103 protein-coding genes (2 of these 103 running past the window's edge) are annotated in these 115,343 nt (G+C 57.4%); 55 read left to right on the top strand and 48 right to left on the bottom strand.

Annotated elements, in window-relative coordinates:
- Window positions 1-157: the 5' end (the start) of a LysR family transcriptional regulator gene (locus tag MKI83_RS07680; RefSeq protein WP_241584642.1), read on the bottom strand. 719 nt of this gene lie to the left of the window's left edge; only the first 157 of its 876 coding nucleotides appear in the window; it begins with the start codon at window positions 155-157; its stop codon lies off the left edge, out of view.
- Between the two features lie 105 nt (window positions 158-262).
- Between MKI83_RS07680 and MKI83_RS07675 the strand changes: the two genes are divergently transcribed.
- The gene (locus MKI83_RS07675) at window positions 263-1,201 is read left to right on the top strand and encodes a DMT family transporter (protein WP_241584641.1); all 939 of its coding nucleotides are present in this window, start codon (window positions 263-265) and stop codon (window positions 1,199-1,201) included.
- A 79-nt stretch (window positions 1,202-1,280) separates the two neighbouring features.
- On the opposite strand, the gene MKI83_RS07670 is transcribed toward MKI83_RS07675, so the two are convergent.
- The 7 genes from MKI83_RS07670 to MKI83_RS07640 form a co-directional block, all read right to left on the bottom strand.
- Window positions 1,281-2,249, bottom strand: a complete 969-nt coding sequence (locus MKI83_RS07670) for a peptidylprolyl isomerase (RefSeq protein ID WP_241584640.1) — start codon at window positions 2,247-2,249, stop codon at window positions 1,281-1,283.
- Window positions 2,250-2,319: 70 nt separating this feature from the next.
- Window positions 2,320-3,018, bottom strand: coding sequence for a respiratory nitrate reductase subunit gamma (gene narI, locus MKI83_RS07665; protein WP_241584639.1), 699 nt, complete (start codon window positions 3,016-3,018; stop codon window positions 2,320-2,322).
- Window positions 3,011-3,766: a nitrate reductase molybdenum cofactor assembly chaperone gene (gene narJ, locus MKI83_RS07660; protein ID WP_241584638.1), complete on the bottom strand. Its 756-nt coding sequence runs from the start codon at window positions 3,764-3,766 to the stop codon at window positions 3,011-3,013. The genes narI and narJ overlap by 8 nt, the downstream gene beginning before the upstream one ends.
- 2 nt (window positions 3,767-3,768) lie before the next feature.
- On the bottom strand, window positions 3,769-5,307 hold the full coding sequence (gene narH, locus MKI83_RS07655) for a nitrate reductase subunit beta (protein ID WP_241584636.1): 1,539 nt from the start codon (window positions 5,305-5,307) through the stop codon (window positions 3,769-3,771).
- Between the two features lie 11 nt (window positions 5,308-5,318).
- Window positions 5,319-9,092, bottom strand: coding sequence for a nitrate reductase subunit alpha (locus tag MKI83_RS07650; RefSeq protein ID WP_241584635.1), 3,774 nt, complete (start codon window positions 9,090-9,092; stop codon window positions 5,319-5,321).
- 67 nt (window positions 9,093-9,159) lie between these two features.
- Window positions 9,160-10,578, bottom strand: a complete 1,419-nt coding sequence (locus MKI83_RS07645; protein WP_241584633.1) for a NarK family nitrate/nitrite MFS transporter — start codon at window positions 10,576-10,578, stop codon at window positions 9,160-9,162.
- Between the two features lie 21 nt (window positions 10,579-10,599).
- Complete coding sequence (locus MKI83_RS07640) at window positions 10,600-11,862, bottom strand: MFS transporter (RefSeq protein ID WP_241584632.1); 1,263 nt, start codon at window positions 11,860-11,862, stop codon at window positions 10,600-10,602.
- A 231-nt stretch (window positions 11,863-12,093) separates the two neighbouring features.
- Between MKI83_RS07640 and MKI83_RS07635 the strand changes: the two genes are divergently transcribed.
- The gene (locus MKI83_RS07635) at window positions 12,094-13,896 is read left to right on the top strand and encodes a histidine kinase (RefSeq protein ID WP_241584631.1); all 1,803 of its coding nucleotides are present in this window, start codon (window positions 12,094-12,096) and stop codon (window positions 13,894-13,896) included.
- Window positions 13,893-14,528, top strand: a complete 636-nt coding sequence (gene narL, locus MKI83_RS07630; RefSeq protein WP_241584630.1) for a two-component system response regulator NarL — start codon at window positions 13,893-13,895, stop codon at window positions 14,526-14,528. The genes MKI83_RS07635 and narL overlap by 4 nt, the downstream gene beginning before the upstream one ends.
- A gap of 26 nt (window positions 14,529-14,554) precedes the next feature.
- Here narL and can read toward each other — a convergent pair whose 3' ends face one another.
- From can to MKI83_RS07610, 4 genes are all read right to left on the bottom strand, one after another.
- A complete protein-coding gene (can, locus tag MKI83_RS07625) occupies window positions 14,555-15,184 on the bottom strand; it encodes a carbonate dehydratase (RefSeq protein ID WP_241584628.1) in 630 nt (209 codons plus the stop codon).
- An 8-nt stretch (window positions 15,185-15,192) separates the two neighbouring features.
- A complete protein-coding gene (locus MKI83_RS07620; protein ID WP_241584627.1) occupies window positions 15,193-16,422 on the bottom strand; it encodes a molybdopterin molybdotransferase MoeA in 1,230 nt (409 codons plus the stop codon).
- Between the two features lie 93 nt (window positions 16,423-16,515).
- Entirely contained in the window at window positions 16,516-18,102 is a 1,587-nt protein-coding gene (locus MKI83_RS07615) for a methyl-accepting chemotaxis protein (RefSeq protein ID WP_241584626.1), read from the bottom strand.
- A gap of 266 nt (window positions 18,103-18,368) precedes the next feature.
- A complete protein-coding gene (locus MKI83_RS07610; RefSeq protein ID WP_241584625.1) occupies window positions 18,369-19,343 on the bottom strand; it encodes a DMT family transporter in 975 nt (324 codons plus the stop codon).
- Window positions 19,344-19,590: 247 nt separating this feature from the next.
- On the opposite strand from MKI83_RS07610, the gene MKI83_RS07605 reads away from it, so the two are divergent.
- Complete coding sequence (locus MKI83_RS07605) at window positions 19,591-19,818, top strand: DUF6316 family protein (RefSeq protein WP_241584624.1); 228 nt, start codon at window positions 19,591-19,593, stop codon at window positions 19,816-19,818.
- 8 nt (window positions 19,819-19,826) lie between these two features.
- Here MKI83_RS07605 and pap read toward each other — a convergent pair whose 3' ends face one another.
- Window positions 19,827-21,311 (bottom strand): polyphosphate:AMP phosphotransferase, encoded by a 1,485-nt coding sequence (pap, locus tag MKI83_RS07600; protein WP_241584623.1) that lies wholly within the window; start codon window positions 21,309-21,311, stop codon window positions 19,827-19,829.
- Between the two features lie 94 nt (window positions 21,312-21,405).
- Between pap and mnmC the strand changes: the two genes are divergently transcribed.
- The 12 genes from mnmC to MKI83_RS07540 all read left to right on the top strand — a co-directional run bounded on the left by mnmC (window position 21,406) and on the right by MKI83_RS07540 (window position 39,886).
- Window positions 21,406-23,376: a bifunctional tRNA (5-methylaminomethyl-2-thiouridine)(34)-methyltransferase MnmC2/FAD-dependent 5-carboxymethylaminomethyl-2-thiouridine(34) oxidoreductase MnmC1 gene (mnmC, locus tag MKI83_RS07595; RefSeq protein ID WP_241584622.1), complete on the top strand. Its 1,971-nt coding sequence runs from the start codon at window positions 21,406-21,408 to the stop codon at window positions 23,374-23,376.
- Between the two features lie 356 nt (window positions 23,377-23,732).
- Window positions 23,733-24,365, top strand: a complete 633-nt coding sequence (locus MKI83_RS07590) for an outer membrane lipoprotein-sorting protein (RefSeq protein WP_241584619.1) — start codon at window positions 23,733-23,735, stop codon at window positions 24,363-24,365.
- Between the two features lies 1 nt (window position 24,366).
- Window positions 24,367-25,650, top strand: a complete 1,284-nt coding sequence (locus MKI83_RS07585; RefSeq protein WP_241584617.1) for a hypothetical protein — start codon at window positions 24,367-24,369, stop codon at window positions 25,648-25,650.
- Between the two features lie 9 nt (window positions 25,651-25,659).
- Complete coding sequence (locus MKI83_RS07580) at window positions 25,660-28,065, top strand: efflux RND transporter permease subunit (RefSeq protein WP_241584615.1); 2,406 nt, start codon at window positions 25,660-25,662, stop codon at window positions 28,063-28,065.
- A 1-nt stretch (window position 28,066) separates the two neighbouring features.
- Entirely contained in the window at window positions 28,067-29,029 is a 963-nt protein-coding gene (locus MKI83_RS07575; protein ID WP_241584613.1) for a UbiA prenyltransferase family protein, read from the top strand.
- A 10-nt stretch (window positions 29,030-29,039) separates the two neighbouring features.
- Complete coding sequence (locus tag MKI83_RS07570; RefSeq protein WP_241584611.1) at window positions 29,040-31,757, top strand: hydroxymethylglutaryl-coenzyme A reductase family protein; 2,718 nt, start codon at window positions 29,040-29,042, stop codon at window positions 31,755-31,757.
- A complete protein-coding gene (locus MKI83_RS07565; protein ID WP_241584609.1) occupies window positions 31,754-34,549 on the top strand; it encodes a phosphoenolpyruvate synthase in 2,796 nt (931 codons plus the stop codon). Before MKI83_RS07570 ends, MKI83_RS07565 begins: the two co-directional genes overlap by 4 nt.
- Entirely contained in the window at window positions 34,542-35,681 is a 1,140-nt protein-coding gene (locus tag MKI83_RS07560; RefSeq protein ID WP_241584607.1) for a hypothetical protein, read from the top strand. Before MKI83_RS07565 ends, MKI83_RS07560 begins: the two co-directional genes overlap by 8 nt.
- Complete coding sequence (locus MKI83_RS07555) at window positions 35,678-37,273, top strand: fatty acid CoA ligase family protein (protein WP_241584605.1); 1,596 nt, start codon at window positions 35,678-35,680, stop codon at window positions 37,271-37,273. Before MKI83_RS07560 ends, MKI83_RS07555 begins: the two co-directional genes overlap by 4 nt.
- Window positions 37,270-37,875: a CDP-alcohol phosphatidyltransferase family protein gene (locus MKI83_RS07550; protein WP_241584603.1), complete on the top strand. Its 606-nt coding sequence runs from the start codon at window positions 37,270-37,272 to the stop codon at window positions 37,873-37,875. The genes MKI83_RS07555 and MKI83_RS07550 overlap by 4 nt, the downstream gene beginning before the upstream one ends.
- A gap of 1 nt (window position 37,876) precedes the next feature.
- Entirely contained in the window at window positions 37,877-38,428 is a 552-nt protein-coding gene (locus tag MKI83_RS07545; protein WP_241584601.1) for a hypothetical protein, read from the top strand.
- Between the two features lie 123 nt (window positions 38,429-38,551).
- Window positions 38,552-39,886: a phosphate ABC transporter substrate-binding/OmpA family protein gene (locus MKI83_RS07540; RefSeq protein WP_241584876.1), complete on the top strand. Its 1,335-nt coding sequence runs from the start codon at window positions 38,552-38,554 to the stop codon at window positions 39,884-39,886.
- Between the two features lie 84 nt (window positions 39,887-39,970).
- Here the strand turns inward: MKI83_RS07540 and murB are convergent, their stop codons facing one another.
- From murB to MKI83_RS07500, 8 genes are all read right to left on the bottom strand, one after another.
- Complete coding sequence (gene murB, locus MKI83_RS07535) at window positions 39,971-40,999, bottom strand: UDP-N-acetylmuramate dehydrogenase (RefSeq protein ID WP_241584600.1); 1,029 nt, start codon at window positions 40,997-40,999, stop codon at window positions 39,971-39,973.
- Between the two features lie 4 nt (window positions 41,000-41,003).
- On the bottom strand, window positions 41,004-41,474 hold the full coding sequence (locus MKI83_RS07530; protein WP_241584874.1) for a low molecular weight protein-tyrosine-phosphatase: 471 nt from the start codon (window positions 41,472-41,474) through the stop codon (window positions 41,004-41,006).
- Window positions 41,474-42,235, bottom strand: a complete 762-nt coding sequence (gene kdsB / locus MKI83_RS07525) for a 3-deoxy-manno-octulosonate cytidylyltransferase (RefSeq protein WP_241584599.1) — start codon at window positions 42,233-42,235, stop codon at window positions 41,474-41,476. The genes MKI83_RS07530 and kdsB overlap by 1 nt, the downstream gene beginning before the upstream one ends.
- A 2-nt stretch (window positions 42,236-42,237) precedes the next feature.
- Window positions 42,238-42,423 carry a Trm112 family protein gene (locus tag MKI83_RS07520; RefSeq protein WP_241584598.1) on the bottom strand — a complete coding sequence of 62 codons (186 nt, stop codon included), beginning with the start codon at window positions 42,421-42,423 and terminating at the stop codon, window positions 42,238-42,240.
- A gap of 7 nt (window positions 42,424-42,430) precedes the next feature.
- Window positions 42,431-43,435, bottom strand: a complete 1,005-nt coding sequence (lpxK, locus tag MKI83_RS07515; RefSeq protein WP_241584597.1) for a tetraacyldisaccharide 4'-kinase — start codon at window positions 43,433-43,435, stop codon at window positions 42,431-42,433.
- 1 nt (window position 43,436) lies between these two features.
- Window positions 43,437-43,862, bottom strand: a complete 426-nt coding sequence (pocB, locus tag MKI83_RS07510; protein WP_241584596.1) for a flagellar polar localization protein PocB — start codon at window positions 43,860-43,862, stop codon at window positions 43,437-43,439.
- A complete protein-coding gene (gene pocA, locus MKI83_RS07505) occupies window positions 43,859-44,491 on the bottom strand; it encodes a flagellar polar localization protein PocA (RefSeq protein ID WP_241584594.1) in 633 nt (210 codons plus the stop codon). The genes pocB and pocA overlap by 4 nt, the downstream gene beginning before the upstream one ends.
- 82 nt (window positions 44,492-44,573) lie before the next feature.
- Entirely contained in the window at window positions 44,574-46,793 is a 2,220-nt protein-coding gene (locus tag MKI83_RS07500; RefSeq protein WP_241584593.1) for a DNA internalization-related competence protein ComEC/Rec2, read from the bottom strand.
- Between the two features lie 57 nt (window positions 46,794-46,850).
- Here MKI83_RS07500 and MKI83_RS07495 point away from each other — a divergent pair, with 57 nt between their 5' ends.
- Window positions 46,851-47,381: a DUF2062 domain-containing protein gene (locus MKI83_RS07495; protein ID WP_241584592.1), complete on the top strand. Its 531-nt coding sequence runs from the start codon at window positions 46,851-46,853 to the stop codon at window positions 47,379-47,381.
- Between the two features lie 34 nt (window positions 47,382-47,415).
- Here MKI83_RS07495 and MKI83_RS07490 read toward each other — a convergent pair whose 3' ends face one another.
- The 3 genes from MKI83_RS07490 to MKI83_RS07480 form a co-directional block, all read right to left on the bottom strand.
- Entirely contained in the window at window positions 47,416-47,733 is a 318-nt protein-coding gene (locus MKI83_RS07490) for a ComEA family DNA-binding protein (protein ID WP_241584591.1), read from the bottom strand.
- Window positions 47,734-47,980: 247 nt separating this feature from the next.
- On the bottom strand, window positions 47,981-49,645 hold the full coding sequence (locus MKI83_RS07485) for an ATP-binding protein (protein ID WP_241584590.1): 1,665 nt from the start codon (window positions 49,643-49,645) through the stop codon (window positions 47,981-47,983).
- Entirely contained in the window at window positions 49,645-50,349 is a 705-nt protein-coding gene (locus MKI83_RS07480) for a response regulator (RefSeq protein WP_241584588.1), read from the bottom strand. Before MKI83_RS07480 ends, MKI83_RS07485 begins: the two co-directional genes overlap by 1 nt.
- A gap of 787 nt (window positions 50,350-51,136) precedes the next feature.
- Here MKI83_RS07480 and MKI83_RS07475 point away from each other — a divergent pair.
- The 3 genes from MKI83_RS07475 (at window position 51,137) to MKI83_RS07465 (ending at window position 57,039) form a co-directional block, all read left to right on the top strand.
- Window positions 51,137-54,013, top strand: a complete 2,877-nt coding sequence (locus MKI83_RS07475; protein ID WP_241584585.1) for a ribonucleoside-diphosphate reductase subunit alpha — start codon at window positions 51,137-51,139, stop codon at window positions 54,011-54,013.
- 103 nt (window positions 54,014-54,116) lie between these two features.
- Window positions 54,117-55,367 (top strand): ribonucleotide-diphosphate reductase subunit beta, encoded by a 1,251-nt coding sequence (locus MKI83_RS07470; protein ID WP_241584582.1) that lies wholly within the window; start codon window positions 54,117-54,119, stop codon window positions 55,365-55,367.
- A 1,390-nt stretch (window positions 55,368-56,757) separates the two neighbouring features.
- Entirely contained in the window at window positions 56,758-57,039 is a 282-nt protein-coding gene (locus tag MKI83_RS07465) for a peptidylprolyl isomerase (protein WP_241584581.1), read from the top strand.
- A gap of 92 nt (window positions 57,040-57,131) precedes the next feature.
- Here the strand turns inward: MKI83_RS07465 and MKI83_RS07460 are convergent, their stop codons facing one another.
- Window positions 57,132-57,539, bottom strand: a complete 408-nt coding sequence (locus tag MKI83_RS07460; protein ID WP_241584579.1) for an HPF/RaiA family ribosome-associated protein — start codon at window positions 57,537-57,539, stop codon at window positions 57,132-57,134.
- A 353-nt stretch (window positions 57,540-57,892) separates the two neighbouring features.
- On the opposite strand from MKI83_RS07460, the gene MKI83_RS07455 reads away from it, so the two are divergent.
- Both MKI83_RS07455 and MKI83_RS07450 read left to right on the top strand, forming a co-directional pair.
- Window positions 57,893-58,435, top strand: a complete 543-nt coding sequence (locus MKI83_RS07455; protein WP_241584577.1) for a hypothetical protein — start codon at window positions 57,893-57,895, stop codon at window positions 58,433-58,435.
- 80 nt (window positions 58,436-58,515) lie between these two features.
- Window positions 58,516-59,862, top strand: coding sequence for a methyl-accepting chemotaxis protein (locus MKI83_RS07450; RefSeq protein ID WP_241584575.1), 1,347 nt, complete (start codon window positions 58,516-58,518; stop codon window positions 59,860-59,862).
- Window positions 59,863-59,916: 54 nt separating this feature from the next.
- Here the strand turns inward: MKI83_RS07450 and MKI83_RS07445 are convergent, their stop codons facing one another.
- A complete protein-coding gene (locus MKI83_RS07445; protein WP_241584573.1) occupies window positions 59,917-60,315 on the bottom strand; it encodes a hypothetical protein in 399 nt (132 codons plus the stop codon).
- A gap of 66 nt (window positions 60,316-60,381) precedes the next feature.
- On the bottom strand, window positions 60,382-61,593 hold the full coding sequence (locus tag MKI83_RS07440) for an acyl-CoA dehydrogenase (protein ID WP_241584570.1): 1,212 nt from the start codon (window positions 61,591-61,593) through the stop codon (window positions 60,382-60,384).
- 157 nt (window positions 61,594-61,750) lie between these two features.
- On the opposite strand from MKI83_RS07440, the gene MKI83_RS07435 reads away from it, so the two are divergent.
- The 9 genes from MKI83_RS07435 (at window position 61,751) to MKI83_RS07395 (ending at window position 72,218) form a co-directional block, all read left to right on the top strand.
- The gene (locus MKI83_RS07435; RefSeq protein WP_241584568.1) at window positions 61,751-62,686 is read left to right on the top strand and encodes a LysR family transcriptional regulator; all 936 of its coding nucleotides are present in this window, start codon (window positions 61,751-61,753) and stop codon (window positions 62,684-62,686) included.
- A 339-nt stretch (window positions 62,687-63,025) separates the two neighbouring features.
- Window positions 63,026-63,400 carry a MerR family transcriptional regulator gene (locus MKI83_RS07430; protein ID WP_241584564.1) on the top strand — a complete coding sequence of 125 codons (375 nt, stop codon included), beginning with the start codon at window positions 63,026-63,028 and terminating at the stop codon, window positions 63,398-63,400.
- A 44-nt stretch (window positions 63,401-63,444) separates the two neighbouring features.
- Window positions 63,445-64,608 carry an isovaleryl-CoA dehydrogenase gene (locus tag MKI83_RS07425; protein ID WP_241584562.1) on the top strand — a complete coding sequence of 388 codons (1,164 nt, stop codon included), beginning with the start codon at window positions 63,445-63,447 and terminating at the stop codon, window positions 64,606-64,608.
- 46 nt (window positions 64,609-64,654) lie between these two features.
- Window positions 64,655-66,262: a carboxyl transferase domain-containing protein gene (locus tag MKI83_RS07420; RefSeq protein ID WP_241584559.1), complete on the top strand. Its 1,608-nt coding sequence runs from the start codon at window positions 64,655-64,657 to the stop codon at window positions 66,260-66,262.
- 26 nt (window positions 66,263-66,288) lie between these two features.
- A complete protein-coding gene (locus tag MKI83_RS07415) occupies window positions 66,289-67,089 on the top strand; it encodes a gamma-carboxygeranoyl-CoA hydratase (RefSeq protein WP_241584556.1) in 801 nt (266 codons plus the stop codon).
- The gene (locus tag MKI83_RS07410; protein WP_241584553.1) at window positions 67,086-69,011 is read left to right on the top strand and encodes an acetyl/propionyl/methylcrotonyl-CoA carboxylase subunit alpha; all 1,926 of its coding nucleotides are present in this window, start codon (window positions 67,086-67,088) and stop codon (window positions 69,009-69,011) included. The genes MKI83_RS07415 and MKI83_RS07410 overlap by 4 nt, the downstream gene beginning before the upstream one ends.
- 9 nt (window positions 69,012-69,020) lie before the next feature.
- Window positions 69,021-69,920, top strand: coding sequence for a hydroxymethylglutaryl-CoA lyase (locus MKI83_RS07405; RefSeq protein WP_241584550.1), 900 nt, complete (start codon window positions 69,021-69,023; stop codon window positions 69,918-69,920).
- 9 nt (window positions 69,921-69,929) lie between these two features.
- The gene (locus tag MKI83_RS07400; protein ID WP_241584547.1) at window positions 69,930-71,879 is read left to right on the top strand and encodes an acetoacetate--CoA ligase; all 1,950 of its coding nucleotides are present in this window, start codon (window positions 69,930-69,932) and stop codon (window positions 71,877-71,879) included.
- A 60-nt stretch (window positions 71,880-71,939) separates the two neighbouring features.
- The gene (locus MKI83_RS07395; protein ID WP_241584544.1) at window positions 71,940-72,218 is read left to right on the top strand and encodes a peptidylprolyl isomerase; all 279 of its coding nucleotides are present in this window, start codon (window positions 71,940-71,942) and stop codon (window positions 72,216-72,218) included.
- 41 nt (window positions 72,219-72,259) lie between these two features.
- Here the strand turns inward: MKI83_RS07395 and cysG are convergent, their stop codons facing one another.
- The 6 genes from cysG to MKI83_RS07365 all read right to left on the bottom strand — a co-directional run bounded on the left by cysG (window position 72,260) and on the right by MKI83_RS07365 (window position 79,893).
- Window positions 72,260-73,645: a siroheme synthase CysG gene (gene cysG, locus MKI83_RS07390; protein ID WP_241584542.1), complete on the bottom strand. Its 1,386-nt coding sequence runs from the start codon at window positions 73,643-73,645 to the stop codon at window positions 72,260-72,262.
- A gap of 98 nt (window positions 73,646-73,743) precedes the next feature.
- A complete protein-coding gene (gene serS / locus MKI83_RS07385) occupies window positions 73,744-75,018 on the bottom strand; it encodes a serine--tRNA ligase (RefSeq protein WP_241584540.1) in 1,275 nt (424 codons plus the stop codon).
- Between the two features lie 128 nt (window positions 75,019-75,146).
- Window positions 75,147-75,521 carry a fluoride efflux transporter CrcB gene (gene crcB, locus MKI83_RS07380; protein WP_241584539.1) on the bottom strand — a complete coding sequence of 125 codons (375 nt, stop codon included), beginning with the start codon at window positions 75,519-75,521 and terminating at the stop codon, window positions 75,147-75,149.
- Window positions 75,518-76,843 carry a replication-associated recombination protein A gene (locus MKI83_RS07375; RefSeq protein ID WP_241584537.1) on the bottom strand — a complete coding sequence of 442 codons (1,326 nt, stop codon included), beginning with the start codon at window positions 76,841-76,843 and terminating at the stop codon, window positions 75,518-75,520. The genes crcB and MKI83_RS07375 overlap by 4 nt, the downstream gene beginning before the upstream one ends.
- 1 nt (window position 76,844) lies before the next feature.
- On the bottom strand, window positions 76,845-77,468 hold the full coding sequence (gene lolA / locus MKI83_RS07370; RefSeq protein WP_241584535.1) for an outer membrane lipoprotein periplasmic chaperone LolA: 624 nt from the start codon (window positions 77,466-77,468) through the stop codon (window positions 76,845-76,847).
- 19 nt (window positions 77,469-77,487) lie between these two features.
- Window positions 77,488-79,893: a DNA translocase FtsK gene (locus MKI83_RS07365; RefSeq protein WP_272493021.1), complete on the bottom strand. Its 2,406-nt coding sequence runs from the start codon at window positions 79,891-79,893 to the stop codon at window positions 77,488-77,490.
- 240 nt (window positions 79,894-80,133) lie between these two features.
- Here MKI83_RS07365 and trxB point away from each other — a divergent pair, with 240 nt between their 5' ends.
- From trxB to infA, 4 genes are all read left to right on the top strand, one after another.
- On the top strand, window positions 80,134-81,081 hold the full coding sequence (gene trxB, locus MKI83_RS07360) for a thioredoxin-disulfide reductase (RefSeq protein WP_241584533.1): 948 nt from the start codon (window positions 80,134-80,136) through the stop codon (window positions 81,079-81,081).
- Between the two features lie 47 nt (window positions 81,082-81,128).
- Window positions 81,129-81,809 (top strand): leucyl/phenylalanyl-tRNA--protein transferase, encoded by a 681-nt coding sequence (gene aat / locus MKI83_RS07355; protein WP_241584870.1) that lies wholly within the window; start codon window positions 81,129-81,131, stop codon window positions 81,807-81,809.
- Window positions 81,810-81,863: 54 nt separating this feature from the next.
- On the top strand, window positions 81,864-82,571 hold the full coding sequence (locus tag MKI83_RS07350) for an arginyltransferase (protein WP_241584531.1): 708 nt from the start codon (window positions 81,864-81,866) through the stop codon (window positions 82,569-82,571).
- Window positions 82,572-82,659: 88 nt separating this feature from the next.
- The gene (gene infA / locus MKI83_RS07345; RefSeq protein WP_241584529.1) at window positions 82,660-82,878 is read left to right on the top strand and encodes a translation initiation factor IF-1; all 219 of its coding nucleotides are present in this window, start codon (window positions 82,660-82,662) and stop codon (window positions 82,876-82,878) included.
- 115 nt (window positions 82,879-82,993) lie between these two features.
- Here infA and clpA read toward each other — a convergent pair whose 3' ends face one another.
- Together clpA and clpS are read right to left on the bottom strand one after the other, a co-directional pair.
- The gene (gene clpA / locus MKI83_RS07340) at window positions 82,994-85,267 is read right to left on the bottom strand and encodes an ATP-dependent Clp protease ATP-binding subunit ClpA (protein WP_241584526.1); all 2,274 of its coding nucleotides are present in this window, start codon (window positions 85,265-85,267) and stop codon (window positions 82,994-82,996) included.
- A gap of 30 nt (window positions 85,268-85,297) precedes the next feature.
- The gene (gene clpS / locus MKI83_RS07335) at window positions 85,298-85,672 is read right to left on the bottom strand and encodes an ATP-dependent Clp protease adapter ClpS (RefSeq protein WP_370867365.1); all 375 of its coding nucleotides are present in this window, start codon (window positions 85,670-85,672) and stop codon (window positions 85,298-85,300) included.
- Window positions 85,673-85,877: 205 nt separating this feature from the next.
- Between clpS and cspD the strand changes: the two genes are divergently transcribed.
- A complete protein-coding gene (gene cspD / locus MKI83_RS07330; RefSeq protein ID WP_241584525.1) occupies window positions 85,878-86,144 on the top strand; it encodes a cold shock domain-containing protein CspD in 267 nt (88 codons plus the stop codon).
- 58 nt (window positions 86,145-86,202) lie between these two features.
- Here cspD and MKI83_RS07325 read toward each other — a convergent pair whose 3' ends face one another.
- Window positions 86,203-87,867, bottom strand: coding sequence for an electron transfer flavoprotein-ubiquinone oxidoreductase (locus MKI83_RS07325; protein WP_241584523.1), 1,665 nt, complete (start codon window positions 87,865-87,867; stop codon window positions 86,203-86,205).
- Window positions 87,868-88,194: 327 nt separating this feature from the next.
- Between MKI83_RS07325 and MKI83_RS07320 the strand changes: the two genes are divergently transcribed.
- Window positions 88,195-88,944 carry an electron transfer flavoprotein subunit beta/FixA family protein gene (locus MKI83_RS07320; RefSeq protein ID WP_241584521.1) on the top strand — a complete coding sequence of 250 codons (750 nt, stop codon included), beginning with the start codon at window positions 88,195-88,197 and terminating at the stop codon, window positions 88,942-88,944.
- Window positions 88,944-89,873, top strand: a complete 930-nt coding sequence (locus tag MKI83_RS07315) for an electron transfer flavoprotein subunit alpha/FixB family protein (protein ID WP_241584519.1) — start codon at window positions 88,944-88,946, stop codon at window positions 89,871-89,873. Before MKI83_RS07320 ends, MKI83_RS07315 begins: the two co-directional genes overlap by 1 nt.
- Before the next feature lie 58 nt (window positions 89,874-89,931).
- On the opposite strand, the gene MKI83_RS07310 is transcribed toward MKI83_RS07315, so the two are convergent.
- Genes MKI83_RS07310 through edd form a run of 4 tightly spaced genes read right to left on the bottom strand, consistent with a single transcriptional unit; the run spans window position 89,932 to window position 94,456 of the window.
- Entirely contained in the window at window positions 89,932-90,792 is an 861-nt protein-coding gene (locus tag MKI83_RS07310) for an aldo/keto reductase (protein ID WP_241584517.1), read from the bottom strand.
- A 27-nt stretch (window positions 90,793-90,819) separates the two neighbouring features.
- The gene (locus MKI83_RS07305; RefSeq protein ID WP_241584516.1) at window positions 90,820-91,692 is read right to left on the bottom strand and encodes a D-hexose-6-phosphate mutarotase; all 873 of its coding nucleotides are present in this window, start codon (window positions 91,690-91,692) and stop codon (window positions 90,820-90,822) included.
- Window positions 91,689-92,633, bottom strand: coding sequence for a glucokinase (locus tag MKI83_RS07300; protein WP_241584514.1), 945 nt, complete (start codon window positions 92,631-92,633; stop codon window positions 91,689-91,691). Before MKI83_RS07300 ends, MKI83_RS07305 begins: the two co-directional genes overlap by 4 nt.
- Entirely contained in the window at window positions 92,630-94,456 is a 1,827-nt protein-coding gene (gene edd / locus MKI83_RS07295) for a phosphogluconate dehydratase (protein WP_241584513.1), read from the bottom strand. Before edd ends, MKI83_RS07300 begins: the two co-directional genes overlap by 4 nt.
- A 134-nt stretch (window positions 94,457-94,590) precedes the next feature.
- On the opposite strand from edd, the gene gap reads away from it, so the two are divergent.
- The 8 genes from gap (at window position 94,591) to MKI83_RS07255 (ending at window position 100,921) form a co-directional block, all read left to right on the top strand.
- The gene (gene gap, locus MKI83_RS07290) at window positions 94,591-95,595 is read left to right on the top strand and encodes a type I glyceraldehyde-3-phosphate dehydrogenase (RefSeq protein ID WP_241584512.1); all 1,005 of its coding nucleotides are present in this window, start codon (window positions 94,591-94,593) and stop codon (window positions 95,593-95,595) included.
- An 11-nt stretch (window positions 95,596-95,606) separates the two neighbouring features.
- Window positions 95,607-97,043, top strand: a complete 1,437-nt coding sequence (pyk, locus tag MKI83_RS07285; protein ID WP_241584510.1) for a pyruvate kinase — start codon at window positions 95,607-95,609, stop codon at window positions 97,041-97,043.
- Window positions 97,043-97,504: a methylglyoxal synthase gene (locus tag MKI83_RS07280; protein WP_241584508.1), complete on the top strand. Its 462-nt coding sequence runs from the start codon at window positions 97,043-97,045 to the stop codon at window positions 97,502-97,504. Before pyk ends, MKI83_RS07280 begins: the two co-directional genes overlap by 1 nt.
- Window positions 97,505-97,571: 67 nt before the next feature.
- Window positions 97,572-98,180 (top strand): DJ-1/PfpI family protein, encoded by a 609-nt coding sequence (locus MKI83_RS07275; RefSeq protein WP_241584507.1) that lies wholly within the window; start codon window positions 97,572-97,574, stop codon window positions 98,178-98,180.
- A gap of 203 nt (window positions 98,181-98,383) precedes the next feature.
- Window positions 98,384-98,698 (top strand): BufA1 family periplasmic bufferin-type metallophore, encoded by a 315-nt coding sequence (locus MKI83_RS07270; RefSeq protein WP_241584505.1) that lies wholly within the window; start codon window positions 98,384-98,386, stop codon window positions 98,696-98,698.
- A gap of 12 nt (window positions 98,699-98,710) precedes the next feature.
- Window positions 98,711-99,640 carry an MNIO family bufferin maturase gene (gene bufB / locus MKI83_RS07265; protein ID WP_241584503.1) on the top strand — a complete coding sequence of 310 codons (930 nt, stop codon included), beginning with the start codon at window positions 98,711-98,713 and terminating at the stop codon, window positions 99,638-99,640.
- Window positions 99,637-100,398, top strand: coding sequence for an HvfC/BufC N-terminal domain-containing protein (locus MKI83_RS07260; RefSeq protein ID WP_241584501.1), 762 nt, complete (start codon window positions 99,637-99,639; stop codon window positions 100,396-100,398). Before bufB ends, MKI83_RS07260 begins: the two co-directional genes overlap by 4 nt.
- Window positions 100,399-100,420: 22 nt before the next feature.
- The gene (locus MKI83_RS07255) at window positions 100,421-100,921 is read left to right on the top strand and encodes a DoxX family protein (protein WP_241584499.1); all 501 of its coding nucleotides are present in this window, start codon (window positions 100,421-100,423) and stop codon (window positions 100,919-100,921) included.
- An 81-nt stretch (window positions 100,922-101,002) separates the two neighbouring features.
- Here the strand turns inward: MKI83_RS07255 and MKI83_RS07250 are convergent, their stop codons facing one another.
- Together MKI83_RS07250 and gorA are read right to left on the bottom strand one after the other, a co-directional pair.
- Complete coding sequence (locus MKI83_RS07250) at window positions 101,003-101,644, bottom strand: trimeric intracellular cation channel family protein (protein ID WP_241584497.1); 642 nt, start codon at window positions 101,642-101,644, stop codon at window positions 101,003-101,005.
- 67 nt (window positions 101,645-101,711) lie between these two features.
- Window positions 101,712-103,067 carry a glutathione-disulfide reductase gene (gene gorA, locus MKI83_RS07245; protein WP_241584494.1) on the bottom strand — a complete coding sequence of 452 codons (1,356 nt, stop codon included), beginning with the start codon at window positions 103,065-103,067 and terminating at the stop codon, window positions 101,712-101,714.
- A gap of 96 nt (window positions 103,068-103,163) precedes the next feature.
- Here gorA and MKI83_RS07240 point away from each other — a divergent pair, with 96 nt between their 5' ends.
- Entirely contained in the window at window positions 103,164-103,583 is a 420-nt protein-coding gene (locus MKI83_RS07240; protein WP_241584493.1) for a VOC family protein, read from the top strand.
- A gap of 88 nt (window positions 103,584-103,671) precedes the next feature.
- Here MKI83_RS07240 and MKI83_RS07235 read toward each other — a convergent pair whose 3' ends face one another.
- The 3 genes from MKI83_RS07235 to MKI83_RS07225 form a co-directional block, all read right to left on the bottom strand.
- Window positions 103,672-105,354 carry a phosphoinositide-specific phospholipase C-related protein gene (locus MKI83_RS07235; RefSeq protein ID WP_241584492.1) on the bottom strand — a complete coding sequence of 561 codons (1,683 nt, stop codon included), beginning with the start codon at window positions 105,352-105,354 and terminating at the stop codon, window positions 103,672-103,674.
- 170 nt (window positions 105,355-105,524) lie between these two features.
- Window positions 105,525-106,289: an RES family NAD+ phosphorylase gene (locus tag MKI83_RS07230; protein WP_241584491.1), complete on the bottom strand. Its 765-nt coding sequence runs from the start codon at window positions 106,287-106,289 to the stop codon at window positions 105,525-105,527.
- A 3-nt stretch (window positions 106,290-106,292) separates the two neighbouring features.
- Window positions 106,293-106,664 carry an antitoxin Xre/MbcA/ParS toxin-binding domain-containing protein gene (locus MKI83_RS07225; RefSeq protein ID WP_241584489.1) on the bottom strand — a complete coding sequence of 124 codons (372 nt, stop codon included), beginning with the start codon at window positions 106,662-106,664 and terminating at the stop codon, window positions 106,293-106,295.
- Window positions 106,665-107,481: 817 nt separating this feature from the next.
- On the opposite strand from MKI83_RS07225, the gene MKI83_RS07220 reads away from it, so the two are divergent.
- Both MKI83_RS07220 and MKI83_RS07215 read left to right on the top strand, forming a co-directional pair.
- Window positions 107,482-108,429 (top strand): triacylglycerol lipase, encoded by a 948-nt coding sequence (locus MKI83_RS07220; RefSeq protein WP_241584487.1) that lies wholly within the window; start codon window positions 107,482-107,484, stop codon window positions 108,427-108,429.
- Window positions 108,430-108,479: 50 nt separating this feature from the next.
- Window positions 108,480-109,493, top strand: a complete 1,014-nt coding sequence (locus MKI83_RS07215) for a lipase secretion chaperone (protein WP_241584484.1) — start codon at window positions 108,480-108,482, stop codon at window positions 109,491-109,493.
- On the opposite strand, the gene MKI83_RS07210 is transcribed toward MKI83_RS07215, so the two are convergent.
- Window positions 109,490-110,338: a PHP domain-containing protein gene (locus MKI83_RS07210; protein WP_241584481.1), complete on the bottom strand. Its 849-nt coding sequence runs from the start codon at window positions 110,336-110,338 to the stop codon at window positions 109,490-109,492. The genes MKI83_RS07215 and MKI83_RS07210 overlap by 4 nt on opposite strands.
- Before the next feature lie 67 nt (window positions 110,339-110,405).
- Here MKI83_RS07210 and MKI83_RS07205 point away from each other — a divergent pair, with 67 nt between their 5' ends.
- The 6 genes from MKI83_RS07205 to MKI83_RS07180 all read left to right on the top strand — a co-directional run bounded on the left by MKI83_RS07205 (window position 110,406) and on the right by MKI83_RS07180 (window position 114,253).
- On the top strand, window positions 110,406-110,996 hold the full coding sequence (locus MKI83_RS07205; protein ID WP_241584479.1) for a septation protein A: 591 nt from the start codon (window positions 110,406-110,408) through the stop codon (window positions 110,994-110,996).
- A gap of 1 nt (window position 110,997) precedes the next feature.
- Window positions 110,998-111,297, top strand: coding sequence for a YciI family protein (locus tag MKI83_RS07200; protein WP_241584476.1), 300 nt, complete (start codon window positions 110,998-111,000; stop codon window positions 111,295-111,297).
- A gap of 38 nt (window positions 111,298-111,335) precedes the next feature.
- Window positions 111,336-111,788 (top strand): SH3 domain-containing protein, encoded by a 453-nt coding sequence (locus MKI83_RS07195; RefSeq protein WP_241584474.1) that lies wholly within the window; start codon window positions 111,336-111,338, stop codon window positions 111,786-111,788.
- 2 nt (window positions 111,789-111,790) lie between these two features.
- Window positions 111,791-112,489, top strand: a complete 699-nt coding sequence (locus MKI83_RS07190) for a response regulator transcription factor (protein WP_241584472.1) — start codon at window positions 111,791-111,793, stop codon at window positions 112,487-112,489.
- A 124-nt stretch (window positions 112,490-112,613) separates the two neighbouring features.
- Window positions 112,614-112,922 (top strand): hypothetical protein, encoded by a 309-nt coding sequence (locus MKI83_RS07185; RefSeq protein ID WP_241584470.1) that lies wholly within the window; start codon window positions 112,614-112,616, stop codon window positions 112,920-112,922.
- A 2-nt stretch (window positions 112,923-112,924) separates the two neighbouring features.
- Window positions 112,925-114,253, top strand: coding sequence for a sensor histidine kinase (locus MKI83_RS07180; RefSeq protein ID WP_241584467.1), 1,329 nt, complete (start codon window positions 112,925-112,927; stop codon window positions 114,251-114,253).
- Window positions 114,254-114,260: 7 nt separating this feature from the next.
- Here MKI83_RS07180 and MKI83_RS07175 read toward each other — a convergent pair whose 3' ends face one another.
- The gene (locus tag MKI83_RS07175; RefSeq protein WP_241584465.1) at window positions 114,261-114,827 is read right to left on the bottom strand and encodes a nitroreductase family protein; all 567 of its coding nucleotides are present in this window, start codon (window positions 114,825-114,827) and stop codon (window positions 114,261-114,263) included.
- A 65-nt stretch (window positions 114,828-114,892) separates the two neighbouring features.
- On the bottom strand, window positions 114,893-115,343 hold the 3' portion of the coding sequence (locus tag MKI83_RS07170) for a TetR/AcrR family transcriptional regulator (RefSeq protein ID WP_241584464.1). It continues 203 nt past the right edge of the window; 451 of the gene's 654 nt are visible here — the last part of the coding sequence; the start codon falls outside the window, past its right edge — the gene reads right to left on this strand; it ends in the stop codon at window positions 114,893-114,895.

Here is a 115,343-nt window from a genome sequence, read left to right as displayed (position 1 = left end):
CAAACAGCACAGTTTCAAACAGCGCCTCTAAACGCTGAATCTTCTGGCTGACGGCGCCTTGGGTAAGGTTTAGCGCTTGCGCGGCGGGGGTCATGCCGCCGGATTCAGCCACCGCTAGAAAGGTTCTGATCAGGCTGATATCGATATCGCGGGTCATGTTTTCACATTAGATTGTGTAATGATTTAGATAAAAATAATACGCTTAATTAATGCAAAAGTGCGGCGTATAAAGGCCCCATCGCACCATCACAGGGATGCCGTTATGTTGATGCACACCGCCACACTGTATTTGACCACCGTACTGATCTGGGGCTCGACCTTCTTTGCCATCCGCCTGCAATTGGGCGAAGTGGCCCCTGAGGTTTCCGTGGCCTACCGCTTTGCCTTGGCGGCGTTGATCTTGCTGCTTTGGTGCTTGATCAAAAAGTTGCCCATGCGCTTTAGCGTGCGCCAGCACCTGTGGATGTTTGCTCAGGGTTTAAGCCTGTTTGGCTTTAACTACATGCTGGTGTATTGGGCCACTGCCGAGCTCACCAGCGGCCTGATTGCCGTGGTGTTTTCCACCATTGTGTTGATGAACATTGCCAATGGCATGCTGCTGTTTGGCAAGCGCGCCGATCGCTCCGTATTGATCGGTGCTTTGCTTGGTTTGGCCGGCATTGCCTTGGTGTTTAAGCCGGAGTTGGCCAAGCTCAACAGCGACACGCACGCCATGCACGGTTTGCTGTTGAGCTTGCTAGGTACCTTTGTCGCCTCATTGGGCAACATGGTGTCTACGCGCAACCAAATGGCCAAACTGCCGGTGGTGCAAAACAATGCTTACGGTATGGCATATGGCGCTCTGGCGTTGGCTGGCATTGCCATGGCGCAAGGGGCCTCTTTTACCTACGAGGCCACATGGGCGTACAGCGGCTCGTTACTGTATTTAGCCCTGTTTGGCTCGGTGTTGGCGTTTGGCAGTTTTCTCACTCTGCTGGGGCGCATCGGCGCTGATAAAGCCGCTTACACCATGGTGTTGTTTCCGGTTGTGGCGCTGGGCATCTCTACCCTGTTTGAGGGCTATCGCTGGTCGAGCGATGCGCTGCTCGGTATGGGCTTAGTGGTGATAGGTAATGTGTTGATTGTGGCCACGCGCAAACAGTTTGAGCGTTTGCGGCAATGGGTGCGGCCAACGGTGAAGCCTCTCTCGGCCCAACCTTGAGGCATAAAAAAGGGCCGCCTTAATGCAACAGGCGGCCCAATGGGAGAGGAATCCTCTCGTCTACCACTAGCATGGGGTATCAGCTGGCTTGCAGGTAAATCCCTTCAATGGCGGCTTCGCCAACCAGCTTGCGCAAGTATTGGTTGACCGCAGTCTGCCAAACGTTTTGGTCTAATTCGTCGCGAATTTTCTCTTTCACCGCCTCAAACGGTAGCTGGCGCCCTTCTAGGTGTTGGTCCACCCAAACCACGTGAAAACCGTAACGGCTTTCAACGGGTTGCGCCGCCAGACCTAGGCCTAAGCGAAACAGTTGCCGTTCAAACTCAGGCACGGCTTGGCCTTTGCTGAGCTGACCTAACTCACCGCCTTGATTCTTGGATGGGCACCCGGAGTGCGCCAGCGCCAAGCGCGCAAAGGCGTCTGGCTCAGCCTGTAGTTGTGCGATGAGTGCTTGCGCTTGTTCGCGCAGCTCGATGCGCGCTTGCGTATCGTCATCGGCACAAGCCAATAAGATGTGTCGCGCGGCCACTAACGGCGCGCTGGCAAATTTGTCGCGATTTTGTTCAAAGTAACGCTCGCACGCTGCGTCATCGGCGGTCGGCAACGTTACTTCTTGGGCTAATAAGGTTTGAATCAGCGCTTCTTCATCCAGTGCTGTGCCGTTAGCGGCTTGATCCAGACCTAGCTCGGCAATCCGCTGCTGCAACAAGCTGCGAATCACCAGCGCTTGGCAGGCTTCAAACACCGCATCTTCGCGGGTTGCCGCAGGGTGGTATTGCAACTCTTGGGCAATGGCGTCGGCTTTGATCGCCTGACCATTGACCTTAATCTTGGGGAAATCAGCCCGCACGCTGGTGGCGATCAGCTCTAGGCTGGCCTTAGCGGCAGGTTCTTCAGTCTCTGCTGGCGCCTCGGGCGCTGCTGGTGCCGCCTCGGCTGGCTTGGCCGCATCTTCAAAAGGCGTATCGGGCATTACAGCCGGCTGTTCTGTTCGACCGCCGCCACCGCAACCACCGCCATTACCGTTACCACCGCATCCACATCCCATGTCAGTTACCTCAGGTTGTGTTGACTCAATACCGTGCGCGCGGCGTTAGGCTGCGCGCACGGTGGTTGGGTTACATCGATTTTTGCCGCACGATTTGGTAGCGACGGCCCAAGTACCACACCGGTGCGCTAACGATGTGCACCAAGCGGGTGAAGGGGAACAGCACGAACAGGGTCAGGCCCAAGAACACGTGCAGCTTGTACACCACACCGGCGTGCAAGATGGCATCGGCAGCCGCTACCGGTTGCAGCGTGACAATGCTTTGCGCCCAGTTGGCCAGCATCACCATGACCGAACCGTCCATGTGCTGGGTGGATGCCACGATGGTCAGCAAGCCCAGTACCAGTTGTGCCAACAGCACAAACAGGATGGCGATGTCGCTGGTGCTGGAGCTAGCCAGCACACGGTCATCGGTCAGGCGGCGCTTGATCAGCATAACGAGGCCGATCAGGCACAGAATGCCGAAGAAACCGCCCGATACCATGGCCAACAATTGCTTGTTAGCCGTGCTGATCACCGAGTGATACAGCGCTTCTGGCATGAGCAAGCCGACAAAGTGACCCGCCAGGATGAAGATCACCCCCACGTGGAACAGATTGCTGGCGATACGCATATAGCGATGCTCTTCACGCGTACGGCTCATCAGCTGGCTGGATGACGCTTTCCAGGTGTACTGCGACAGGTCAAAACGTGCCCAGCTACCGATGATGCACACCGCCAAGGCGATGTACGGGTACACGCCAAAGGCGAGGAAGTTAAAGTTAGACATTGCGCACCTCCTGAGCAGCGGCTTCGGTCTGCCCCTCATGCTTAAAATCAACCCAGTGCAGCGGCACTGCGGACTCTTCTTTGGCTTTGCCGGGCAACATGCTTTGGCTTGGGCAACGGTCTTGTTGCTCGGCCTGCATGAAGTCCACGGCTTCTTCTTCCCAAATCTTGTCCAGTGCCTCGAGCGAGTCGTCACGCACCTCTTGCGCGACCTGCTTACGCACTTCGCCCAGCTTCTCGACGGGGTCTACCCCGGCGATTTGCAGCAAAGCACGCAAACAAGCAGCGTAAGGGCTTTCGCGTTCTTCTAAACGCGCTGCCAGCAAGGCCAGCAGGTGTTCAACATCGGCTAAGCCTTCGCGCGCTTCAAGGTCGTCACGGCTGGCCAGATATTCCAGATACAGCGGGATGTAATCCGGCAGCTCCTTCACACCGATGGCGAAACCGGCTTCCTCGTACTGGGCCATCAAATCAACCATGGCTTGACCACGATCGCGTGATTCGCCGTGCACGTGCTCGAACAACAGCAGCGACAACGAACGGCCTTTGTCGAACAGCTCGCTGTAGCGCTCTTGAGCATCCATCAGATCGCCGTTGGCCAGCTCATTGAGCAGCGCAATCAAGGCGCTGCGCTGCTCGGGGCTGATTTCACGGGCGCTGCTGATGGCTTGGTCTAGCTCGTCGCGGGCGCTTTGCAGCGCCGCGCTCGGGTAGTCCAGCAACAGGGAGATGACTTTGAGGATTTGCATGCTCACTCCTCCCACAACTGCACGGTTTTAAGGATGTCGCGCTTGTTGGCTTTCTTGGCACCAAACATGTTGGTGTCAGAGCTGCCGCTGCAACCGCTGCCGAAGCTGAAGCCACAGCCTGAGCGCTCAGCAAAGGCGTCGCTCGTGGCTTCTTCACGGTGTGCCGAAGGCACCACGTAACGGTCTTCATAGTTGGCAATGGCCAAGTAGCGGTACATGTCTTCGCACTGCGCGACCGACAAGCCCACGCTTTCCAGCACGGCCAAGTCTTGCTTGCCATCGACTTGCTCGGCGCGCTTGTAAGCACGCATGGCCAGCAGACGCTTGAGCGCCAACTTGACCGGCTTCTCGTCACCGGCGGTGAGCAAGTTAGCCAAGTAGCGCACGGGAATACGCAGGCTATCAACGTCCGGCAGCACGCCATCCATGCTCACGCTGCCACTTTCGGCGGCGTTTTGGATCGGCGACAGTGGCGGCACGTACCACACCATCGGCAGCGTGCGGTATTCCGGGTGCAGCGGCAGGGCCAGTTTCCAGTCCACGGCCATCTTGTACACCGGCGACTTCTGCGCGGCTTCAATCACCGACATCGGCACGCCGTCAGCCAGCGCTTGCTTGATCACCGCTGGATCGTTGGGATCTAGGAAGATGTCCAACTGCTTGGTGTACAGGTCATGCTCGTTCGGCGTGCTGGCCACTTCGTGGATACGATCGGCGTCGTACAGCAATACGCCGAGGTAACGGATACGGCCTACGCACGTTTCCGAACACACGGTGGGCATGCCGGCTTCGATACGTGGGTAGCAGAAGATGCACTTCTCGGACTTACCGCTCTTCCAGTTGAAGTAAATCTTCTTGTACGGACAGCCGCTGATGCACATACGCCAGCCGCGGCACTTTTCTTGGTCGATCAGCACGATGCCGTCTTCTTCGCGCTTGTAGATCGCGCCACTGGGGCACGATGCCGCACACGCGGGGTTTAGGCAGTGCTCGCACAGACGCGGCAGGTACATCATGAAAGTATTTTCATACTCACCATAAATGTCGGCCTGAATCTGATCGAAGTTCTTGTCCTTACGACGCTTGGCGAACTCAGTACCGAGAATTTCTTCCCAGTTTGGGCCCCATTCGATCTTCTGCATGCGCTTGCCGGTGATCACCGAGCGTGGGCGCGCCACAGGCTGGTGCTGGCCCAGCGGTGCGGTGTGCAGGTTTTGGTAATCGAAATCAAACGGCTCGTAGTAGTCGTCGATCGACGGTAGATCCGGGTTGGCGAAGATGTTCGCCAACACGCGGAACTTGCCACCGATTTTCGGTTGGATGCTGCCATCGCTGTTGCGCACCCAGCCACCTTTCCACTTGTCTTGGTTTTCCCACTCTTTGGGGTAGCCAATACCGGGTTTGGTTTCGACGTTGTTAAACCACGCGTATTCCATGCCTTCGCGGCTGGTCCACACGTTTTTACAAGTGATCGAGCAGGTGTGACAACCAATGCATTTGTCTAGGTTCAGCACCATGCCGACTTGTGAACGAATTTTCATGTCAGCTCTCCTCACTCAATATCGGTTGGCAAAGGTTGTGGCAGGGCGTCGCCGCCGAGGCCGCCGACATCGGTGCCATCTAACCAATCCACTTTGGCCATCTTGCGTACCACGACAAACTCATCGCGGTTACAACCCACGGTGCCGTAGTAGTTGAAGCCGTAAGCTTGTTGCGCATAGCCGCCGATCATGTGGGTAGGCTTGAGCACGACGCGCGTTACCGAGTTGTGGTGACCGCCGCGAGTCTTGGTGGTTTCAGAACCCGGTACGTTCACGATGCGCTCTTGGGCGTGGTACATCATGATCATGCCGTCTTTAACCCGCTGACTAACCACCGCACGCGCGGTGAGCGCACCGTTGGCGTTGAAGCATTCGACCCAGTCGTTATCTTCGATACCGGCTTTCTTCGCGTCGTTTTCCGACATCCACACAATCGGACCACCACGGCTGAGCGTGAGCATGATCAGGTTGTCGGTGTAGGTGCTGTGAATACCCCACTTCTGGTGCGGGGTGATCCAGTTCAACACGATCTCGGTATTGCCGTTGCTCTTCTTACCCTTGACGTATTCCACGGTGCGGGTGTTGATCGGCGGACGGTAGCTCATCATCTGCTCGCCGAAGGCCTGCATCCATGGGTGATCTTGGTAGAACTGCTGACGGCCGGTGATGGTGCGCCATGGGATGTACTCATGGACGTTGGTGTAACCGGCGTTGTAGCTGACGTGCTCATCTTCCAAACCGGACCAGGTCGGGCTGGAGATAATCTTGCGTGGCTGAGCTTGAATATCGCGGAAGCGAATCGCTTCATGCTCTTTCGGCAGCGCCAAGTGGCTGTGATCACGGCCGGTGAACTCCGACAGTGCCGCCCACGCTTTAACCGCTACGTGACCGTTGGTTTCCGGGGCCAGTGACAGAATCACCTCGGCGGCATCGATCGCCGATTCGATCTTCGGACGACCTTGGCTGACGCCTTCCTCACGCACTTTGTAGTTCAGCTCGCCCAAGAACTCGACTTCATGGTCGGTGTTCCAGTCGATGCCCTTACCGCCGTTGCCGAGCTTCTCCAGCAGCGGGCCAAGGGAGGTGAACTTCTTGTAGGTGTTGGGGTAATCACGGTCAACCACCACCATGTTGGGGCAGTTTTTGCCTGGCACAGGCGCAACACCGGCGGTTTTCCAGTCGGTACCACCGAAAGGCTGCGCCAGTTCGCCCACGCTGTCGTGCTGCATGGGGATGGTGACGAAGTCTTTCTCTTCTGCCAGATGTCCCTCAGCCATGGCCGAGAACTTCTTGGCGATCAGCTTGTAGATTTCCCAGTCACTCTTGGACTCCCACGCCGGATCAATCGCCGCCGACAGCGGGTGAATGAAGGGGTGCATGTCCGAGGTGTTCATGTCGTCCTTCTCGTACCACGTCGCGGTGGGCAGCACGATGTCGGAATACACGCAGGTGGAGGACATACGGAAGTCTAAGGTGGTGACCAAGTCGAGCTTGCCGATGGCACCCTCGTCGACCCACTCAGCGTCCTGCGGCTTAAAGCCATCGGCGCGCTTACCCAAGTCTTCGTTCATCACGCCGTTCTTAGTGCCCAACAGGTACTTGAGCATGTACTCGTGGCCCTTGCCGGAGCTGCCCAGCAAGTTGGAACGCCAGATGAACATGTTGCGCGGGAAGTTGTTCGGGTGATCCGGCTGTTCGCACGAGAAGCGCAGCGAACCATCTTGCAGGCTCTTGAGCACGTACTCTTTCGGGTCCATGCCTGCGGCGGCGGCATCACGGGTGATTTGCAGCGGGTTACGGTTGAGCTGCGGCGCACTGGGCAACCAGCCGGCGCGTTCGGCGCGAATGTTGTAGTCGAGCGCGTGCTCGGGGAACTGCGACTTATCAGCCAGCGGCGAGAGCACTTCGTGCATGCTCATCTTCTCGTGGCGCCATTGCGAGCTGTGGCCGTAGAAGAAGCTGGTGCCGTTCATCTGACGCGGCGGACGGCTCCAGTCCAGACCGAAGGCCAGCGGCAACCAACCACACTGCGGACGCAGTTTTTCTTGGCCCACATAGTGCGCCCAGCCGCCACCGGTTTGCCCTACGCAACCACACAACATCAGCATGTTGATCAGGCCACGGTAGTTCATGTCCATGTGGTACCAGTGGTTCATCGCCGCACCGACGATGATCATGCTGCGACCCTTGGTCTTGTCGGCGTTGTCCGCGAACTCGCGAGCGATCTGAATCGCCTTCTCACGGCTGACGCCGGTGATCACTTCTTGCCAAGCTGGGGTGCCCGGTACAGTGGCATCGTCGTAGCTGCTGGCGACGTTAGCGCCACCCAGACCACGGTCGATACCTAAGTTCGCGGCCATCAAGTCAAATACGCTGGCGACTTTGGCGCTGGTGCCATCAGCCAGGGTGATGCTCTTGGTCGGCACGCGGCGCAGTTGGATGTCATCGCCTTCGGCGTGCATGAAGTGCTCATGCGCTTGGCCACCAAAGTAGGCAAACGCCACTTCGGCATGCTCGCCGCCGTCGATCAAGCTCAGTTGCAGATCGACATCGCGGCCGTCCTTACCTTCGCGCGCTTCGATGTTCCACTTGCCCTTCTCGCCCCAACGATAGCCGATCGAGCCTTGCGGCGAGACCAGTTCACCGTTGGCGTCCATGGCGATGGTTTTCCACTCGGGGTTGTTTTCTTGCCCCAAGTTATCGGCCAAATCGCTGGCACGCAGGAAACGCTCGGCGCGGTAGCTGCCGTCTTTCTCGTTAAGCAGTACCAACACCGGCATATCGGTGTAGCGCTTGGCGTAGTCGCGGAAGTAGTCGCTGGGCTTCTCAAGGTGGAATTCCTTGAAGATAACGTGAGCAAAGGCTTGGGCCAGTGCGGCGTCGGTGCCTTGCTTGGGGTTGAGCCACTGGTCAGTGAGCTTGGCCACTTCAGAGTAGTCAGGCGTGATCGCGACGGTCTTGGTGCCCTTGTAACGAACTTCGGTGAAGAAGTGCGCATCCGGGGTACGGGTCTGCGGGACGTTAGAACCCCAAGCAATGATGTAGTTGGAGTTGTACCAGTCGGCCGACTCCGGCACGTCGGTTTGCTCGCCCCACACCTGCGGTGAGGACGGCGGCAAGTCGCAGTACCAGTCATAGAAGCTCAAGCACACGCCACCGATCAGCGACAGGTAGCGGCTACCGGCGGCGTAGCTGACCATCGACATCGCCGGAATCGGCGAGAAGCCAACCACGCGGTCAGGACCGTGCTTTTTGATGGTGTAAACGTTGGCCGCCGCGATGATTTCGGTCACTTCATCCCAGCTGGAACGAATGAAACCACCCATGCCGCGCTTACTCTTGTAGCTCTCGGCCTTGGCTTGATCTTCAACAATGCTCGCCCACGCTTCGACCGGCGCTTTGTTGCGACGCGCTTCGCGCCACAGCTTCAGCAGCGGCTTGCGGATTTTCGGGTACTTCAGGCGGTTAGCACTGTAGATGTACCAACTGTAACTGGCTCCGCGCGGACAACCACGAGGCTCGTGGTTCGGCAAGTCGTTACGGGTACGGGGGTAGTCAGTCTGCTGGGTTTCCCAGGTAATCAGACCGTTCTTCACGTAGATCTTCCACGAACAAGAACCGGTGCAGTTCACCCCGTGGGTGGAACGCACGATCTTGTCGTACTGCCAACGTGAGCGGTAGACGTTTTCCCAGTCACGCGATTCCTTGCGGGTCTCGCCGTGACCTTCGGCAAATTCGCCTTGCTTGCGCTTAAAAAAGCGGAGCTGGTCGAGTAGATGGCTCATGGTTATTTCCTCTCAGGCCGGGCGCAGATGCATGCCTGCGCCCTCAATCAAAAAATGGTCAGAATGTTTAGCAAGGAACCTCAGCGTTTTTGCGCGAGTACCACCACCACGTGACCAAAATGCAGCTCACGTAGTAGCCGACGAACACGTACAGGGCCATTTCTGGACCACCGGTCAGTGCCATCGAAGTACCGAATGACTTAGGAATGAAGAAAGCGCCGTAAGCCGCAACCGCTGAGCTAAAGCCCAGTACCGCAGCGGATTCTTTACCGGCATCTTTCATGGCTTGCTCTTGGGCTTCTTTGCTGGCTCCGGCGCTGGCGCGCTCGTGATGCGTGCGGAAGATCACTGGAATCATGCGGAAGGTCGAACCGTTACCGATGCCGGTGGTGACAAACAGTAGCATGAACATGCCGAGGAAGCCGTAGAAGTTGCCGCCCTCGCCGCCTTGCGGCAGGAACGCGAGCACACCGAACACGGCGGCGATCATCACCACGAAGTTCCACAGGGTGACGCGTGCGCCGCCCATCTTGTCCGCCATCCAGCCGCCCACAGGGCGAACCAAGGCACCGACCAGCGGGCCTAAGAAGGCAAACTTCAGCGGATCAATGCCGGGGAACTGGGTTTTGATCAGCATGGGGAAGCCGGCAGCAAAGCCAATGAACGAGCCGAAAGTGGCCAAGTACAGCCAGCACATCAACCAGTTGTGCTTGCGCTTAAAGATCACCGCTTGCTCGCTAAAAGAAGCTTTAGCGCTGGACAGGTCGTTCATACCAAACCATGCCGCCAAAGTGACCAGCACGATGAAGGGGACCCACAAGAAACCGGCATTCTGCAGCCACAGCTGGCCACCGTCTGGCAGTTGTTGCGCTGTACCGGCGACGCCACCAAACAGTGCAAAGGTAATCACCAGCGGTACGGTGAACTGCATCACCGATACGCCTAAGTTACCCAAACCCGCATTCAAGCCCAGCGCCGTACCTTGCTGCGCTTTGGGATAGAAGAAGCTGATGTTGGACATGGACGAGGCGAAGTTGCCGCCACCAAAACCACACAGCAGCGCAATGATCACGAACACGCTGTAAGGCGTTGTGACATCTTGCACCGCAAAGCCCATCCACAGGCACGGCGCCAGCAGCGACGCGGTACTTAAGGCCGTCCAACGACGCCCGCCAAATACCGGCACCATGAAGGAGTAGAAAATACGGAACGTGGCACCGGACAAGCCCGGCAGCGCGGCCAACCAGAACAGCTGGTCGGTGCTAAAGGTGAAGCCGATGCTGTTCAAGCGCACAATCACGGCGCTCCACACCATCCACACCGCGAAGGCTAACAACAGCGCCGGGATCGAGATCCACAGGTTGCGGGTAGCGATCTTCTTGCCGGTTTCGGCCCAGAAATGCGCGTCTTCAGGACGCCAATCATGGATCACCGGGCCGGACGCTTTGGCGTCCGCACCGGCTGACAGGGGTTTACTACTAGCCATGGTCTTGTCTCCTTCAGACGATTAAGACGCGCTGCCAGCCGGGCCCGAAGAACCGGAGCCCAGCACAGGGGTTTTGCGAACTTCGCTGAGGTACATCCAGATCAGAGAGACCCAGACCACGCCGTACATCAGCATGAAACAGGAACTGCGAACGCCAGTCAGATCGACCAACGCGCCAAACATGATGGGCAACACAAAGCCACCCAGACCGCCGGCCAAGCCGACGATGCCGCTGATGGCACCAATGTTTTGCGGGTAGTCATCGGAGATGTACTTGAACACCGAGGCCTTACCGAAGGCCCACGCGATACCGATGATGAACATCAAGGCGGTGAACACGTATTCGTTCAGGCCGATGGTGAACTGCTTCGGCCCGTTGACGGTTTGCACCACCAACTCGGTTTGCGGGTATGACAGCAGGAACAAGCAAATCCAGCTCACCCACATCACCCACCAGGTCACTTGGTGTGCGCCGAACTTATCGCTCATCCAGCCGCCGATAGCGCGCAGCACACCACCCGGTAGGGAGAAACACGCAGCCAGCAACGCCGCGGTTTGCAAGGTAAAGCCGTACTCCTGCACGTAGTACTTGGTCATCCACAGTGCCAGCGCGACATAACCGCCGAAGACGATCGAGTAGTACTGGCAGTAGCGCCACACGCGCGGGTCTTTGAGGGTGCGCAGCTGATCCGCAAACGATACGGTGCTAGGCACCAAGTGCTCTTTCTTCTCGTAGGTGAAGAACCAGAACAGTAGCGCGGTGATGAACATGATGGCCGAGTACACTTTCGGCACCATCTGCCAGCTGGCGGCGGCGATAATCGCCGGAGCCACAAACTTGGTCAGTGCGGCACCGGCGTTACCGGCACCAAACACGCCCATCGCCGTGCCTTGGGTTTGTTTGCTAAACCACTTGGCTACATAAGCGATACCCACCGAGAACGAGCCGCCGGCCAAACCCACGAACAAGCCCAGCACCAAGAAGTGCCAGTACTCGGTAGCGGCGCTGATCAGGTAGATTGGCAGCACACACACCATCATCAGCACGAAAAACACGATACGGCCGCCAAAACGGTCACCTAACATGCCAAGCGGCAAGCGCACTAAGGAACCGGTCAACACCGGGGTGGCGGCCATCAGGCCGAATTGGGTTTCGTTTAACTGCAACAGCTCTTTAATGGGCACGCCGAGTACGGCGAACATCATCCAGATCATGAAGCAGATGGTGAACGCCATAGTGCTCATACCTAGCACTAAGCCTTGCTGCATCTTTTCACTGGCCATGGTGGACTCCTCAATTCAGGTCTTCCTGAGCGAACACTAGGAGAGTCACCCTCAATGGCTATTGACTTGTATCAAGATGTGGCGGGTTAACAAGGCATTAAACTGGCGTCATCTACCACCTTGTGGGTAGATGTCTATCCATCTAGAAAACCACGAATAATCAGTGCCTTAGCGCTTTCAAAGGCACCTAACTGAACCCGCAAGGGCTTAATTTCTTCTTTGGAGGTAGCCATGCTGCGCTGGGCTCGATCATCACTGCCGGTACGGGCGGGTTTGGTGGTGGCACTGATTGCCTTTTTGGCGTTGACCAGTGCATTAAGCGCGGGTGTGATCGCTTGGCTTAGCGAAGATGATGCCGCGGCGATCAACACGGCCGGCTCGTTGCGCATGGCGACTTACCGCTTAACCTGGAAGCTCGAAGCAGACGCCGCTACCGACAAAATCAATGCCCTGCGCGACAATTTAGAAAAGCGCTTAAACAGCGAAGACTTAACCCGCGTACTGGAGAGCGACCCGCAAGCGCCGTTGCACAGCGCCTATCTGGTTTTGCAAACGCGCTGGCAAAACGAGCTACGCCCAGCACTGGTAGCGCGGGATTACTTGCACTTCCAGCACAATGCCGATGATTTTGTCGAGCAGCTCGACCACTTTGTATTGCTGATGCAACGCCACAGCGAGCGCAAACAAAGCTGGCAACAAAGCATTCAAGGTGCCGCGTTGTTCATCACGGTGGTGATCTTGTTGGTGGCCATGTATGAGCTGCAAAGCAACGTCATCACCCCCTTGCAAGAGCTGGTCAGTGCCGCCGAACGCTTTCGCGCCGGTGATCACAGCGCGCGAGTCGAATTTGTAAGCGAAGACGAATTAGGCCAGATGGCCAACAGTTTTAACGCCATGGCCGCGACCATTGAAGAGTCGCATCGCACGCTGGAAAGCCGTGTGGCGGCGAAAACCGCCTATTTGGAAAGTGCCAACGCCGCCCTGTCGCTGCTGTATCGCAGCAGTCGTGCACTGGCTAGCGAGCCAGCCAGCGCCAACCGCCTCGACCAGCTGTTAAACGACTTTCAGCAACGCCTGCCCGGCTTAAGCCTCAGCCTGTGCCTGCACAACGCCGAAGAGCAAGGCAGTTCACAGGTGCTGATCGCCTTGCACGGCAGCCAAGTGCGTGATGTTTGTGCACGCAGCGACTGCAACAGTTGCGAGCGTCAACACCAGCACAATCAGCATAATTTTTTGATCAGCAACCAAGGCCGTGATCTGGGCGAGCTGCGCGCGCGTTTTACCGACGGCCACCAGCCCAAGGCATTGGAAGTAGAGCTGATTCAAGCCCTCGCCGATCTGGTTGGTACGGCGCTGTCTCTGCAGCGCCAGCGCGAACAAGACCACCGTTTATTGCTGTTGGAAGAACGCGCGGTGATCGCCCGCGAGCTGCACGACTCCCTCGCCCAAGCGCTGTCGTACATGAAACTGCAAACCAGCCGCCTACAAGTGCTGGTAAAGCGCGGTAGCGATCAAGCGGCGTTGACCGAGGTCAGTGATGAGATCCGCGAAGGCTTGAATAATGCTTACCGACAGCTGCGCGAGTTGCTGACCACCTTCCGCTTGCAGATTCCCGGCAACGACATCGTGCAAGCGTTACATGACACCGCCGGCGAGTTTGCCGAACGGGGCGACTTAGCCATTCACCTTGATGTGCCGGGTATCGCGTTTAGCCTCAATGCCAATGAGCAAATTCATGTGTTGCAGATCACCCGTGAGGCGCTCTCCAACTGCGTGCGTCACGCGCAGGCGAACGAGGTGTGGTTAAGCCTGCATCACGACACCGACAGCATCACCCTCAGCATTGCCGATAACGGTGTGGGCTTAAGCGGCGATGTCGATCAACGCTTGCACCACGGCCTTAACATCATGCAAGAGCGCGCGCGCAGCCTGCATGGCGAGCTGCACATCGGCCCGCATTCACCGCGCGGTACCCAAGTCACCCTTCGTTTTCATCCTGAATTTCTTAAGCCTGTGCAGGAGTCCGTCGCATGAGTGCCTATCAAATAATGCTGGTCGATGATCACCCTATGATGCGCCGTGGTCTGCGCCAATTGCTGGAGCTGGAAGAGGATCTGCAGGTGATCGCCGAGGCCAATCATGGCCTTGAGGCGCTTGAAATGCTCAAAGACATCCAGCCCGATATGATTTTGCTGGACAACAACATGCCGCAGTTAAACGGCATTGAGACGCTAAAAAAACTGCGCCAAAGCGGTTATCCCGGCAAGGTGCTGCTGTTTACCGTGTCCGATGCCGAGGAAGACGTGCGCGCGGCGCTGCGCAACGGCGCCGATGGCTACTTGCTCAAAGACATGGAGCCCGAGCAGCTTATCCAGCAGTTGCACGAGGCCTTGGAGGGCGAAATGGCGGTCAGCCCTGCCCTCACCCGTGTGCTGGCGCAAGCGCTGCGTGATCCGCAACCGACCAGCACCGGTTCTGACTTAACTGACCGCGAACGCCAAGTGTTGAAGATGATCGCCGGCGGTAACAGCAACAAAATGATCGGCCGTAAGCTCGGCATCACCGAAGGCACGGTGAAAGTGCACGTCAAAAACCTGCTGCACAAGCTGGGGCTGCGCTCACGTGTTGAGGCCGCCGTGTGGGCGCTGGATAAGTTCAAACACTGAGCCAGCGCCGCACCTCGGGCCTAGCTTTACAGCTCGTATTGGAAGGTGTCGTCCAGCTGATCGATGCTGCTGATCGATGTTTGCAGGTCATTGATCAGGCCATTGTCTAGGCCATAAATCCAGCCGTGCACACTCAGCTCCGTGCCGGCCATCCAGGCATTTTGCACAATGGTGGTGTGACAGACATTGCGCACTTGGCGCAGCACGTTGAGTTCACACAGGCGGTTGACCTTGGCGTCATCATCCAGCCCCTCAAACTGATCAAGACTCTGGTGATACAAGGCTTTGAGCGCACGCAGCCAGTTATCAATCAAGCCCAGCTCTTTGTGACTGATTGCCGCGCGCACACCGCCGCAGCCATAGTGGCCACAGACAATGATGTGCTTAACCTTGAGCACGTCCACGGCAAATTGCAGAACCGACAGCAAGTTCATGTCGGTGGCCACCACCATATTGGCCACATTGCGGTGTACAAACAGCTCGCCGGGCATCATGCCCACCACTTCATTGGCGGGCACGCGTGAGTCGGAGCAGCCAATCCACAAATAATCCGGTTGTTGCAACGCCGCCAAACGCTTAAAGAACTCAGGGTCACGCGCGCGCAAACTCTTGGACCAGTATTGGTTCTGTTTCAGCAGATCCTCAATCGCCATCACACACCTCGTTAGGCTAACAACTGAGCAAAACTCACATAGGGCAGGCTATCGCCTACCGCAACATCGACATTCGGTTCGACATAGGCCAAGCCATCGGCCCAGCTCATTGAGCTGAGCACGCCAGAGCCTTGGTGATCGAAGCGCACTAAAGAGGCTTCTTCGACCCGCACGCGCAAGTATTCGCGGCGTGGCCCTGCACGCCAGGCAAACTGGGCCGGCAAAGACACAGGCTCAGGCACGTTGTAATGCTCACCTTGGCGCCAGCGCAGCCATGGCACCACGGTTAATAGCAAGGTCACCGCAGCGGCGACTGGGTTGCCGGGTAGTGCAAAAACCGGCGTGCCGGTCACGTAGCCATAGGCCAAGGGCTTGCCCGGCTTAATGGCTAACTTCCACAACAACAGTTCACCTAGGTGTTCAATCGCTGCTTTGATATGGTCTTCTTCGCCGACGGAAACCCCGCCGGTGGTGATGATCAAATCAAACTGCGCGGCTAAGTCTTCTAAACGCTCCTGGGTGAGCGACAACGAGTCGCTCAGAGTGCCAGCGTCAAACACGTCAAAGCCCAGCTCATCTAACTGTGACAACAGCAGGTATTTATTGCTGTCGTAGAGCTGCCCTGCCTCAAGGGTTTGCCAAGGCTCGCATAGCTCGTTACCGGTACTGAGCACGGCGATGCGTAAGCGTCGATACACTTTGACTTGTGCTACGCCGCAGGAAGCCAGCAAGCCCAAATCCGCCGGCCGTAACCGCTGCCCTTGTTTGAGCAGCGTGGCGCCTTGGCCAATATCCTCTCCGGCGCGGCGCACATGGCTGCCGGACTTCACCGGCGGCAAGCGCACACGGCCATCGGCCAGTACCTCAACTTGCTCTTGGGCGATCACCGCATCGGCCTCGGGCGGCAGTGGCGCACCGGTAAAAATCCGTGCGCAGGTGCCGGGCTGTAACGGCTCGCCAGCTTCGCCGGCGGCAATACGCTGTGACACGGGCAGCAAGCCGCCATCGGCGCAGTACGCGGCATTCACCACATAGCCATCCATCGCGCTGTTATCGGCGGGTGGCACATTGATGCCGGCTTGAATGTCTTCAGCCAATACCGCCCCGCACGCGGCTAACAAGGGCAGTTGCAACACCTCAGGGTGCGGGAGCCGTTGGGCCTCGGCGCGTAATTGCGCCAACACATCGGCAATCGGACTCAGATTGGGGGCTGGGCAAACATCACAGGCACACGCCGTCATACGGGGCTCCTTTATTTATCGATACAAAGCTTTGCCAAGGCTAACGTGCTGTACCGTTTTGGCCTTGTTAGCAATCAAGTAATCCGCTCAGCGCTAGACGTTAAAGCGCAGCGTTAGCTCGCGCAGGGCGTCCATACGTTCGGTAATGTTCTGCCCAGAAGCCGCCGTTTGCTGGCTCGAACCTGCCGTCTGCTCGCTGGCTAAGGCGATGCGGTGCAGCGACTCATTCATGGTTTCCGCCACTTGTGATTGCTCTTCGGCCGCGGTGGCCACTTGCGCGCTCATGCCGCGAATGGTTTGTACCGCGTCAACAATGTGTGCAAAGGCTTGTTGGGCCTGCTCAATTTGTTCGAGGGTTAATTCGCTGCTGTCTTTGGAGGCCTGCATGGCGACACTGGCCGCTTCGGTGCGGCTTTGCAGGCGCTCGATCAAGCTGTTGATCTCGCCGGCAGAGGTTTGGGTGCGCGCGGCCAAGTTACGCACTTCATCTGCGACCACGGCAAAACCACGGCCCTGCTCACCGGCACGCGCGGCTTCAATCGCGGCATTCAGTGCCAGCAGATTGGTTTGCTCGGCAATCGCGGTGATCACTTCCAGCACCTTGCCAATGGCTTGGCTGTCGGTACTGAGTTGCTGCATCAACTCGGCCAGCCCTTCAACATGGCTGGATAGCCCACGGATGGAGGCCAAAGACTCGGCCATCAAGCGCTCGCCGGTGTGGGTTTCTTTATCCGCCACATCAGCGGCGTCGGCGGTTTCTACCGTGCTGCGCGCCACTTCTTGCGCGGTGGCCAGCATTTCATTCATCGCCGTCACCACTTGATCCAGCTCGGCCTGCTGGCCTTGCACATTGCTGGCGGTGTCTGCTGCCATACCGGCCAAGCGCTGGCACTGGCTGTCTGCATTAGTGGCGGCATCGCCCACAGCACGAATCATCTCGCCCACTTGCAAGCGCAAGCGACGGTAGGACTCGGTGATTTGCCCCATCTCATCGTCACTATAGGGCGTTTCCAGCGGGCGCGAGAAATCCCCCGCAGCAACTTGCTCGAGACACTCGCGCAGGGCTTGGATGCGCTGCATTAACCAATCCATGCCGCACAAACGCCCCAGCACCACCAAAATCAAGATCACCAAGGTCGAGCCCAAAGCCAGCCACAATTGCTGCTTGGCCGTTTGGTTAGCCGCAGCGGACATCATGCCGACCACCGCGTGCATTTTTTGCAATAACTGCACGGAGTTTTGGTTGAAACCGCTTAGGTCACTGATATCACCCGCGGCAACTTGCATGGCTTGCTCACGAAAAGCCGGCCAAAGCCGATCCACCTCGCGTAAACCTTCAACAGCATCAGGCTGGGAGACAGCTAGCTGACCGGCTGCGCTGTCACCCTTGAGTAGCACGCGATGCGAGTCATCAAAAAGGGTAATGCTGGCCTTTACGTCAGACGGTGCGACCAGACCCTGCGCCGCCAACAAGCTCTCTTTGGCGATTTTTTGGCTAAGCATGCGCTGGGCACCGGCACGGTCAATTTGACTGGCGTCTTGCTCAGAAAAAAACAGCACCGCAGCCGTCAGGGCCGCGCAGCAGAAAATCAAACAGTAGGAAAAAAAGAACTGCGCATTGATGGTGCGCAAGCCCAGCGCGCGTAACACGCGTTGAATCAGATTGCTCAGTGAGTGCATGGCGAAATACTCGCAGTTGCGACCAGCGCGCCACATCAGGTGGGTAACCCGCCAAAGCACCGCCGGTGAAAGTTTTTGACCGGCGTACTGTGATTTCAATCAAGGCGAAATATGCTGATACACGTCAATAAAACTGCGCGTATCGCCACGGCTCGAGACTAAAAAATGAGTTTTACCTTATAAAACAAGGGGGTTAGCAAAGTGCCGCTGGTCAGTTGCAGCGCTCGCGTAGCCAGCGGTAGCCCCTTGCAACTGACCGGGGCGGATTAGCGGTTTAGCTGTGCGGCCTCGCGCCGCGCTTTTTGGTTACTGCGCCACACGGCCAAGCGCGCGCGTAAATCCAGTGCGGTTTGCGCAGAACCCAAGGCCACCAATAATGCGCCTAAATAGGCCAAAGCATTCAAAGGCTCGGCCACAATCCACTGCGGCCAAATCATCGCGCCCAGCGCCGCGCAGGCAAAGGTAATTAGCGGCGTAATGGCCAGCGTGGCACTCACCCGTGACGCTTGCCAATGCGCCAATGCCTCGGCAAAAGCGCCATAAGCCACCAAGGTATTCAGGCAGCAAGCCAGCAGCAGCCAGAGCTGTACCGCGTTGAGATCGAAGATTAATGCGGGCTTGGCCCAAGGCGTGAGCAAGCTGGCGCAGCCAAGGTAGATCACCATCATGATCTGCACCGAGCCCCACTGCGTGAGCAGCTGCTTCTGCGCTAAGCCATAAAACGCCCACGTCAGCGCCGCGAACACCATGATCAAAATACCCACGGTGTATTGGGTTAACGACGTCATTAACTCCAACCAGCGCTGGTTAAAAAACAGCGTGAAGCCAGTCAGCAAAACCAGCAGACCAATCTGCTGTCCGCGACTAAAGCCTTCGCGGTAAATCAGCACGCTGCCTAAAAGCAAGAAGATCGGCGCCAGTTGAATCACCAGCTGCGTGGTGCCTGCGCTCAGGCGTTTAAGCCCCATCAAATAAGCCACGTAATTCAGCACTAAGCCAACAATAGCCACGACCAACAGCCAATAGCGGCCTTTGAGCTTACGAAAATCAGGCAAGCGTTGGCGCGCCGCGAGCCATGCCAGCAACACAAGCCCAGCACTGATGAGGCGAAACCAGGTGACTGTAATTGGATCCATGCTTGCTAGCACAGGCTTGAGTTTGATGGGCAAGAGCCCCCACAACACGGCGGTGGTCAACGCCAAGCCCAACCCTAAAAGCCAGCGACCCGATGAAACATGCATGACAGCATCCTGCAGATAAAAACAGAGTCTAGTCTCTGCCCTTCCCTCCATGACAGACACAGTTAGGCGGCATTGCATGCGCTAGGTGTACTGCTAGGCGAGAGCGGGCCGAAATAAGTCATCTGGCTATTAATAGACGCTGTTTATTTAAAACAGTGCTAACCATTAGTCAGTCTTGCCTTGGCGTCGCGCCTGAGAGCACTACAGTGGAATCACCACACCCCGTAACGATGGAGGATGTTGGTTCATGACCACGACACATTGCCGTATGAGCGACACAGCCCAGCGCACTCACTTTCGCTCAAACAGAGTCAGCAATATCAATGGCAAGTTTTTCTTCGCCACCCGCGAAGGAACCTTGGAAGGCCCCTACTTCACCCACAATGAAGCCTGTCACGGGGTCGACGCCTACATTCAGGCCATGCAGTTGGCGGATCAACTGTTTAGACACAGCAAGACGCACTTGCCCCATTAGACAGCTATTTACTTCGACAGACGCTGCTCGAGCTGGTCATTGATGGTGCGTAGCACCTTGACCCGCGCGAAGCGTTTGTCATTGGCTTCGACCAGTGTCCAAGGCGCTTCGCGGGTGCTGGTGCGATCGACCATATCGCTGACGGCTTCAACGTATTGCGGCCACTTGTCGCGGTTGCGCCAATCATCTTCGGTGATTTTAAAGCGCTTGTAGGGCACGTTTTCACGTTCACGAAAGCGCGCTAATTGGGTCTCTTGATCGATCGACAGCCAAAACTTCACCACCACCAGGCCGTGTTCGGTTAGGTCTTGTTCAAAGTCATTGATTTCGTTGTAAGCCCTTAGCCAGTCAGCTTCGCTGCAAAAGCCTTCGACGCGCTCGACCAGCACGCGGCCGTACCATGAGCGATCAAACAAGGTGAAACTGCCATGCCCCGGCACATGGCGCCAAAAACGCCACAGATAAGGCTGCGCTAGCTCCTCATCGGTAGGTGCCGCAACGGGGATGATTTGGTACTGCCGTGGATCTAGCGCGGCGCTGACACGCCGAATCGCCCCGCCTTTGCCCGCGGCGTCATTACCCTCAAACACCGCGACTAAGCCATGAGTGCGAAAGGCTTTGTTTTGCACTAAGGCGGCTAAGCGCTGTTGTTCTTGTTGTAGCTGCTTTTTGTAGTCGGACTTGCTCAGCGTTTGGCTTAAGTCCAGCTCATTGAGCAAACGACGGCCGTCTTGCGCCACCGCCAGCGGCGCCGCATGGGTGGCCGCACGTGCAGGTTGCTGTTGGTCTAAGCGCGCCCGTAAGCCCTGCAATAACATGCGCCCAACGGTGAGGCTGCGATAATTAGCGTCACTGCCATCAAGCACATACCACGGCGCATAATCACGACTGGTTTGGCGCAGCAGATGCTCGGCTACGGTCAATACCTTGCTATAGGTTTTGCCTTTGTGCCAATCCAGTGGACTGGCGCGCCAATGCTGCAAGGGGTCATCGCCCTGCTCGTCGATGCGCTGTTTAAATTCAGCCTTGCCCAGATGAAACCAAAACTTAAATAACAAGGTGCCTTCATCGCAGAGCATGCGCTCAAAGCGTTCGACCTTGCCAATCGCCTGATCCAACTGCGCTTGTTCAATTTTGCCGCGCACCGTTAGGGTAATCAGCTGGCTATACCAATTGCCAAAAAACACCCCCATGCGGCCACGTGGCGGCAAGTCCTGCCAAAATCGCCGTGCAGCGGGGTAGCGTTGCTCATCGTCGGTGGCATCCACAAAGGCGTGTACCTGCACTAAACGCGGGTCGAGCCACTCATTGAGTAAGCGAATGGTTTCGCCTTTGCCCGCGCCTTCAATGCCATTGATTAAAATCAGCACGCGAAAACCGGCGCGCTGTTTTAATTCGTACTGAGCGGCCAATAGCTCAGCACGCAGGGTGGGTACTTGCTCATCCCAAGTGGCTTTATCAATCCGGTGGCCAATCTCTGCTGATTCAAACATTACCGCTCCTTAAGCCTGCCCCTACGCCGCAAATCAGCCGCCATAGCAAAGCGCTGCTGCGTACAATAGCCTCACATTAAGCCAAGAACAGACCATGCGCGACTTCAAGCCAGCTGACCTTCACTGGAACGATCAAGGCCAACCTATTTCGGCTCGCTTTGACGATGTGTACTTCTCCACCACTGATGGCTTGGCCGAAAGCCGCTACGTGTTTTTGCAACACAACCGCCTCGCCGAGCGCTTTGCCGCCCTGCAACCAGGCGACTTATTCAGCGTGGGCGAGACAGGCTTTGGCAGCGGCTTGAACTTTCTGTGCACATGGCAATGCTTTGAACAGCATGCTCCGCAAGGCGCACGTCTGCATTTTTTTAGCGCCGAACGCTATCCGTTAACCCGAGAGGACCTGCGCCGAGCGTTAGCCCTTTGGCCTGAGTTAGCCGAGTTCGCGGCTGCCTTATTGGCACAATACCAAGCACTGCATCAGGGTTATCAAACCCTGCATTTGGCCGCAGGCCGCATCAGTTTAACGCTGCTTATGGGCGATGCCTTGCCCCTGCTGCGCGGGCTGAGCGGCACGATGGATGCGTGGTTTTTAGATGGCTTTGCACCTGCAAAAAATCCCGGCTTGTGGCAGGCAGATGTTATGCAAGCGATCGCCAAAGCCAGTCGCCCCGGCAGCACGCTGGCCACTTTTGCCTGTACCAGTGCGGTGCGCAAAGCCCTTGAGGCCGCTGGTTTTGCCATGCACAAGGCCGAAGGTTTCGGCCTCAAGCGTGAAATGCTCTACGGCCATTTTGTCGAAGCACCGCCGCCTCCTAAAAAGAGCAAGCCCACGCCTTGGTTTGCCGCACCACCGACGCCCAAGGCAGGCCATGCGCTGGTGCTTGGTGCCGGCTTAAGCGGGTGCGCCACCGCCAATGCGCTAGCGCGCCGCGGCTGGCAGGTGGATTTATTGGAGCAGCATGCCGAGATCGCGCAAGAAGCCTCCGGTAATCGCCAAGGCATCATGTACCTCAAGTTGTCTGCGCACCTGACACCGCTCACACACTTTGTCCTCAGTGGTTACGGCTACAGTCGCCGCTTGCTTGAGGCGCTGCCGCGTGGGCAGGACGCCGTGTGGGACAACTGCGGTGTGATCCAACTGGCCAGCGCAGAAAAAGAACCTGAACGCCAAGCCGAGTTAGCCGCGGCCTTCCCTGACTTAATGACGCTGGTTGATGCGCAAGCTGCAAGCAAAGTTGCCGGCGTGAGCATGGATGAAGGCGGTTTACTGTTCCCCGAAGCCGGCTGGGCTAATCCGGCTGCGCTGAGTCAGCACCTGATTGACCACCCCAACATCACGCTGCACACCGGTTTTAAAGCCGAGCAGATCAACAACGTTGATGAGATTTGGCACGTAAGCGCCGCTGATGGCCGTCAAATGCGTTCGCCGGTGTTGGTGCTGGCTAATGCCGTGCAAGCGAAAAGCTTTGCCGAAACGGCGCACCTGCCGCACAAAGCCATTCGCGGCCAAGTCACCCATATCCCCCCTACCGCCTACAGTCAGCAGCTTAAAACGGTGCTGTGCGGCAGTGGTTACACCGCCCCTGTGTGGCGCGGTTTGCACAATGTAGGCGCCAGCTTTGTCTTTAAATTTGCCGACTTAGCGCCCACCGCCGAAGAGCATGTGAGCAACTTGGCGATCCTGCACAGCTTATCCAGCACGCTCGCCGAGAGCTTTGCCGAGCCGGATGTGGATCAGCTTGAGGCACGCGTTGGCGTGCGCTGCACCAGCCCCGACTATCTACCCTTGGTTGGACCAGTGGCGGTGGCGGATGAGTTTTGCCAGCGCTTTGCCAAGCTGCGCCAAGACGCCTTTGCGCGCTTTAAAGACCCTTGTCCGTGGCACTTAGGCCTGTACGTCAATACTGGCCACGGCTCACGCGGGTTAATTAGCGCGCCCTTTTGTGGCGAACTGCTCGCCGCGCAAATTTGTGGCGAGCCGCTGCCGGCGTCCCAGGCGTTACTTGGCGCCTGCCACCCCAATCGTTTTTTGCACCGCGACTTGGTTAAGCGAAAGCGTTAAAAAAACCACCGCCAAAGGCATGACGCAAATTCGAACACTAAAGGCGCGAAAACGAACATAGCTAACCGAAAGTTAGGCTCAGCAAAACAGTGCACACGGTAGCATTCATACAACTGTTTGAATGACATACGGCAGCGTGATTAAGTCCTGGCAACAATCACGCAATGCCCGCTCAGAAAGCAGCTTGTTTGACTCTCTCACGTGAACGCGAGGTACTGGTTGTGCGTCTAATGAGTGGCTTGCTTAGCCTTTGTTTATCGTCTGTCGTGATCGCTCAAGACTGGACCAGTGAAAGCTTGGCGCAAGCCGCTGAGGCTCGTATTAGAGGCTTCGGTGACTCCTCTGCGACCCTCGTTATGACGCTGCACAACGGCGCGGGCGAACAAGCCAGTCGCCAACTGCGGGTTAAAAACCTTGAATACACCGACGGTGAAAAAAGCCTGATGGTGTTTGATACCCCGCGTGATGTGCGTGGCTCCGCGCTGCTGTCCTACACCCATCCTCAAGGCGAAGATGAGCAGTGGTTGTACCTGCCAGCGATTAAACGCGTGAAGCAAATTGGCGCGCGCAATAAGTCTGGCCCGTTCATGGCCAGCGAGTTCGCTTTCGAAGATATCATTACCCCGTTTTGGCAAAAGTTCAGCTACGGCGAGCTAAGCCAAGACACCTTCAATGACATGCCGTGCTACGTACTTAACCGTCACCCGAACGATCGTCATTCCGGCTACAAGCGCCAGCGCGTCTGGATTGATCAAGAACATCTGCTGATTCGCCAAGTCGAGTACTACGACCGCCGCGACCAGCTGCTTAAGGTGTATCAAGCAACCGATTTCACCTTGCATCAAGGCCAGTATTGGCGGCCGGCGCTGATGACCATGCGCAATGTGCAAACGGGTAAGCACACCACGTTGGCGTGGTCTGAACACCAGTTTGGACAAGGTCTAAACGACCGCGACTTCAGTCAAAACGCCTTACTCCGAGCCCGCTAACATGTCGCATCTCGCTATAGCGCCTTGGCTGGCGCGGCTGCTGTGCGCCTGCGCACTGCCCAATTTATCCTGGGCTGCGGACATGGAAGCCCAGCATGAGCTCGGTTTTGAACACACCGCCTTTGGGCAAGCCGGTGCCCAAGGACAAAGTCGTCAGCACCTGAGTGTCAGCGTTAAAAGCGAGTTCTGGGCCGAGCTTAACGACAACAACAGCCTCACCGTTACGCCGTTTGCACGCTGGGATGAGCAAGACAGTCGCCGCAGTCATGCCGATCTGCGCGAAGCCTTTTGGCTGCATCTGGGTGATGGCTTTGAGCTGCGCACAGGCATTCGCCAAGTATTTTGGGGCGTCACCGAAGGCCGTCACTTGGTCGACATCATCAATCAAACCGACTTGATTGAGCGGCTGGATGGCGAAGCCAAGCTGGGCCAGCCCATGGTCAACCTAGCCTTCGAGCATGAAGCGCAGCAGGTTGATCTGTTTGTATTGCCCGGTTTTCGCAAACGAACCTTTGCCGGTGAGGAAGGACGTTTGCGCCTGCCACTGATCGTCGATAACGACGCGGCATATGAGGCCAGCAACGGCGAGCGCCATGTCGACCTCGCCGCGCGCTGGCAATACAACGGCGATGCACTGCGCTTGGGCTTATCCGGCTTTCACGGCACCAACCGCGAAGCCGAACTGCGCCTGACCCTAGACCCTAACCAACTGCGCTACAGCGGCGGGCAAGCGATTGGATTAGCGGCCGGCTATCAACCACAACTCAGCGCTTATTACCGGCAAATCACGCAGTGGGGCTTAGACGCCCAGCTCACCCAAGGTGACTTGCTGTGGAAGCTGGAGGCCATCCAACAGAGCGGCGGCGCCGAGCGCCATCACGCCGCCGATGCTGGTTTTGAGTACACCCAAGTCGGTTGGCTCGACAGCAACGCCGATGCCGGCTGGCTGGTGGAGTACCTGTACGACAGCCGTGGCGAGCGCGCCACCAGTGCCTTTGAACACGACTGGCTGTTGGGCTGGCGTTTAAGCCTCAACGATGCCGCCAGCAGCACGCTATTGGCCAGCGTCATCATCGATAGCCAGCACGACGAACAACTGTTGAGTGTCGAGGGGCAACGCCGCCTAAGCGACAGCCTACTGCTGGAGCTGGAGCTACGGGCGTTTTTGAGCCCTAAACCTGTGCCCAGCGCATGGGAGTTCATCAGCCAACCCGACCTTGAGCACAAGCTGCGTCCGTTGGTCGATGACGACTACCTGCGCCTATCCCTGCGCTATTTCCTCTAAGGCAGCCCCATGACCCAAGTCTCCTCACACCGTCCATTACCCGCACACGACGTCAGCCGCTCGTGGCGCGCTAATGTCAGTCTTTACTTGGCGCGCTGGTTGATTACCCATCCTTGGCAAGCGTTGCTGTTGGCAGCGGTGCTGCTGAGCGCCAGCCTTGCTGGCGTTGGGGGGTATACCTATTCGCTGGATCATCGGGCATTTTTCAGTGCCGATAACCCGCAACTTGCCGCTTACGAGCAACTGAACCAAGACTTCAGCAAAACCGATACGGTGCTGATTGCCCTGCGCCCCGCCCAAGGCGAGGTGTTTAACCCAGAAACGCTCGGCTTGATTGCTGAGCTGACCGAAGCCGCCTGGCAAATCCCCTATGCCCAGCGCGTGGAGTCGTTAAGCAACTTTCAGCATGTATTGGTCGAGGACGACAGCCTTACGACCAATGACTTACTGCCGCCAGAACAACCGATCGACAGCGTATTGGCGGCGCAAGTTCGCCAGATTGCACTGGACGAGCCATTTTTACACGGCGCGCTGGTTGCCGCAGATGGGCAGATGGCGGCGGTGCGCATCACCCTCAATATGCCGGGCGTAGATCAACAGCAAGAAATCCCCGAAGTGGTGCACGCGATCCGTGCTTTGGTGGCACAAACCGCAGAAAAAGCCCCCGCAGTTAGCTTCCATCTGGCGGGGCAAACCATTGCCAATCAGGCCTTTCCGGAGGAGTCGCAAGCTGATTTTGTCCGTGTATGGCCGTGGTTCACCCTAACCCTGCTCGGCGCGCTCTGGTTGCTGTTTCGTAACCTTAAAGCGACGCTGGTGATTTACACCACCTGCCAATTGGCGGTGCTGGCCGGTAGCGGTTTGATTGGCTGGTTTAAGCCGACGATCAACGATTCGGTGATCGTTGCACCGGTGATGATCTTGACCTTGGCGATCGCGGACGGCATTCACTTGGTGATCGGCTGGATTCAAGCGCAGCACCAAGGGTTGGATAAGCGCGCGGCGATGATCGACAGCTTGCGGCGCAATATTGGCCCGATGACCACCACCAGCGTGCTCACGGCGCTGGGCTTTTTAACCTTGCACTTTAATGACTCACCCCCCTTTCGCGTGATGGGCTACATCGTCGCGGCTGGGGTGATGTTCGCCCTGCTGTTTACCTTGCTGGTGAGTGCGCCGCTGTTAAGCCGTCTGCCGGGCAAGCCACCGCGGCAGATCCCCGCACTGATGCGCAGCGACGCCCAAGGCATGGCGCGCTTAGCGCAGTGCCTCAATCGGCAACGCCTACCGCTGTTACTGGCGTTTGCCCTGCTCGCGGGCGGGCTGCTGGCCGGGTTACTGCACAATCGCATCAATGACGATGTGGTGAAGTATTACACCGCCGACACACCGTTCCGCCTTGATATGGAAGCGGTCAATCGCGACCTCACCGGTACCAGCGAACTCAATTACACCCTCAAGGGCCAAGGCGATAGCGGCATTTTGGAGCCTAGCTACTTGCAGGCGCTGGATGACTACGCCAGCTGGCTTAAAACCCAGCCCTACGTGGTGCAGGTCAACTCGCTGGCCGACATCATCAAACGCGTCAATCAGGTCATGCACGCAGATGATCCGGCTTTCTACCGCATTCCGGCGAGCCGCGAAGAAATCGCCCAACTGCTGCTGCAATACGAGCTGTCGCTGCCCTTTGGCGCTGACCTGAACTACTTGCTGCGTTTTGATCGGAGCGCTTCACGGTTGCGCGTGGCGGTCGGCACCAGCAGCGGTCAAGCCTTGCTAGCACTTAACCAACACGCCGAGCGCTGGCAAGCCGAGCATTTACCAGCCTCGATGCGTGCCTCGGGGGCGTCGTTATCCTTGATGTTTGCCCATATTGGTGAGCGCTCGATCACCGGCATGTTTGCTGGCCTGATTGGCTCACTGCTGCTGGCTTCACTGGCCGCCGCATGGCTGTTTGGTAACTGGCGGCATGCGCTGGCGTGCTTCTTTGGCAACCTGCTGCCCATTGGCATGGCCTTTGGCGCATGGGGCTGGCTCAACGGCAACATCGACCTCGGGCTTACCGTGGTGATGGGCATCGCCTTCAGCGTGGTGATCGACGACACCATCCACTTCATTAGCAAATACCAGCGTGCCCGCGACGAGCAGCAGCTCAGTGCCGGTGCCGCCGTTGAAAGCGCCTTGCGCCATGTCGGCTACGCCATCGTCACCACCAGCGTGGTGTTGGGGCTGGGCTTTGCTTGGCTGGCCAACTCGAACATTCAAATTACCGTCAACACCGCCATCGTCACCTGCCTAAGCATCGTGTTCGCGCTGTTGGTTGACCTGCTGCTGTTACCGCTGCTCTACCCCTGGCTTGATCGTCGCCCCGCGTCCAGCAGCGCCACCGCCTTATCCCCTTCTCGGAGTGTTTGATATGACCACCGCCGTACTCACTCAAGCCGCCCCACTAAGCAGCCGCTTATGGGCGTGGATGCAAGAGCGCTTTCCTGTGGCCAACGCCTTGCTGTTTTTCATCCTCTACCTGACCACCGCCGCCGTAGTGCGCAGCGTCACGGCGGACAGCGGTTTGTCGATCAGCCTGCTGGACCTCAGCGGCTGCCTCGTCACGTGGTCATTCTTTTTGCTGCTGCGCGTGTTTGATGAACACAAAGACTATGCGCTGGACTGTCAAAACCATCCGCAGCGCGTGCTGCAAAGCGGCTTGATCACCCTCGGCCACCTTAAGGCATTGGGTGTGACTGCGGTGCTGGCGCAGCTGGGCTACTCGTTGTGGTTGGATCAGGGACTCGGCCAGGTCACTTTCAGCTGGTTAGCGTTGATGGGCTGGACCTTGCTGATGGGCAAAGAGTTTTTCATCGGCGACTGGCTCAACCGTCACCTCACCTGCTATGCCGTGTCGCACATGCTGGTCATGCCCTTGGTGGTGTTTTGGTTGGCCAACTTGGCCGAGCCTGGTATTGCGCTAAGTCTTGAGCTCAAAGCCATGATATTGCTGGCCTTTATCAGCGGCTTTTGCTTTGAGATCACCCGTAAAACCAAAGGCCCCGAAGAAGAGCGCGACACCATCGAGTCGTACTCGCGCATCTTTGGCACCCGTGGCTCGGCCTTGCTGGTGATCCTCCTCGTCACCGCCATGCTGGTCTGCCAGCTGTGGCTGTTGTTCTTGCTCGCCGGCACCCCCAGCACGTGGGCGCTGATTGTTCTCGGTGCCTTTTATTGCCTAGCGCTGCGCCAACTGAGTGCCTTTTTAAGCGCACCCAGCGCCGCCTTGCGGGAGAAAAACGAAGCCGTGGTCGCCCTGGATATGCTCGCCGGTTACGCGGTGATTATCGCCGTCAGCCTGATCACTCACGGCGTTGCCGTGCACTTAAGCTAAGGAGCCACCCATGAATACGATGGCCACCCGTACTACTTTTTTGCACAGCCACGAAGCGCGCTGCCAATTTGCCAGTGCCGACTTAAGCAATGTCACCCCGGTGGATGTGTCCAAGGGCCACCTCTGCGTTGCCGTGCCGCGCAACTGCGTGGTGCCAGCACTGGGTACCGTGTTTGAACAGCTGACCCTGAACGTGCAAGGCCGCGATTACCCGCTGTACCGCATGCGTCTTAAGCAAACCCGCGAAGCGCCTAACGGCTATCAGCTGGTGTTGGCTTGTGATGGCTGCGCGACGACCGAGCAACAACTGTGGCAACTGGCGTATCAACTGCGCATGGGTGCCAATACCGCCGCCGAAGTGCACTACGACGAATTCACCCTGCCCAAAGTGCCGGCACGCGGCTTGTACAGCGAAGAAGCCCGCCAAGAGCGCCTCGCTTTCGCTCGCAACCATACCGGCGCGGCGCTTGAAGAAGTCGCCCACACACGCTTAGAGCCGCGCAAGCTGGTGAGCAATATCGAAGCATTGATCGGCTCGGTGGAAATCCCCGTCGGTCTGGCCGGGCCACTGCACATCAAAGGCCGGCATGCCAGCGGCCTGTTTTACGCGCCGATGGCAACCAGCGAAGGCGCTCTGGTGGCCTCGGCCACACGCGGCGCTACCGCGCTGTCGCGCGCCGGCGGCGTGCAAACCCGCGTACTGGGCCAGCGCATGATGCGCGTGCCGCTGTTTGGCTTTGATGCCATGCAGCAAGCGCTGTTCTTTGCCGAGTGGGTACAGGATCACTACAGCGAGCTGGCCGCCGAAGTGCGTAAGTACTCCAACTTCGCCCAGTTGGTGGAAGTCCAAGCGCAAGTGATGGGACGCAATGTGCATGTGCACTTCATCTACGAAACCGGCGATGCCGCTGGGCAAAACATGACCACCACCTGCACCTGGCAGGCTTGCCAGTGGATTTTGCAGCAGATCAAACGCTTTGATGGTTTGAAAGTGCGCAACTTCTTGGTGGAGGCCAACTTATCCAACGATAAAAAAGTCACCTACCAAACCTTTTTGAAGGGCCGTGGCGTGCGCGTGATGGCAGAAGTGCGCCTGAGCGAAGAAGTATGCCGCAAGGTGCTAAAAGTCACCCCTACGCAGCTGGTCAATGCTTATCAAAACTTCGTCACCGGCTCGCTGGCCGCCGGCATGGTCGGGCTCAACATCAACGTCGCCAACGTGGTCGCGGCGATGTTTACCGCCCTCGGTCAAGACATCGCCTGCGTGCACGAATCTGCGCTCGGTCAGCTGCACATCGAGTTAACCGAAGAAGGCGATGCTTACTGCACCATGACGCTGCCCTCGTTGGTGATCGGTACCGTCGGCGGCGGCACCAACTTGCCACAGCAGCGCGAATGCCTCGAACTGATCGACTGCGCAGGCCCCGGCAAAGCGCACAAGCTGGCGGAAGTGATCGCCGGTTATTGTTTGGCACTGGATATTTCGACCTTGTCCGCGATTGCCGCCGATCAATTTGCCCGCGCCCATGAGCGCTTGGGCCGTAATCGCCCGGTGAATTACTTAAAGCTGGGTGATTTGAACGCCGAATTCTTCCTCGCGGCGTGTCATGACAGTGGCTTAAGCGCCGTGCGCCCGTTTGCCGTTGAGCCATTGGAGATCGACAGCAAGGGCTCGAGCATCATCACCGAGCTGACCTCGCACAAGGTCAATAAGCTGCTCGGCCACTTCCCGTTCAACCTGCAAACCGCCGACGGCACGCTGCCGGTGATGGCCAAAGTGAAGCCCTTAGACGACGAAGCCATCATCATGCTCAGCAGCATGGCGGCGATGTGCGATGCGCGTTTGGCACAAGTGTTTACCCAGTTCCGCGACGAATTGGGCTTTAAAGGCTGCCACGTGCGTGAATTGGCGGTGATGAGCCAGCAAGACCCGCGCTTCACCCGCTACGCCCCGGCGGTGTACGGCGTGGTCGCCGATGCCGAGCGCGAAGCCTATGTGATTGTCGAAGAGCTGCTGCAAGGCATGACGTTGATGGACAGCGCCGACGACACCTCCGGCTGGCAACGCCAACACCTTGAGGCGGCCATTACCGGCATCGCCGAGGTGCATAGCATCTGGTACGGCCGTGAAGACGAGCTTAAAGCGCAAGACTGGCTGATCGACTACCCCAGCGCGACCGGCATGCAGGCCAAAACCCGCCTGTGGGAGCTGCTGGGCGTGCATGCGCGCGAAGAGTTTCCGGAATGGTTTAGCGAAGACGATTTAAACGTGTTCCGCAGCATCGTCGCGGGCGTGGGCGATTGGTGGCAAGACATCGAGGCCATGCCGCGCACCCTGATCCACAACGACTTCAACCCGCGCAACATCGCCCTGCGTCAGACCGACGGCGAGATGCGCCTGTGCGCTTACGACTGGGAGCTGGCTACGCTGCACCTGCCGCAACACGATCTGGCCGAGCTGCTGTGCTTCACCCTCGACACCCCAGAAGACAGCCGTGAGGTTGAGCATTACCTCGAGCTGCATCGCCAACAGCTTGCGCGCGCCAGCGGACAAAGCATCGACCCCGCGCAGTGGCGCTACGGCTACAAGCTGGCGCTGCGCGACCTGCTGATCAACCGTCTGCCGATGTACCTGATGGCCCACACCTTCCGCCATTACCCGTTTATGGAGCGCGTCTACCGCACATCGCGCCGTCTGCTGGAGCTTGAAGGAGTTCGCCTGTCATGAGTCATTTCCTATACAGCCAAGAACAAGCCTTGTTCTTAAGCGCCGAGCAACTTGGCGGCAAAGCAGAAAACCTCGCGTGGTTAAGCCGTCATGGTTTACCCGTACCGCGCTGGTGGGTACTGAGCACTGAAGCCTTTGCCGCGCTGTTGCGCGCCAATCAGCTGGATGACTTGGTGCGCCATGAGCTCGCTGGGATTGATCACCAATGCGAGATCAGCGAAGTACAACCGCGCGCGGAGCGCATTCAGCAGGCCATTCTTGCTGCCGAACTGCCCGCCAGCCTGCGCCACGAGCTGCAACAGGCTTTTGGCCCAAATCCAGCGCAACCAAGCCTCATGCAACAAGAGCCTGCACAACAATATGCGGTGCGCTCGTCGGTGTTGGGTGAAGACGCGCAAGGCGCCTCCTTTGCTGGGCAAATGGACAGCTATTTGTATCAACAAGGTTTGCCCGCCATCGAGCGCAGCGTGTTACAGGTCGCGGCCTCGGCCTTTAATAGCCGCGCCTTGCTCTATCGCCTGCACAAAGGCTTGAGCCTGAGTGACATTCGCGCGGCGGTGATTATCCAAGAGATGATCGATGGCAGCGCCTCGGGCGTGTTGTTTACCGCACACCCATCCACCGGCAGCCGCCAACACATGCTGATCAGCGCCGCGTGGGGCTGTGGCGAAGGTGTGGTCGCCGGCATCTGCAACGCCGATGAGTTCAGCGTGGCGCACCAAGGCGAGCACATTGAACAACAACTGGCCGACAAAGACGTTGCCGTGGTCTTCGACCGCCAACACGGCCAAGGCACGCAGGAAATCACCCTAAGCGATGAGCAACGCCACAGCGCCTGCCTGACAGCGGCACAGGTGTTAGCGCTGCGCGATGTCGGCTTACGCATCGCCACATTAAAAGGCAGCCCACAGGACATCGAATGGACCTTGGCACAAGGTCAAGTGCATATCCTACAAACCCGTCCGATCACCTCATTGCCGGCACCTAAACAGCCGGTCGGTCGGCAGGTGGTGTTTGATAACTCCAACATTCAAGAGTCGTACTGCGGCGTCACCACCCCGCTGACCTTCAGCTTTGCCAACCGTGCTTACGCCACCGTGTACGAGCAAACCATGCGCCTGCTCGGGGTCAGTGACGCGGCGATTCAACATCATCGTGACATGCTCGACAACATGCTGGGGCTGATCCACGGCCGTATCTACTACAACATCAATAACTGGTATCGCGGCTTGCAGTTCTTGCCGGCCTTCAGCACCAACAAGGCCGACATGGAACGCATGATGGGGCTCACCGACCCCGTCGACTTGATCGAAGATCGCACCTTAAGTGGCCGCGAAAAACTGGCCAAACTGCCGCAAATGCTGCGCGCGGCGTGGCAAATGGGGCGTGGTTTTCGCCAGATGGACGCCCGCGTTAGCCAGTTCCGCAGCCTGTTTGATCAGGCCTATCACAGCGTGCCACGGCAACAGCTGCATGCCTTGAGCGCTGGCGAGCTGATTGAGCTGGCGCGTCGTCTTGATCGCGACGTCTTAGCGCGCTGGACCACCCCCATCATCAACGACTTCTACGTGATGATGATGAATGGTCGCGTGCACCGCGCCTTGAGCGCTGCCGGAGTCGAAAACCCAGAGCTGGTGCAAAACAACTTGCTGTCGGGCGAAGAAGGCATCGAAAGCACCGAGCCGACCAAGTGGCTGCTGTCGATGTGTGCCGATGTGCGCCATAACGCGGCGCTGCGTGAGCTGATCAGCCAACACGACAACGCCACCCTGCTGGCGCGGGTGCAAGTTCTTGATAGTGCGTTTTATCAGCGCTGTTTGGACTATATCGAGCGCTACGGCGACCGCACCATGGGCGAGCTTAAGCTCGAATCCATCACCTTGAGGCAAGATCCCAGCTTCTTGTTTGCGGTGCTGAAAAACTACTTAAGCCGCCCCGACTTGACCCTAGAAACCCTCGCCGCCAACGAAGCACGGTTTCGTCAGCAAGCCGAGCAACAAGCCTTTAGCGCCGTGCTAAGTAATGCCGGCCGCCGTGGCCTAAAACGTTTTAAGAAGCACTTAGGCGCTTTGCGGGCGGCGATTCGTAACCGTGAAAACATGCGTTTGGCGCGCACACGCCTGTTTGGTCTGTACCGCGACATTTTTCTCGAGCTCGGCGCACAATTGGCGCTGGATGGCGAGCTGGCCAATGCGCGCGATATTTTCTACCTGAGTCTGGATGAGTTGTACGCGCTCAACGATGGCCGTGCGGTGCAAACCCAGTTGCAGCCCTTAGTCAGCGCCCGCCAAGCGGAGTACGCCAGCTATCAGCAGCGCGATCTGCCGCACCACTTCCACACGTGGGGCATGGTTCACCGCCACAACGCCTACGCGTACCCGCACGCGGCCGCAGCCGTGGCTAGCGATGGCGCGCTGCGCGGCACCGGGTGTTATCCAGGCGTGGTGGAGAATCACATTCGGCTGATTTTCTCCCCCGATGACGAGCTGTCGCTCAACGGTCAAATCCTGTGCACCGTGCGCACCGATCCCGGTTGGGCACCCTTGTTCCCCACCGCTGGCGGCCTCTTGGTCGAGCGTGGTTCGACCCTATCGCACTCGGCGGTGGTCGCGCGTGAGTTAGGCATTCCAGCCATTGTCGGCATCCCCGGCATTACCCAACGCTTAAAAGACGGTCAGTGGGTGCGCATGGACGGCAGCAGCGGCGTGATCGAATGCCCAAGCCCAGACACCAGCGCAACCGGCAATGCCAACGAAAGCGCCAGCGCCGGGGAGGTCTGCCTGCATGACTAAATTCGCCAGCGAAATTAAACCGCTCGGGGTACAGGCCGGCCCTTGGTCAGTGGATGATTTGCTGCCAGCTGCCTTTGCTACGCTGCCCCAGCAGCTGTACAGCGAAGACCCGCATTGGCTCGGCGAAGATCCACTGGCGCTGGCGCATGCATTTAGCCGCCACAATCCGTGGTTTGCCGAACCCAACGCACAAGCGTGGCTGGGGGTTGTGCCTGGTCAGGCGCGTCTGGCGGGCTTTTATAACGCCCAGCAGGTCGATGGCCAGCGCGTAGCCTTCTTTGGCTATTGGGAAGGCATCGACGACAGCACCCCGCACGCCATCTTATTCAATGAGCTGCGTGCCTGGGCGCGCCGCCAAGGGGCCACGCGGTTGTACGGCCCGATTAACTTCAGCACCTTTGGCGCCTATCGCCTACGCGTGGATGGCTTTGAGCACGGCTGCTTTCCCGGCGAGCCGTGGAATCTGCCCTACTACCCCGCGTTGCTAAGCCGTTTGGGCTTTAACGAGCGCTACCGCTACCTGAGCACCAGCACCGCCTGTGCAGAGGTCGCGTCCGAGGTCGCCCAAGGGGTGCGTGCGCTGGAGGCCAAACTGGCCCCGCACGTGCGCATCAGTGGTTTGGATGGAGCGTTTTGGCTAGATAACCTAGACGCCATGTATGGCTTTGTCGATGGCGTGTTCGGCGCTAATTTCGCCTACCGCAAGCCCAGCATGGCGCAGTTTAGTGCTCAGTGTGGGCGCAGCTTTGCTGAACGACTTTGCCCACACAGCTCGGTGGTGGCGCAAACCCATGACGGGCGCATCGCCGGCTTCTTTTTGGTCTTTCCCGACTACGCGCCGCTGTACCACCAGTTCGGCATTACTCAGCCCAAGTTTGCCGAGCATTTCGACCGGTTGCCGCTGCACAACCGGCATGCCCTGGCAAAAACCGGTGGCGTATTGCCAGAAATGCGCGAGCTCGGGCTATTCACCGCCATGAGTGGCGCACTGTCGCTACGCGCCGCGCCGCACTATGCGCGGATCAGCGCCTGCTTGGTGCGCGCCGACAATCACTCCAAGCAGTTTGCTTTGCGCCACGGCACCGCCAGTCAGCGTCACTACGCCTTGTACCAGCAGGATCTTGCGCCATGAGCCAAAGTAACTTTTGCCAGCGCGTGTTTGTCGCCGCTCAGCGCAACCCTGATCGCCTAGCGCTCAACATCACCGACCCCATCACGGGCAGTAGTCATAGCCAAACCTATGCCCAACTACTTAGCCAAGCCGCCAGCTGGCAACAGCGCTTGGTGGCTCAAGGCCTTGTGCGGGGTGATCGCGTGTTGTTACTGGCCAAACCTAGCGCCTCCTTGTATGCCTTGCTGTTGGCACTGCTCGGCCTTGGCTTAGTGCCGGTGCTGCTTGATCGCGGCATGAGTCGTGCGCGCATGATCGCCTCAATTAAAACCAGCGCAGCGCGTGCGGCTATTGGTGAGCGCGCTATTTTGCGCCACTGGTATGCCGTGCCCGCGTTATGGCGCTTACCGCGTTTTGCCCTTGATGGCCGCGCCTTCGGTGTGCGCGACTTACGCCAAGGTTGGATGGCCGCCAGCTTAAGCGCGTTTCGTGCCGACGCCTTAAGCGACGAACACGCCCACGGCCTAATCAGCTTCACCTCCGGCAGTACCGGCGCGCCAAAAGGTGCTGACCGCACGCATCACAGCCTGATCGCCCAGCATGAAGCCATCCGCAGCCACTGGCCCGATCAAGACGATGACATTGATGCGCCGTGCTTCCCAGTTTTGGTGCTGCACAACCTTGCCTGCGGCATCAGTACGGTCATGCCCGCCATTGACTTAGCAGCCCCAGGCAGCGCCGATGGCGAGCGGTTATTGGCGCAGTTCAGCCGCGCGGGTGTCACCCGCCTCGCCGCTGCGCCAGCATTCATGCAGCAGCTACTCAACAGCGCTAAAGCGGCCCAACAAACCTTGCCCAAGGTGCGCTCGGTGGTGGTCGGCGGCTCGACCGTGACGCCGGCACTGCTGCGCGACTGCGCCAGCGTATTTCCCCATGCGCATTGTCGCGTGGTGTATGGCAGCACCGAGGCCGAGCCCATTGCGGAGATCGATATGCCGCTGCTCCTCAGTCAATGGGGGGCACAGGCAGGTCACTTAGTCGGCAAACCTGTGGCGCAAGCTGAGGTGTGCGTGGTGCGCTCGGATATGCCGCTCGGCAATCAAACTCAGGTACAAGAAGCCACGCTCAGCGCCGGCCAATGCGGCGAAATTTTGGTGGCCGGTGAGCATGTGTTAAAGCGCTATATCGATAACCCCCAAGCCTGCGCGGAAAACAAAATCCCCCGTGCTGATGGCCTAGTCTGGCATCGCACCGGCGACTGCGGCTTTTTTGATCAGCAAGGCCAGCTCTGGCTGACCGGGCGGCTCAAGGATGCGGTACCCAGCGCGCAAGGGCCTCTGTTTACCTATCCGCTGGAAATGCAAGTCGATGCCTTAGCCGGTGTCACCCGCTGCGCCTTGGTTGCCCGACCGAGCGCACCACCGGTGCTGATTCTGCAAGGCCAGCCCAGTAGCTGGGACGCACTCAAGGCCATTGTGGCGCACTGGGCGTTGCCGAACCTGCACTGGGCCGAAGTTGCACAGATGCCGGTTGACGGGCGTCACAACAGCAAGATCGACCGCCCAGCGCTGCTCAACTCTCTCCCCACGCTGACACTCAAGGTCCTGCAATGAGCGCATGGATTATTCACTTAAATCGCGTCGATGCGCTGACCTTAAGCGGCATCGTCACCAGCACCTTGGCGGCCGCGCTGGCGCTAGGTGGCGCGCCCTTACTGGCGATTGCGTGCTTATTTATCGCCATGCTGGGCGACGCGTTGGATGGTATCTGGGCACGCCGTCTGGGGATTACGCGGGTCTTTGGCCGATATCTGGACGGCTTTCTCGACACCTTTATCTATTTAGCCGTGCCCGCACTGGTGTTTTGGCAGCTTGGCTTTAGTGGTGCATGGGCTATGGGCTTGTGGCCTTTGCTGATGGCGGGCGTGGTGCGTCTGGCGGTGTTCAATGATATTGGCAACATCGATGAGGGCTCAGGCTTGGCTTATCTGGGCATGCCGGTGTTCTGGAGCATTTTCCTGCTAGCCGGCTTTGCGTTGCTGACATTGCTAGTCCCGCAGTGGCTGGCCAACAGCCTGTTAGCGCTGTGCTTACTCGCCTTCAGCGCTGCAATGCTATGGCGTCGTGCTTTTTTTAAGTTCAAACGCCTGAGTCATATCTTGGCGCTCACCCTCGGTGGTGCCTTGCTGTTTTGTGTGCTGCACGGAGTGCTTTGACATGCTGAGTTTCGACAACCTTCTTAACGCGGCGTTCACCGCGCTGATCTTGCAAATCCCTGTGATCATTGGCGGGGTGCTGCATATGTGGGTGGTCAGCTATAACGGCTGGCCGTGGTTAAAGGTGCCAATCAATGAGCAGCTATTCGGTGCCAATAAAACCTGGCGTGGCATGCTGCTGATGCCTCTGTTCACCGCCTTGGGTGCGCTGTGTCTATGGCCCGCTAGTAGCGCAGGCCAGCTGAGCATTTTTGGTGAGTCACTTGCGCTAGCTGGCCTAGCGGCGGGCTTGGGTTATGTCCTGGCGGAGTTACCTAACTCTTGGCTAAAACGTCGTGCCGGTATTGCCCCAGGCGCGCTACCCACCAGACACCAGCGTTGGGTAATTGCGGGGGATCAGATCGACTCGGGTTTAGGTGTCGCCCTAGCGTATTGGTTGCTGTTGGATATTTCCGCGCTTCAGGTCTTCATGTACATCGTCACCTTCCCCTTTACTGCTCTGCTGGTAAAGCGACTGCTGTTTATGGCTCGCTTGAAGCGCAGCGCCGTTTAAATGTCACGTAGCGTGACGTGGCGCACAATAAATGCGCTCGTTTTGTTACTTTTTGTAATATTCCTGTAGCCTTTCGCATCCTTTGAAACTGCTACAGGTATTCACATGTCTCGTTTATCCGGCATCTCGAACCGTCTTGCCGGCTTGCTGTTGGCGGCCACCATACTGCCAGCCAGCGCTGCCACCAGCTTGCCCATCCCTACCTCTGGGCAAAACGCATTGCGCATTGAAGGCTCCAACACCCTTGGCGCCCGCCTTGCTCCCGCTCTAGTAGAAGGCTTGATGCAGAGCCAAGGCTTAACGCAAATCCGTGTCGAGCCATTGGCGAACGGCAGCCGTGTGATTGGTTTAAGCACCGATAACCGCCCAGTGCCGGTGGAAATTGTCACCGAAGGCTCCAGCAGTGGCTTTGTTGCCTTGAGCGAGTCACGCGCACAATTGGCCGCCGCCTCGCGCCCCATCAAAGAAGCCGAAATCAAGCTGCTCGCCAGCGGCGGCGATATGTTGAGCCAAGACGCCGAACAAGTCGTCGCCATCGATGGCGTGGCAGTGATTGTGCACCCCAACAGCCCACTGACTCAGCTCAGCACCGCGCAACTTGCGGCGGCTTTTTCGGGTGAAGCCAAGAACTGGGAAGACTTAGGCGTGAGCGGCGGCCCGATCAAGGTGATGGCGCTGGACCAGCTTTCCGGCACCTTTGATACCTTTGACAGCGCCGTGCTCAGCCCACTGGGTAAAGCCATTCGTAGTGATGCGCAGCGCTTCTCTAGCCATGTCAGTCTGGCCGAACAAGTGGCGCAAAACCCTGCCGCCATCGGTTTTGTTGGCTTAGCGTTTGTCGGCGCGAATAAGCCTTTGGCGATTGCCGATGGCAATGCGGACGCCCTTAGCCCGCAAGACACACTGGTCGCATCCGAAGACTACCCGCTATCGCGTCGTTTGTTTTTGTACATCCAGCCCAATGAAAGCAACGCGTGGGCGCGCGCACTGATCGAGTACGCACAGAGCCCAGCCGGACAAAAACTGGTGGCCGCCAACGGTTTTGTTTCTCAAGCCGTGCGCACCATGCAGGTGCCGGTTGAAACACAAATGCCAGAAAGCTACAAAGCCTTGGCTAGCCAAGCCAAGCGCCTCTCGGTGACTTTCCGTTTCAAAGAAGGCAACGCCAAGCTAGACAACAAGGCCCTGCAAGACGTGCAGCGCGTGGCTAACTTTATTAAGGCCAACAACAAGAGCAACCAACAGGTGGCGCTGATTGGTTTTAGCGACAGCAAAGAGGACGCCGCTCGCGCCGAGCTGGTGTCGAAACTTCGTGCGATGGCCGTGCGCCGTGAGCTGAGTAAAGCCGGCGTCAATCTGCGGGAAGTCCAAGGTTTAGGTCAGGCCATGCCGATTGCCAGCAACGACGTTGAAAGCGGCCGTATCCGCAATCGTCGCGTTGAAGTCTGGGTCTATTAAGGCTTAGCGACTGACCAACGCACAGCCAATAAAAAACGGCGCCAGCATTAGCTGCGCCGTTTTTTTATTGCGTGATAACAGTGCTCAAATCACGATAGGTTCAATGTCCAGCGCCACGGCAAAACGCTCGTGGATATCCGTTTGAATGCGCTGCGCCAACGCCTTCATTTGTGCACCGGTTGCACTGCCATAGTTGACGAGCACCAAGGCTTGGTTGGCGTGCACCCCGGCATCACCGTCGCGATAGCCCTTCCAACCGGCTTGTTCAATCAGCCAGCCGGCGGCGAGCTTGGTTTGCCCGTCGGCCTGCGGGTAACTGGGCATGGCGGGGTATTGCGCAAGCAGTGCCAGCGCCTGCTGGGCTGGCACCAGCGGGTTTTTAAAGAAGCTACCGGCGTTCGCTAACTGCCGCGGGTCCGGCAGCTTTTCTGCCCGAATCGCACACACCGCACGGCTGACATCTGCTGGCGTCGGCTGTGCAATATCGAGATGACTCAAGTGCTGACGAATCGGCCCGTATTCCAGCGCCAAGGGTGTGCTAGCCGCCGGATACAACGCAAAACGCACGCGCAAAATAATCCAGCGCGCGGGCTCACGTTTAAAGCAGCTGTCACGGTAGGCAAACGCGCAATCTTGGGCGTTTAAAGTCACCAGTTGCTCTTGCTGACAGTCCCACGCATCTAACGAATGCAGTCGATCGTTAATCTCGACCCCGTAAGCACCGATGTTTTGCACTGGTGCCGCGCCCACCGTACCTGGGATCAGCGAAAGGTTTTCTAAGCCGCCGAAGCCTTGGCTTAACGTCCACAACACAAAGGGATGCCATGCTTCGCCGGCTTCGGCCTCCACCAGCACCACGTCTGCCTGTTGCGACAGCACCCGCTTGCCTTGGGTGGTCATGTGCAGCACAAAGGCATCGAGGTTCTGCGTCAACAGCAGGTTGCTACCGCCGCCCAATACAAACAGCGCTAAGCCGCTGCGCTGCTGCGCCGCCAAGACCTCCGGCAGTTGTGAGCTGTCGCTTAAGGCGCAGTACTGCGCAGCCTGTGCCGGCAAAGCAAAGGTATTGAGCGCGCTTAATGCGAAGGCCTCGCGAACGATTAACTGAGACATGTGATCACCGCAGCGCTGACTGAATGCGCTGCAGTAATGCATCGCTGGCAATTTCAATCACATCCAAGACTTGCTCAAAACCTTGGGCACCACCGTAGTAAGGGTCCGGCACCTCGCTCAAGGTAAGCTCGTCTGCCAAAGGCAAAAACAACTGCGGTTCAACACGCGCCTCTGCCGGTCGCAACGCCTGCAGGTGCGCAAGATTGCTGGCATCCATCGCCAATACCCAATCAAAGCGCAAAAAATCGTCGGCCACGGCTTGCCGCGCACGTAACGCAGACAAGTCATAACCACGCTGCCGCGCTACCGCGCACGTCCGCGCATCGGGTGCTTTGCCGATATGCCAAGCAGCCGTGCCGGCCGAATCAACAGCAATCACCTCACTTAAGCCGGCGCGCTCAACCTTGTGGCGGAACACCCCTTCTGCTGTGGGTGAGCGGCAAATATTGCCCAAGCACACAAACAACACATGGATCATCCGCGCGACTCAACAATCTGCCGCACGCGCGCTAAATCTTCTGCCGTGTCTACGCCGGCTGGCGGCGCTTCTAGGGCATCAGCCACGTGAATAGCGACACCATGCCACAGCGCTCGGAGCTGCTCTAAGCATTCGGTGTTTTCGTAGTCACAAGGCCCCCAGCGCACGAAGTCACGCAAAAAACCTGCGCGATAAGCGTAAATACCGATGTGACGACGAAATGGCACGCCCGCCGGTAATTGCTGTTGATCTTGCGCAAAAGCGTCGCGCGCCCACGGCAGCGGTGCACGCGAAAACGTCAATGCCAAGCCTTGTGCATTGCTAACCACTTTGACCACGTTGGGGTTAAATAAGCTGGCGCTATCGCCAATAGGCTCGGCCAAGGTGGCAATACCGGCCTGTGGGTTGGCCGCCAAATTAGCCGCGACTTGATCGATGATGGCCGGCGGAATCAGCGGCTCATCGCCTTGCACATTGACCACCAGCGCATCGTCCGCCAAGCCCAAAGCATCCGCCACTTCGGCCAAGCGATCTGTGCCGGAGTTATGCTCGGCACGCGTCATCACGACTTCGGCGCCGAATGCCACGCAGGCCGCCTCGATACGCGGATCATCGGTGGCCACGACCACGCGTGCCGCGCCACTTTGTTGGGCTTGCTGCCAAACATGCTGAATCATCGGTAAGCCTGCAATTAATTGCAGCGGCTTGCCCGGCAGACGCGACGAGGCGTAACGAGCTGGGATGACAACGGTGTACATGCTTATTTATCCAAGCGCTCGTCAACGTTAAGGGTGCGCGCTTCGCCTTCGAGCATCACCGGGATGCCATCACGAATCGGGTAAGCAAGCGCATCGGCTTTACAGATCAATTCTGATTGATCATCACTCAACTGGAGTGGGCCTTTACACAGGGGGCAAGCGAGAATATCGAGCAGTTTCAGATCCATGAGCACCTCAGGAGGAATGAGGGCGCACCTTCACCTGTAACTGTTGGGTTAGCCAGTGGCCAAACGCTGCGGAGAGCTCGGCGTCGACCGCCAAGTACCACCAGTTATCGCGCGCAAAAGAGCGGCATTTAACCGCATCTTTTTCAGTCATCACCAGCGGCAAGTCATCATCAGGCAACTCAGCGGCGTTGAATGGTGCGTGGTCGGCGAAGGCATGCCGAATCGGTCGCCAGTTTAACCCTTCCAGCGTGGTGAAGAAACGCTCAGGGTTACCAATGCCGGCGACGGCATGCAGGCGTTGTTCAGCAGGGAAAAACGACAAACGTTGACGCTCGCCTGTTTTAAGGTTGACCAAGGCGCTGGGGCGCAGCTGCATTGCGTAGCCGCTGGCATCGTCTTGCAGGGCGCCGTTTAAGATGCAGGCATCGACATCATGCAAGCGTTCTAAGGGCTCACGCAGCGGGCCTGCCGGCAAGCAACGACCATTGCCAAAGCCGCGCGCATGATCAATCACCACCAGCTCCCAATCACGGCCTAGCGCATGGTGCTGCAAACCATCATCACTGAGAATGATGTCTAAAGGCGTCTGCTCGAGCAGCGCCTGCACGGCACGGCTGCGCAGCGGATCAATCATCAGCGGCACAGCGCAACGCTGCACCAACATCAGCGGCTCATCACCGCATTCAGCGGGATTGCCGCTGGCCTCAACACGCCAAGGATAATGCGGCGCTTTCGCCCCATAGCCACGGCTCACCACGCCCACGCGCCAACCTTGCCTGCGACAATGCTCAATCAGCCACAAAATCAGCGGAGTTTTACCCGTGCCACCGACGGTGATATTGCCCACCACTAACACTGGCACAGGGGCGCGATAAGGTGTTTTTGCACCGCTCGCATAAGCCAAACGCTGCTGCATGACCACACGACGATATAACTGCTCAAGCGGCTTGAGCAGAGACATCGACGGATGCCCCTCATACCAAGCGCGTTGTAACCAGTTAGACAGGCTCACGTTACGGGGCCTCGGCGGCCTCGACCGTGCTGATGCGTAGCTTGGCAAAACCGAGCTTGCCAGCTGCATCCATCGCGGTGATCACGGCTTGATGCGGTGTTTTAGCGTCCGCGCTGATCACCACTGGCAACTCTGCATTGCCTTTGGATTCGCGCTGCAGCGCCGCCATCAAGGTGCTCAAATCATGCTTATTAAGGTTTTGTCCATTGAGCGCGAACTGGCCTTCTGCACTGATTAAGATCTCCAGTGTTTCTGGAGTTTGCTCAGCCGGTGCTGCGCTGCTGGCCTCGGGCAAATCAACGCGCAGCTGGGTTTCACGGGTAAACGTGGTGGTGACGACAAAAAACAGCAGCAGAATAAACACCACGTCGATCAAGGAGGCCAGGTTGATGCTGACCTCTTCGCGGGGACGACGACGGAATTTCACGCCTTGCCCTCGCCCATGTCTACATCGCGGTTACCTTGCACTACTTCGACCAACTTGACCGCCTCTTGCTCCATGCCGACAACCAGCTCGTCAACACGGCGCAACAAGTAGCGGTGAAAGAACAGCGCCGGAATCGCGACCATCAAACCGGCGGCAGTGGTGATCAATGCCTTGGAAATACCACTGGCCAGCACAGGGGCGTTGGCCATGCCTGCACCGGTGAAGGCGCTGAAAATCTCAATCATCCCCAGCACGGTGCCGAGCAAGCCCAAAAGCGGCGCTACCGCAGCAATACTGCCGAGCGCGTTGAGGTATTTTTCCAGATCATGGATCACGCGCTGGGCGGCTTCTTCGATGCACTCTTTCATGATCTCGCGACCATGCTTGGAGTTAGCAAGCCCTGCGGCAAGGATTTCACCCAACGGCGAATCGCTGCGCAACTCACGCAGCTTCTGACTATTAAGTTGTTTGTCTTTAATCCAGCGCCACACTTGACCAACTAAGTGGGCCGGGGTGACTTTGCTCGGGCGCAGTGACCATAAACGCTCAGCGGTAATAGCAACCGCCATAATTGAACAGAGGATAATCGGCAGCATCATCCAGCCGCCTGCACTGACCAGTTCCCACACAGCGAAGTTCCCCCAAAAAATCATGTACTTATAAGGTGGCGCCACTGTAGCACAGCGCCGCCAGCGCACAGCGGGCTATCTCTCATTTTTCAGCCCAAAATCCTGCTGCGGCGCGAGCAGGCGCAACCTTCGAGTCAAAAGCCCCCAACTGCCAACGCATTCCACCTAACTCTGCAGTATCAAGAAGGCTCACGCCTTGTTGCTGATAACGGGCGATGACATCGGTATGCGGATGCCCAAAGGCGTTATATCGGCCGCGACTAAACACCACAAATTCAGGTTTAAGCGCCTGAATAAAAGCACGCGAAGACGATGTGCGACTGCCATGGTGTGGCGCCATTAACCAGCGCACGGGTTTAGCCAGTGACTGAGCAATGAACTGCTGTTCTTCAGCGGTGCTGATATCCCCCGTCAACAGCAGGCGCTCACCACCAGCGTCGATAATCAGCACACAGGAGGCAGCATTGCCTGCTGCGCCGCCAGCCTGCCACTGCTGAAAGTCCACACCATCCCAGCGCCAACCTTCGCCTGTGCGGCATTGATCAAGCGGCGGCAACTGGCCCTGAGTATCAAGCGGCTCACCACTCACGATTCGCCGCACGGGCATTGCCTTTATAAGCGCGCCAACCCCGCCGGCATGGTCATTATCTGCATGACTGATTAGCAGCGTATCTAGGTCTTTTATCCGCCGCGCCTGCAAAGCAGGCAGCACGACCTGCTCAACCCGACTACCCCCCTGCCACGCCGCACCAGTGTCATAGAGAAGAGTGTGATCGTGGGTTTGAACGAGCACCGCCAAACCTTGCCCCACATCCAACACATCAATCACCGCCCGCCCGAACTCAGGACGCGCGCTCGGCCAAAATAAAGCCACCAGCAACAAAGGCACTGTAAAAAAGCGGCTATGCAGAGCATTGGGCAGGACAAACAAAACACTGGCCAGCAGCAACAAAACCCAACGCCAGCCATCACTGGGCGGGATTGCCCAACTGCCACCCCAGCCATCTAAGTAGCGTAATAGATCAATATTCCAACTAAGCAAGTAGCCTGCCACTTGCAACAGCCAATCACCTACGCCCAGCTGTAAAAGCGCCGTACCCAACAACGCCATCGGCACCACCAACAAACCCAACCAAGGCACTGCAATCGCGTTGGAGAAAAGCCCCACCGCACTGCCCGACAAACCTTGCATGTGCAGCCAAGGCAGCAGTGCCACCGTCATAACGCACTGAATAATAAGTAACTCTTGCCACCAGGGTCGCCGAATAACCTGGCCTTGCGCCGCCACTAGCAACAAAGCCACCGCCACAAACGACAACCACAAACCTGCCTGCAAACTGGCTAAAGGCTGCCACAGCAACACTAAGAACAGCGCAAGTGACCACGCATACCATGGGCTGCGCCACACACTCAGCCACTGCCCCAACAACAGTAACGCCAACATGATTAAAGCGCGCTGAACAGGCAAGCCTGCGCCAGCTAGATAGCCATACAGCAGCGCTGCCACAAAGCTCAGGAGAAAACTGATGGGTCGCCAATAGCTAGATACAGGCAACCACGCTTGGCGCCGGCACAGCGTGAGCAGGCCAAGCACTAAGCCGGCAATCAACACAATGTGCGAGCCCGAGACCACAAACAGGTGAATCGTTCCGGTGCGCTGCAATACTTGCCATACGTCAGGCGCAATCCTACTGCCATCCCCCAATACCAATGCCAGCAGCGCCTCAGCGCTGGGCGCACGGCTTGCCAAGATAGCTTCACGCAAACTGCTGCGCAGATCGGCTTCAGCGCTGTCGGTTAACAATTGCGCCTGTTTAACCACAGCGGTTGCGCCAACCTCATGACTGGCCAGCCAACGCGCTCGATCAAAACCGTAAAAATTACGCAGTCCAGCGCTACGCTTGAGCGCTAACAACAGACGCCACGTCTGACCACGATAAACCGGTGGCGCATCGGGCCAGACGGTCCAGATATTCTTCGGTAACGTTGTACGCCTAGAATAGGCATCGCTCAGCATCAAGACGGCCGCGCCATCACCTTGTTGCGGCACATCGCTTATCTCGACCGTCACCCATAGCGCCCGCCCGTCAAAATCAGCCGCTAGGCGGTCCTCTTGCCAAGCAATCACGGCCCACTGCGCGATCAATAAGCCCAATACAAAACAGGCAAACAGACGCCAACGCAGCGCCATAGCAAAGCCCAAAGTAAGGAGCGTCAGCAACAAGCAGCTAGAATTAGGTGACTGCGGAAAGATATAGAGACATAAAAGGCCTAACACCAAAGCAAGCACGCCTTTGGGCATATAGAGCCTCCTAAGCTTTGTGTGCATAATAGCCGCGCCTCAGCGAGCCGTAAGACTATGCCCCGCCGAATTATTAAGCGTTACCTACCCAATCCCGACGCGATTAAGAGCAACAAATCGTTGCGCTTTCTTGGCAAGGCGATCCACGACCCCAACCTTTGGCACCTCAATCGCCATTCGGTTGCTCGTGCAATGGCTATTGGCTTGTTTTGGGCCATGATTCCCATGCCCATGCAAATGGCTGTAGCCGCGGTGTTCGCGTTGTTTTTTCGCGCCAACTTACCCATTTCTGCTGCGCTGGTTTGGCTGACCAATCCGCTGACCATGCCGCCGATTTTTTACTGCTCTTATAAAGCGGGGGCTTGGCTGCTAGACACCCCGCCACTCGTGTTCCCAGATGAGCTGGACTGGGCCTGGTTTGAAAAAATCTTCAGCGAACAGTGGCAGCCTCTGTATTTAGGCTCCGCCGCCATCGGTATTGCCTTGGCAATCCTCGGTTACTTTGCTGTGCAGGTTTTTTGGCGTTGGTGGGTCGGTACTAACTGGAAGAAGCGCAAAGCGCGGCGCCTGTTAAAGAAAAATAACTAAGGGTGCCCTGCCTGTGACAAGGCACCGATGCGCACTACTTCAAACTTAAGCGCGACTTGTTGTCTTGCAAGATCGCCGGCCCAATGCCTTTAACCTCCAGCAATTCATCAACCACCTCAAATGGCCCATGCTCCGTGCGATACGCCACAATCGCTTGAGCTTTAGCAGGGCCCACACCCTTAAGCTCGCGATCCAGCGTTTGCACATCAGCTGTATTGAGATTGACCAGTGATACCTGCTCACTGACTGCCGCAGGTGCTGTGTTGGTGTTGGTTTGGGTTTCAGCAGCATGTGCATTGACTGTACCGAGAACCGACAACAGTAATGCCATAGAGCGCACGAGATTGCGCATAGATCACCTCCTGTGATTTAAGAAAGCAGCACTCCAAAAGCTGCTTTTGAAATCTAGCTCGACCCATCACAGATGCAAGGCATCTCGTTAAAAATTTTTTTTGCCAAAAAAAAGGGAGTCCTAATGGACTCCCGCATCTCAATCTTGGAGAAAATGGATAGAACCGGCCGAAGCACGGCTCTACTACAACCTCACCTGCGTTCCATCAGAAACGCGCCGCTAGTCTGGCCTAACCAAAGTTAGGGGTCTATGACTGGCGTGTATGATCTGTGTAATTTTTTGTAACGCGCCGCTCGTCACGCTCGTGCGCTAAATTTTGTCGTCGCGGCCAGATAAGACTGAATTTGGCGCCGCCTAGCGACTGGCTGTGCGCCACCAAAGCGCGTCCGCCATGCCAATAAATAACCCGTCGCACGATAGAAAGCCCTAACCCATAACCACCTGAACTGCGCGTGCGGCTGTCATCTAAGCGCATGAACGGGGTGAACAGGTTTTCCCAATCACTTTGCGCAATGCCGGGGCCGTCATCCTCAACATCAATTTGGCAGCGATGACGGTCGACTCGATAGGTTAGCCGTACTTGGCCAGTGGCGTGACGCAGCGCATTTGATAGCAGATTTTGCACCGCACGATTGAGGTAAAACTGCGCGGCATCGGTTAACCAGCGGTCTTCGCTGAGGCTTGAGTCGACCGGCATAACCTCGATGTGTACCGCTTGCCGCAGCGGGCCTAACTCATCTGCGGCTTGCTGCAAGATGGCCTGTACATCGACGCGCTCGAAGGTCAGCGCGGGATTGCCTTGTTCTAGGCGTGCATACGTCAGGATTTCATCGATGAGCTTGTCGAGTTCTTGCAGGTCGCCATCCATGCCTTTGAGGTAGCGCTGGCGCCGTTCTTCATCGCGTGCTTGTTCCAGCATTTCCAAGCCAAAGCGTAAGCGGGCGACCGGTGTGCGCAGTTCGTGTGAGGCGCCGCGAATCATTTCGCGCTGCAACACAATCAAGCGCTGCAACCGCGCGGCCATGTCATTAAAGCGGCTGGCCAAGCGGCCAACGGAGTCACGCCCGCGTATCGGCACGCGGGTATCTAGACTGCCGGCAGCAATGTCGCTGGCGGCGCGCTCGATGGTTTCCACCCGCCGCTCAAGGCGGTAGACCAAGCCGTACAAGGTTAGGCCGATCAATAACATCACCATCACCGCGATCAGCAACATCAAGCTCGGCGGGTACGGGTTAAAGCGTAGGATAGGGCCCAATCCTAAAACCTCGCGACTGCCCACTACGCCTAGGTAAATCGTCACAGCATCGCCATCGGCGGCCAAAGTAATAACTGTATCGCCTTCGTCTAAACGGCGAAATTGATCGGCATCCAACCCTGCTTGATGCGGGCTAAAAAGCCTCACGGGGATACCGAAGTGATGTCGCTCATTAAGCTTGGCCAGATACGCTTGGCGTTCAGCTTCAGGGGCACGCAAGAGCTCATCCATAACAATGAACAGTGTGGCTCTACCCCACTGCTCGCTGACTTGATTCAGGCGGATGTTCAGCACCAGATCGTCATTGACCGTTTGAAATAAAGCCAGCTCTTGCTCGCCACTCGGTACCACCACCACGTCATGAGCCTCTAAGCGGGCGAGTTGCAGCGGGCTCAACGCCAGCGCTTGAGGCGGTAGCAAACGCATTGGCGCGGCAAACAAGCGACTCCACGCGGTGAGACTTTGCCCGCGTTGTAATGGATCTTGCTCAGCCAGCTGGCTGGCCAGCAAGTGCATGGTGCCGCTGGCTAACGACTCGCGGTAACCAACTTCGCGGCTTTGATTAATTTGCTGCAAGACCAACAGCCCCAGCCCACTGACGATCAAGACGGTGAGCACTAGGCCTAAGTAAATGCGAACAAAGATCGAGTTCAGCATCAGGCGTTATCGCTAACGAATAAATAGCCTTTGCTGCGAACCGTTTTGATAATGCGCGGTTGGAGCGGGTCGTCGCCAATTTTGGGGCGAATGCGGGAAATGCGCACATCCACGGAGCGATCTTGTCCGTCGTATTCGATACCGCGCAGCGCGGCAAAGATTTCCTCGCGCGAGAGGATTTGCCCAGCCCTACTCGCCAGCAACCACAACAAGTCGAACTCTGCTGAGGTTAAATCGACAACGGCTTCGTCCAGGGTCGCTTCGCGCGCGCTTTGATCCAAGCACAAGCGACCAAAGGTTAAGCGCTGGCGCCCTCCTTCGCTGCTATCCACGCGACCACGGCGCAGCAAGGCACGAATGCGCGCCAGCAGTAACCTGGGGCGTACGGGCTTACAAACGTAGTCGTCGGCACCAATTTCTAAGCCCAGCACTTGGTCCATATCATCGGTGCGGGCGGTCAACATAAGGATTGCGCCTTGATAGGCGGGGCGCAGCCGCTTACAAATACTCAAGCCGTCCTCGCCGGGCAGCATCACGTCCAGCACCACCAAGTCGGGCTGCTCATCGAGCACCCGCCGCACGGCTTGGCCGCCATCGGGTTCGTGGCTGACCCTCAGGCCGCTGTCCTGTAAATACTCGCCGATCAACTCCGCCAGCCGGGCATCATCCTCAACAATCAATATGCGCTCAGCTAAATCAGCCATGGGGTGCCTGTTCTCGTGCAAGGTGGTTTGGGCTGGTGGAGTTTAACAACACACGACGCAGAGGCAGAACCGCGCAAAGAGACGCCAACAACCTTTGTGTGGTGAGTTATTTCTCCTGCGCTTCGTAGCCTGTTACCGATGCCGCGATACGAAACACAAGATGTTGTGTTTCGTATCACAAATCGATCAGTAAAATTATCCGCTTCTCGGCGACGCTGGCGCTGATAAATTTCTGTTAAAACCTCGACGAACGGCTCAAGCCCGATGAGAGCTGGCCTCGCTGCAGTTATTCCAAAGTGCCCACAAATAACCCACAGGTTATCCACAGCCGGTAGCGGTTTCGTCGGCTTGCAAAGCCTCATTAGCCGCATTATCTTGTAGCCCATCGAACAGCAACCCCTATATATAGGGTTTCCAAGCAAAAGCTCAACACAAGCTAAGGCGTCACTGTCAAGTGCTTTATTTGGCTTAAATGCCGTCATCGGCGGTTGAGAAAAGTAGCAATAGGATGTGTGAAATGGCGTGCAGGGCCACCCTGCCGCCTTGGCGTTCTACACCCTGAACGTCATTTGCTTGCAATTCGTCTTGTGGTTGTGCCACCACAAGGTGTTGTGGTTGATCTGTCGTGTAGATCAATCGACGGTTTGGGCCAGGGAGGCGCTTACGTCCCCCTTTATTTCCCAAACCATGACTTGGCCGCGCTATCGCTCGGCCAGCGTTGGGGCATGGACTGCCCCGGCGCTTTTTAACCCACATGCCATTAATAAGAGAAGACGTGGAGACACCCATGCAGACCGACCTCTCTCGCGAACAGCCCCAAGCTGGCAGCGTTCCTCTAGAAGACACTCCGAACGAGTTGAACGCCACGGCCCCCGGCCAGTTGCGAGTGATCAAGCGTAACGGCACTGTGGTGCCGTACACCGACGACAAGATTAGCGTGGCCATCACCAAGGCTTTTCTTGCGGTCGAAGGCGGCACGGCGGCCGCCTCTTCACGGATTCACAGCACCGTTGAGCGCCTGACTGAGCAAGTCTCGGCCACGTTTAAGCGCCGCATGCCTTCGGGCGGCACGATTCACATCGAAGAAATTCAAGACCAAGTCGAACTGGCCCTGATGCGTGGCGGCGAGCACAAAGTCGCGCGCGATTACGTGCTGTACCGTGATGCCCGCGCCCAAGAGCGCGCTAAGCGCAGCGCCGACGCTCCCGCCAAACCGCACCCCAGCATTCGTGTGACCATGGCCGACGGCCAGAAAGTCGCGCTGGACCTTGGTCGTCTGCAAATTCTGATCCGCGAAGCCTGCGAAGGCTTGGAAGAAGTTGACGGCGAGCTGATCCAGAAAGAAACGCTGAAGAACCTCTATGACGGCGTTACGGAAAAAGACGTCAGCACCGCGCTGGTCATGACCGCCCGCACACTGGTCGAGCGCGAACCCAACTACACCTACGTGACCGCCCGTTTGTTGATGGACACCTTGCGCGCTGAGGCCCTGAGCTTCCTGCAAGTGGCCGAGCGTGCAACGCACCACGAGATGGTCAACCTGTACCCGCAAGCCCTCGCCGCCTATATCGAAAAAGGCGTCGAGTTTGAGCTGCTAGATGCCAAGCTGATGACCTTCGACCTCGCCAAGCTGGGTGCGGCTATCGAGCATGAGCGCGATCAGCAGTTCACTTATCTGGGCCTGCAAACGCTGTACGACCGCTACTTTATTCATAAAGACGGCATCCGTTTTGAGCTGCCCCAAGTGTTCTTTATGCGCGTCGCCATGGGCTTGGCGATTGAGGAGCAAAACAAAGAAGAGCGCGCCATCGAGTTCTACAACTTGCTGTCGAGCTTTGATTACATGAGCTCCACACCGACCCTGTTCAACGCCGGCACCCTGCGCCCGCAGCTGTCGAGCTGCTACCTGACCACCGTGCCCGATGATCTGGGCGGCATTTACGACGCAATCCGCGATAACGCCCTGCTGTCGAAGTTTGCCGGCGGCTTGGGTAACGACTGGACGCCCGTTCGCGCCCTTGGTGCTTACATCAAAGGCACCAACGGCAAGAGCCAAGGCGTGGTGCCGTTCCTGAAAGTGGTTAACGACACCGCAGTGGCCGTCAACCAAGGTGGCAAGCGCAAAGGCGCGGTGTGTGCCTACCTTGAAACCTGGCACATGGACATCGAGGAATTCCTCGAGCTGCGTAAGAACACCGGTGACGACCGCCGCCGCACGCACGACATGAACACCGCGAACTGGATTCCTGACCTGTTCATGAAGCGCGTGTTTGAAGACGGCCCCTGGACGCTGTTCTCGCCGTCCGACGTGCCTGATCTGCATGACTTAACCGGTAAGGCCTTCGAAGAGCGTTACGAGTACTACGAAGCCATGGCCGGCTACGGCAAGATCAAGCTGCACAAGACCATCGCGGCCAAAGACCTGTGGCGCAAGATGCTGTCCATGCTGTTTGAAACCGGCCACCCATGGCTGACCTTCAAAGACCCATGCAACCTGCGCAGCCCGCAGCAGCACGTTGGCGTGGTGCACTCCTCCAACCTATGTACCGAAATCACCTTGAACACCAACAAGGATGAGATCGCGGTCTGTAACCTCGGCTCGGTCAACTTGGTTAACCACATCGTGGACGGCCAGCTAGACCTCACCAAGCTAGAAAAGACCGTACGCACCGCCGTGCGCATGCTGGATAACGTGGTCGACATCAACTACTACAGCGTGCCGCAAGCGAAGAACTCCAACTTCAAGCACCGTCCGGTCGGCTTGGGTTTGATGGGCTTCCAAGATGCGCTGTACCTGCAGCACTTGGCTTACGGCTCTGATGCCGCGATCGAATTCGCCGACCGCTCGATGGAAGCGATCAGCTACTACGCCATCCAAGCCTCTTGTGATCTGGCCGATGAGCGTGGCGCCTACTCAAGCTTTGAGGGTTCGTTGTGGTCCAAGGGCATTCTGCCGCTGGACTCGATCGAGCTGCTGAAAGAGTCGCGCGGTGCCAAGTACATCGACATGGACCAGTCCGCCAGCTTTGACTGGGCGCCGGTGCGTGAGCGCGTACAAAAAGGTATTCGTAACTCCAACATCATGGCCATCGCGCCGACCGCCACCATCGCCAACATCACCGGCGTATCGCAGTCGATCGAGCCGACCTACCAAAACCTGTATGTGAAGTCGAACCTGTCCGGCGAGTTCACCGTGATCAACCCCTACCTGGTGCGCGACCTGAAAGCGCGCGACTTGTGGGACAGCGTCATGGTTAACGACCTCAAGTACTACGACGGCTCCGTGCAGCAAATCGAGCGCATTCCGCAAGATTTGAAAGACCTCTACGCCACCGCGTTTGAAGTAGAAACCAAGTGGATTGTGGACGCAGCAAGCCGCCGGCAAAAGTGGATCGACCAAGCGCAATCGCTGAACCTGTACATCAACGGCGCCAGCGGCAAAAAGCTCGATATCACCTACCGCATGGCCTGGTTCCGTGGTCTGAAAACCACCTATTACCTGCGTGCCTTGGCGGCGACCAGCACCGAGAAGTCGACCATCAACACCGGCAAGCTGAACGCCGTGTCGTCAGGTGGCAGCGATACCCTGCAAAGCGCACCAGCGCCAGCAGCGGTACCCAAGGCTTGCTCGCTGGACGACCCAGACTGCGAAGCCTGCCAATAACACCGTAAAGCCAGCGGGCAGCCACCCTGCCCGCTGCGCACCCACCGTTTAAAACAAGCGCCGGCGCGACCGGCCCGTTCGACCAAACAGGAGATAACCCACCATGTTGAGTTGGGACGAATTCGATCAGGAAGACGCCGTTGCCGCCAAGCCCGCTGCCAAAGCAGCGCCGCACGTCGCGCAAGCCGCACTGGATAAGCTGGACAACGTCGCAGAAAGCGCCGTGCAAGACGCTCGTGAAGTCACCTCGGATGACTCCGACGCGGTCGCTCGCGCCAAGTCCGCGCTGAACCAACTGGACATCCAAGAAGGCCTGGATGAGCTGGAAGGCTCTAGCGCACGCGTCACCGTCGACTCTAAGCGCATGATCAACTGCCGCTCTGATCTCAACCAGTTAGTACCGTTTAAGTACGACTGGGCGTGGCAAAAGTATCTGGATGGTTGCGCCAACCACTGGATGCCGCAAGAAGTGAACATGAACGCCGACATCGCGTTATGGAAGAGCAAAGACGGCCTGACCGATGACGAGCGCCGTATCGTCATGCGCAACTTGGGCTTCTTCTCAACCGCTGACTCGCTGGTCGCCAACAACCTCGCTTTGGCCGTGTACCGTTTGATCACCAACCCTGAGTGCCGCCAGTACATCCTGCGTCAGGCCTTTGAAGAGGCGATCCACACGCACGCCTATCAGTACTGCATCGAGTCACTGGGCATGGATGAAGGCGAGATCTTCAACATGTACCACGAGATTCCCTCCGTCGCGAAGAAAGCCGCGTGGGGCCTTAAGTACACCCGCGCCATTTCTGATCCACAGTTCAATACCGGCACCGTCGAAACCGACAAAGAGCTGCTGCGCAACCTGATCGCTTATTACTGCGTATTGGAAGGCGTGTTCTTCTACTGTGGCTTCACCCAGATTCTGTCCATGGGCCGTCGCAACAAGATGACCGGCGTCGCCGAGCAGTTCCAATACATCCTGCGTGACGAGTCGATGCACCTGAACTTCGGCATCGACGTGATCAACCAGATCAAGATCGAAAACCCGCACCTGTGGGATGCGGCCATGAAAGACGAAGCCACGCAGATGATTCTGCAAGGCACTCAGCTGGAGATCGAATACGCACGCGACACCATGCCGCGCGGCGTGCTGGGCATGAACGCGGCCATGATGGAGGACTACCTCAAATTCATCGCCAACCGTCGCCTGTCGCAAATCGGCTTGAAAGAAGAATATCCGGGCACAACCAACCCCTTCCCGTGGATGAGCGAAATCATGGACCTCAAGAAGGAAAAGAACTTCTTCGAGACTCGCGTGATTGAGTATCAAACCGGTGGGGCGTTGAGCTGGGATTGAGGTGGGGCAAGACCATTAGGCAATAAAAAACGCGGTTACCTGAAATGGATGTTTGGGGCAGCGAATAGAAAGACGAAGCCCCGCCTTGTGCGGGGTTTTTTATTTTGCGAGATCGTTAAATCGTTTTTCGCCCTTACGGCGAGTCACTTTCTCTTGCGTGCCCAAGAGAAAGTAACCAAAGAGAAGGGCACCCCGGCATACGGGTTTGGCGGCTACGCCACCAAACTACCCTCCTTCCGGTGCTGCTCCGAGGGTCGGCATACACGGGCCATCCATGGCCCGTTATACCTCTCGGCTCTGGCATCCTGCTTCGCCCTAACTCCTGCATCCATGCAGTCGTCGCGGCCATCCGGGCCGCTCGCCCCTCTGCGCAACACCTCCAGTACTCGCTGCGCTCGCCCTGCGGGCCAGCCTACGGCTGTTACTCCGCTTCGCTCCGTTTCAGCCTCCTGACGGGGACTTTGTCCGAGTCGCCTGATCGAGCTGCTGCTTTCTGGTCGATTGCTGCATTTTGCCGCCGAAGAAACTAGGCATTTTAGAGCTGGCACACTCTGCCCCTTTCAGCGGGCTGAACGCAGTCATTGTGTAAGAGGTTGAGCGGCAAGGATGCCGCGAAAGCCGCGATGGGCCAGGACGGCCCTTCGCGGCGGGCCTCTGGAACAATGATGGAGTGAAGGCAGTTTGGCCAACGGCCAAACCCGGCTGCAGGGGCAAGACTTTTTGCTTCCTTTTGGGGCGACTGCCAAAAGGAAGCCGCCCAGCAGGGCGGAATAAATGCCTAAGTACCCCACAAATAATCAGCTGAAAACACCAGAGCACTCAGCAACTCGAACGGCTTTGTTGCTCGGTAGATTTTGAGCCCTGATCCATAGTTTTAAAGTCAAACCTTCGACCTGCACCCTCCGCCCCTTTCAGCGGGCTGAACGCAATCGTTGTGCAAGAGGTTGAGCGGCAAGGACGCCACGAAAGCCGCGATGGGCCAGGACGGCCCTTCGCGGCGGGCCTCTGGAACAATGATGGAGTGAAGGCAGTTTGGCCAACGGCCAAACCCGGCTGCAGGGGCAAGACTTTTTGCTTCCTTTTGGGGCGATTGCCAAAAGGAAGCCGCCCAGCAGGGCGGAATAAATGCCTAAGTACCCCGCAAATAATCAGCTTAAAACACCAGAGCACTCAGCAACTCGAACGGCTTTGTTGCTCGGTAGTTTTTGCGTCCTAATCCAGCACTATTCTTCTGGGTTTTAAAGCCAAACCTTCGACAGCGCCCAGCAAATCGACAGGCTTTACCGCTTTCTGACGGGCCTTTAGCGCAAAGATGAAATGACAATACCAGCAGGCTTGCTTTCACCTGCTCAATCGCTAGGCTATGCCTTTTCAACCTGAGGACATATTTATGGCTCGTGCAACCGCTCGCCACATCCTGGTTTCAACCGAAGACAAGTGCAACGAACTCAAAGCAGCAATCGCTGGCGGCGCTGACTTTGCGCAAGTGGCTAAAGAAAACTCCTCCTGCCCCAGTGGCAGCCAAGGCGGTGACTTGGGCGCTTTTGGTCGTGGCCAAATGGTTAAAGAGTTCGACGAAGTCGTGTTCAGCGCCCCGGTCGGCGAAGTGCAAGGCCCAGTGAAAACCCAATTTGGTTATCACCTGTTAGAAGTCACCAGTCGCCAAGACTGATGCCTGCTGTGCTTTAGCTTGAAGCACGAAAAACGCCGGTAGCGTGCGCTAACCGGCGTTTTTTATGGTGCTATGAGCGTGTGCGCTAAGCATCAAGCGCTACGCAGTTGCTCCTCAGCGAGAAAGTCTTCCTCTAGCAGTTGGTCCACGTTGTCACTGCTGTCACCGTCCTCACGCACGCCACCGCGCTTGCTGCGTAACTTGCCCATTTGATGGTCAAGGGCATGAATCAACTTCTCAACGGCGCCATCAAAGGCAAACTCCAGCGATTCTGCTTTGTGGGTGACGGATAGCGGTTGGCGACCTTTGGGTCTTGCTTCGATTTGGCAACGCTTATCAGCGGCGCCACTCTTATGGGCGTTGTCGTCATGAAAATGTACAACAACGCGGGTAAGGTCCTCACTAAAGCGGTCAAAACGATCAGCAACGATAGTGCTGACCCAGGTAGCTAGGCGTGCACTGCCTTCAATGTGGTTGTCACTGTGAACCTGGACTTGCATAGGGCATTCCTTCTTCAACCAAACAACAAAAACGTCGCGAAAAACCTTGGCGACAATTTCAGCCTACGTCATTGCAACGCATGGCGGGAGGTTTTTTTCAGCAAAAAACGCACTTGCCTGACCAATGTCAGCTTTATTCATCCAATTGCCTGCAAACGCTAGACAGGCCATTTGCGGGCTGCCTATTATCGTCGGGATAACACGCCCCTCCCCGCTGCTTTTTGCCTCTTCTCGCGCGCTTAATTCGCGCTCAATCGCTTAGCGCAAAATCTGATTCACTTGCCTCACGTCATGCTGATCGCCCGCACGGACCGTTACCGTGTCAACGGTCATAACGGCTTTAGGTCACGGTGATGCGTTGGCTAATCTGGTTGTTTGTTGCAGGGGCTTCACAGGTCTACGGGCAATGCCCAAAAGCGGATGTGCCGGTGCTGTTAAGCGCCGGCGAGGTGCAGTTGCAGTTGCAAACCACAGACGACGCTGGTTTGGCTGTGGTTTGGCTGTGTGACGCCACGCAAAGCTTACGCTGGCCCTTAATGGCTGCCGATGGGCAACAGCGTGCGCAAACGCTCGATGGCGCATGGCACTTTGCGCAGCGGCAAAGCTTTGTTCTGTACAGCGCCGCCTTAGGCGAAGTGTGGGAGATCAGCTACGACCCGCATGCCGCTGACATACCCACCGGCAAAATTCATGACTTTCAGTACCGTGAAGGCGCATTTAGCCCCGGCTACCTGCATCCTCGGCGCGGCAAGGTCAGCCTGACGTCGTTATCGCCCCCTAAGGCGATCTACAGCGAGCACGGAATCCTTTGGGACGATGAGCAGGCGCAACACTTCTATCATTTGGACGTGCGCAAACTTATCCCGCTGCCGGCCTCAATAGGCCCTGCGCCATAGAAATCTGCTCGTAAAACATCAAGTTATCGACGGTGCCGCCGACCACACGGACGCACCCTTTGCCGACATGAGGTCTTGGCATGCTTCATTCCCTGTCACTGCGCTACAAATTCTGGGCCGTCAACGGCGTCTCATTTATCGTCACGTTATTGTTGGTGCTCTTGGCATTACAGCTAGAAACCCACGGCCGTAACGATGCCCTGCGCGAGCAGGCGCAAGCACTGGCTAGCGCCGAACAGCGCTGGCAGATTCAAGAGTCGAGTTATTGGCAGGCAAACCCAGTATTAGGCACGCTCAGTGAGGCTCAAAGCCGCGCGACTAAGGTGGTCGGCTATGGCTATTGGCAGCTGTTTGCTGAGCGTGCGTTCACCTACGCCGTGGCGGTGGCGCTGTTGATGCTGTTGGTGCTGGTGGCTTCGCAGCTCCTGATCCATTTCATCTTGAGTCACCTGATTTCGCTTAAGAACAGCATGCTGAAGGCACAGCGCGAGGGTGATCTCACGGTACGCGCCAAGTTTATCGGCACTGATGAAGTGGCGCAGATGGCGCGGGCGTTCAACGAGATGCAGGCCAGCTATCAGCTAGTGCTGCAGACCGCACAAGAAGTGGCGCAGCAGATTGACCACGAAGCCAGTCAACTGCGCCAGCGCATGCAGGCCAGTGGTGCGGCGCTGCAACATCAACAAGCAGAAACCACCATGGCAGCCACCGCCATGGAGCAAATGAGCGCGACCGTGCTGCAAGTGGCCGAGCACGCGACCAATACGCGGGATCAATCCAAAGAGGCCGATCGTTTAGCCGGTGACGGCGCCACGGTAGTCAACGGCGCATCGCAAGCGATTGAACGCCTAGCACAAGGGGTTGAGAAAACCGCCAGCGTACTGCAACGCATGGTCGATGACAGTCGGCAAATTGGCGGCATGCTGGGGGTGATTCATGGCATTGCCGAACAAACCAACTTACTTGCCCTTAACGCGGCCATTGAGGCGGCACGGGCGGGTGAGTCTGGCCGTGGCTTTGCCGTGGTCGCCGATGAGGTGCGCGCCCTCGCCCAGCGCGTGCAGCAATCCACCGATGAAATTGGCAGCACCTTAGGCGCCCTAGAAAAGGCCAGCGCAGACGCACAAACCTTTATGGGACAAAGCCGCGAGCAAGCCGAGACCTGTGTCACTCAAGCCGGTGCCGCAGCGCAAGCGCTTGAGGCCATCACCCAAGCGGTGGCGCAGATGCGTGACAATAACCAGCAAATCGCCGCAGCCGCCCAAGAGCAAAGCCAGGTCGTCGGCGAAATCAGTCAGGGTATTGTGCGCATTCGCGATGTCACCGAGCAGACCGTGCACACCAGCGAGGCATCCGTGCAGGCGGGCAGCGCTCTGACCGAGCATTCGGCGCGCCTACAACACGCCTTGGCTAAGTTGCGTTTGTAAGCACTGCGGCCGCGTTAGCTACCCGTTAGGTCGGTGCAACGAATCTGCATCGACCTAACGCTGGTTTGGCTCACGCAGCCAGTACTTAGCTACCAACGGGAACTGCAACCAGAACGAGAAGTAAAACAGGGTCAAATACCAGTACCGGTACAGAAACCCCCAGTCTTCGCCGCCGATCCACTTGATGTACACCACGTCGTAGCAAAACAGCGGCACGGTTAGATACAGCGCCAGCCACCACGCGTGGCCGAGATAATCGCGAGTAGTCATCCACTGCAAAATCAGCCGAGATAGCGGGATGTAAATCAGCGTCACGGCGACAACCGCGCCTATCTGCATGCTAAGTGGCCAGCTTTGGTAGTAATCAGGCCAGCCAACCAGCACAAATACACCCCAAGTAATAAAACTCATCAACAGCAGCGCGGCGTGTGTTTTTATCGTCAACGTAGGCATGTGCAGTTCTTGTGCGGCGGTAAAAAAAACGCCCGCCATGAGGCGGGCGTGATGGGCTAGGCAGTCTTACGCCTTGGGCATATGTTTGCCCAGCTCGTGCTTGCCGATGGCCATACGGTGCACTTCATCAGGGCCGTCAGCAAAGCGCAAGGTGCGTTGCATCGCGTACCAGTACGCCAGCGGGAAGTCACCCGAAACACCGGCACCGCCGTGGATTTGAATGGCACGATCGATCACATTCAGCGCCACGTTCGGGGCAACCACCTTGATCTGAGCGATTTCACTCTTGGCCACCTTATTACCCACGGTGTCCATCATGTAGGCGGCTTTTAAGGTCAACAGGCGCGCCATATCGATTTCCATGCGCGAGTCGGCAATCTTGTCGATATTGCCGCCCAGACGGGCTAGCGGCTTACCAAAAGCGGTACGGCTCATGGCCCGCTTGCACATCAACTCCAAGGCACGCTCGGCGCAGCCGATTGAACGCATGCAGTGGTGGATACGGCCGGGTCCAAGACGACCTTGGGCGATTTCAAAGCCACGGCCCTCACCCAGCAAGACATTGCTGTAAGGCACGCGCACGTTTTCCAGCAAGATTTCAGCGTGACCATGCGGGGCATCGTCATAACCGAATACCGGCAAGTGGCGAACGATTTTTAAGCCGGGAGTATCCATCGGCACCAGAATCATCGAGTGCTGCTGATGGCGCGGCGCATCCGGATCACTCAACCCCATGAAGATCATGATTTTGCAGCGTGGATCATTGGCGCCTGACGTCCACCACTTGCGACCATTGATCACCCACTCATCACCGTCACGCACGGCGCGGGCTTCCATATTGGTGGCATCAGATGACGCCACGCCCGGCTCGGTCATACCGAAGCACGACCGAATTTCACCGCGCAGTAATGGCTCAAGCCACTGCTTCTTGTGCTCTTCGCTGCCATAGCGCACCAACACTTCCATGTTGCCGGTGTCGGGGGCGCTGCAGTTGAACACTTCTGGGCCAATCAAGGAGCGGCCCATGATTTCCGCCAGCGGCGCGTATTCTAGGTTGCTCAGGCCTGCGCCCAGCTCAGACTCGGGCAAAAACAAATTCCACAGGCCAGCGGCACGGGCCTTCTCTTTGAGTTCTTCCATGATTTGCGTCGGCTGCCAGCGATCGCCTTCGGCAACCTGCTGTTCAAAGATCGCTTCAGCTGGATAGACATGCTCATCCATAAATGCACTGACGCGTGCCTGAAGATCTTTCACCTTGGGCGAATAATCAAAATGCATCGTTGCTGCTCCCGAGTGTGGGGTGAATAGAGTGGTTGCCAAGGATGGTAGGTCAGGGTTTATGATTTATCTAATCTATTATTGACGCCTATGAAGATTCATCACCAATATGTAGTGTCGTCATTCACAGCGCTATCAACAAAGCTCGGGAGCCAACATGATTCTGAACAAGGTCGACTTGAATTTGTTCGTGGTGTTTGACGCCATTTACACCGAATCCAACCTGACTCGGGCCGGACAAATCGTCGGCATCACCCAGCCGGCGGTGTCGAACGCCCTCGCCCGGCTGCGTGAAACCTTCAACGATCCGCTGTTTGTACGCACCGCCCAAGGCATGGTGCCAACGCCGATGGCGCAAAACATTATTGGCCCTGTGCGTAATGCCTTGACCCTACTGCGGGTGTCGGTACAAGACAGCCGCAGCTTTGCCCCGCAAGAGGCGAGCAAGACCTATCGCATCAGCATGACCGACTTATCAGAAGCCGTGGTGCTGCCACGGCTGATGAAGCGCTTGAGCAAGCAAGCGCCGCACATCAGCATCGAGAGTTTTATGGCCAAGCGCCGTGAGACCACCAAAGAACTGGCCGCTGGCCGCCTCGACTTTGCTGTGGATGCGCCGCTCAATACCGACCCGCAAGTACGCCATGTCAAATTGCTGGAAGATCGCTACGTCTGCGTGATGCGCCCAGATCACCCCTTCGGCAAAAAAGACAAGCTAACGCTGGATGAGTACCTGAGCCTGAGTCATATCCACATTTCCAGCCGCCGCAACGGCTTGGGCTACATTGACTTAGCCTTAGGCAAGCAAGGCCTGCAGCGACGCATTGCCCTGCGTTCGCAGCATTACTTGATGGCCTCGCTGGTGGTCAAAGACAGCGACATGGTCATGACCGTACCCGAGCGCTACGCCCGTCAGCACAGCCTGCACTTTGCTGAATTGCCGGTTAAAGATGTACCGGCGTTGGAAACCCACCTCTATTGGCACGAAAGCACCGACCAAGACCCCGCCAACCGCTGGATGCGCGAGCAACTGATCGACCTGTGTCAGCGCATGCTGCAAAACGAGCAGCAACCTTTAGATGCTTTATCATAAAAGCATCATAACTAGCTGTTATTAAAGCTTTTAACCAGATAGTGAATGTATTACTCGAACCCAGCCTGCCGGTCAGGCTGGGTTCTTTCGAGTGATTTCTGGGCCCGCGCCACTGCCCATGACCACCCTTCTTGCGTACCTTTCGCAACGCACAACCAGCACTTTTAGACCTGGGCGCTCTTCCTGATCACCGGCCTTGCCAGCGTGTTTCTCGCGCTGCCCACCTTCATCTGCCTTCTCGCTCTTCACGGCAGCCGTTGCACGGCCTTTTGCTGCCGGCGTCTTGACGTTAACGTCAACTTAGCTTTACGTTAACGTCAAGGTAAGCGAGAGAGCGCCATGAACACCCTCAGTATTTCTGATCTAGCCCGTGAGTTTGATGTCACCACCCGGGCGATTCGTTTTTACGAAGAACAAGGCCTGCTGGAGCCCGAGCGGCGTGGTCAAGAGCGCGTATACACGGCCAAAGACCGCACCACCCTCAAACTCATTTTGCGCGGCAAGCGGATTGGTTTTTCCCTCGCCGAATGCAAAGAGCTGATCGAGCTGTACGACCCTGCCGGTGGCAATCGCAAGCAGCTGAATACCTTTTTGCACAAGATCGCCGAGCGCCGCGCGCAGTTGCAGCAGCAGCTGTTGGATATCCAGCACATGCAGTTGGAGCTCGACACCGCGGAAGAGCGCTGCCAAGAAGCGCTGAGCAGAACTGATTAAATTCAAATAGTTATCTAATAAATCTAACAAATAGGATTACTCACATGAGCCACCCTTCGCTGAATTTCGGTCTTGGTGAAACCATCGACATGCTGCGCGACGCCGTACGCCAGTTTGCGCAGAAAGAACTCGCCCCGCGCGCGGCGGATATCGACCGCGACAACCAGTTCCCGATGGATATGTGGCGCAAGTTTGGCGACATGGGCCTCTTGGGCATGACGGTGAAAGAAGAGTACGGCGGCACCGACATGGGCTACCTGGCGCATGTGGTGGCGATGGAGGAAATCTCCCGCGCGTCGGCCTCGGTGGGCTTGTCTTACGGCGCGCACTCCAACCTGTGCGTGAATCAAATCCACAAAAACGGCACCCACGAGCAAAAGCTCAAATACCTGCCCAAGCTGTGTAGCGGCGAGCATATCGGCGCGCTGGCGATGAGCGAGCCCAATGCCGGCTCTGACGTGGTGAGCATGAAACTGCGTGCCGACAAGCGTGGCGACCATTACGTGCTCAACGGCAACAAAATGTGGATCACCAACGGCCCCGACGCGCATACCTATGTGATCTACGCCAAAACCGACCTCAGCGCCGGTTCCAAAGGCATGACGGCGTTTATCGTTGAGCGCGATTGCAAAGGTTTTTCGCGCCATCAAAAACTCGACAAACTGGGCATGCGCGGCTCCAACACCTGCGAGCTGGTGTTTCAAGATTGCGAAGTGCCGGCAGAAAACATCCTCGGCGGCGAAGGCCGTGGCGTAGCGGTGTTAATGAGCGGGCTGGATTACGAGCGCACGGTGTTATCCGGCGGTCCGACCGGCATCATGAGCGCGTGCATGGACGTGGTCGTGCCCTACATCCACGACCGTCAACAGTTCGGCCAAAGCATCGGCGAATTCCAGCTGATTCAAGGCAAAGTGGCGGACATGTATGCCGGCATGAACGCGTCCAAAAGCTACCTTTACAACGTGGCCAAGGCCTGTGATCGCGGCGAAGAATCGCGCAAAGACGCCGCTGCGGTGATTCTCTACACCGCCGAAATGGCCACCAAGATGGCGCTCGACACCATCCAGATTTTGGGCGGCAACGGCTACATCAACGAATACCCCGCGGGGCGTTTGCTGCGCGATGCCAAGCTGTATGAAATTGGCGCCGGCACCAGCGAAATCCGCCGCATGCTGATCGGCCGCGAGCTGTTTAACGAAACCAAGTAAATCGCCGCCTGCCTATAACGCAGCCCGCACGCGGACGGAGTTCGTCATGAGTGTTATCAAAAGTCAGATTAACCCGCGCAGCCCCGAGTTTGCTGCCAACCATGCGGCCATGCAGGCGCTGGTGGACGAGCTTAAAACGTTGCACGACAACATCGCCCAAGGCGGCGGCGCTAAAGCGCAAGCGCGTCATACCAGTCGCGGCAAATTACTGCCGCGCGAGCGGATTGCCGCGTTGCTGGATGCCGGCTCTGCGTTTCTGGAGCTCAGCACCCTGGCGGCCCATCAGGTGTATGACGCCGACGTGCCTGCCGCTGGAGTGATCGCCGGCATTGGTCGGGTATCGGGCGTGGAATGCATGATCGTCGCTAACGATGCCACGGTTAAAGGCGGCAGCTACTACCCACTGTCGGTGAAAAAGCACCTGCGCGCGCAAACCATCGCCCAGCAAAACCGCCTGCCGTGTATTTATCTGGTGGACTCAGGCGGCGCCAACCTGCCCAATCAAGATGAAGTGTTTCCCGATCGCGAACACTTCGGCCGCATCTTCTTCAACCAAGCCAACATGAGCGCGCAAGGCATTGCGCAGATTGCTGTGGTGATGGGCTCGTGCACCGCCGGCGGCGCGTATGTGCCGGCGATGGCTGATGAGTCGATCATGGTGCGCAACCAAGCGACCATCTTCTTGGCTGGCCCGCCCTTGGTGAAAGCCGCCACTGGCGAGGTGGTCAGCGCCGAAGACTTAGGCGGCGCCGATGTGCACTGTAAAACCAGTGGCGTGGCCGATCATTACGCCGAAAACGATGAGCATGCGCTGGCCATTGCGCGGCGCAGCATTGCAAATTTGAACTGGCGCAAAGCCGGCCAGTTGCAATGCCAAACGCCACGCCCACCGCGCTACAGCGCAGAAGAGCTGTACGGCATTGTGCCGTGCGACTTAAAAAAGCCCTTTGATGTGCGCGAAGTCATCGCCCGTTTGGTGGATGACTCAGTGTTCGATGAATTTAAAGCCCAATACGGCACCACCTTGGTGTGTGGCTTTGCCCATCTGCACGGCTACCCCGTCGCCATCTTGGCCAACAACGGCATTCTGTTTAGCGAGTCAGCGCAAAAAGGCGCGCACTTTGTTGAGCTGGCCTGCCAGCGTGGCATTCCCCTGCTGTTTTTGCAGAACATCACCGGCTTTATGGTCGGGCAAAAGTACGAGGCCGGCGGCATCGCCAAACACGGCGCCAAGCTGGTCACCGCCGTGGCCTGCGCGCAGGTGCCTAAGTTCACGGTGATCATTGGCGGCAGCTTTGGCGCCGGTAACTATGGCATGTGCGGGCGTGCTTACGACCCCCGTTTTTTGTGGATGTGGCCCAACGCGCGCATCTCAGTGATGGGCGGTGAGCAAGCCGCCGGGGTGCTGGCGCAGGTCAAGCGCGAACAAGCTGAGCGCGCCGGTGAGCCCTTCAGCAGTGACGACGAAGCGGCCATCAAAGCCCCCATCGTGGCGCAATATGAAGCCCAAGGTCACCCCTACTACTCCAGCGCACGACTGTGGGATGACGGAGTGATCGACCCGGCACAAACCCGCGATGTACTCGCACTGGCAATTTCTGCCAGCTTGAACGCCCCCATCGAGCCAACGCGCTTTGGCGTGTTCCGCATGTGATTGGCCCTACGCCTACGAGATTCGAAATGACTGCTTACACCCATATTGCGCTGGATATAGCCGCCAACGGCGTGGCCACCTTGTGGCTTAACCGCCCCGAGAAAAACAACGCCTTCAATGCCGAGGTCATTCGCGAGCTGATCCACGCGCTGGATGAAATCGAAGCCAACAAAGCCATCCGCTTTATGCTGCTGCGCGGCAAAGGCAAACACTTCTCCGCCGGTGCTGATCTGGCTTGGATGCAACAAGCGGCTGAGCTGGACTACAACGCCAACCTGCAAGATGCCCGCGAGCTGGCTGAAGTCATGGCCAACCTGTACAAGCTGCCTATTCCCACGCTGGCCGTGGTGCAAGGCGCAGCCTTTGGCGGTGCGCTAGGGCTGATTGCCTGCTGTGACATGGCCATTGGCGCCGACGATGCGCTGTTTTGCCTCTCGGAGGTCAAAATCGGCCTCGCCCCAGCGGTGATCAGCCCGTTTGTCACCAAAGCCATCGGTGAGCGCGCCATGCGCCGCTATAGCCTCACGGCCGAGCGTTTTGATGGCGTCCGCGCGCAACAATTAGGCCTGTTGGCCGAGTGCTACCGCGCAGACGAATTGCAAGCAGCCTTAGATAGCTGGGTGGATAACCTGCTGCACAACGGCCCCCAAGCCATGCGTGCCTGCAAGGCGCTGCTGATGGAAGTCGGCCCTGGCGCATTATCGCCGGCGCTGCGCCGTTACACCGAGGGCGCCATCTCACGCCTGCGCAGCAGCGCCGAAGGCCAAGAAGGTCTGCAAGCTTTCTTGGCCAAGCGCCAACCCAACTGGCAGGAGCCCAAGGCATGATCAACACCCTTCTGATTGCCAATCGCGGCGAAATCGCCTGCCGCGTCATGCGTACCGCCAAAAGCCTCGGCCTGCGCACGGTCGCGGTGTACAGCGATGCCGACAGCCATGCCCGCCATGTGCGCGAGGCCGACAGTGCCGTGCGCGTGGGCAGCGCCAAGCCCGCTGACAGTTACTTGCGCATCGACGCAGTGATTGCCGCCGCCCAACAAAGCGGCGCGCAGGCGATCCACCCAGGCTACGGGTTTTTATCTGAAAATGCTGAATTTGCCCGCGCCTGTCAGCAAGCTGGGTTGATATTCATCGGCCCGCCGGTTGCAGCGATTGAAGCCATGGGCAGCAAATCCGCCGCCAAAGCGCTGATGGAAACCGCCGGCGTGCCGCTGGTGCCGGGCTTTCATGGTGCAGCACAAGACATCGACACCTTCCGCGTCGAGGCCGAACGCATCGGCTACCCCGTGCTGCTGAAAGCCGCCGCCGGTGGTGGTGGCAAAGGCATGAAGGTGGTCGAGCAGCCCGCGCACTTGGCCGAAGCACTCGCCAGCGCGCAACGCGAAGCACAGGCCGCCTTTGGCGATAGCCGCATGCTGGTTGAGAAATACGTGCTCAAGCCGCGCCATGTGGAAATCCAAGTGTTTGCCGACCAACACGGCAACGCCGTGTACCTGCACGAGCGCGATTGCTCGATCCAGCGCCGTCATCAAAAAGTGGTCGAAGAAGCCCCCGCCCCCGGTTTAAGCGCCGAGCTGCGCCAAGCCATGGGCGAGGCGGCCGTGCGTGCCGCGCAGGCGATTGGCTATGTGGGCGCCGGCACCGTGGAGTTTTTGCTCGATGAGCGCGGCGACTTTTTCTTTATGGAAATGAACACCCGCCTGCAAGTGGAGCATCCGGTCACCGAACTGATCACCGGCCAAGACTTGGTCGCTTGGCAGCTAGCAGTGGCGCAAGGCGAGCCGCTACCGCTGAGCCAAGCGCAAATTCCCCTTAATGGCCACGCCATGGAAGTCCGTCTGTATGCCGAAGACTGCGACGGCGGCTTTCTGCCCGCCACCGGCACGCTCAGCCTGTACCGTGAACCGCCACTGCAAAGCGGCTGGCGGATTGATTCCGGCGTCAGCGAAGGCGACAGAGTGAGCGTGTTTTACGACCCCATGCTCGGCAAATTGATTGCTTGGGGCGCAGACCGCGAGCAAGCACGGCGGCGTTTGCTCGCCTTGCTCGATGCCGTGCAGGTCGGCGGCGTCACCACCAATATCGCCTTTTTGCAGCGCACCCTCGCCCATCCGGCATTTGCCGCCGCTGAGCTAGACACCGGTTTTATCGAACGTCATCACAGCGCCCTGCTGCCGCCGATGCCGGCGCTGGACGAACCCTTCTGGCAAGCCGCCGCCTGCGCATGGCTGGCCACCGAGCCACCAGCAAGCCGCAACGACGACCCGCACTCACCGTGGCAGCAACAAAACGGCTGGCAGCTCAACGGGCAAACCAGCGTGCGCCTGCACTTACAGTGCGGCGAGCAAGACCACGTTGTGCGTGGCGCGCTGCCAGCGCTGTGCTTTAGCGATGACACCTTGTTTATCCATGAGCAGCGCCTGCGCGCCGTGCGCCGTGGTGGCTGTTTGTTCTTAACGTGGCAAGGTCGGCAGTTCAGTGTCAGCCTGTTCGACCCACTGGCCGAGGCCGAAGCGCACGCCCAGCACGGCGGTGGCTTAACCGCGCCGATGAACGGCAACATCGTGCATATCGCGGTCAAGCCCGGTGCGGCCGTCGAAGCCGGCGCTACGCTGGTAGTACTCGAGGCGATGAAGATGGAACACAGCATCCGCGCTGCCCACGCCGGCACGGTCAGCGCATTGTTTTGCGCGGTTGGCGATATGGTCAGCGAAGGCAGTGTGCTGGTTGAACTCGATAGCGACGAATAAGGATTACCCATGAAGCTCCCCAGCAAGGTCCGTCTGGTTGAAGTTGGCCCCCGCGATGGCCTGCAAAACGAAAAGCAGCCCATCAGCGTGGCGGACAAAATTCAGCTGGTGAACGACTTAAACGTCGCAGGACTGAGCACCATCGAAGTCGGCAGTTTTGTCTCGCCTAAATGGGTACCGCAAATGGCAGGCTCCGCCGAAGTATTTACCGGCATCGAGCGCAAACCGGGCGTGATCTACCAAGCACTCACACCCAATCTCAAAGGCTTTGAAGCGGCGTTGGCTGCTGGGGCTGACGAAGTAGCAGTGTTTGCCGCCGCCAGCGAGGCTTTCTCGCAGAAAAACATCAACTGCTCGATCAGCGAAAGCCTCACGCGTTTTCGCGATCTAATGGCCGCCGCCCAAACGGCGAACATCCCCGTGCGCGGCTATGTCTCGTGCGTGCTCGGCTGTCCGTACGATGGCGAGGTTGCCCCTGAGCAAGTGCTCAGCGTGGCGCGTGAGCTGTTTGCCATGGGCTGCTACGAGGTATCGGTCGGCGACACCATTGGCGTCGGCACCGCGGGTAAAACCCGCGAACTGTTTAACCTGCTCGCCCGTGAAATCCCCCGCGAAAAACTCGGCGGACATTTCCACGACACCTACGGCCAAGCGCTGGCCAATATCTACGCTAGCCTGCAAGAAGGCATCGAGATTTTTGACAGCTCCGTGGCCGGTTTAGGCGGCTGCCCCTACGCCAAAGGCGCCACGGGGAACGTGGCCACCGAGGATGTGGTCTATCTACTGAATGGTTTAGGCATTGAACACGGCATCGACCTGCCGCGCCTAGCCGCCGCCGGCCAGCGCATTTGCGCTGTACTGGGCCGCGCCAACGGCTCGCGTGTGGCCCGCGCGCTGCTCAGCCAATAAGGAGTCCCCATGACTCAGCCCCTGTGGCGCCCCAGCGCCGAGCATATCGCCAGCACCCGCATGGATGCTTTCCGCCAATTTGTCAGCCAACGCCACAGCGTGCCGTTGGCTGACTACCCTGCCCTGCATGCATGGAGCATCAATCAGCGCAGCGATTTTTGGCAGGCGATTGCCGACTTCTTCGACGTGCACTGGCAACAACCGGCCAGCTACGTGCTGCATGAAGGCACCGAGATGCCGATTGCCGATTGGTTTGTGGACGGCACGCTGAACTTTGCCGAACACCTGCTGCGCCGTCGCGACAATGCCACCGCACTGGTGGCCGTCAGCGAAAACGGCGAGCGCAATGAACTCAGCTATGCAGAACTGGCCGCCAACGTCGCAGGCCTGCAGCGCTATCTGCAAGCGCAAGGTGTTGGCGTGGGTGATCGCGTGGCAGCCATCATGCCCAATACGTGGCAAACCGTGGTCGGCATGCTCGCCACGGCTAGCCTCGGCGCCACGTGGTCGAGCTGCTCGCCGGATTTCGGCAGCCACGGCATTGTCGATCGCTTCGGGCAGATCGAGCCGAAAGTGCTGATCGCCTGCGCGGGCTATCACTACGCCGGCAAAGTCATCGACATCCGCAGCAAGCTGCAAGATGTGCTCAATCAGCTGCCCAGCGTGCACTGCGTGGTGTTAGTGCCGTATGCCATCCCCGAGGCATCCGCCGCAGAAATCAGCCCGCTGTGCACCCGCTGGCAAGATGATTTCAGCCCCGGTGGCGAGCCGCACTTTACCCCCGTACCGTTCGCCCAGCCGCTGTACATACTCTATTCCAGCGGCACCACCGGCGTGCCCAAGTGCATCGTGCATGGCGTGGGCGGCACCTTGCTGCAGCACTTAAAAGAGCTGGGCCTGCACAGCGACGTTAAAGCCGACGACACGCTGTTCTACTACAGCACCTGCGGCTGGATGATGTGGAACTGGCTGGTCTCCGGCCTTGCCTTAGGCAGCACGCTGGTGCTGTTTGATGGCTCGCCGTTCCACCCCACGCCTGAGCGCTTGATTGACTTGATCGACGCCGAACAGATCAGCCATTTCGGCGTCAGCGCCAAATACCTTGCGGCACTGGAGAAAGCCGGCGTAGTACCCAACGCCAACCATCAGCTGAACAAACTGCGCGCGGTGTTCTCCACCGGCTCGCCACTGGCGCATGAAGGCTTCGATTACGTGTATCAAAGCTTCAAGAGCGATCTGTGCTTGGCCTCGATTTCTGGCGGCACCGATATCGTCTCCTGCTTTGCCTTAGGCAACCCCGTGCTGCCAGTGTGGCGCGGCCAGCTGCAATGCGCCGGTTTGGGTATGGCGGTGGAGGTATGGAATGACGAAGGCATGCCGGTGCGCGGCGAAAAAGGCGAGCTGGTCTGTACTCGCCACTTCCCCTCCATGCCAGTCGGTTTCTGGAACGATGACGAAGGCACTAAATTTCACGCCGCCTATTTTGAGCGCTTCCCCGGCGTGTGGGCGCATGGCGACTATGCCGAAATCACCCCAGAAGGCGGGCTGATTATTCATGGCCGCTCGGATGCCGTACTCAACCCCGGTGGCGTGCGCATTGGCACCGCAGAAATCTACCGCCAAGTAGAAAAAGTCGAAGCCGTGCTGGAAAGCCTCGCCATCGGCCAAGAGTGGCAAGGCGATGTGCGCGTGGTGCTGTTTGTGCGCTTGCGTGACGGCTTAGTGCTGGACGATGAGCTACAAGACACCCTGCGCCAGCAGATTCGCGCCAACACCACGCCCCGTCATGTACCGGCGAAAATCGTGCAAGTCACAGATATCCCGCGCACCTTAAGCGGCAAAATCGTCGAACTGGCGGTGCGTAACGTGGTGCACAACCTGCCGGTGAAAAACACCGATGCCTTGGCCAACCCTGAAGCGCTAGCGCAATTCCGCAACCGCGCCGAGCTGGCCGATTAAACTTGGGTGTAACGCGCGGCTGGTCGATAATGCCCCGCCGCGCCCACCGGAGAATCGCTCATGCCCATGGCAATGGCCAAACACATCCTGCTTAAAACCGAAGCAGAAGCATTAAAAATCAAAGCCTTGCTGGATAAAGGTGAAGCATTCGATAAGCTCGCAAAGAAACACTCCATCTGCCCCAGCGGCAAGAAAGGCGGCGACTTGGGCGAAGTCCGTCCGGGGCAAATGGTCGGTGCGATTGATCAGGTCATCTTCAAAAAACCGCTCAAAGTGATCCACGGCCCCATTAAGAGCCGCTTCGGTTATCACTTAGTGCAGGTGTACTACCGCGATTAGCCTCGGCTCGTGCAGCAGCGACTCGGCCGACACAGCGGCCATCACTGTGCGGGGTTAAACCACGCCAAACGCTCTTGCAGTTGCACCACTTCGCCGACGATCACTAAAGTCGGCGCATGCACTTCGTGTTCGGCGACCAACTCTGCGAGATTCGCCAAGGTGCCGGTAAACACCCGCTGCTGTGGCGTGGTGCCTTGTTGCACCAGCGCGGCCGGTGTTGCAGCGATGCGGCCGTGGGCGATCAGCTCACGACAAATATCTGCCAGCCCCACTAAGCCCATGTAGAAAACGATGGTTTGCTGCGGCGATACCAGCTCGGACCACGGCAAGTCTAAGCTGCCGTCTTTTAGATGGCCGGTGATAAAACGCACCGACTGGGCGTGATCACGGTGGGTGAGCGGAATGCCGGCATACGCCGCGCAGCCGCTGGCGGCGGTGATACCGGGCACGACTTGGAACGGGATGCCGTGGGCTGAGAGTTCGTCGATCTCCTCGCCGCCACGACCAAAGATAAACGGGTCGCCGCCTTTTAAGCGCAGCACGCGCTTGCCTTCTTGCGCCAAGCGCACCAGCAGTTGGTTGATTTCTTCCTGCGGCACGGCATGCTCGGCGCGGCGCTTGCCCACATAAATGCGGTCGGCATCGCGGCGGCACAGCTCTAAAATAGGCTCGGCCACTAAGCGGTCGTACAGCACCACATCGGCTTGCTGCATCAGACGCAGCGCACGGAAAGTCAGCAAATCTGGATCACCAGGGCCTGCGCCGACTAAATACACTTCGCCGCCGGTGCTGCCGCTATCGGCATTGAGTTGTTGCAGCAGGGTTTGCTCGGCGTCGGCCTCTCGGCCAGCAAACATGTGCTCGGCCACCGCACCTTGGAAGACGTTCTCCCAAAAAATGCGTCGACTGCGAATATCGCTAAAGTGCGCTTTAACCTGCTGACGAAAACGCGCCGCTAATTGCGCTAAACGGCTGTAGCCCGGCGGCAGCCAGGTTTCCAGTTTGGCGCGCACCAAGCGTGCTAGCACCGGTGCATCACCACCACTGGAGACCGCCACCATCAAAGGTGAGCGATCAACAATCGCTGGGAAGATCACCGTGCACAAATCCGGCGCATCCACCGCGTTAATCGGTAAATGTTGCGCCTGTGCCGCGGCAGACACCTGTGCATTGACGGCGCGTTCATCCGTGGCGGCTATCACGAGCACACAGCCGTTTAAGTCGTTGGCCTGCCAATCCCGTTGCTGGCAACTGCCGCCGCCTTGCACCGCCAGCTCGGCCAACTCGGCGTCGATGTCAGGGGCAACCACATGCAGCACGGCGCCGGCTTGGCTAAGTAAACGCCCCTTGCGTAAGGCGACTTCACCGCCGCCAACCAGCAATACCGGGCGGTTTTTGAGGTTATGAAACAGCGGCAGAAAGTCCATGGTTCACTCACAGGCAGATAAAAAAACGGCAGGGTTGCGATTAGCCTAACCGGCTAGCCACGCGCCTGCCCTTGATGCGTCTCAAGAGGTTGAAAACCTCAAATGACCTCGATACCACCCATATAGGGCTTGAGCACTTCCGGCACGCGGATGCTGCCGTCGGCTTGCTGGTAGTTTTCCAGCACGGCAACCAAGGTACGGCCAACCGCCAAACCTGATCCGTTCAGGGTGTGCAGCAACTCAGGCTTGCCTTCCGCATTGCGGTAACGCGCTTGTAAGCGACGGGCTTGGAAGTCGCCACAGTTGGAGCACGAGGAGATCTCACGGTACTTGCCTTGGCTGGGCACCCACACTTCGAGGTCGTAGGTTTTGGTCGCGCCAAAGCCCATATCGCCGGTGCACAACGCCAGTACTCGGTACGGCAGCTCCAGTGCTTGGAGGATTTTTTCGGCGTGGCCGGTCAGTTCTTCCAGCGCGGCAAAGGATGTGCTCGGCTCAACGATCTGCACCATTTCCACTTTGTCGAACTGGTGTTGGCGAATCATGCCGCGGGTGTCACGCCCTGATGCACCGGCTTCACTGCGAAAACACGGGGTATGCGCAACAAACTTTAAAGGCAGCGCTTTGGCATCGATGATTTCACCGGCGACGATATTGGTCAGCGTGACCTCAGCGGTGGGAATCAAATACAGATCGCTTTGCTCTTCACGCGGCAGCTTGAACAGGTCTTCTTCAAACTTGGGCAACTGACCGGTGCCTTGCAGTGCGCTGGCTTGCACCAGATACGGGGTATAGGTCTCCTCGTAGCCATGCTCGCTGGTGTGCAGGTTGAGCATGAACTGCGCCAAGGCCCGGTGCAGTCGCGCAATCGGCCCGCGCAGCACAGCAAAACGCGCCCCAGAGAGCTTGGCAGCGGTGTTGAAATCAAGATAGCCGTGCTTTTCGCCCAGCGTTACGTGGTCAGCCACTTCGAAGTCGAAGCTCGCCGGGGTACCCCAACGGCGCACTTCAACGTTGTCGTCTTCGCTGGCACCGACGGGCACGGACTCATGCGGCAGGTTTGGAATCAGCAGCTGGATGCCGTCGAGCTCAGCTTGAATGGCGTCCAGCTCATCTTTAGCGGCGCTCAGGTCATTCCCCATTTGTTCAACCGCGGCCAGCAAGGGAGCAATGTCTTCGCCACGAGCTTTGGCTTGGCCAATGCTTTTGGAGCGGCTGTTACGCTCGGCCTGCAGGGTTTCGGTACGGGTTTGCACCTCTTTGCGGCGAACCTCGAGTGATTCGAGGCGCGCTACGTCCAAACTGTAGCCACGCGCGGCCAAGCGCTCAGCGATCTCTTGGGGGTTAGCACGCAACAATTTGGGGTCGAGCATGGTGATTTCTCAATTCTTTAATGTTCGTTTAGGCCCGCCAAGCTTAGGGCGCGCCGCGAAAGCCTCAAGTTTACGCAGCTTGCGCGGCGAAGCCGAGAGTTTTGCTTGGCTGATTCTGTGTTTAGTCGCTACAGCCGTGCGACGCTCATGCCCAGCCAAGCAAAGGCCAGCCCGCCAATCACGCTGGCTAATATGTACAGTGCCGCGCTGCTCAGCTGGCCGTTTTCTGCTAAGCGCAGCGCCTCAAGGCTGAAGCTTGAAAAAGTGGTCAAGCCACCCAGCACGCCGGTCAAAATACCGGTACGCAGCGCCAAAGGCAGTTCAGTACGAGTCAAGAACCACGCGGATAAAAAGCCAATGCACAAACAGCCGACCCAGTTCACCGCCAAGGTGGCTAGGTAGTAATGCTTGGGCCACTGCGCGGTGACATAAGCGCTGGTAGCAAAGCGCAGCACTGAGCCCAACGCTCCGCCGGCGGCGACCGCCAACACGACCTGCATCATGGTTTTCTCCTTTGCCAGACGCTGGCGTGGTCTTTGCCTTGTAAGGCACGTAACTTTTCGCCAATTTTCAGCTCAAGCCCGCGCGGTACGGGTTGATAGTACTGGCGCGGCGGCAGCGCTTCGGGGAAGTAATCTTCGCCGGCGGCATAGGCGTCAGGCTCATCGTGAGCGTAGCGATACTCTTCGCCGTAACCGAGCTGCTTCATCAGTTTGGTGGGCGCATTTCGCAGATGCAGGGGCACCTCAAGCGAGCCTTGTGCTTCAGCATCGGCACGCGCGGCCTTGTAAGCGCTGTACACGGCATTGCTTTTCGGCGCGCAGGCCAGATAAACCAACGCCTGCGCAATAGCAAGTTCACCTTCTGGGCTACCGAGGCGCTCCTGCACATCCCAAGCATTGAGGCACAGCGTCAGCGCCCGTGGATCCGCATTGCCGATGTCTTCGCTGGCCATGCGCACCACGCGCCGTGCGATGTACAAAGGATCACAGCCGCCATCGAGCATGCGCGCAAACCAGTACAGCGTTGCATCCGGATTGGAGCCGCGCACCGATTTATGCAGCGCCGAAATTTGGTCGTAAAACGCCTCACCGCCCTTATCAAAGCGCCGCCGCCCTTCACCTAGCAACTCTCGTAATGCGTCGGCTTCCAAGGTGTCGCCGTCATCGGCTAAATCGGCGGCATTTTCCAACAAGTTGAGTAAGCGGCGACCATCGCCATCGGCGGCGCGCAGCAATAATTCGCGGGCCTCATCGGTGATCTGCAGCTGGCGCGCGGCAAGGCCTTTGTCGTCGCTCAGCGCACGGGCGAGCAATTGACTGAGTGCCTCGTCGGTGAGGCTTTTCAGCACGTACACACGAGCGCGCGATAACAGCGCGTTATTTAACTCAAACGAAGGGTTCTCGGTGGTCGCGCCAACAAAAATCAGCGTGCCGTCTTCTACGTAAGGTAGAAATGCGTCTTGCTGACTCTTGTTAAAACGGTGCACCTCGTCAACAAATAATAAGGTCCGACGCCCGTACTGCGCCGACTGCTGGCGGGCGATATCCACGGCTTGGCGGATTTCTTTCACACCGGACAATACGGCAGACAGGGTTTCGAAGTGCGCATCACTGACGCGCGCCAGCAACCGCGCCAAGGTGGTTTTGCCCACCCCAGGTGGCCCCCAGAAGATCATCGAATGCAACGCGCCCTGCTCTAGCGCTTCGCGCAGCGGTTTGCCGCGACCTAGCAGGTGCTCTTGACCGACATAGTCGTCGAGGCTTTCGGGGCGCAGCCGCGCGGCTAAAGGCTGCGCGGCGGGAGCAGCATCAAACAAGCCCACGTTAACCCTCGATGACGTCAACACCTTCCGGGACTTGGAAGTCGAAGTCGCTGTTGGGCAGTGGCGCATTCATCTTGATTTCGAAAAACAAAATATTGGTGCGCTGACCGACGGCATCAATCAGCTGCATGTCATTGATGGTGCCGTTACGAAACGACAAGCGCAGGCTGTCGAACAGGGTGTCTTTATCCTTGGGCTTAAGAATAAAGTCGACCACGCTGCCGCCTTCTTTGTAGGTGATCTCAAAGCTTTGCGCGATTTGGCTAACGTCGCCAGACAGCAACAAGGCTGGCGTGTGCGTCAGACGTTGGTCCATCGCCTGCGTGGTGACTTGTTCAAGGTCAGGGTCATACAGCCAAATTTGCTTGCCGTTCGAGACCAACTCTTGCTCCAGCGGTGCGTCGGTATGCCAACGGAACAAGCCTGGGCGCTTTAGTTTGAGCTTGCCTGTCGTCTCTTGCAGGTGCGTGCCGCCAGCATCCAGCGTGAGCTGAGAAAACTTGCCCGTCACGGTTTGCGCCTGCTCTAACAACTCGCTCAAGCGCTTGGCCGCCTGCGCTTGATCCGCCTGTGCCAGCGGTGACAACAAGCTGGCTAGCACGGCAACAATGGCCCACATTCGCATATCAATATCCTTGTAAAAATCAGTCACGCACTGGCGGTGGCGCCAATACTTCGCGTGAGCCGTTGGTGTTCATAGAGGTCACTACGCCGGCCGCTTCCATCGATTCAATCATGCGCGCGGCGCGGTTGTAGCCAATTTTAAGTTTGCGCTGTACCGCAGAAATCGACGCGCGGCGGCTTTCGGTGACAAAGCGGATTGCCTCATCGTAAAGCGGGTCTTCTTCATTGCCTTCGCTGCTGCCGCCGGTGCTGTCAAAGCTGCCGCCGCCAGCGCCCTCATCCACGCCCTCGAGAATTTCGTCGATGTACTCAGGGGAGCCGCGCTCTTTCCATGCTTCGACCACGCGATGCACTTCTTCATCAGAAACAAACGCGCCGTGCACGCGAACCGGCAAGCTGGTGCCGGGTGGCATATACAGCATGTCACCGTGACCGAGGAGTTGCTCGGCGCCGCCTTGATCAAGAATGGTGCGCGAGTCGATCTTGCTCGACACTTGGAACGCCATTCGCGTGGGAATATTGGCTTTAATCAGGCCGGTGATGACATCCACCGACGGGCGCTGCGTAGCCAGAATCAAGTGAATGCCAGCCGCGCGCGCTTTTTGCGCGATCCGTGCGATGAGCTCTTCAACCTTTTTGCCAACGATCATCATCATGTCGGCAAACTCGTCGATCACCACGACAATCACCGGTAAATGCTTGAGGTACGGCGGCTGCTCATCGGGCGTTTCGGCGCGGAACAGCGGGTCGAGCAGCGGCTCACCCGCCTCTTGCGCTTCGCGTACTTTACGGTTGTAACCGGCCAAGTTACGCACACCGAGCTTGGCCATTAACTTATAGCGGCGCTCCATTTCAGCCACCGACCAGCGCAGCGAATTAGCCGCCTCTTTCATGTCGGTCACTACAGGGCATAACAAGTGCGGAATGCCCTCGTAGATCGACAGTTCGAGCATTTTCGGGTCAATCATGATCAGCCGCACCTGCTCAGGGGGCGACTTAAACAAAATCGACAGCAGCATGGCGTTAACACCAACTGACTTACCCGAACCCGTCGTACCAGCCACCAACAAGTGCGGCATCTTGGCCAAGTCGGCGGTCACGGGTTGACCGGAAATATCGTGCCCTAGCGCCAAGGTGACCGGCGATTTAGCATCATCAAATGCGCTGCTGCCGAGCACCTCGGAGAAGCGCACAATATCGCGATCCTCATTTGGCACCTCAATCCCGACGGTGGTTTTACCCGGAATAACTTCCACCACGCGCACGCTGATCATCGCCATCGAGCGCGCCAAGTCTTTGGATAGATTAGAAATCTTGGCGACTTTGATGCCCGCGGCTGGCTGGATTTCAAAGCGCGTAATCACAGGCCCCGGATGCACCGACTCAACCGTAGCTTCGACACCAAACTCCTTAAGTTTGATTTCTAGCAGACGTGACATAGCCTCCAGCGATTCGGGCGAGAAGCTCTTTTGTTTCTTTTCGGCCGGATCCAGCAACGAAATAGGCGGTAGGCTGCCAGGCTCTAGCGCATCCACAAACAAGGTCTGCTGCTTTTCTTTAAGCACACGCTTGCTCGGCTCTGGGGCCTTGGGCTTGGGGATTTCTATTTGCACACTGGGGCGCGCTTCGCGCTGGGTCATGTGCGTGCTCAGTGCTTGTTCACGCTCAAGAATGCGCTGCTTAACTTTGGCTTGTTCATCGCGATCAGGTACCGAAGGCGAAACCTCAGCCACGCGATCGTCGATGTCACGCAGTTGCGCACTAACATTTTTACGGTTTTGACGACCATCCCACCAGCGCTGCACGGCACTTTGCGCCAGCTCAATCAGGTCTAGGGTGACGCGGCCAGTAAAGTCCATCACGCGAAACCACGACAAATCGGTGTACGCGGTTAAGCCAATCAAAAACAGCGACAAGCCCAGCAGCGTCGTGCCCTGCACGTTCAGTTGTGCCAACAGCAGCTGACCAAGACTGGCCCCTAAAATCCCACCGGAGCCTTGCGGCAACTCACTCGGCGCAGAGAAATGGACAAAAGACAGACTCGTGCCACAGAGCATGAGCAGCACAAAGCCAAACGTGCGCCAGGTGAATACCCAGCCATTCCAATGCCATGCCGTCTTGCGTTGGCGAAACAATTGCCACGCCTTTATCAGCATCAGGAGCGGCAACAAGTAGGCGAAGTAGCCCACCAAAGAGAACAACATGTCGGACAGAACAGCGCCAAAAAGCCCGCCAAAATTAAGCACATCACCGCCGCGACCACTGCTCGACCAGCCGGGATCCGTCGGGCTGTAGCTTAAAAGCAGCATCCATAAAAACGCACACAGCAGCATTAGCCCTAACAGCAAGCCTTCTTTAAGGCGTGCTCTTAGGTTGACCGCACTGATGGGCTCGATTTTTCCGGCGACAAGGGTTTTGTCAGTCAAAACAAATACATCCTGAAAGTTTTAACGGCGCACATTCTAAAGCTTGGCGCGCAGGATTCCATGATCTAACACGCGCTGGCGCATGTCAGGTTGAAAACGGGCACAGTAAACCCCATCTGCTACCTGACACGCAGCCGCTTTTACTGCTTAGGTGGCTTCGTTGTAGCATACTCGGATTCCAAGCCGGGCGGCATGCGGGCCGTCTTTTTCTTACCTAACAAAGACTTATGGAGCTTATTTATGAGCGAAGTCAAGCATTCACGCCTGATCATTCTTGGCTCTGGCCCCGCCGGCTATACCGCCGCTGTGTACGCGGCACGCGCCAACCTTAAACCGCTGGTGATTACCGGCATCCAACCCGGTGGCCAGCTGACGACCACCACTGAAGTCGATAACTGGCCCGGTGATGTTGAAGGACTGACCGGCCCCGCGTTGATGGAGCGCATGCAAAAGCATGCCGAGCGCTTTGATACCGAAATTCAGTTTGATCATATCCACACCGCCGAGCTGCAACAGCGCCCCTTCATCCTGAAGGGCGATAGCGGCACGTATAGCTGTGATGCCTTGATTTTGGCCACTGGCGCTTCGGCGCAGTACTTAGGCTTACCGTCTGAAGAAGCATTCATGGGCAAAGGCGTATCGGCCTGCGCCACGTGCGATGGTTTCTTCTATCGCAACCAAGTGGTGTGCGTCGTCGGTGGCGGCAATACTGCCGTGGAAGAGGCGCTGTACCTGTCGAACATCGCCAAAGAAGTGCATTTGATTCACCGTCGCGACACGCTGCGCTCGGAAAAAATCCTCCAAGACAAGCTGTTCGAGAAAGCCAAAAACGGCAATATCCGCCTGCATTGGAACAACACCCTAGACGAAGTCTTGGGTGACAACATGGGCGTTACCGGTGTGCGGATAAAATCGACCGACGATGGCAGCACGCAAGAGCTAGCGCTGGCTGGCGTGTTTATCGCCATTGGCCACAAGCCTAATACCGACTTATTCAAAGGCCAGCTAGAGATGCACGACGGCTACCTGAAGATCCAAAGCGGTAGCGAAGGCAATGCGACTCAAACCAGCATTGAAGGTGTGTTTGCTGCTGGCGATGTGGCTGACCACATCTACCGTCAAGCCATTACCTCTGCTGGCGCTGGCTGCATGGCGGCGTTAGACGCAGAACGTTACCTCGACGCGTAAGCATAAGGGCGGGCCGAATAATCGGCTCGCCCTTGTCTGTGATGATTATTCTGCCTTGGCTTGAGCCAGACTCTCTGTCCTTCCCGCCCCTTGAGCAAGCACTGGCTGAGCCAGAAGGCTTATTGGCGGTCGGCGGTGATCTTACGCCTGCACGAATTTTGGCAGCCTACCAGCACGGCTGCTTCCCCTGGTTTCAGGATGATCAAGAAATTCTCTGGTGGTCACCTAACCCACGCACCGTGCTTATTCCTTCGCAGCTGCATGTCTCGCGCAGCTTACGCAAGACCCTGCGACAAGGCCGCTATCGCGTTAGCTATGACCAAGCTTTTGCTCGCGTCATTAGCGAGTGTGCCGGGCCGCGCCATTACACGGACCAGACTTGGATCACCGATGACATGCGTGCCGCGTATTGTGCACTCCATGAACTTGGGCACGCGCACTCCGTTGAGGTCTGGCTCGATGATCAGCTCGTGGGTGGCCTGTACGGCTTAGCCATCGGATGCATGTTCTTTGGTGAGTCGATGTTCAGCCGCCAGAGTGATGCCTCCAAAGTAGGCTTTGTGACCCTGGTAGAAAGTCTAACAAGCTGGGGCTTTGAGCTAATCGACTGTCAAATGCACAGCGATCATTTAGCTAGCTTGGGCGCCAGCACCCTGCCCCGCACACACTTTGCCGAGCAACTAGCGCAACTCTGTCCGCGTAGCAATAACGCGACATGGCTCGCCTAGGCGAAGCGTGTTTGCTGGCTTACACTGAACACAGATTTCCCAGGACCTCGCGCCATGACCGAGCTGGCTCGCCTGAAGTTTTATGCCACGCAGCCTCATGCGTGTAGCTACCTGCCGCGCGAAACCGCCACGACGCTTTTCCTCGACCCCTCACAACCAATGGACAGCACGCTGTATGCCGAGCTTTCCGAGTTAGGCTTTCGTCGCAGCGGCGATCATCTCTACCGTCCACACTGTCAACAGTGCCAGGCCTGTATCCCGGCGCGCATTCCCGTAGATTTGTTTTGCCCAACTCGCGGTCAACAACGCATTGTTCGCCGCAATCAAGACCTCAAGGTGACCCGTCAACGCCCACACTTGTGCGACGAGTACTATGCGCTCTACGAACGCTACATCAACGCACGCCACGCCGACGGGGACATGTACCCACCCAACCCTGATCAGTTTGAAAGCTTTTTAGTGCGCGACTTACCGTTCGCTTGGTTTTATGAGTTTCGACTTGAGCAACAGCTGGTCGCCCTTGCCGTGTGTGATGTCATGCCCAATGGCTTATCCGCGGTGTACACCTTCTTCGATCCAGAGCTGGATAAGCGCAGCCTAGGCCGCTATGCCGTTCTATGGCAGATCGCCGAGTGCCAACGCCTTAACCTGGCATCGCTGTACTTAGGCTACTGGATTAAGGATTGCCGCAAGATGAGCTACAAGCGCGAATACCGCCCCCTTGAAGTCTACGTGCAACAGCGCTGGGCCTTAATGACGTGAAAACTTGGCGTTTGCTGCCGTTTTAATGCACAATGCGAGCCGATTTTTACGTGGCTCATTCTGCGAGCCTTATGCACGAGGGGCATACATGTCGAAAGAAGACAGCATCGAAATGGAAGGCACTGTGGTAGACACCCTGCCGAACACCATGTTCCGTGTGGAACTGGAAAACGGCCACGTGGTGACTGCACACATCTCCGGTAAGATGCGTAAGAACTACATTCGCATTCTGACAGGTGACAAGGTGCGCGTTGAGCTGACGCCGTACGACCTGAGCAAGGGCCGCATCACCTACCGCGCCCGCTAAAAGATCATTAGCTTGATGCCAATCGAGCTTTGCTTAAGACGTTAATGCCTTAAGCAAAAAAACCAAGGCCGGATCGCTCCGGCCTTGGTTTTTTGTTGCATCACCCATCAACATTTCAAGCGGGCGTCGCCTCTTTGGCAACCGAGAATTGCATCTCGCCATTCTCCATCAACACGTCAACCGTTCCGCCAACATCAGACAACTCACCAAACAAGATCATTTCAGCCAGAGGCCGCTTGATCTTATCTTGGATGAGGCGAGCCATTGGTCGAGCCCCCATGGCCTCGTCATAGCCATGCTCGGCTAACCAGTCACGTACCTCTTCGCTGACCACCAAGTGCACTTTCTTATCTTCAAGCTGAGCCTGAAGCTCGGTGAGGAATTTATCGACGACAGACTTAATCGTGCCGTGCGTTAAGCGCCCAAACTGCACTATGGTGTCGAGACGGTTGCGGAACTCTGGCGTGAAGGTCTTCTTAATCACCTCCATGCCATCTGTGGTGTGGTCTTGATGGGTGAAGCCAATCGAGGCCCGCGCCATGTGCTCAGCCCCCGCATTGGTGGTCAGCACAATGATCACATTACGGAAGTCCGCCTTGCGCCCGTTGTTGTCGGTTAGCGTGCCGTGGTCCATCACCTGCAATAGCAAGTTAAACACCTCCGGGTGCGCCTTCTCGATTTCATCCAACAACAACACGCAGTGCGGGTTCTTGGTGATGGCCTCAGTCAGCAAACCACCTTGGTCATAACCCACGTAACCCGGCGGAGCACCGATCAAGCGTGAAACCGTGTGGCGCTCCATGTACTCCGACATATCAAACCGCACCAGCTCAATGCCTAGCGTCTTGGCCAGTTGGCGTGCGACCTCTGTTTTACCTACACCCGTGGGGCCAGCAAACAAAAACGAGCCGACAGGCTTGTCGGGCGCTTTTAGGCCGGCACGCGACAACTTAATTGCCGTCGACAGTGAATCAATTGCGGCATCCTGACCGAACACCGTGAGCTTCAGATCACGCTCAAGGTTACGCAGCTGCTCTTTATCGGAGCTGCTGACGCTCTTCGGGGGGATGCGCGCAATGCGCGCGACGATATCTTCTACTTGCGCCACCTCGATGCGCTTTAAGCGCTTGTCGAGCGGCTGCAACCGCTGGAAGGCGCCCGCCTCGTCAATGACATCAATAGCTTTATCCGGCATATGTCGGTCATTGATATAACGCGCGGCAAGCTCGGCGGCGGCGCGAAGCGACTCATCGCTGTACTCCACCTCATGATGCTCTTCAAAGCGCGACTTCAAACCGCGCAAGATACCCACGGTATCTTCAACGGTTGGCTCCATGACATCGACTTTTTGAAAGCGGCGCGCTAAGGCACGGTCTTTCTCGAAGATGCCCCTGAACTCTTGGAAGGTGGTTGAGCCAATGCAGCGAATCTCACCGGAAGACAGTAACGGCTTGAGCAGATTAGACGCATCCATAACCCCGCCCGAAGCCGCACCAGCACCGATAATGGTGTGAATTTCGTCGATAAAAAGCACAGCCTGCGGCTTTTTACGCAACTCATTGAGCAGCGCCTTAAAACGCTTTTCAAAATCGCCACGATACTTAGTGCCCGCTAACAGCGCACCCAAATCCAACGAATACACCACGCTATTGGAGAGCAACTCCGGCACTTGGCCATCCACAATCCGCTTGGCTAAGCCCTCAGCAATCGCCGTTTTACCAACGCCTGCCTCACCAACCAATAGGGGATTATTTTTACGGCGGCGCGCCAAAATTTGCGCCACGCGCTCCACTTCAGGCTCGCGCCCGACTAGCGGATCAATACGTCCGTTACGCGCTTGTTCATTGAGATTGCTGGCGTAAGCCTCCAGCGGGTGCGTAGTGCCAGCGCCTTCGCCGCCCTCTTCATCCGCACCTTCTTGGCCGCCATGGTCATGTGACTCTTGATGACCTGGCACCTTAGAAATGCCATGCGCGATAAAGTTGACCACATCGATGCGCGCAACGCTCTGCTGCTTAAGGAAGAACACCGCTTGGCTTTCTTGCTCACTAAAAATAGCCACCAGCACATTGGCGCCGGTAACTTCACGTTTTCCTGAACTCTGCACATGGAATACTGCGCGCTGCAGTACCCGCTGAAAACCTAACGTCGGCTGCGTTTCACGCGACTCGTCAACACCCGGAATTAGCGGCGTGGTTGAGTCGATGAAGTCAGTCAGCTCACGCCGCAGCTTATCCATATTCGCACCGCAAGCACGTAACACAGTGGCGGCAGCGTCATTGTCCAGCAAGGCCAACAAAAGGTGCTCAACCGTCATAAATTCATGACGTTTGGCGCGGGCCTCTTTGAAGGCCAAATTGAGGGTTACTTCGAGCTCTCGATTCAGCATGGCGCTCACCTCATCACTCGGGGAATTAACTCAAACATCCTTTTCTATCTCACAGAGTAGCGGATGATGACTGTCCCTAGCGTATTGATTGACTTGCATCGCCTTTGTTTCAGCTACGTCTTTACTGAAAATTCCGCAGACGGCTTGTCCTTTAGTATGGACGGTCAACATGATCTGTGTAGCTTGCTCGCGATTTTTTCCAAAAAACTGCTCAAGTACCTCAACCACAAAGTCCATCGGCGTGTAGTCATCGTTCAGCATCAGCACCTTGTACATCGCCGGTGGCTTTAGCTCAGGCTTACTTTCTTCAACAGCAAGTCCCCAGTCATCGGCAGGATCACTGTGCGGATCATCTGGCGTACTGTTTAGATGAATGCGCAAAGGCTGTTTTTCAAGGCTACTCATGCAGTAAGACCATTCATTGGGTGGGTAAGCGCGATTAACTTCGCAATTAATGGCTGAATGCGCTTGACTTGTAGTCATTCAGTGCTAAAACCACAGGATACCCGCATCAAAGCGGTCGTGGTGCCTTGAAGGAATGAGGACACAAGACTTCAAGGCGTTGTGGATAATACCCCAGCCATGGGGTGGCTTGCAGAGGGATACAGGCATGCTAAGCGGCAAAGTAAAGTGGTTCAACAACGCAAAAGGTTACGGCTTCATCATTGCTGATGGTCGTGATGAAGATTTATTTGCTCATTACTCTGCCATCGAGATGGATGGCTACAAAACACTCAAAGCCGGTCAAGCGGTTCAATTTGAGATCATCCAAGGCCCCAAGGGCCTGCATGCCGTTAACATTCAAGCCGCAACGCAAGCCGCAACACAATCGGAGGCAGCTCCCGTAGCGGTTACGCGCAGCCACGAACACGCTTAAAGCTTCTTTTAGGCACAAAAAAGCCCGCATTTTTGCGGGCTTTTTACTGGCTTACGAATTACATGTTGGGGTAATTCGGACCGCCGGCCCCTTCTGGCGCAACCCAAGTAATGTTTTGCGCAGGGTCTTTGATATCACAGGTCTTGCAGTGTACGCAGTTTTGCGCGTTGATCTGGAACCGCTGCTCGCCGCTTTCCTGCTTAACGATCTCGTAGACGCCTGCAGGGCAGTAACGCTGAGCCGGCTCGTCGTACATGGAGAGGTTGTTACCTAGCGGAATAGACGCATCCTTGAGCTTAAGGTGACAAGGCTGCTCTTCTTCATGGTTGGTGTTGGACAGGAACACCGAAGAAAGCTTGTCAAAGCTCAGCTTGCCATCAGGCTTGGGATAGCTGATCTTGGCGCAGTCGGCCGCCGGCTTTAAGCAGGCATAGTCTGGCTTGGTATCGTGCAAGGTAAACGGCAGTTTGCCGCCAAAAATATTCTGGTCGATATAGTTGAAAGCGCCGCCCATCAATGGGCCGTACTTGTGCAGTGCCGGGCCAAAGTTACGCGAGCGGAACAGCTCATCAAACAACCAGCTTGCTTTAAAGCCTTCAACATAGGTGTTCAGGACATCGCCACCTTCACCACCGGCCAGCAGCGCATCAGCAACCGCTTCAGCCGCCAACATGCCTGACTTCATCGCGGTGTGGCTGCCTTTGATCTTGGCAAAGTTCAACGTACCCAGATCACAACCTACCAAAGCGCCACCTGGGAAAACCATCTTAGGCAGTGAGTTCAGGCCGCCTTTAGCGATAGCGCGCGCGCCATAACAAATACGCTTACCACCTTCCAGATACTGCTTAACCACAGGATGGTGCTTGTAACGCTGGAACTCATCAAAGGGCGACAAGTGCGGGTTGCCGTAGGACAAGTCCACGATCAAGCCAACCACAACCTGATTGTTTTCCAGGTGATAAAGGAATGAACCGCCGGTGTTTTCAGTGCCTAGGGTGTCTAACGGCCAACCTGCGGTGTGCACCACCAAGCCTTGCTCGTGCTTGGCGGGATCAATTTCCCACAGCTCTTTGATGCCGATGCCGTAATGCTGGGCATCTGACTCGCTGTCGAGCTTGTACTTGCTGATTAACTGCTTGCCTAAGTGACCACGGCAGCCTTCAGCGAACAGGGTGTACTTGCCGCGCAACTCCATACCCGGAGTGTGCACGCCTTCTTTTGGATTTCCTTCGCGATCAACGCCAAGATCACCCGTGATAATGCCGCGCACGACATCATTTTCATCCACGAGCACTTCTTGAGCCGTGAAGCCTGGGTAGATTTCCACACCCAGATTTTCAGCCTGCTGCGCCAGCCAGCGGCACAGGTTACCTAAGGAAATAATGTAGTTGCCGTGGTTGTGCATGGTTTTAGGCACAAACAGGTCTGGCACTTTGACCGACTTGGCTTCGTTCTGGAAAAAATAAATATCGTCACGCTTAACCGGCGTATTCAGCGGCGCTTCCAGCTCTTCCCAGTTAGGGAACAACTCAGCCAACGCGCGCGGCTCAAAAATAGCTCCGGAGAGAATGTGAGCGCCAACCTCGGAACCCTTCTCGACAACGCAAACACTCAGCTCTTGGCCTGCATCAGCGGCTTTTTGTTTTAGTCGACAAGCGGCTGAAAGGCCCGCAGGGCCTGCACCAACGATGACGACGTCGAATTCCATGTATTCGCGTTCCACTAGTTCAATCTCCTACACAGGGCTAATCAGGCATTGTGAATTTTTTACTATTGCCGGTCTTTATCGTGACCAAATCGTTTGCATTATATCTAGCACCTCGCCAGCGTCCAATACAAACGTTTGTTTGAATTTTGCCAAACCCTTGTACAGTAAGGCTTAGGCATTGTTTTTGGCTGACCTTGTGTATTGACCGCAACAGCGCATCCGGTCAAGATACGAGCGGTTTTGCTGACGCTGTTCGGTGTACTCATCGGTTGCGGCCGACCTGCATCACCGGCCAGGCTAGCCTTGGCGATATCCTATTTAACCGGATAGAACGAGGAATCCATGAAGGTTCTTGTAGCTGTTAAACGAGTGGTCGACTACAACGTCAAAGTCCGCGTAAAGGCGGACAACTCAGGCGTTGACCTGGCTAACGTAAAAATGTCCATGAACCCTTTCTGCGAAATCGCAGTAGAGGAAGCTGTGCGCCTTAAAGAAAAAGGCGTAGCGAGCGAGATCGTGGTCGTCTCCATTGGCCCTAAAGAATCTCAAGAGCAACTGCGTACTGCTCTGGCTTTGGGTGCTGACCGTGCAATTTTGGTTGAAACCGCTGAAGAAGTTGGCTCGCTGAGCGTTGCCAAACTGCTGAAAGCCGTTGTCGATAAAGAGCAACCTGGCCTGGTTATCTTAGGTAAGCAGTCCATTGACTCTGACAACAACCAAACTGGCCAAATGCTGGGCGCTTTGACCGGCATGGCACAGGGCACTTTCGCCTCTAAGGTTGAAGTTGCTGGTGACAAGGTTAACGTTACCCGTGAAATCGATGGCGGTTTACAGACCGTAGCCCTGAGCATGCCGGCTATCGTCACTACCGACCTGCGCTTGAACGAGCCGCGTTACGCTTCACTGCCCAACATCATGAAGGCCAAGAAGAAGCCTTTAGATGTGCAGACTCCTGACGCACTGGGCGTAGCCCTCTCCTCCACCGTTAAGACCCTGAAAGTCACTCCGCCGCCAAGCCGTCAAGCTGGCATCAAGGTGAAGTCTGTGGCTGAACTGGTTGAAAAACTGAAGAACGAGGCGAAAGTAATCTGATGGCCATCCTCGTAATTGCTGATCACAACAACGCCGCTTTGGGCGCTGCCACACTGAACACTGTGACCGCAGCGACTGCCATTGGCGGTGATGTACACGTACTGGTTGCTGGCGCTGGCTGCGCAGCCGTTGCTGATGCTGCAGCCAAAGTGGCTGGCGTTAGCAAGGTACTGCTGGCTGACAATGCCGCCTACGCACACCAACTGCCAGAGAACGTAGCTCCGCTGGTTGCTGAGCTGGGCGCAAGCTACAGCCACATTCTGGCTGCAGCGACCACCACCGGTAAAAACGTTCTGCCGCGCGTTGCCGCGCAGCTAGACGTTGACCAAATCTCTGAAATCACCAAGGTTGAAAGCGCCGATACTTTCCAGCGCCCAATCTACGCTGGTAACGCGATTGCCACCGTGCAGTCTTCTGCTGCCATCAAGGTGATCACTGTTCGTGGTACCGGCTTTGACGCTGCTGCCACTGAAGGTGGCTCTGCCGCGGTTGAGGCTGTTGCGACCGCCTCGGACGCTGGCAAGTCTGCATTCGTTGGTGAAGAACTGGCCAAATCTGACCGTCCTGAGCTGACCGCTGCCAAGATCGTAGTATCCGGTGGCCGTGGCATGCAGAACGGCGACAACTTTGAACTGCTGTACAAAGTTGCAGATAAGCTGGGCGCTGCCGTCGGTGCTTCGCGCGCTGCGGTTGACGCAGGCTTTGTGCCGAACGACATGCAAGTCGGTCAAACCGGTAAAATCGTTGCACCGCAGCTGTACATTGCTGTGGGCATCTCAGGTGCGATTCAGCACTTGGCCGGCATGAAAGACTCTAAGGTCATTGTGGCTATCAACAAAGACGAAGAAGCGCCGATTTTCCAGGTTGCTGATTACGGTCTGGTAGCTGACCTGTTTGAAGCCGTACCCGAGCTGGAAGGCCTGATCTAATCAGCCCCCAGCCAACAAAAAACCCCGCATCCGCGGGGTTTTTTGTTGTGCACAAGCGCTAAGCCACGGCATGCCCACGCGCTGCTTCGGCCAAATAGAACCACTCCTGCCGCGATAAACATAAGGCACTGGCGCTCACGGCATCACTGATACGCTGCCAACGCAAACTACCCAGCACGCACACGGGGGCTCCCGGTAGGGCACGCACCCAAGCCAACGCTATTTGCTCGACAGTAGCACCATGCGCCTCTGCCACAGCTTGCAGTGCTTGCTTTAAGTTGCTTGAAAAACGCCCACCTGCCAGCGGCGACCAAGCCATCACTTGAATACCTTTGGCTGCCATGTGCTGCAACTGGCCATCCCAAACAGCTGCCTGCGCCGCCAATGACAGCTCGATTTGATTGCAGCGCAACGGCACCGCTGCTGCGAGCGCGCTCCAGTGCGCCGGCGCGAAGTTAGATACGCCAACCCAGCGCACCTTGCCGCTGGCTATCAGGCCCTGCAGCACATCCGCTAACTCATCAACCCGCATCAAAGGATCGGGGCGATGCAGCAGAAAGCCGTCTAAGTAGTCCGTACGCAAACGCCGCAGCGACGCATCAACTTGCTGCACCAGATACTCAGCCGAACTGTTGTAATGTTTGACCTGCCACGGCGAATCATCGGCATCACGCGCCACAATATCGGCCTTACTGATCAGCGTCAGTTGCGAGCGCACGCTGGGCTTGATCGCCAAGGCCTCGCCAAATTTAGCCTCACACTGACCTGCACCATAGATATCGGCATGATCAAAGGTCGTGACGCCCTGCTCCGCGCAGCGCAGCACCAAGCCAAGCAGCTGCTGTGCTGTGGCAAGCTCAGGATAATCCGCCAAGCGCATCATGCCGATGGCCAGTGGCTGGTTTAATACCGCAGTCATAAATATTCCTTTACTGGGCAGCTGGTGCTAGAGCGAGCATTGAACATGCATGCCCAACTCGCGCTGTTCGCCCACGGCTAAAACGTGATGATTTTGCAGGCCATCGGCCACTTCGACACACACAAAGCCCGCCGCCAGCACTGGCGGTGCATCAGGCAAGCCCGGCCTGCCGGGATGCCACAGCACGCTACTGTCGCTATTGCGCTTGGCAATCTGTAGCGTGCGCTGCCAGCCTTGATCGCGCAGCAGCAGATCGGCACCGCTCGCATAGACACGATCTAACGGCTGACTAAAGGTGACATCACCTCGCTGCGGCTTGTGCACGCCATCCAGCTTGTCGTGATAAGTCACGCCATCAAGGGTCGTCACCTGCGCGTTATCCAAGAAAGAAACTTGCCAATAAGCATGCAGTGCTTGTGACAGCGGCACTTCAGTCGCGCGCAGGCACACTGTTTTAAGCTCAACACTGAGCGTCTCGCCGAGGCGCATTTGCACCTCTGCAGACCAATCATCCAGCGCCAGCGACCAACTGAGCGACACCTCATCATCGTGTGACTGCAGCTCAGTTAATTGCCAATCCTGCAGGCGCGCCCAGCCATGTGACGGCAACGCCAACCCTTGTGGATGCGCGCCAAACCATGGCCAGCACAACGGAATACCGCCACGAATAGGTCCCTGCTGCGGCCACAGCGTTGAGCACCACAACCAAGGCCGCTCAGCCGCTGGTTGAAAGTGCAGTAGCTGCGCCCCCTGCAGGCTGATTACCGCCTGCATTTTGCCAGTCTGCAACAGCAGTAACTCACGCCCTTGCCAGTAGCTGCGCGCATGAACCTTGCCAGCAAAGTCGGCACGCGCGAACAGTGCTTCAAACGGGCCGAGTGCTTGCGAGCATGGGCTCATGCTGTTTGCTCCAGCCATGCGCCTGCACCCAGCAAGCCAGGCCATTGCGCCTGCACCACATAAATGGGAATAGGCTGTAAATAGTCACGCATGCTGCCTTTGCTATAAAACGCCTGATGAAAGCCACTGGTTAAAAAACGTTCGGCAAAACGAGGCACCACACCACCGGCGATATAAACCCCACCGCGCGCGCCCAACAGCACCGCCGCATTACCCATCACCTGCCCCAGCCAGCAACAAAATTGCTCAAGCACCGCATCGGCATACAGGTCGCCATTAAGCGCGGCCGCGGTCACTTGTGCGGGTGTGTGGTATTGCGCTTCGCACCCATCCAACTGACAGCTAACTTGGTACAAGCGCAGCAAGCCGCCGCCAGAAAGAATGGTTTCTGCGTTTACATAAGCTTGCTGCTGTTGCAGCAGCGCCAAAATGGCAGCCTCGCGCGGATTACTCGACGGCAGACTGACATGCCCGCCCTCGCCGCTGACAACCTGCCAGCGACCCTCCGCCATTGGCAGTAAGCCGGCCACACCCAGCCCCGTGCCAGGACCCATGACCAAACGCATGCGGTCGGGCAGCGCAACCCCCGCGCTCACGCAGAGCAACTCATCGGCACCCACTAAGGTGACGCCCAGCGCCATGGCGGTGAAGTCGTTGATCAACTCAGCCTGCACCAGCTCAAGACCTGATCGCAGACGATCACTTTCCACCTGCCAATGATTGTTGGTCAGCGTTACCCGCCCCTCATTTACCGGGCCGGCACAAGCCAAACACAAGCGCGAAACCTTGGCTTGGTGGCGCGCCAAGTATTCGCTGATCGCCGCCTCAGGCGAGGCATAATCGGCGCAAGCAAGCACCTCAATGCCGGCTAATTGCCCGTCTTGCCACAGGGCTAGGCGTGCATTGGTGCCGCCGATATCCCCGACTAACGCGACGCTCATCGCAGCGCCCCAAGCTGGGCGCTGAAACAGCTGCCGCCGTGTTCGGCACTGCTCATAGACTCGCGCATAAAGGCAAATAACTCACGACCGCAACCGACACCCTCACCTTGCGGTGCGGGGGCTGCGCTACGCCGCGCCATCACCGCGTCATCGACCAGCAGCTGCAACGTGCCGCGCGCACCGTCTACACGGATAACGTCGCCGTCTTGCACAAAACGCAGCGGGCCATTGTCGATTGCCTCGGGACTCACATGTATCGCGGCAGCCACCTTGCCCGAGGCCCCCGACATGCGGCCATCTGTCACCAGCGCCACCTTAAACCCACGATCTTGCAGAATGCCCAGATAGGGCGTCATCTTGTGCAACTCAGGCATACCGTTGGCGCGTGGGCCTTGAAAGCGCACCACGGCGACGATGTCACGCTCCAGCTCCCCGCGCTTGAAGGCCTCTGCCAAGGCCTGCTGACTATCAAAGACGCGGCATGGCGCCTCTACCACTTGATGCTCAGGCGCTACAGCGGAGACCTTAATCACGCCGCGCCCCAAATTACCCTGCATCAAACGCACGCCACCTTCTGGGGTAAAAGCGCGGCTAACGGGGCGCAAAACGGCTTCATCCAAACTATTGCTAGCCCCCTCACGCCACACCAACTGGCCATCCCGCAAGAACGGCTCGCGCGTGTAGCGTGACAAGCCGTGACCCACGATGGTGTTGACGTCTTCGTGCATTAAACCGGCTGCCAGCAGCTCGCGAATCAAAAACGCGGTGCCGCCTGCGGCTTGAAAGTGGTTCACGTCGGCCTGACCGTTGGGGTAAATGCGCGCCACGGTCGGCACCACGGCCGACAGCTCGGCCAAATCCTCCAGCCGTAGTTGAATCCCTGCGGCTTGGGCGATGGCGACCAAGTGCAGCGTCAAGTTGGTAGAGCCACCGGTGGCCAATAAAGCGACCACCGCATTGATGATGGCCTTTTCATCCACAATCGAGGCCATGCTGCGATAGTCGCTGCCTAAGGCGGTAATCCGACAAGCCTGCTGAGCGGCCTCACGGGTTAATGCTTCACGCAGTGGCGTACCCGGATTCACAAAGGATGAGCCGGGCAAGTGCAGGCCCATCACTTCAACCAGCATCTGATTGGTGTTGGCCGTACCGTAAAAAGTACAGGTACCTGCGGAGTGGTACGACTGTGATTCGGCCTCAAGCAGCTCTTCACGGCTCGCTTTACCTTCAGCAAAGCGTTGGCGCACGGCGGCTTTTTCCTTGTTCGATAAGCCCGAGACCATTGGCCCCGCCGGAACAAAAATCACCGGCAAATGACCAAAGCGCAGCGCACCAATCAGCAAGCCCGGGACGATTTTGTCGCACACCCCCAAACACAGCGCCGCATCGAACACGTTATGGGACAAGGCAATGGCTGTGGACAACGCAATCACGTCGCGACTGGCGAGAGATAACTCCATGCCCGGCTCGCCTTGGGTGACGCCATCACACATCGCCGGCACGCCACCGGCCACTTGCGCGGTGCACCCCATCTCACGCACGGCGCTGCGCACCTGATCGGGGTAGTGCTCAAAGGGCTGATGCGCCGACAACATGTCGTTATAGGCCGTCACGATGCCGACATTGGCCTGATTCATCAGGCGCAACTGCTCCTTATCACCACTGCCACAGGCCGCCATCGCGTGCGCCAGATTGCCGCACGGCAACGTACCGCGCACGACGCCCTTACTGGCGGCAGCCTGCATTTGCGCCAAATACGCGTGACGCGTCGGCTGACTGCGCTCGATCAAACGTTGAGTTACTTGCAGCACACGCGGATGCATTGATCTGAACCTCTCACAACGAGTGAATTACGAAATATTTGTAATATTACGAAAAAATATTGCCATACAAGCTGGAGTCTTTCTATGCTTTGGCCAACAAATGTTGTGATTTTAACAAAAAAAGGCCAATAAACATGACTCTACGCATTGCTATCAACGGCTTTGGACGCATCGGCCGTAATGTGCTGCGCGCACTCTACGAAAACGGCTACCGTGACCGCCTGCAAGTCGTTGCGATTAACGATCTTGGTAACGCCGACATCAACGCCCACCTGTTCCAGTATGACAGCGTCCACGGCCAATTTGCCGGCGAGGTCAGCGTGGATAACGAGGCGCTCTACGTGAACGGCGACCGCATCGCCGTCAGCGCCATCCGCCAACCGCAAGCGCTGCCGTGGGCGGCCCTGCACGTTGACGTGGTCTTTGAGTGCACCGGCCTGTTCACCGAGCGTGAGCTTGCCGCCCAGCACCTGAGTGCTGGCGCGCGCAAAGTGATTGTCTCGGCACCCGGTAAGCAGCTCGACGCCACCGTGGTGTTTGGCGTTAACCATCAGGTTTTGCGTCAAGACATGCAAATCATCTCCAACGCCTCGTGCACCACCAACTGCTTGGCCCCCGTGGCGCAAGTCCTGGACCAAGAATTTGGCATCGTCAGTGGTTTGATGACCACCATCCACGCCTACACCAATGACCAGAATTTGTCGGATGTTTACCACAACGACATCTACCGCGCCCGCTCAGCCACGCAGTCGATGATCCCTACCAAAACCGGCGCCGCCGAAGCGGTTGGCGAGGTGCTGCCGCAACTGGCCGGCAAACTGACGGGGCTCGCCGTGCGGGTGCCGACCATTAACGTGTCCTTGGTTGACTTAACGGTTGAGCTGGCCCGCGAAACCAGTCGTGACGAGGTCAATGCCGCGTTAAAGCGCGCCAGCGCCAACAGCTCTGTCTTGGGCTTTAACGAATTACCGCTGGTGTCGGTGGACTTTAACCACAACCGCTTGTCGTCGATTGTTGATGCTGCACAAACCCGCGTGATTGGCCGTCAACTGAAAGTCATGGCTTGGTACGACAATGAGTGGGGCTTCTCCAATCGCATGTTGGATAACTGCCTTGCCCTGTGCAATGCCGCGCAATGAGGAGCGTGACCATGAGCCTACGCCGTACCAAAATCGTTGCCACCTTAGGCCCTGCCTCCAGCACGGCGGAACAACTTGAGCCACTGATCAAAAGCGGCATTGATGTGGCACGCTTGAATTTCTCTCATGGCAGTGCCGCTGAGCACAGTGCTCGCGCAGCGCTGGTGCGCCAGCTAGCCGCCAAACATGGCCGCTGTGTGGCTATTTTGGCCGACTTGCAAGGCCCTAAGATTCGCATCGCCAAATTCGCCGCAGGCAAGGTGATGCTCCACGCGGGCCAACGCTTTAGTTTGTCGGCCCGGCATGACAAGAGCGCCGGCACTGCCGAGCTGGTCGGCATCGACTACCCGGAATTGGTCGATGACTGCCGCGCGGGAGACATCCTGCTGCTGGATGATGGTCGCATCAGCCTGAAAGTCCTCAGCGTGGCTGATCAGGCCGTACACACTGAGGTGCTTAACAGCGGCGCGCTGTCGGATCGCAAAGGCATCAATCGTCAAGGCGGCGGTCTCACCGCCCCTGCCTTGACTGACAAAGACCGCGCCGACATCCGCGTGGCGGCTGAAATTAACGCCGACTTTGTCGCCGTATCCTTTCCACGTGATGCCGAAGACATGCACCTTGCCCGGCGGTTGCTGCGCGAAGCGGGCAGTGACGCCGCCTTGGTCGCCAAGATTGAACGCGCCGAGGCGGTGGCCGACGACGCTATTCTTGATGAGCTGATTCTCGCCAGCGATGCTGTGATGGTGGCGCGGGGCGACTTAGGCGTAGAGATCGGCGACGCCGAGCTGACCGGCATCCAAAAACACATCATTGCCCGCGCTCGCCGCTTAAACCGCGCCGTGATCACTGCCACGCAAATGCTGGAGTCAATGATCAGCAGCCCACTGCCGACGCGGGCCGAGGTGTCCGACATTGCCAATGCGGTGTTTGACCACACCGACGCGGTGATGCTCAGCGCTGAATCCGCCGCCGGCGACTACCCCTGCGAAGCGGTGCAAGCCATGGCGCGCGTCTGTTTAGGCGCCGAAAAGCAGCCGCTGACTCAGCGCAGTGGTCATCGTTTAGAGCAAGTCTTTAGCCACTGCGATGAAACCATCGCCATGGCGGCCATGTACGCGGCCAATCACCTGCAAGGCGTCAGCGCGATTGTCTGCCTGACGGAAAGCGGTAACACGCCACTGATTATGTCGCGCATCCGTACCCCGCTGCCCATCTTTGCCGTGTCACCGTCACCGCGCACCCTAGCGCGTACTGCGCTCTATCGCGGGGTTTACCCTTTGCTGTTTGACCAAGCCAGCCTGCCCAGCGAGCAGGTCAATCCAGCCATTGTCGCGCAGCTTAAAAGCCAAGGCGCGGTACAAACCGGCGACTGGGTCCTGCTCACCAAAGGCGATTTACACAGCCCTGGCGGCACCAACAACCTGAAAATTCTTAAGGTCGAGTAATGATCCAACTGCCGTTTACCCAGACTGAACTGCCGGCGCAAAAACACATTGCCTTGGTGGCCCATGACCACTGCAAACAGCATTTATTGGACTGGGCTAAACGGCATCGCGCACAGCTCGCCGAGCATTCTCTGGTCGCCACGGGCACCACCGGCAAGTTACTGCGCGAAACACTTGAGCTTGAGGTCATCGCTATGCTCAGCGGCCCGCTGGGTGGCGATCAACAGCTGGGCGCTTGGATTGCCGAGCGCAAGATCGACATGTTGGTGTTTTTCTGGGACCCGTTCGAGCCGCAGCCGCACGATCCCGATATCAAGGCGTTATTACGGGTTGCCGCGGTGTGGAATATTCCCGTAGCGTGCAACGAAGCCAGCGCCGATTTTCTAATCAGCAGCCCTTTGCTTAGCCAAGCGCACCCGCACCGGATTCCCGATTACGCGCACTACCTTGGTAAGCGTTAAGTTCGCTGCGCAACACCACGCGATGCTGCGCAGCAAGCATTCATCGCCGAGCCTTGGGAGGCCGCTCATGCAGGTCAATATTCTGTTGTTCGATCACGTCGAAGTACTGGACTTTGCCGGCCCTTACGAGGTGTTTAGCACCGCGAGCCGGGTATGGTCGCGCAGTCAGCAAGCGCCTGCGCCGTTCACCGTGAGCACCGTTGCTGAAGGCACCGTGGTGGCGCGTGGCGGTTTAACCGTGCAGCCGGACTACACCTTAGCGCAGGCACCGCAAGCCGATTTATTGTTGGTGCCCGGCGGCGATGTCCGCGCGCAGCTGGATAACCGCAGCGTACTTGACTGGCTCGGCGAACAAGCCAGTCGCGCCGACGTAGTGGCCTCGGTGTGCACCGGCGCCTTCCTGCTGGGTCAGTTAGGGATCTTGCACGGCTTGCCCATCACCACGCACTGGGAAGACCTGGACGACCTACGCCAAGCCCTGCCCGACAGCCTAGTGCGCGATGATCTGCGCTGGGTCGATAACGGCCACATCCTCACCAGTGCCGGCATCAGCGCCGGTATCGATATGAGCCTGCATTTGGTCGCCAGACTCAGCTCTCGCAGCCTTGCCGACGCCACCGCCAAGCAAATGGATTACCGCTGGCAAGATACGCCGGCTCATCTAGCGCAGGTCTAAGTTCAGGTCTAAGTGCTGGTCCAAGCACTGGTTTAAATGCAGATCGTCAGTGCACGTCGTCAGTGCAGACCGAAAAACTGCAGCGATTTAAAAATAATTAAACCTCGGTTGTAACAACCCATTCGTGGGCCCGTCTCTAGGGGGTACGGCGCAACAGTGCCTTCAACGCCCAGTCGGGCTTATTCATAGATGGAGATACACCGATGAGCAAAGCAACCACCGCTACCCTGTCCGCCGCTAGTCTGGCTCTGGCTTTGAGCTCAGCCATGGCGTTGACCGCTGCACCACTGACTGCCCAAGCGGCCGGTGATAATGAGCGCTGCTACGGCATCAGCCTGAAAGGTAAGAACGATTGCGCCGCCGGCCCTGGCACCACCTGTGCGGGCACCAGCAAGATTGACTACCAAGGCAACGCTTGGAAATACGTACCCAAGGGCACTTGCGAGCAAACCACCTCGGCTACCTCCGAGACTGGCTTTGGTCAGCTGATGGCCTTCAAAGAAAAAGCCAGCTCTTAACGGTTACGGCTGATGACTGACTTCATCCATCCCGCAGCCATCGGCCAGCACACGGGCGCGGCGTGCTTACCCGCCGCCACGCCCTGTGCAACCTTGCCCCCGCACGCGGGCATCGGCTTAAAGCCACAACATTTTAAGTCGGTACTTGAGCAGCAACCGTGCGTTGGCTTTTTTGAAGTGCACGCCGAAAACTATCTGGTCGCCGGCGGCCCCTTGCACCACTACTTAAGCGCTATTCGTGCCGAATACCCGCTGTCTATGCACGGCGTTGGCTTGTCTATCGGCGGCGAGTCAGCCCTGAATGCCAAGCATCTAAGCGCCATCGCGCAATTGGTCGATCGTTACCAACCAACGCAGTTTTCCGAACACTTGGCGTGGTCTAGCCACGGCGAGAATTTTTACAACGACTTACTCCCCCTGCGCTACGACGAGCACAGCTTGGCGCGGGTCTGTGAGCATATTGATCAAGTACAAACAGCGCTCAAACAGCCTATTTTGCTGGAGAACCCTGCCACCTACGTGCAGTTCACCGACAGCACAATCCCTGAGGCGATGTTTGTCCGCGAAGTGATTAAGCGCAGCGGCTGCGGTTTGCTGCTGGACGTGAACAACGTGTATGTCTCGTGCATTAACCATCATTGGAATGCGCGCGCGTATCTCGACGAGCTGCCCTTGTGGGCCGTCGGCGAAATCCACTTAGCGGGCTTTGCCGAGGATACTGATGATCTTGGCGAGCGCTTATTGATTGATCATCACGGCGCGCCCGTCGCCGACAGCGTGTGGAAGCTGTATCTCGAAGTTCTGCACCAAATCGGCCCCAAGGCCACCCTGATTGAGTGGGACAACGACGTGCCCAGTCTCGAGCGCTTATTGAGCGAAGCCGAACACGCCGAACACTGTCTGCACACCTGTGCTGCCAAACCGCAGGGGATCCGCGCATGACGTCGCAAGCGACTTTCGCCCAAGCGCTGTTGGACCCTGACAGCGGCACGCCGGCAACCTGCCAGACACCCAGCACGCGGCGCTTTGCGGTGTACCGCAATAACGTCATCAGCTCACTCAGCGATGCCTTGGCCGACACCTTCCCGGTAACGCAAACGCTGGTTGGTGAAGAATTTTTTCGCGCTATGGCGCAGGTGTTTATTCGCCAGTCGCCACCCAACGGCCCCGTGTTGACCGGCTACGGCGCTGGCTTTGCCGACTTTATTGAACACTTCGCGCCGGCTGCGAGCGTGCCTTATCTGGCGGATGTCGCCCGTTTAGAGTTTGCCTACCTGCAAAGCTTGCATGCGGCCGATGCCGCGCCGATGGCCAGTGACGAACTCAGTGCATTGCTGACTGATGAACACGCGCTGGCGCACAGCGGCTTGCGCCTGCACCCCGCGCTCAGCGTGCATCAAGGCAACTTTGCCGCCGTATCCATTTGGGCGGCGCACCAAGGCCACGGCGAACTCAGCCAGATCAACACCCAGCAACCGGAACAAGCCTTACTGACGCGTCCGCAGCTGGCCGTTGAAGTCACCCCAATAAATACCAGCGGCGCGCAGTTCATCACCTGCCTGCAGCGCGGCAATACCTTGGCACAAGCTTGGCAGCAAGCCCTCGCGCAAGACAGCCACTTTGACCTGACGCAAACCCTTAGTCTGCTGCTGCGCCAACACAGCATTGTCGGCGTGCAGCAAGCGTCGCACACACGTTAACCCCTACTCCGAGGGCTGATTTATGCACCTTAATCACTCACCTAATGCGCTGGTACGGCTCACCCAACAGCTGGTCGATACCCTGTCGCACCTACCGCACAGCCTCACGGCCCTGCTTGCGCGGTTTTCCATTGCGGCGGTGTTTTGGCAGTCTGGGCAAACTAAGATCCAAGGCTTTGCCATCAACCTGGTCGACGGCACCTTTGAGCTCGGCATGCCCAGCTTGGCACCTTTTACCTTGGCGTTATTTGCCGACGAATACCAAGTGCCGCTGTTGCCGGTAGAGTTGGCCGCTTACATGGCGACCGTGGCAGAGCACCTGTTCCCAATCTTGATTTTGCTGGGCTTGGCCACACGCTTCTCAAGTCTGGCCTTGCTGGGTATGACGCTGGTGATTCAGGTCTTCGTCTACCCCGGGGCGTATGCCACCCATGGCGTGTGGGCGGCGGTATTGCTGTGGCTGATCAGTCGTGGCCCGGGGGTGCTCGCCATCGACCACCTGATAGCTCGGCGGTTTCAATAAACCCTATCAACCGAGCAGCATCAACTGAGCAGCTTCAGCTGCTCAGTTCAAGCCAGCTTAACAACCCGCTTAAAGCCCAGCTCAATCCTGTAGCTCGTCACGATCGAGCAAATGAAAGCGCGGCAAGTGCCAGTGCCAGTAAATGGCCCCCAAGCGCACAACCAACACCACCGCCATCGCCGCTAGCACTTCGACCGTTTCACCAACCTGCAACGCCTCAAGGCCCAAATACGTCAGCGAACCCAAAATGCAGGGTGTGGCATACAGTTCTTTATGGAAGATCAGCGGAATGTCGTTGCATACCATGTCGCGGATCACGCCGCCGGCCACACCCGTCATAACCCCTAAGATCACCACCGCGCTGACCGGCACTTGGTGCGCCAGTGCGACTTGCGTGCCGATCACCGTAAACACCGCCAAACCAAAGGCATCGGCGAGTTGTAAGCCCAGTTCGTGGATGGGCCGCGTCATGCGCACCCAAATCACCGTACCGAGCGCCGCCAAGGTGACCACTGCCAGATAGGTTTCATCGCCAATCCAGCTGATCGGCTGCTTATCTAAAATCACATCGCGCAACGTGCCGCCGCCCAATGCAGTGATAAAAGCCACCACCAGCACACCGAAAATATCCATCGATTTACGACCGGCCATCAGTGCGCCGGTGATCGCAAACACCGCCACGCCGAAGAGATCGCTCAGATAAAACAAGGTTGATTCGTTCACTGTCTCATTCCTAAAAATCAAAAGCCCACAGCAAGCTGTGGGCTTTAAAGGCGTGCAGTATAACGGTTTAAGCCACCGGCTGGCGCATGGTGACAAACTCTTCGGCAGCACTGGGGTGAATACCTAACGTCTGGTCGAACACCGCCTTGGTCGCGCCCGCCTTGATCGCCACCGCCAGCCCCTGCACGATTTCAGCCGCCTCAGGTCCAAGCATGTGGCAGCCAAGTACGCGATCGCTGTCAGCATCGACGACTAGCTTCATCAAGGTTTTTTCTGGGCTATCGCTGAAAGAAAGCTTCATCGGGCGAAAACGACTTTGGAATACCTTAATGTTAAGCCCTTGTGCTTGCGCCTGCTCTTCGGTCAAACCCACGGTGGCCATATTGGGCAAACTAAACACGGCCGTGGGAATGTTGTCGTAATCGACCGCGACAAACTCAGCAGGCTGATATAACTGCCGCGCTACCGCCATGCCTTCAGCCAAGGCAACTGGGGTGAGCGCCATGCGCCCGATCACATCGCCGATGGCGTAGATAGACGGCTCCGCCGTTTGATAGTGCGCATCCACGGCGATAAAGCCACGCTCATTCAACGCAACCTGAGTGTTTTCCAGACCTAAGTCATCCAGCATCGGCCGACGGCCGGTGGCATAAAACACGCAATCGACGGTGAGTACGCGGCCATCGGCCAGGGTCACTAAGCGTTCATCATTGGGCCCACGGCGGATTTCGCTGACATGGCTGTTGAACTCCAGCGTAATGCCCTTGTGGCGGAATTCTTCGCGCAACTGCTGACGCAAGGCGCTGTCGAAGCCACGCAAGAACAAATCGCCGCGATAACTTAAGGTGGTTTGTGCGCCCATGCCGTGAAAAATCGAGGCGAACTCCACCGCGATGTAGCCACCGCCCACCACCAAGACACGCTTAGGAAGCTTGGGCAAATAGAAGGCATCGTTGGAGGTAATCGCCAGCTCACGACCAGGAATATCCGGCACCTGCGGCCAACCACCGGGCGCCAGCAAAATACGCTCGGCGCTTAGGGTTTGATCACCCACCTGCACGCGGTGCGCATCCAGCAGTCGACCATGCCCTTCAACGAGCGTCACGCCACTGCCTTCTAATAAGCGCCGATAAACGCCATTCAGGCGCTCAATTTCGGTGTTTTTTCTGGCGATCAACTCAGGCCAATCTACCTCGCCCGCCTCTACAGCCCAGCCGTAGTCACGCGCCAGCTGCAGTTCTTCACGCACATGCGCGCCATACACCAACAGTTTTTTCGGCACACAGCCAACATTCACGCAGGTGCCGCCTAAATAACGGCTCTCAATCACCGCCACTTTGGCCCCAAAGCCGGCGGCAAAACGCGCGCAGCGCACGCCACCGGAGCCTGCGCCGATCACTACCAAATCAAAATCAAAAGCCATGCTGCCCCCGTCGACGTTTATCGCTCACACGGCACTTAGCCGCGCAGGTTTGCTTTACTCACGTAGGTGTTCGCTATTGAGTGCAAGGATAAGCCAATGTTACCGACCCTAACGCATATTGCCCTGCATGTGCCGGACTTAGACGCCTGCATTGCGTTTTATCGCAGCTTTTGCGGTTTACGCATCGTGCATGAGCGGCCCGGCAAAGGGGCGCGCATCGTCTGGATGGCCGAACCAGGTAAAGAACACACCTTTATTTTTGTGATCATGCCCGGCGGCACCCAAAAACACTTAGCGGACGATGATTACAGCCATTTCGGCTTTGCCTTAGACAGTCGCGCGGCGGTAGATGCCATAGCCAGCAAGGCGCAAGCGCAAGGTTGCCTGATTTGGCCGCCGCGCGATGAGCCGTATCCGGTGGGCTACTACTGCGGCGTGCGCGACCCTGCCGGCCATTATGTCGAATTCAGTTATGGCCAACCCTTAGGCCCGGGGGCTGAGGTTAAGTCGGTTTAATCGGGGAGAAAAAACGCGCGCTGACCGTGCTTCAGCGCGCGTTTTGTTCAAGCTAAGCAGGCGCAAACGCCAAGCAGTGCGGGCTTAATTACTCCCAAACCCACTGCTGCGACGCGCCACCGTGGTAGTTCCACAGGTGCGCGCGCTGGCCACGGCCCCAAAACGGATCTTTGATATCTAACGCCATACCCGTGGCGTGCGCGGGGCGTAGCGAGTTGTTACTGCCACGCTGCCAGCGTTGGTTCGCGCCATCATGGCAGGCCCAAAGCACAATGCGCGTGCCCTTGCCGGTGCCCGAACCGCTGACATCCACGCATTGGTTAGGGTTCATCTTGCTGTGCAGACGACCTTGCTCATCCTGATACCACAGCTGGCTATCGGCGCCATGGCAACTCCACTGATGGATTTCGGTACCGTTTGCCGTACGACGCCCTTCAAGATCAAGACAGTAGCCCTTCCCGTTTTTTAACTTGCGGTAGGTCGGCGCAGGCTTTGGCATCGGCTTGACCACCGGTTGATCCAAGGGCTGCCACTGGCCTTCGCGCTGGGTATCGCTGTAAGCCAACCAAACCACCCCGTCATAGCCTTGGTTGTATTTGCTTTGCATCAGCTGAGTATTTTGTAAGCCATTTTTCGGCACCGCAAAACGGTAGTCGCTACCCAACTCTGCCTGGCAAACGCTCTGCCCTTGCGACCAAACGCCCGCACTGGCGGTAACGCGCCATTGCCCGCCAGTACTCAAACAGGCAAACGACGCTTGCGCAAAACAACTGACATCATTGAAACGACCGTCGCCGCGCTGCTGGGCGCAGTCTTCGTTGCCGCCCCAGTCATTGGGCTCATTCACTGCCCAGCTCCAAATATGCGCATCGAGTCGGCTGTCGAACGGTTTGACCTTGTCCAAACCGATCAGACCAATACCGCACTGGGTCAAATCACGCATGCGTGCCGCATCAATCGCCGGCGGTGGGTTACCGAAAGCAGCACTGAGATTGGTGAGATCTTCGTAAATGCGTACCAAGTTATTTTGGATATACGCGGTGTCATAACGCGCCGTCCGGCAGGCGGGATAAGCCTGAAAGGTGTCGTTATCGGTGGGATAGCCATAGTTATAAACATTGGCAGCCCACCCCGCATGCGCACAGTTACCACCGACAATCAGCACTTGCTTATGCGCATTGAGCACGTCGGCACGGGTCAGGGTCATCGGCAGCGATTTACAGCTGCCGGGCTGGTAAATCAAATCGCCTAACTGGGCATTTAACTCGCTTAAGGCGCGATCATATTGACCATCCATGTGGTCTTCGAGATACAGCAGGACGACCTCGCCGCGATGCTGATCTTGGCGCAACCAAGTGCTGATCTCGGCAAGGCCATCTTTTAAGCGCCGATCAAACGGACTACAGCCGGTGTGGTTGTCTTGTCCATGGCACAGCAGTAGCTCTTTCTTAAGGTTGCTGGCAACGCTGTAGTGCACGTCCAGTTCAATACCACGCATCCCTAAATCGAGTTGCTCGCCCAAGCTTAGCGTGTGGTTTGGGTCCCAGTAGCTGCCCGCATTTTGATAGTGCGTGCTGTTGTAGGCGTTGTGTGAGTGTAAAAAACTTGCCTGCCCCAGTGGGCTGCCAAGATCCAGTGTGCGTTGATGGCTGAGCGCTTGATGTTGCCAAGTTTGCTGGTATTGCTCGACTTGACTGCTGGCTGAGGCTTGCAAGCTACTCAGCAGCAATGCGCCACCGAGTAAGGCGCGATAAAACACAGAATGAGGCATAGCTGACTCCCGCATTGCGCCCGAAGGCGATTGTTATCGTTATGAATGCAGCGGAGTCAGGGTAGTAAGCTGAAGCTTCGTCAGCTTGCTCGATGCGGCCAAAATACCAGCCATGCCGGCAAACCCACCGATAGTTGGTGCGCTGGGCAATGAGCGAGCAAACGGTGAGTTTACGCCGGCTGAGGCAGCTCACCGTCGCGCAAAAAAGTCTCAACCGAAAAGCGCAAAGGGTCGCCCAGCTCTTGCGCTTTTTTAAACGCAACCGAGTGCGCACTGGTTTCGCACAGCCAAGCTGTTATGCGCCGTGGACGCGAATCGCGAAAAGCTTCTGGCGCAAATAACGCCACGTTGAGCCCGCCCTTAGGGCAGCGAGCGGAGTGATATTCAAAAGCCTGCACCCCGGCGGCGCGCATGGCGCTGCCTAGGTGCTGACAAGGCTGGTAATGCCTGGTATCGACCAAGGTCTCGTGCCAACGCGTGAACGGCTCGTGCTGCAAACGCACGCCGCGCGTCGTCACGTAACGTACCTCGAAAGAGCTGTGTTCAGAGCGGATCAAGCCACTGGGCGGTGGCGTCTGCATGCCTTGCCAGAACAACAAGCGGTAGTAAGCCGTTTCCGCCAAGGCCGTATCGAGACTCAAGCCGCCATAAAACAAACTGGGCTCATGCGTGCGACCAAAGCGTGAGCCCCACAGCAGCGGTGGATAACGAAACGGGCTCTGTAATAAATAATGCAGCCCCTTCGCCGCCTCGGGCACTGGCGGCTTGCTGGTTTCGAGCAGTTCTTCCAGCAAGGCTTGCTCTTCAAGGTTGTCGACCAAATTCATGGTGGCGACTTGGCGCTGGCTTTCCACGACGCGGAACAAGCACCCTTGAATGCGCTGAATAGAGTCCTCGCCGTGGCACAGCTGCCAGATATCCTTATCCACTGTCATGCATTACACCTTGGCGCGAATAGCGTCGAGATAGTCCAGCACCCGGACCAAGCCTTGGACTTGTTTCATCTGCTCCAGCGGCACGGCACTCAAATGGCGATTAGCCGTGCGCAAAAAGTGCTGCATGTCCGCCTGTTGGCCACCGAACAAGGCATACAAGCTGCGATAGATGCGGATCAACAGCAACGCCAACTCGCCGGTCTTGCTGGCATGGCGCAGCTGGCCATTGCTCTGCATTCGGGTAATCGCCGTACGGTGCACGCCTAGAATATCAGCGAGTTCCTGTTGGCTTAATGCCAAGGCTTCACGCACGTTCAACACGGCTTTAGCCAGTACCGCATCCGCGTCTGGGGTGAACTGCGCTTGCGCACTCATGGCGTTACTCCTGTTGCATTTACAACAAAATAATACCATTTTGTCGCAATATAACAACGAGTGCATTCATCACAGCCTTGCCTCTGCGCTCACTATCTAAGGCCGCTACCTAAGCTCGCTTCCTAAGCCCACGGCCTAAACCCAAGACAAAGCTTACCCAGACGCGCTTCGAGCAGATTTACGCGTCACAACTGCCGTAGGCCAACCAAGCCCATACCGGCATTAAGCTCAAGAGCACTAACACTGCTTCAACTGACAAGCCTGCAAACCACATAAGGTGTCTCCTTGCTTTGTGAGGCGGAAGGTACGTTGCGACCAACATACTGTAGTTATATACAGTGCAAGTAAAAAATCCAAGACTTTTTTCTGCACCTGCGACTGCCCAGTTAACGCCACCCTACAACGTGTTAATCGGTAACCGATCAGCGCAATCTGCAAACTCTTTTGCTCTAGCGCCTTGCTGGTTGCCGATATTCACGCGCCAAACCTCCAAGCCCGCCAGACCTGCGCACCCCGCCCACCCAACTATTGATTAGTCACCACCTATACCAACCGCTAACACCGCACAATTTTTATCAAGGTTAAGGGCATAGCCGCCAAAGCAGATGGCATTGCTCGGCGTTCGAGTCATTCGGTATCGAGGCTTTTACGCAAATCACTCCGTGCGTGCGCTTAGCGGCTGACTAGAGCCTTTGCCACGCGCACAGACATGGCGCAGGAGTTGCACCATCACTGTGCGTTCTGGAATGCCAACGACACCAGACTGATGGATCAGCGCAGGAGGTTGTCGTCACAACAACCATTAATGAGGCAGCCCATGAAGAAAATGCGTCCCTTGATCTTGGCCAGCACCTTGGCCGCCACGTTGGCCGTACCCGCCACTAGCCATGCCTGGTGGTTCGGTTCGTCCAGCTATACCAAAACCAAATACCCCATCGTGCTCACGCACGGCATGCTCGGCTTCGACAGCCTACTGGGCGTGGATTACTGGTACGGCATCCCCAGCGCGCTCAAGCGCGATGGCGCCAGCGTGTACGTCACCGAAGTCAGCCAGCTCAACACCAGTGAGGCGCGCGGTGAAGAACTGCTCGAGCAGGTCGAAGATATCGTGGCGATTAGCGGCAAAGGCAAAGTCAACCTGATTGGTCACAGCCACGGCGGGCCAACGATCCGTTATGTTGCGGCTGTGCGCCCCGACTTGGTCGCCTCAGCCACCAGTGTCGGCGCCCCACATAAGGGCTCCGCCACCGCCGACTTTATCCGCCAAGTGCCCGCAGGCTCAGCCGGTGAAGCATTACTGGCGGGGATCGCCAACGGCCTTGGTGCCCTGATCAACTTCCTGTCTGGCAGCAGCAGTAACAGCACACAAAATGCCTTGGGCAGTTTGGAGTCACTGAATAGCGTCGGCGCAGCAGCCTTTAACGCGCGATTCCCACAGGGCATCCCAACCAGCAGCTGCGGTGAAGGCGCCTACAGCGTTAACGGCGTGCGCTATTACTCGTGGAGTGGCACCGGTGTCAGCACCAACTTGCTGGACATCAGCGATGCCTTGCTGATTGCCACCAGCTTGACCTTTGCCGGCGAACCCAATGACGGCCTCGTCGGCCGTTGCAGCTCGCATATGGGACAAGTGATCCGCGATAACTACAGGATGAATCACCTCGACGAGGTGAACCAAACCCTCGGCCTGACCAGTCTGTTTGAAACCGACCCAGTTACGGTCTATCGCCAGCACGCCAACCGCCTTAAAAACGCAGGTCTGTAACCCCTCTTGGGGCGAGCTAACCCTCGCCCCCGTTCATTAAGGAAGCGGCTATGCGTCGAGTGTTTTTGCTTTTACTGCCGTTTGCAGCGGTGGCGCTGTTCTTTGCTGCGCTGTGGCGTAGTGCCCCCATGGAGCTTGCATCACCAGGCGCAGAATCCCCGGTCGAGCTGCCTCTGGCCAGCACCGCCTCTCAGCCACCGACCCAAGCCGCAGCCGGGACTGCTCAGCCACGCTCGGTGTCATCACTGCGCGGCACCGAGGTCGATGGCCGGCTGCACGTCGATGCACAGGGCAATCTGATCATCAGCGAAGATTTGCGCCGGCTATTTGATTACTTTTTAAGCACCCAAGGCGAAGAACCGTTAAGCGCCAGTATCGCCAGACTCGAGCAGCATCTTGCTGCCAACCTGCAACAGCCGGCGTTGGCGCAAGCGCTTAACTTATTAAACAGCTATCTGGCTTATAAAGCGGCGCTGGCGCATTTAGAGCAGGACTTTCCACGGCAGAACAGTCTGCAGGCCCTGCGCGAACGCGAACAGCGCCTACAACAGCTGCGCAGCCAATGGTTTAGTCGCGAGCAACAACAAGCGCTATTTGGCTTAGAGCAGCTGTATCAAGACTTCACGCTAGCGCGCCTCAGCCTGTTGCACGACAACAGCCTAGATGCTGACGCCAAAGCCGCTGCGGTCGAGCAACTGCGCTTACAACAACCAGAAGAACTACAAGCCCTGCTCAACGTACAGCTACATCAAGACTTGCGCCGACAAAGCCAAGCCCTGCAGGCGCAAGGGGGTGATAGTCGGGCCTTACGCGCCCTGCGCATGGAGATGGTCGGTCCACAAGCCACGGCCAGACTAGAAGCGCTGGATCAGCGCCGCGCGCAATGGCAAGCACGCTTGCAGGCTTATCAGGCTGCGCGGCTGAAGATTGAACAAAACCAAGGCTTGAGTCTGGCTGATCAGCAAGTGCAAATAACGCAACTTGAGGAGCAACACTTCGACGCCAACGAGCGTCAACGTTTGCAAGCCGCGCTCAGTCTGCAACAGGCCCGGCAAGCCAATTAAACCTTGCTTGAAAAGCGCTCATGCAAGCAGTTTAAGTCTTGCGGCAGTGGCTTCATCACGCCCAGCTCGCTCCACGGGCAAGGCGCATGAAAATCACTCCCCGCCGAGGCCAGCAAACCAAACTCACGGCATTGGATCGCCAACTGGCCAATTTGCGTGTCCTCTTGCCGGCCATTAACCACCTCCAAAGCTTGCCCGCCTGCCTCTACAAACGCACTAATCAGCTTGTAGCGTTTGCTGCGAGTTAGCTCGTAATGCATGGGGTGCGCCAAGCTCACCCAAGCTTTGGCCTCACGCAGGGTGGCCACGCCCTGCTCCAAACTGGGCCAATGTTGTTTAACATCGCCAATCTTGCCGGCGCCCAACCACTTACGAAACGCCTCAGAGCGATCGCGCACGTAACCTTGCTGTACTAAAAAATCCGCAAAGTGCGGCCGCGCAGGGGCGTTGCGACTCTCGCCTTGGCGCTGCTGAATCGCTTGCGCACCGGCAAAAGCATCAGGCATGCCTTTGCGCTCTAAGCGGCGGGCAATTTCCTCGGCACGCTGCCAGCGACCTTCGCGCAACTCATCCAGTAAGCGGGTTAACGGAGCGGCATCCAAGGCAAAGTCATACCCCAGCACGTGTACGGTGACCCCGTTCCAGTTACACGACAGCTCCACGCCACTGACCCACGCCAAATCATGCTCGGCACAAGCCGTGCGCGCGGCGGGCAGGCCGTCCAAAGTGTCGTGATCGGTTAAGGCCAAGAGCGATACGCCACGCTCAACCGCCCGCGCAACGAGGGCTTGCGGGGTTAATGCGCCGTCAGAAGCGGTACTGTGGCAATGCAGATCAGCAAGCATAGGAGGCTCTAGCGGGGGCGAATGAGTCTGTTATTATGCCGCAAAGCCCCGCCACCACAGTGCCCGCATGAAACAACTGATTGATTTTATTCCGCTGATTCTGTTTTTCATCACCTACAAACTGGATCCGCGCAGCGTTGAACTGGCCGGCCAGGCCTTTGAGTTTGGCGGTATTTACAGTGCCACAGCGGTGCTTATTGCCAGTTCGGTGGTGGTCTACGGCACGCTGCTGATCACCCAGCGCAAACTCGATAAAGGACAGTGGCTCACCCTTGCAGCCTGCTTGCTGTTTGGCGGTATGACTTTGATGTTTCATAGCGAAACCTTTCTTAAGTGGAAGGCGCCGGTGGTTAACTGGTTGTTTGCCTTAGCCTTTATCGGCAGCCACTTCATTGGTGACAAGCCCCTTATTGAACGCATGCTTGGTCATGCACTGGAGCTGCCCAAAGAGGTTTGGACTCGCCTTAACCTGGCCTGGATTGGCTTTTTCCTGTTTACCGGCAGCGCCAACTTGTTCGTGGCATTTACCTTCCATGACATCTGGGTCGACTTCAAAGTCTTTGGCAGCCTAGGCTTAACCCTTCTATTCATGGTCGCGCAGGGCATTTACCTTAGCCGCCACCTTCCACAAGACGCGCCCGCAGATAATAAGGACTGACATGCTTTACGCCGTTATTGCTACCGACGTTAGCCAATCACTGGAAAAGCGCATGAGCGCTCGCCCTGCTCACCTTGAGCGCTTGCAGGCGCTGCAACAGGCAGGCCGCCTAATACTGGCCGGGCCACACCCTGCCATTGATAGCAACCAACCAGGTAGCGAAGGCTTTACCGGCAGCTTAGTTGTCGCTGAGTTCGACTCGCTGCAAGCGGCGCAAGCTTGGGCCGATGCAGACCCTTACATTAGCGCCGGCGTGTATGCCAACGTCATCGTTAAACCCTTTATCAAAGTGCTGCCCTAAGCCGCACCTGTCACAGCCAAAACAATAAGGAGCGCCGCATGCGCCAAATCCTGCTGTGCACCACGCTGGCCGTTTTTGCCAGCACTGCGCTGGCCGAAACCGAGCCAACTCAGTCTATTGAACAGAACGAACCCGCAGCCCTCGGCCAGCAGGTACAACAACTGCAAGAAACCATTGGCACACTGCAAGAGCAGCTCGCCGCCAGTGAACAAGAACGCAGTGCGCTACAAAGCCAAGTCAGCACTCAGGCCGGCGTGCCCAGCGCTGAATTTGACGCCGTGCAGCAACAGCTCAAACGTGTACAGCATGACAACCAACGTCTGCGCCAACGCCTGAACGAGCAAGAAAACCAACCGCCACACAATGGTCTGCTCAATACCCAGCAAACCTGGTACGCCTTGGGCGCGCTGACCGTTGTACTGAGCTTGCTGCTGGGGGTGATGTTGCGCTCAGGCGGCAACAAAGCCAGCAAAGGGGCTTGGCTCAACTAAGCATGAGCAACATTCTGCTGGTGGATGACGACCTTGAGCTGTGTGAGCTACTCAGCACATGGCTTAACCAAGACGGCTTTAGTGTGAGCGCCGTCCATGCGTGCGCCAATGCCCGCGCGGTCGTCAGCCAGCAAACCTTTGATGCCCTAGTACTGGATGTCATGCTGCCCGATGGCAACGGTCTAGAACTGCTAAAACAACTGCGCCAACAACAGGTTAGCGTCCCCGTGGTGATGCTATCGGCGCGCGGCGAGCCACTGGATCGCATCTTAGGTTTAGAGTTGGGCGCCGATGACTACTTGCCCAAGCCTTGCGACCCCCGCGAGCTTTCCGCCAGGCTTAAAGCCGTGCTGCGTCGCAGCCAAAGCAACACGCCTACACAATTAGGCACCGGCGCCAAGGCTAATCTGCATTGCGGCGATTTAACCCTAATCAGCCAGCGCGGACTGGTTCTGATCGGCGAGCACGAGATCGAGCTAACCCCCACCGAGAGCGATCTATTGGGCATATTGCTGAGCCCCGCCGGTGAGCTGTGCAGCAAAGAAGTCTTAAGCGAGCGCGTGCTGGGCAAACGTTTGATGCCGTATGACCGCAGCCTTGATGTACACATCAGCAATTTACGCAAGAAACTGGGGCCCAACGCCGACGGCCAGCCCCGTCTGCAATCTATCCGCGGGCGTGGCTATCGTTACGTCGCGTAAAGCGATCTTTACCTAACCTTTACCTTGGCCTAACCCGCATTTACCGAGCGTTTGGCAAACTGCACACATCCGGACAACACACCGGCTGCGCACATCGCGCTATCGACCTTACTCGGAGAGCACCATGAAAAAGATCCTGACCGCTATCACCATCGCCGCACTTCTGCCACTGGCAGCCTTTGCCCAAGAAGGCGAAGGCAAGCGTGATCACATGAAGCACATGGCCAAAGAGCTGAACCTCAGTGAAGAGCAGCGCAACCAAGTGCGCGAGATCGTGAAGAAGCATATGGAAGCCGGCCGCTTAGAAGTACGCAGCATTCTTAATGACGAACAACGCGCCAAGTTCGACCAAATGCATGAAAAGCGCAAAGCCATGATGGAAGAACGCAAAGCTAAGCGCGATGAGCGTCGTGCCGAGCGCGACGACGAGTAAGCATGCGCTCGCTGTTCTGGAAAGTACTTGCCAGTTTGTTGCTGGCCACCGTTTTGGTGGCCAGCTTCACCTTTGGTATCTCGCGCTTAAGCCTTGAAGAACGTTGGCTGTTTGCCTTTCACCCCGGCTTAAGCGATTACGCCGAGCGCTGGAGCCAACTCTACGAACAGCAAGGCCCCAAAGCCGCGCAACATCTGGCCAGCCAGCGCCGTGAGCGGTTCTTTATCTTTTTGCAGGTGTATGACGAGCAAGGCCAGTTGTTGTTCAACGGCCTACCCGATCGAATTGCACGCAGTGCCGCGCGGGCTGAACGCTTAGCACCGCTGGGCGAACGGCATCTTCCACCACGACTGGTCGCACTCAATCAGCACTGGGTTTCTAGCCGCGGCGAGCAATATTTATTCGTGTTTCGTTTACCACGGCCCGCCATGCATCAATGGCTGGTGGAAACCTGGTACGGCAACATTGTGATAGTGCTCAGCGCCTTGCTCGCGCTAACACTGGTCAGCGTGCCGCTCAGCCTTTATCTCACTCGGCCGTTGTTGCAATTGCAACGCTCGGTCAACACCTTGGCTAATAGTCGCTTCCAGCCTGAGGAGTTAGCCAAGCTCGGACGCCGCCAAGATGAGCTGGGGGTGTTGGCGCGCGACTTCAGTGGCATGGCTAGCCATCTGCAAGACGCATTGAGCAATCAACGTCAGTTACTGCGCGATGTTTCACACGAATTGCGCTCACCCTTGGCGCGCTTACGTGTGTTGTTGGCATTGCATGAAAAACACGGCGCGCACAATCAAGAGCTGGTAAGCCTAAACACGCGCATTGAGCGTGAATGTAGCCGGCTCGATCAGCTGATTAGCGAAATTCTGGAATTGGCGCGGCAAGATGCTCCACTCGGCCCTGCACAAGCCTGTAATGTGCAGCAAGTCGTGCACAGCATTGTCGAGCGCTACCCAGAAAGCCCGCTCACCGTGCACTTACCGAACCAGCCCATCACGGTGCCCAGCTGGCCCGGCTTGCTCGACCGCGCACTCGACAACTTAGTGCGCAACGCGCAGCGCTTTAGTCCTGCCAACACGGCGATTGAACTCAGCGTCACTCTGCAAGGCCGCACGTGCGTCGTCCGAGTCCGCGATCACGGCCCCGGCGCGCCGCTTGAGCTGATCGACAAACTCGGCCAGCCATTTACCCGCGCGCCCAATCAAACCGAGGCAGGCTACGGTCTTGGCCTGGCTATTTGTCGCCGCATTGCCCAACGACATCGCGGCAGCTTGCAACTGAGCAATCATCCGCAAGGCGGATTTGAAGCCACCTTAACCCTGCCACTGGAATAAACAATCGTTACGACTGCAGTGGCCAGCGCGTTACATGCACCGTTACCTCTGGCGTTGGTTTGATACGTAATTCACCGTCGAGTGAACCTAAATATAAAAAACCACTGATGCGCTCGTTACTGGCTAGCCCCAGCGCCTGTCGCACGTATGCATCTTCAGCCAGATCACCGGTGCGCCAAATCCCGCCATAGCCTAGGGCGTGCGCGGCTAAAAGAGCAGCGTGCAAACCACAACCAGCGGACAATAACTGCTCGTGTTCGGGCACCTTAGGGTGTGCCTGCAAGCAAGCAATGCCGACGACTAGCAACGGCGCACGCAACGGCATGTTGTGAAAGCGTTGCAGCGCCTCATCGCTCAAATGGGGATCACGCTGGCGCATGGCGCTGGCAAACACCTCACCCAGCGCCTTTAAACCATCACCCTCAATACGCAAATAGCGCCAAGGGCGCAGCAGGCCATGATCAGGAGCACGCAACATCGCTTGCGCAATCAGCTCAAAATGCGCTTCGCTCGGCGCGGGGGCACATAACTTGGCCGAAGAGCTTCGGCTGGTTAACGCGGCAATGGCGTCCATCGCAATCTCCATCTGAATAAGCGCGCCATTGTAGCAAGCGCCCCAGCACGGCCTGTAGGTTTGTCTTAGTCCGCTAGATAATGCGCGCGGTAATGCTGATACAGCACATCAATCATGTGCCCTGCCTCATCGACAATAGCCAACGCTTCGCGTTCATCTGACTGCTCAAGCGCCATGTCTAAGTGCGCCTGACAGCTCTGCGACAGCATCAAGGCGATACGCCTGACGGCAGAACGCGCCGACTCAGGCAGTCGTCCGGCAAACACCTGCACCAAGACATCGGCCATGCGCTGGTTGGATTGCTCGGCGATGTGCTTGAGCTCTTGCGAGCTGTGACAGGCGCGCAACACCTGCACATAGCCTGGCTCACTGCGGTAACTGCGGTAGATCGTCTGCACCAGTTGACGACAATCAACCTGCGGCTCGGCCTGCGCCGCCAGCGGTGCCAATGCTTGTTCGGCCAAGCTATCAACCCGTTGCGCGGTGCGCTCGGCCAGTGCCATCAACACCGACAAT

The organism is Atopomonas sediminilitoris (assembly GCF_022601735.1).
Taxonomy (GTDB): Bacteria; Pseudomonadota; Gammaproteobacteria; order Pseudomonadales; family Pseudomonadaceae; genus Atopomonas; species Atopomonas sediminilitoris.
The sequence above is the reverse complement of the archived record's forward strand: the minus strand, read 5'-3'. Positions and strand labels throughout refer to the sequence as shown.

Bases quoted from the DNA above. Each gene is read 5' to 3' on its own strand.
- MKI83_RS07675 (WP_241584641.1), top strand. From the start codon at position 263: ATGTTGATGCACACCGCCACACTGTATTTGACCACCGTACTGATCTGG.
- MKI83_RS07670 (WP_241584640.1), bottom strand. From the start codon at position 2,249: ATGGGATGTGGATGCGGTGGTAACGGTAATGGCGGTGGTTGCGGTGGC.
- narI (WP_241584639.1), bottom strand. From the start codon at position 3,018: ATGTCTAACTTTAACTTCCTCGCCTTTGGCGTGTACCCGTACATCGCC.
- narJ (WP_241584638.1), bottom strand. From the start codon at position 3,766: ATGCAAATCCTCAAAGTCATCTCCCTGTTGCTGGACTACCCGAGCGCG.
- narH (WP_241584636.1), bottom strand. From the start codon at position 5,307: ATGAAAATTCGTTCACAAGTCGGCATGGTGCTGAACCTAGACAAATGC.
- MKI83_RS07650 (WP_241584635.1), bottom strand. From the start codon at position 9,092: ATGAGCCATCTACTCGACCAGCTCCGCTTTTTTAAGCGCAAGCAAGGC.
- MKI83_RS07645 (WP_241584633.1), bottom strand. From the start codon at position 10,578: ATGGCTAGTAGTAAACCCCTGTCAGCCGGTGCGGACGCCAAAGCGTCC.
- MKI83_RS07640 (WP_241584632.1), bottom strand. From the start codon at position 11,862: ATGGCCAGTGAAAAGATGCAGCAAGGCTTAGTGCTAGGTATGAGCACT.
- MKI83_RS07635 (WP_241584631.1), top strand. From the start codon at position 12,094: ATGCTGCGCTGGGCTCGATCATCACTGCCGGTACGGGCGGGTTTGGTG.
- narL (WP_241584630.1), top strand. From the start codon at position 13,893: ATGAGTGCCTATCAAATAATGCTGGTCGATGATCACCCTATGATGCGC.
- MKI83_RS07620 (WP_241584627.1), bottom strand. From the start codon at position 16,422: ATGACGGCGTGTGCCTGTGATGTTTGCCCAGCCCCCAATCTGAGTCCG.
- MKI83_RS07615 (WP_241584626.1), bottom strand. From the start codon at position 18,102: ATGCACTCACTGAGCAATCTGATTCAACGCGTGTTACGCGCGCTGGGC.
- MKI83_RS07610 (WP_241584625.1), bottom strand. From the start codon at position 19,343: ATGCATGTTTCATCGGGTCGCTGGCTTTTAGGGTTGGGCTTGGCGTTG.
- MKI83_RS07605 (WP_241584624.1), top strand. From the start codon at position 19,591: ATGACCACGACACATTGCCGTATGAGCGACACAGCCCAGCGCACTCAC.
- pap (WP_241584623.1), bottom strand. From the start codon at position 21,311: ATGTTTGAATCAGCAGAGATTGGCCACCGGATTGATAAAGCCACTTGG.
- mnmC (WP_241584622.1), top strand. From the start codon at position 21,406: ATGCGCGACTTCAAGCCAGCTGACCTTCACTGGAACGATCAAGGCCAA.
- MKI83_RS07590 (WP_241584619.1), top strand. From the start codon at position 23,733: ATGACGCTGCACAACGGCGCGGGCGAACAAGCCAGTCGCCAACTGCGG.
- MKI83_RS07585 (WP_241584617.1), top strand. From the start codon at position 24,367: ATGTCGCATCTCGCTATAGCGCCTTGGCTGGCGCGGCTGCTGTGCGCC.
- MKI83_RS07580 (WP_241584615.1), top strand. From the start codon at position 25,660: ATGACCCAAGTCTCCTCACACCGTCCATTACCCGCACACGACGTCAGC.
- MKI83_RS07575 (WP_241584613.1), top strand. From the start codon at position 28,067: ATGACCACCGCCGTACTCACTCAAGCCGCCCCACTAAGCAGCCGCTTA.
- MKI83_RS07570 (WP_241584611.1), top strand. From the start codon at position 29,040: ATGAATACGATGGCCACCCGTACTACTTTTTTGCACAGCCACGAAGCG.
- MKI83_RS07565 (WP_241584609.1), top strand. From the start codon at position 31,754: ATGAGTCATTTCCTATACAGCCAAGAACAAGCCTTGTTCTTAAGCGCC.
- MKI83_RS07560 (WP_241584607.1), top strand. From the start codon at position 34,542: ATGACTAAATTCGCCAGCGAAATTAAACCGCTCGGGGTACAGGCCGGC.
- MKI83_RS07555 (WP_241584605.1), top strand. From the start codon at position 35,678: ATGAGCCAAAGTAACTTTTGCCAGCGCGTGTTTGTCGCCGCTCAGCGC.
- MKI83_RS07550 (WP_241584603.1), top strand. From the start codon at position 37,270: ATGAGCGCATGGATTATTCACTTAAATCGCGTCGATGCGCTGACCTTA.
- MKI83_RS07545 (WP_241584601.1), top strand. From the start codon at position 37,877: ATGCTGAGTTTCGACAACCTTCTTAACGCGGCGTTCACCGCGCTGATC.
- murB (WP_241584600.1), bottom strand. From the start codon at position 40,999: ATGTCTCAGTTAATCGTTCGCGAGGCCTTCGCATTAAGCGCGCTCAAT.
- kdsB (WP_241584599.1), bottom strand. From the start codon at position 42,235: ATGTACACCGTTGTCATCCCAGCTCGTTACGCCTCGTCGCGTCTGCCG.
- MKI83_RS07520 (WP_241584598.1), bottom strand. From the start codon at position 42,423: ATGGATCTGAAACTGCTCGATATTCTCGCTTGCCCCCTGTGTAAAGGC.
- MKI83_RS07500 (WP_241584593.1), bottom strand. From the start codon at position 46,793: ATGCCCAAAGGCGTGCTTGCTTTGGTGTTAGGCCTTTTATGTCTCTAT.
- MKI83_RS07495 (WP_241584592.1), top strand. From the start codon at position 46,851: ATGCCCCGCCGAATTATTAAGCGTTACCTACCCAATCCCGACGCGATT.
- MKI83_RS07490 (WP_241584591.1), bottom strand. From the start codon at position 47,733: ATGCGCAATCTCGTGCGCTCTATGGCATTACTGTTGTCGGTTCTCGGT.
- MKI83_RS07485 (WP_241584590.1), bottom strand. From the start codon at position 49,645: ATGCTGAACTCGATCTTTGTTCGCATTTACTTAGGCCTAGTGCTCACC.
- MKI83_RS07480 (WP_241584588.1), bottom strand. From the start codon at position 50,349: ATGGCTGATTTAGCTGAGCGCATATTGATTGTTGAGGATGATGCCCGG.
- MKI83_RS07475 (WP_241584585.1), top strand. From the start codon at position 51,137: ATGCAGACCGACCTCTCTCGCGAACAGCCCCAAGCTGGCAGCGTTCCT.
- MKI83_RS07470 (WP_241584582.1), top strand. From the start codon at position 54,117: ATGTTGAGTTGGGACGAATTCGATCAGGAAGACGCCGTTGCCGCCAAG.
- MKI83_RS07465 (WP_241584581.1), top strand. From the start codon at position 56,758: ATGGCTCGTGCAACCGCTCGCCACATCCTGGTTTCAACCGAAGACAAG.
- MKI83_RS07460 (WP_241584579.1), bottom strand. From the start codon at position 57,539: ATGCAAGTCCAGGTTCACAGTGACAACCACATTGAAGGCAGTGCACGC.
- MKI83_RS07455 (WP_241584577.1), top strand. From the start codon at position 57,893: ATGCGTTGGCTAATCTGGTTGTTTGTTGCAGGGGCTTCACAGGTCTAC.
- MKI83_RS07450 (WP_241584575.1), top strand. From the start codon at position 58,516: ATGCTTCATTCCCTGTCACTGCGCTACAAATTCTGGGCCGTCAACGGC.
- MKI83_RS07445 (WP_241584573.1), bottom strand. From the start codon at position 60,315: ATGCCTACGTTGACGATAAAAACACACGCCGCGCTGCTGTTGATGAGT.
- MKI83_RS07440 (WP_241584570.1), bottom strand. From the start codon at position 61,593: ATGCATTTTGATTATTCGCCCAAGGTGAAAGATCTTCAGGCACGCGTC.
- MKI83_RS07435 (WP_241584568.1), top strand. From the start codon at position 61,751: ATGATTCTGAACAAGGTCGACTTGAATTTGTTCGTGGTGTTTGACGCC.
- MKI83_RS07430 (WP_241584564.1), top strand. From the start codon at position 63,026: ATGAACACCCTCAGTATTTCTGATCTAGCCCGTGAGTTTGATGTCACC.
- MKI83_RS07425 (WP_241584562.1), top strand. From the start codon at position 63,445: ATGAGCCACCCTTCGCTGAATTTCGGTCTTGGTGAAACCATCGACATG.
- MKI83_RS07420 (WP_241584559.1), top strand. From the start codon at position 64,655: ATGAGTGTTATCAAAAGTCAGATTAACCCGCGCAGCCCCGAGTTTGCT.
- MKI83_RS07415 (WP_241584556.1), top strand. From the start codon at position 66,289: ATGACTGCTTACACCCATATTGCGCTGGATATAGCCGCCAACGGCGTG.
- MKI83_RS07410 (WP_241584553.1), top strand. From the start codon at position 67,086: ATGATCAACACCCTTCTGATTGCCAATCGCGGCGAAATCGCCTGCCGC.
- MKI83_RS07405 (WP_241584550.1), top strand. From the start codon at position 69,021: ATGAAGCTCCCCAGCAAGGTCCGTCTGGTTGAAGTTGGCCCCCGCGAT.
- MKI83_RS07400 (WP_241584547.1), top strand. From the start codon at position 69,930: ATGACTCAGCCCCTGTGGCGCCCCAGCGCCGAGCATATCGCCAGCACC.
- MKI83_RS07395 (WP_241584544.1), top strand. From the start codon at position 71,940: ATGCCCATGGCAATGGCCAAACACATCCTGCTTAAAACCGAAGCAGAA.
- cysG (WP_241584542.1), bottom strand. From the start codon at position 73,645: ATGGACTTTCTGCCGCTGTTTCATAACCTCAAAAACCGCCCGGTATTG.
- serS (WP_241584540.1), bottom strand. From the start codon at position 75,018: ATGCTCGACCCCAAATTGTTGCGTGCTAACCCCCAAGAGATCGCTGAG.
- crcB (WP_241584539.1), bottom strand. From the start codon at position 75,521: ATGATGCAGGTCGTGTTGGCGGTCGCCGCCGGCGGAGCGTTGGGCTCA.
- lolA (WP_241584535.1), bottom strand. From the start codon at position 77,468: ATGCGAATGTGGGCCATTGTTGCCGTGCTAGCCAGCTTGTTGTCACCG.
- trxB (WP_241584533.1), top strand. From the start codon at position 80,134: ATGAGCGAAGTCAAGCATTCACGCCTGATCATTCTTGGCTCTGGCCCC.
- MKI83_RS07350 (WP_241584531.1), top strand. From the start codon at position 81,864: ATGACCGAGCTGGCTCGCCTGAAGTTTTATGCCACGCAGCCTCATGCG.
- infA (WP_241584529.1), top strand. From the start codon at position 82,660: ATGTCGAAAGAAGACAGCATCGAAATGGAAGGCACTGTGGTAGACACC.
- clpA (WP_241584526.1), bottom strand. From the start codon at position 85,267: ATGCTGAATCGAGAGCTCGAAGTAACCCTCAATTTGGCCTTCAAAGAG.
- clpS (WP_370867365.1), bottom strand. From the start codon at position 85,672: ATGAGTAGCCTTGAAAAACAGCCTTTGCGCATTCATCTAAACAGTACG.
- cspD (WP_241584525.1), top strand. From the start codon at position 85,878: ATGCTAAGCGGCAAAGTAAAGTGGTTCAACAACGCAAAAGGTTACGGC.
- MKI83_RS07320 (WP_241584521.1), top strand. From the start codon at position 88,195: ATGAAGGTTCTTGTAGCTGTTAAACGAGTGGTCGACTACAACGTCAAA.
- MKI83_RS07315 (WP_241584519.1), top strand. From the start codon at position 88,944: ATGGCCATCCTCGTAATTGCTGATCACAACAACGCCGCTTTGGGCGCT.
- MKI83_RS07310 (WP_241584517.1), bottom strand. From the start codon at position 90,792: ATGACTGCGGTATTAAACCAGCCACTGGCCATCGGCATGATGCGCTTG.
- MKI83_RS07305 (WP_241584516.1), bottom strand. From the start codon at position 91,692: ATGAGCCCATGCTCGCAAGCACTCGGCCCGTTTGAAGCACTGTTCGCG.
- MKI83_RS07300 (WP_241584514.1), bottom strand. From the start codon at position 92,633: ATGAGCGTCGCGTTAGTCGGGGATATCGGCGGCACCAATGCACGCCTA.
- edd (WP_241584513.1), bottom strand. From the start codon at position 94,456: ATGCATCCGCGTGTGCTGCAAGTAACTCAACGTTTGATCGAGCGCAGT.
- gap (WP_241584512.1), top strand. From the start codon at position 94,591: ATGACTCTACGCATTGCTATCAACGGCTTTGGACGCATCGGCCGTAAT.
- pyk (WP_241584510.1), top strand. From the start codon at position 95,607: ATGAGCCTACGCCGTACCAAAATCGTTGCCACCTTAGGCCCTGCCTCC.
- MKI83_RS07280 (WP_241584508.1), top strand. From the start codon at position 97,043: ATGATCCAACTGCCGTTTACCCAGACTGAACTGCCGGCGCAAAAACAC.
- MKI83_RS07275 (WP_241584507.1), top strand. From the start codon at position 97,572: ATGCAGGTCAATATTCTGTTGTTCGATCACGTCGAAGTACTGGACTTT.
- MKI83_RS07270 (WP_241584505.1), top strand. From the start codon at position 98,384: ATGAGCAAAGCAACCACCGCTACCCTGTCCGCCGCTAGTCTGGCTCTG.
- bufB (WP_241584503.1), top strand. From the start codon at position 98,711: ATGACTGACTTCATCCATCCCGCAGCCATCGGCCAGCACACGGGCGCG.
- MKI83_RS07260 (WP_241584501.1), top strand. From the start codon at position 99,637: ATGACGTCGCAAGCGACTTTCGCCCAAGCGCTGTTGGACCCTGACAGC.
- MKI83_RS07255 (WP_241584499.1), top strand. From the start codon at position 100,421: ATGCACCTTAATCACTCACCTAATGCGCTGGTACGGCTCACCCAACAG.
- gorA (WP_241584494.1), bottom strand. From the start codon at position 103,067: ATGGCTTTTGATTTTGATTTGGTAGTGATCGGCGCAGGCTCCGGTGGC.
- MKI83_RS07240 (WP_241584493.1), top strand. From the start codon at position 103,164: ATGTTACCGACCCTAACGCATATTGCCCTGCATGTGCCGGACTTAGAC.
- MKI83_RS07235 (WP_241584492.1), bottom strand. From the start codon at position 105,354: ATGCCTCATTCTGTGTTTTATCGCGCCTTACTCGGTGGCGCATTGCTG.
- MKI83_RS07230 (WP_241584491.1), bottom strand. From the start codon at position 106,289: ATGACAGTGGATAAGGATATCTGGCAGCTGTGCCACGGCGAGGACTCT.
- MKI83_RS07225 (WP_241584489.1), bottom strand. From the start codon at position 106,664: ATGAGTGCGCAAGCGCAGTTCACCCCAGACGCGGATGCGGTACTGGCT.
- MKI83_RS07220 (WP_241584487.1), top strand. From the start codon at position 107,482: ATGAAGAAAATGCGTCCCTTGATCTTGGCCAGCACCTTGGCCGCCACG.
- MKI83_RS07215 (WP_241584484.1), top strand. From the start codon at position 108,480: ATGCGTCGAGTGTTTTTGCTTTTACTGCCGTTTGCAGCGGTGGCGCTG.
- MKI83_RS07210 (WP_241584481.1), bottom strand. From the start codon at position 110,338: ATGCTTGCTGATCTGCATTGCCACAGTACCGCTTCTGACGGCGCATTA.
- MKI83_RS07205 (WP_241584479.1), top strand. From the start codon at position 110,406: ATGAAACAACTGATTGATTTTATTCCGCTGATTCTGTTTTTCATCACC.
- MKI83_RS07200 (WP_241584476.1), top strand. From the start codon at position 110,998: ATGCTTTACGCCGTTATTGCTACCGACGTTAGCCAATCACTGGAAAAG.
- MKI83_RS07195 (WP_241584474.1), top strand. From the start codon at position 111,336: ATGCGCCAAATCCTGCTGTGCACCACGCTGGCCGTTTTTGCCAGCACT.
- MKI83_RS07190 (WP_241584472.1), top strand. From the start codon at position 111,791: ATGAGCAACATTCTGCTGGTGGATGACGACCTTGAGCTGTGTGAGCTA.
- MKI83_RS07185 (WP_241584470.1), top strand. From the start codon at position 112,614: ATGAAAAAGATCCTGACCGCTATCACCATCGCCGCACTTCTGCCACTG.
- MKI83_RS07180 (WP_241584467.1), top strand. From the start codon at position 112,925: ATGCGCTCGCTGTTCTGGAAAGTACTTGCCAGTTTGTTGCTGGCCACC.
- MKI83_RS07175 (WP_241584465.1), bottom strand. From the start codon at position 114,827: ATGGACGCCATTGCCGCGTTAACCAGCCGAAGCTCTTCGGCCAAGTTA.